This window comes from Flindersiella endophytica (genome assembly GCF_054779015.1).
This window is the reverse complement of record NZ_BAAGYY010000016.1, coordinates 230,687-342,830: the sequence shown is the minus strand read 5'-3', so window position 1 is coordinate 342,830 and position 112,144 is coordinate 230,687. Positions and strand designations below refer to the sequence as shown.

113 protein-coding genes, 1 tRNA gene and 1 pseudogene (1 of these 115 only partly in view) are annotated in these 112,144 nt (G+C 69.0%); 63 read left to right on the top strand and 52 right to left on the bottom strand.

Going from position 1 to position 112,144, the window contains the following annotated elements:
• A protein-coding gene (locus ACYVF6_RS18920; protein ID WP_460523013.1) for a carboxylesterase family protein crosses the window boundary here: on the bottom strand, positions 1–176 show its 5' portion. It extends 163 nt beyond the left edge of the window; 176 of the gene's 339 nt are visible here — the first part of the coding sequence; its start codon is at positions 174–176; the stop codon falls past the left edge of the window.
• A gap of 239 nt (positions 177–415) precedes the next feature.
• Here ACYVF6_RS18920 and ACYVF6_RS18915 point away from each other — a divergent pair, with 239 nt between their 5' ends.
• The 11 genes from ACYVF6_RS18915 (at position 416) to ACYVF6_RS18865 (ending at position 14,793) form a co-directional block, all read left to right on the top strand.
• A complete protein-coding gene (locus tag ACYVF6_RS18915) occupies positions 416–1,672 on the top strand; it encodes a family 2 encapsulin nanocompartment cargo protein terpene cyclase (RefSeq protein WP_460523011.1) in 1,257 nt (418 codons plus the stop codon).
• Positions 1,673–1,755: 83 nt separating this feature from the next.
• On the top strand, positions 1,756–2,622 hold the full coding sequence (locus ACYVF6_RS18910) for an SAM-dependent methyltransferase (RefSeq protein WP_460523009.1): 867 nt from the start codon (positions 1,756–1,758) through the stop codon (positions 2,620–2,622).
• Positions 2,623–2,704: 82 nt separating this feature from the next.
• Positions 2,705–4,123 carry a family 2B encapsulin nanocompartment shell protein gene (locus tag ACYVF6_RS18905; RefSeq protein WP_460523007.1) on the top strand — a complete coding sequence of 473 codons (1,419 nt, stop codon included), beginning with the start codon at positions 2,705–2,707 and terminating at the stop codon, positions 4,121–4,123.
• A 6-nt stretch (positions 4,124–4,129) separates the two neighbouring features.
• Positions 4,130–5,560 (top strand): family 2B encapsulin nanocompartment shell protein, encoded by a 1,431-nt coding sequence (locus tag ACYVF6_RS18900; RefSeq protein ID WP_460523005.1) that lies wholly within the window; start codon positions 4,130–4,132, stop codon positions 5,558–5,560.
• Positions 5,557–6,612 (top strand): family 2 encapsulin nanocompartment cargo protein polyprenyl transferase, encoded by a 1,056-nt coding sequence (locus ACYVF6_RS18895; protein WP_460523003.1) that lies wholly within the window; start codon positions 5,557–5,559, stop codon positions 6,610–6,612. The genes ACYVF6_RS18900 and ACYVF6_RS18895 overlap by 4 nt, the downstream gene beginning before the upstream one ends.
• A gap of 469 nt (positions 6,613–7,081) precedes the next feature.
• Positions 7,082–8,332 (top strand): ergothioneine biosynthesis glutamate--cysteine ligase EgtA, encoded by a 1,251-nt coding sequence (gene egtA, locus ACYVF6_RS18890; RefSeq protein ID WP_460523001.1) that lies wholly within the window; start codon positions 7,082–7,084, stop codon positions 8,330–8,332.
• Positions 8,307–9,689, top strand: a complete 1,383-nt coding sequence (gene egtB, locus ACYVF6_RS18885; protein ID WP_460522999.1) for an ergothioneine biosynthesis protein EgtB — start codon at positions 8,307–8,309, stop codon at positions 9,687–9,689. Before egtA ends, egtB begins: the two co-directional genes overlap by 26 nt.
• The gene (gene egtC, locus ACYVF6_RS18880; protein ID WP_460522997.1) at positions 9,671–10,423 is read left to right on the top strand and encodes an ergothioneine biosynthesis protein EgtC; all 753 of its coding nucleotides are present in this window, start codon (positions 9,671–9,673) and stop codon (positions 10,421–10,423) included. The genes egtB and egtC overlap by 19 nt, the downstream gene beginning before the upstream one ends.
• Positions 10,420–11,391 carry an L-histidine N(alpha)-methyltransferase gene (gene egtD, locus ACYVF6_RS18875; RefSeq protein ID WP_460522995.1) on the top strand — a complete coding sequence of 324 codons (972 nt, stop codon included), beginning with the start codon at positions 10,420–10,422 and terminating at the stop codon, positions 11,389–11,391. Before egtC ends, egtD begins: the two co-directional genes overlap by 4 nt.
• Positions 11,392–11,699: 308 nt before the next feature.
• On the top strand, positions 11,700–14,477 hold the full coding sequence (locus ACYVF6_RS18870; protein WP_460522993.1) for an AfsR/SARP family transcriptional regulator: 2,778 nt from the start codon (positions 11,700–11,702) through the stop codon (positions 14,475–14,477).
• Positions 14,478–14,637: 160 nt separating this feature from the next.
• Positions 14,638–14,793: a hypothetical protein gene (locus ACYVF6_RS18865; RefSeq protein ID WP_460522991.1), complete on the top strand. Its 156-nt coding sequence runs from the start codon at positions 14,638–14,640 to the stop codon at positions 14,791–14,793.
• 130 nt (positions 14,794–14,923) lie between these two features.
• Here the strand turns inward: ACYVF6_RS18865 and ACYVF6_RS18860 are convergent, their stop codons facing one another.
• From ACYVF6_RS18860 to ACYVF6_RS18845, 4 genes are all read right to left on the bottom strand, one after another.
• Positions 14,924–15,724, bottom strand: coding sequence for a hypothetical protein (locus tag ACYVF6_RS18860; protein ID WP_460522989.1), 801 nt, complete (start codon positions 15,722–15,724; stop codon positions 14,924–14,926).
• A gap of 128 nt (positions 15,725–15,852) precedes the next feature.
• Positions 15,853–16,347, bottom strand: coding sequence for a GNAT family N-acetyltransferase (locus tag ACYVF6_RS18855; RefSeq protein ID WP_460522987.1), 495 nt, complete (start codon positions 16,345–16,347; stop codon positions 15,853–15,855).
• A gap of 107 nt (positions 16,348–16,454) precedes the next feature.
• Positions 16,455–16,760, bottom strand: coding sequence for a hypothetical protein (locus tag ACYVF6_RS18850; protein ID WP_460522985.1), 306 nt, complete (start codon positions 16,758–16,760; stop codon positions 16,455–16,457).
• Positions 16,757–17,590, bottom strand: a complete 834-nt coding sequence (locus ACYVF6_RS18845; RefSeq protein WP_460522983.1) for a phytanoyl-CoA dioxygenase family protein — start codon at positions 17,588–17,590, stop codon at positions 16,757–16,759. Before ACYVF6_RS18845 ends, ACYVF6_RS18850 begins: the two co-directional genes overlap by 4 nt.
• A gap of 108 nt (positions 17,591–17,698) precedes the next feature.
• On the opposite strand from ACYVF6_RS18845, the gene ACYVF6_RS18840 reads away from it, so the two are divergent.
• Positions 17,699–18,472 carry a helix-turn-helix transcriptional regulator gene (locus tag ACYVF6_RS18840; protein ID WP_460522981.1) on the top strand — a complete coding sequence of 258 codons (774 nt, stop codon included), beginning with the start codon at positions 17,699–17,701 and terminating at the stop codon, positions 18,470–18,472.
• 182 nt (positions 18,473–18,654) lie between these two features.
• Here ACYVF6_RS18840 and ACYVF6_RS18835 read toward each other — a convergent pair whose 3' ends face one another.
• A complete protein-coding gene (locus ACYVF6_RS18835; protein WP_460523115.1) occupies positions 18,655–19,059 on the bottom strand; it encodes a siderophore-interacting protein in 405 nt (134 codons plus the stop codon).
• Entirely contained in the window at positions 19,056–20,120 is a 1,065-nt protein-coding gene (locus ACYVF6_RS18830; protein WP_460522979.1) for a hypothetical protein, read from the bottom strand. The genes ACYVF6_RS18835 and ACYVF6_RS18830 overlap by 4 nt, the downstream gene beginning before the upstream one ends.
• Positions 20,121–20,229: 109 nt before the next feature.
• On the opposite strand from ACYVF6_RS18830, the gene ACYVF6_RS18825 reads away from it, so the two are divergent.
• Together ACYVF6_RS18825 and ACYVF6_RS18820 are read left to right on the top strand one after the other, a co-directional pair.
• Positions 20,230–21,711, top strand: coding sequence for a CBM96 family carbohydrate-binding protein (locus tag ACYVF6_RS18825; RefSeq protein WP_460522977.1), 1,482 nt, complete (start codon positions 20,230–20,232; stop codon positions 21,709–21,711).
• 19 nt (positions 21,712–21,730) lie between these two features.
• A complete protein-coding gene (locus ACYVF6_RS18820) occupies positions 21,731–22,453 on the top strand; it encodes a ZIP family metal transporter (protein ID WP_460522975.1) in 723 nt (240 codons plus the stop codon).
• Between the two features lie 18 nt (positions 22,454–22,471).
• Here ACYVF6_RS18820 and ACYVF6_RS18815 read toward each other — a convergent pair whose 3' ends face one another.
• Positions 22,472–24,094, bottom strand: coding sequence for a SagB/ThcOx family dehydrogenase (locus ACYVF6_RS18815; protein ID WP_460522973.1), 1,623 nt, complete (start codon positions 24,092–24,094; stop codon positions 22,472–22,474).
• Positions 24,095–24,220: 126 nt separating this feature from the next.
• Between ACYVF6_RS18815 and ACYVF6_RS18810 the strand changes: the two genes are divergently transcribed.
• Positions 24,221–24,862, top strand: a complete 642-nt coding sequence (locus tag ACYVF6_RS18810; RefSeq protein ID WP_460522971.1) for a DedA family protein — start codon at positions 24,221–24,223, stop codon at positions 24,860–24,862.
• Here ACYVF6_RS18810 and ACYVF6_RS18805 read toward each other — a convergent pair.
• The 5 genes and pseudogenes from ACYVF6_RS18805 to ACYVF6_RS18785 form a co-directional block, all read right to left on the bottom strand.
• A complete protein-coding gene (locus ACYVF6_RS18805; protein WP_460522969.1) occupies positions 24,817–25,476 on the bottom strand; it encodes a response regulator transcription factor in 660 nt (219 codons plus the stop codon). The two genes, ACYVF6_RS18810 and ACYVF6_RS18805, sit on opposite strands and share 46 nt — an antisense overlap.
• Positions 25,467–26,615 (bottom strand): sensor histidine kinase, encoded by a 1,149-nt coding sequence (locus tag ACYVF6_RS18800; protein WP_460522967.1) that lies wholly within the window; start codon positions 26,613–26,615, stop codon positions 25,467–25,469. The genes ACYVF6_RS18805 and ACYVF6_RS18800 overlap by 10 nt, the downstream gene beginning before the upstream one ends.
• A complete protein-coding gene (locus ACYVF6_RS18795) occupies positions 26,612–28,729 on the bottom strand; it encodes a hypothetical protein (protein WP_460522965.1) in 2,118 nt (705 codons plus the stop codon). Before ACYVF6_RS18795 ends, ACYVF6_RS18800 begins: the two co-directional genes overlap by 4 nt.
• Positions 28,726–29,457 carry a hypothetical protein gene (locus ACYVF6_RS18790; RefSeq protein WP_460522963.1) on the bottom strand — a complete coding sequence of 244 codons (732 nt, stop codon included), beginning with the start codon at positions 29,455–29,457 and terminating at the stop codon, positions 28,726–28,728. Before ACYVF6_RS18790 ends, ACYVF6_RS18795 begins: the two co-directional genes overlap by 4 nt.
• A 99-nt stretch (positions 29,458–29,556) precedes the next feature.
• Positions 29,557–29,925: pseudogene (locus tag ACYVF6_RS18785) on the bottom strand (SRPBCC family protein); the annotation flags it as partial.
• 721 nt (positions 29,926–30,646) lie between these two features.
• On the opposite strand from ACYVF6_RS18785, the gene ACYVF6_RS18780 reads away from it, so the two are divergent.
• Together ACYVF6_RS18780 and ACYVF6_RS18775 are read left to right on the top strand one after the other, a co-directional pair.
• Positions 30,647–31,798, top strand: a complete 1,152-nt coding sequence (locus tag ACYVF6_RS18780) for a hypothetical protein (protein WP_460522960.1) — start codon at positions 30,647–30,649, stop codon at positions 31,796–31,798.
• Between the two features lie 207 nt (positions 31,799–32,005).
• Positions 32,006–35,722 (top strand): multifunctional oxoglutarate decarboxylase/oxoglutarate dehydrogenase thiamine pyrophosphate-binding subunit/dihydrolipoyllysine-residue succinyltransferase subunit, encoded by a 3,717-nt coding sequence (locus ACYVF6_RS18775; protein WP_460522958.1) that lies wholly within the window; start codon positions 32,006–32,008, stop codon positions 35,720–35,722.
• 4 nt (positions 35,723–35,726) lie between these two features.
• On the opposite strand, the gene ACYVF6_RS18770 is transcribed toward ACYVF6_RS18775, so the two are convergent.
• Positions 35,727–36,506, bottom strand: coding sequence for a glycerophosphodiester phosphodiesterase (locus tag ACYVF6_RS18770; protein WP_460522956.1), 780 nt, complete (start codon positions 36,504–36,506; stop codon positions 35,727–35,729).
• A 170-nt stretch (positions 36,507–36,676) separates the two neighbouring features.
• Here ACYVF6_RS18770 and ACYVF6_RS18765 point away from each other — a divergent pair, with 170 nt between their 5' ends.
• Positions 36,677–37,759, top strand: coding sequence for a hypothetical protein (locus ACYVF6_RS18765; RefSeq protein ID WP_460522954.1), 1,083 nt, complete (start codon positions 36,677–36,679; stop codon positions 37,757–37,759).
• On the opposite strand, the gene ACYVF6_RS18760 is transcribed toward ACYVF6_RS18765, so the two are convergent.
• Positions 37,722–38,006 (bottom strand): LLM class flavin-dependent oxidoreductase, encoded by a 285-nt coding sequence (locus tag ACYVF6_RS18760; protein ID WP_460522952.1) that lies wholly within the window; start codon positions 38,004–38,006, stop codon positions 37,722–37,724. The two genes, ACYVF6_RS18765 and ACYVF6_RS18760, sit on opposite strands and share 38 nt — an antisense overlap.
• A 371-nt stretch (positions 38,007–38,377) precedes the next feature.
• On the opposite strand from ACYVF6_RS18760, the gene ACYVF6_RS18755 reads away from it, so the two are divergent.
• The 4 genes from ACYVF6_RS18755 (at position 38,378) to ACYVF6_RS18740 (ending at position 41,100) form a co-directional block, all read left to right on the top strand.
• Complete coding sequence (locus ACYVF6_RS18755; RefSeq protein WP_460522950.1) at positions 38,378–38,554, top strand: DUF6104 family protein; 177 nt, start codon at positions 38,378–38,380, stop codon at positions 38,552–38,554.
• 121 nt (positions 38,555–38,675) lie between these two features.
• Positions 38,676–39,521, top strand: a complete 846-nt coding sequence (locus tag ACYVF6_RS18750) for an ABC transporter substrate-binding protein (protein ID WP_460522948.1) — start codon at positions 38,676–38,678, stop codon at positions 39,519–39,521.
• On the top strand, positions 39,518–40,348 hold the full coding sequence (locus tag ACYVF6_RS18745; RefSeq protein ID WP_460522946.1) for an amino acid ABC transporter permease: 831 nt from the start codon (positions 39,518–39,520) through the stop codon (positions 40,346–40,348). Before ACYVF6_RS18750 ends, ACYVF6_RS18745 begins: the two co-directional genes overlap by 4 nt.
• The gene (locus ACYVF6_RS18740) at positions 40,348–41,100 is read left to right on the top strand and encodes an amino acid ABC transporter ATP-binding protein (protein WP_460522944.1); all 753 of its coding nucleotides are present in this window, start codon (positions 40,348–40,350) and stop codon (positions 41,098–41,100) included. Before ACYVF6_RS18745 ends, ACYVF6_RS18740 begins: the two co-directional genes overlap by 1 nt.
• Before the next feature lie 169 nt (positions 41,101–41,269).
• On the opposite strand, the gene ACYVF6_RS18735 is transcribed toward ACYVF6_RS18740, so the two are convergent.
• The 3 genes from ACYVF6_RS18735 to ACYVF6_RS18725 form a co-directional block, all read right to left on the bottom strand.
• Positions 41,270–42,244 carry an MDR/zinc-dependent alcohol dehydrogenase-like family protein gene (locus ACYVF6_RS18735; protein WP_460522942.1) on the bottom strand — a complete coding sequence of 325 codons (975 nt, stop codon included), beginning with the start codon at positions 42,242–42,244 and terminating at the stop codon, positions 41,270–41,272.
• Positions 42,245–42,486: 242 nt separating this feature from the next.
• Positions 42,487–43,686, bottom strand: coding sequence for an NAD(P)-dependent malic enzyme (locus ACYVF6_RS18730; RefSeq protein WP_460522940.1), 1,200 nt, complete (start codon positions 43,684–43,686; stop codon positions 42,487–42,489).
• A gap of 215 nt (positions 43,687–43,901) precedes the next feature.
• Complete coding sequence (locus ACYVF6_RS18725; RefSeq protein ID WP_460523113.1) at positions 43,902–44,201, bottom strand: S24 family peptidase; 300 nt, start codon at positions 44,199–44,201, stop codon at positions 43,902–43,904.
• Positions 44,202–44,337: 136 nt separating this feature from the next.
• Between ACYVF6_RS18725 and sodN the strand changes: the two genes are divergently transcribed.
• The 4 genes from sodN to ACYVF6_RS18705 all read left to right on the top strand — a co-directional run bounded on the left by sodN (position 44,338) and on the right by ACYVF6_RS18705 (position 47,387).
• Positions 44,338–44,742 (top strand): superoxide dismutase, Ni, encoded by a 405-nt coding sequence (gene sodN, locus ACYVF6_RS18720; RefSeq protein WP_460522938.1) that lies wholly within the window; start codon positions 44,338–44,340, stop codon positions 44,740–44,742.
• A gap of 227 nt (positions 44,743–44,969) precedes the next feature.
• A complete protein-coding gene (locus ACYVF6_RS18715) occupies positions 44,970–45,503 on the top strand; it encodes an ATP-binding protein (protein WP_460522936.1) in 534 nt (177 codons plus the stop codon).
• A complete protein-coding gene (locus tag ACYVF6_RS18710; protein WP_460522934.1) occupies positions 45,503–46,357 on the top strand; it encodes an RNA polymerase sigma factor SigF in 855 nt (284 codons plus the stop codon). Before ACYVF6_RS18715 ends, ACYVF6_RS18710 begins: the two co-directional genes overlap by 1 nt.
• Before the next feature lie 778 nt (positions 46,358–47,135).
• Entirely contained in the window at positions 47,136–47,387 is a 252-nt protein-coding gene (locus tag ACYVF6_RS18705; RefSeq protein ID WP_460522932.1) for a WhiB family transcriptional regulator, read from the top strand.
• Positions 47,388–47,502: 115 nt separating this feature from the next.
• On the opposite strand, the gene ACYVF6_RS18700 is transcribed toward ACYVF6_RS18705, so the two are convergent.
• Together ACYVF6_RS18700 and ACYVF6_RS18695 are read right to left on the bottom strand one after the other, a co-directional pair.
• Positions 47,503–49,176: an acetolactate synthase gene (locus tag ACYVF6_RS18700; RefSeq protein WP_460522930.1), complete on the bottom strand. Its 1,674-nt coding sequence runs from the start codon at positions 49,174–49,176 to the stop codon at positions 47,503–47,505.
• A 46-nt stretch (positions 49,177–49,222) separates the two neighbouring features.
• On the bottom strand, positions 49,223–50,131 hold the full coding sequence (locus ACYVF6_RS18695) for a DUF2785 domain-containing protein (protein ID WP_460522928.1): 909 nt from the start codon (positions 50,129–50,131) through the stop codon (positions 49,223–49,225).
• A gap of 63 nt (positions 50,132–50,194) precedes the next feature.
• Between ACYVF6_RS18695 and ACYVF6_RS18690 the strand changes: the two genes are divergently transcribed.
• The 5 genes from ACYVF6_RS18690 to ACYVF6_RS18670 all read left to right on the top strand — a co-directional run bounded on the left by ACYVF6_RS18690 (position 50,195) and on the right by ACYVF6_RS18670 (position 55,157).
• Positions 50,195–51,697, top strand: a complete 1,503-nt coding sequence (locus tag ACYVF6_RS18690) for a sensor histidine kinase (protein ID WP_460522926.1) — start codon at positions 50,195–50,197, stop codon at positions 51,695–51,697.
• Between the two features lie 151 nt (positions 51,698–51,848).
• Entirely contained in the window at positions 51,849–52,817 is a 969-nt protein-coding gene (locus tag ACYVF6_RS18685; protein ID WP_460522924.1) for an aldo/keto reductase, read from the top strand.
• Between the two features lie 95 nt (positions 52,818–52,912).
• Entirely contained in the window at positions 52,913–53,716 is an 804-nt protein-coding gene (locus tag ACYVF6_RS18680) for an alpha/beta fold hydrolase (RefSeq protein ID WP_460522922.1), read from the top strand.
• 42 nt (positions 53,717–53,758) lie between these two features.
• Positions 53,759–54,643 carry a Rossmann-fold NAD(P)-binding domain-containing protein gene (locus ACYVF6_RS18675; protein ID WP_460522920.1) on the top strand — a complete coding sequence of 295 codons (885 nt, stop codon included), beginning with the start codon at positions 53,759–53,761 and terminating at the stop codon, positions 54,641–54,643.
• Positions 54,644–54,671: 28 nt separating this feature from the next.
• The gene (locus ACYVF6_RS18670) at positions 54,672–55,157 is read left to right on the top strand and encodes an Lrp/AsnC family transcriptional regulator (protein ID WP_460522918.1); all 486 of its coding nucleotides are present in this window, start codon (positions 54,672–54,674) and stop codon (positions 55,155–55,157) included.
• A gap of 234 nt (positions 55,158–55,391) precedes the next feature.
• On the opposite strand, the gene ACYVF6_RS18665 is transcribed toward ACYVF6_RS18670, so the two are convergent.
• Both ACYVF6_RS18665 and ACYVF6_RS18660 read right to left on the bottom strand, forming a co-directional pair.
• Positions 55,392–56,732, bottom strand: coding sequence for a CE1 family esterase (locus tag ACYVF6_RS18665; RefSeq protein WP_460522916.1), 1,341 nt, complete (start codon positions 56,730–56,732; stop codon positions 55,392–55,394).
• Positions 56,733–56,815: 83 nt separating this feature from the next.
• On the bottom strand, positions 56,816–57,841 hold the full coding sequence (locus tag ACYVF6_RS18660; RefSeq protein ID WP_460522914.1) for a LacI family DNA-binding transcriptional regulator: 1,026 nt from the start codon (positions 57,839–57,841) through the stop codon (positions 56,816–56,818).
• Between the two features lie 49 nt (positions 57,842–57,890).
• On the opposite strand from ACYVF6_RS18660, the gene ACYVF6_RS18655 reads away from it, so the two are divergent.
• Positions 57,891–58,922 (top strand): GNAT family N-acetyltransferase, encoded by a 1,032-nt coding sequence (locus tag ACYVF6_RS18655; RefSeq protein WP_460522912.1) that lies wholly within the window; start codon positions 57,891–57,893, stop codon positions 58,920–58,922.
• A 15-nt stretch (positions 58,923–58,937) separates the two neighbouring features.
• Here ACYVF6_RS18655 and ACYVF6_RS18650 read toward each other — a convergent pair whose 3' ends face one another.
• Both ACYVF6_RS18650 and ACYVF6_RS18645 read right to left on the bottom strand, forming a co-directional pair.
• Positions 58,938–60,266: an HD-GYP domain-containing protein gene (locus ACYVF6_RS18650; RefSeq protein ID WP_460522910.1), complete on the bottom strand. Its 1,329-nt coding sequence runs from the start codon at positions 60,264–60,266 to the stop codon at positions 58,938–58,940.
• The gene (locus ACYVF6_RS18645) at positions 60,263–61,498 is read right to left on the bottom strand and encodes an HD-GYP domain-containing protein (RefSeq protein WP_460522908.1); all 1,236 of its coding nucleotides are present in this window, start codon (positions 61,496–61,498) and stop codon (positions 60,263–60,265) included. Before ACYVF6_RS18645 ends, ACYVF6_RS18650 begins: the two co-directional genes overlap by 4 nt.
• 905 nt (positions 61,499–62,403) lie before the next feature.
• Between ACYVF6_RS18645 and ACYVF6_RS18640 the strand changes: the two genes are divergently transcribed.
• Entirely contained in the window at positions 62,404–62,478 is a 75-nt protein-coding gene (locus ACYVF6_RS18640; RefSeq protein WP_460523111.1) for a 50S ribosomal protein bL37, read from the top strand.
• Positions 62,479–62,564: 86 nt separating this feature from the next.
• On the opposite strand, the gene rsrA is transcribed toward ACYVF6_RS18640, so the two are convergent.
• From rsrA to ACYVF6_RS18620, 4 genes are all read right to left on the bottom strand, one after another.
• The gene (gene rsrA / locus ACYVF6_RS18635; RefSeq protein ID WP_460522906.1) at positions 62,565–62,855 is read right to left on the bottom strand and encodes an anti-sigma factor RshA; all 291 of its coding nucleotides are present in this window, start codon (positions 62,853–62,855) and stop codon (positions 62,565–62,567) included.
• Complete coding sequence (locus ACYVF6_RS18630; RefSeq protein ID WP_460522904.1) at positions 62,852–63,469, bottom strand: sigma-70 family RNA polymerase sigma factor; 618 nt, start codon at positions 63,467–63,469, stop codon at positions 62,852–62,854. Before ACYVF6_RS18630 ends, rsrA begins: the two co-directional genes overlap by 4 nt.
• A gap of 226 nt (positions 63,470–63,695) precedes the next feature.
• Positions 63,696–64,346: an alpha/beta hydrolase family protein gene (locus ACYVF6_RS18625; RefSeq protein WP_460522902.1), complete on the bottom strand. Its 651-nt coding sequence runs from the start codon at positions 64,344–64,346 to the stop codon at positions 63,696–63,698.
• 142 nt (positions 64,347–64,488) lie between these two features.
• Positions 64,489–64,977, bottom strand: coding sequence for an ester cyclase (locus tag ACYVF6_RS18620; protein WP_460522900.1), 489 nt, complete (start codon positions 64,975–64,977; stop codon positions 64,489–64,491).
• Positions 64,978–65,058: 81 nt separating this feature from the next.
• Between ACYVF6_RS18620 and ACYVF6_RS18615 the strand changes: the two genes are divergently transcribed.
• Positions 65,059–65,724: a TetR/AcrR family transcriptional regulator gene (locus ACYVF6_RS18615; RefSeq protein WP_460522897.1), complete on the top strand. Its 666-nt coding sequence runs from the start codon at positions 65,059–65,061 to the stop codon at positions 65,722–65,724.
• Here the strand turns inward: ACYVF6_RS18615 and ACYVF6_RS18610 are convergent.
• Positions 65,721–66,467, bottom strand: a complete 747-nt coding sequence (locus tag ACYVF6_RS18610; protein ID WP_460522895.1) for an SOS response-associated peptidase — start codon at positions 66,465–66,467, stop codon at positions 65,721–65,723. The genes ACYVF6_RS18615 and ACYVF6_RS18610 overlap by 4 nt on opposite strands.
• A gap of 302 nt (positions 66,468–66,769) precedes the next feature.
• On the opposite strand from ACYVF6_RS18610, the gene aspS reads away from it, so the two are divergent.
• The 3 genes from aspS (at position 66,770) to ACYVF6_RS18595 (ending at position 70,137) form a co-directional block, all read left to right on the top strand.
• Complete coding sequence (aspS, locus tag ACYVF6_RS18605) at positions 66,770–68,080, top strand: aspartate--tRNA(Asn) ligase (protein WP_460522893.1); 1,311 nt, start codon at positions 66,770–66,772, stop codon at positions 68,078–68,080.
• A gap of 73 nt (positions 68,081–68,153) precedes the next feature.
• Positions 68,154–68,741, top strand: a complete 588-nt coding sequence (locus tag ACYVF6_RS18600) for a DoxX family protein (protein ID WP_460522891.1) — start codon at positions 68,154–68,156, stop codon at positions 68,739–68,741.
• Between the two features lie 40 nt (positions 68,742–68,781).
• Positions 68,782–70,137: a hypothetical protein gene (locus ACYVF6_RS18595; RefSeq protein WP_460522889.1), complete on the top strand. Its 1,356-nt coding sequence runs from the start codon at positions 68,782–68,784 to the stop codon at positions 70,135–70,137.
• 178 nt (positions 70,138–70,315) lie between these two features.
• On the opposite strand, the gene ACYVF6_RS18590 is transcribed toward ACYVF6_RS18595, so the two are convergent.
• The gene (locus ACYVF6_RS18590) at positions 70,316–71,188 is read right to left on the bottom strand and encodes an ATP-grasp domain-containing protein (RefSeq protein WP_460522887.1); all 873 of its coding nucleotides are present in this window, start codon (positions 71,186–71,188) and stop codon (positions 70,316–70,318) included.
• Between the two features lie 211 nt (positions 71,189–71,399).
• Here ACYVF6_RS18590 and ACYVF6_RS18585 point away from each other — a divergent pair, with 211 nt between their 5' ends.
• Positions 71,400–71,966 carry an ArsR/SmtB family transcription factor gene (locus tag ACYVF6_RS18585; RefSeq protein ID WP_460522885.1) on the top strand — a complete coding sequence of 189 codons (567 nt, stop codon included), beginning with the start codon at positions 71,400–71,402 and terminating at the stop codon, positions 71,964–71,966.
• A 76-nt stretch (positions 71,967–72,042) separates the two neighbouring features.
• On the top strand, positions 72,043–73,296 hold the full coding sequence (locus ACYVF6_RS18580; RefSeq protein WP_460522883.1) for an MFS transporter: 1,254 nt from the start codon (positions 72,043–72,045) through the stop codon (positions 73,294–73,296).
• Here the strand turns inward: ACYVF6_RS18580 and ACYVF6_RS18575 are convergent.
• Positions 73,198–73,896, bottom strand: a complete 699-nt coding sequence (locus ACYVF6_RS18575; RefSeq protein WP_460522881.1) for a DedA family protein — start codon at positions 73,894–73,896, stop codon at positions 73,198–73,200. The genes ACYVF6_RS18580 and ACYVF6_RS18575 overlap by 99 nt on opposite strands.
• 188 nt (positions 73,897–74,084) lie before the next feature.
• Here ACYVF6_RS18575 and aroA point away from each other — a divergent pair, with 188 nt between their 5' ends.
• Both aroA and rsgA read left to right on the top strand, forming a co-directional pair.
• A complete protein-coding gene (aroA, locus tag ACYVF6_RS18570) occupies positions 74,085–75,425 on the top strand; it encodes a 3-phosphoshikimate 1-carboxyvinyltransferase (protein ID WP_460522879.1) in 1,341 nt (446 codons plus the stop codon).
• Positions 75,422–76,417: a ribosome small subunit-dependent GTPase A gene (gene rsgA, locus ACYVF6_RS18565; RefSeq protein ID WP_460522877.1), complete on the top strand. Its 996-nt coding sequence runs from the start codon at positions 75,422–75,424 to the stop codon at positions 76,415–76,417. Before aroA ends, rsgA begins: the two co-directional genes overlap by 4 nt.
• Positions 76,418–76,438: 21 nt before the next feature.
• On the opposite strand, the gene ACYVF6_RS18560 is transcribed toward rsgA, so the two are convergent.
• Positions 76,439–76,921: a DUF2231 domain-containing protein gene (locus ACYVF6_RS18560; RefSeq protein WP_460522875.1), complete on the bottom strand. Its 483-nt coding sequence runs from the start codon at positions 76,919–76,921 to the stop codon at positions 76,439–76,441.
• Between the two features lie 111 nt (positions 76,922–77,032).
• On the opposite strand from ACYVF6_RS18560, the gene hisN reads away from it, so the two are divergent.
• Together hisN and ACYVF6_RS18550 are read left to right on the top strand one after the other, a co-directional pair.
• A complete protein-coding gene (gene hisN, locus ACYVF6_RS18555; protein ID WP_460522873.1) occupies positions 77,033–77,821 on the top strand; it encodes an inositol monophosphatase family protein in 789 nt (262 codons plus the stop codon).
• A gap of 33 nt (positions 77,822–77,854) precedes the next feature.
• Positions 77,855–79,561, top strand: a complete 1,707-nt coding sequence (locus tag ACYVF6_RS18550) for a hypothetical protein (protein ID WP_460522871.1) — start codon at positions 77,855–77,857, stop codon at positions 79,559–79,561.
• On the opposite strand, the gene ACYVF6_RS18545 is transcribed toward ACYVF6_RS18550, so the two are convergent.
• Together ACYVF6_RS18545 and ACYVF6_RS18540 are read right to left on the bottom strand one after the other, a co-directional pair.
• The gene (locus ACYVF6_RS18545; protein ID WP_460522869.1) at positions 79,466–80,773 is read right to left on the bottom strand and encodes an MFS transporter; all 1,308 of its coding nucleotides are present in this window, start codon (positions 80,771–80,773) and stop codon (positions 79,466–79,468) included. The genes ACYVF6_RS18550 and ACYVF6_RS18545 overlap by 96 nt on opposite strands.
• Positions 80,770–81,285 (bottom strand): ArsR/SmtB family transcription factor, encoded by a 516-nt coding sequence (locus ACYVF6_RS18540; protein WP_460522867.1) that lies wholly within the window; start codon positions 81,283–81,285, stop codon positions 80,770–80,772. The genes ACYVF6_RS18545 and ACYVF6_RS18540 overlap by 4 nt, the downstream gene beginning before the upstream one ends.
• 214 nt (positions 81,286–81,499) lie before the next feature.
• Between ACYVF6_RS18540 and ACYVF6_RS18535 the strand changes: the two genes are divergently transcribed.
• Positions 81,500–81,928: a CBS domain-containing protein gene (locus ACYVF6_RS18535; protein ID WP_460522865.1), complete on the top strand. Its 429-nt coding sequence runs from the start codon at positions 81,500–81,502 to the stop codon at positions 81,926–81,928.
• Between the two features lie 340 nt (positions 81,929–82,268).
• On the opposite strand, the gene ACYVF6_RS18530 is transcribed toward ACYVF6_RS18535, so the two are convergent.
• Entirely contained in the window at positions 82,269–83,096 is an 828-nt protein-coding gene (locus ACYVF6_RS18530) for a hypothetical protein (protein ID WP_460522863.1), read from the bottom strand.
• Positions 83,097–83,158: 62 nt separating this feature from the next.
• On the opposite strand from ACYVF6_RS18530, the gene ACYVF6_RS18525 reads away from it, so the two are divergent.
• On the top strand, positions 83,159–84,766 hold the full coding sequence (locus tag ACYVF6_RS18525; protein WP_460522861.1) for an alkaline phosphatase D family protein: 1,608 nt from the start codon (positions 83,159–83,161) through the stop codon (positions 84,764–84,766).
• Positions 84,763–85,599 (top strand): hypothetical protein, encoded by an 837-nt coding sequence (locus ACYVF6_RS18520; protein WP_460522859.1) that lies wholly within the window; start codon positions 84,763–84,765, stop codon positions 85,597–85,599. Before ACYVF6_RS18525 ends, ACYVF6_RS18520 begins: the two co-directional genes overlap by 4 nt.
• A 90-nt stretch (positions 85,600–85,689) precedes the next feature.
• On the opposite strand, the gene ACYVF6_RS18515 is transcribed toward ACYVF6_RS18520, so the two are convergent.
• From ACYVF6_RS18515 to ACYVF6_RS18495, 5 genes are all read right to left on the bottom strand, one after another.
• On the bottom strand, positions 85,690–86,469 hold the full coding sequence (locus ACYVF6_RS18515; protein ID WP_460522857.1) for an Asp23/Gls24 family envelope stress response protein: 780 nt from the start codon (positions 86,467–86,469) through the stop codon (positions 85,690–85,692).
• Positions 86,470–86,586: 117 nt separating this feature from the next.
• On the bottom strand, positions 86,587–87,276 hold the full coding sequence (locus ACYVF6_RS18510) for a hypothetical protein (RefSeq protein ID WP_460522855.1): 690 nt from the start codon (positions 87,274–87,276) through the stop codon (positions 86,587–86,589).
• A 42-nt stretch (positions 87,277–87,318) separates the two neighbouring features.
• A complete protein-coding gene (locus ACYVF6_RS18505; protein ID WP_460522853.1) occupies positions 87,319–88,308 on the bottom strand; it encodes an adenosine deaminase family protein in 990 nt (329 codons plus the stop codon).
• Positions 88,309–88,350: 42 nt separating this feature from the next.
• Positions 88,351–88,893: a hypothetical protein gene (locus ACYVF6_RS18500; RefSeq protein ID WP_460522851.1), complete on the bottom strand. Its 543-nt coding sequence runs from the start codon at positions 88,891–88,893 to the stop codon at positions 88,351–88,353.
• Positions 88,894–88,956: 63 nt separating this feature from the next.
• Complete coding sequence (locus ACYVF6_RS18495; protein WP_460522849.1) at positions 88,957–89,361, bottom strand: VOC family protein; 405 nt, start codon at positions 89,359–89,361, stop codon at positions 88,957–88,959.
• Between the two features lie 110 nt (positions 89,362–89,471).
• On the opposite strand from ACYVF6_RS18495, the gene ACYVF6_RS18490 reads away from it, so the two are divergent.
• The 4 genes from ACYVF6_RS18490 (at position 89,472) to ACYVF6_RS18475 (ending at position 92,309) form a co-directional block, all read left to right on the top strand.
• Positions 89,472–90,425, top strand: a complete 954-nt coding sequence (locus ACYVF6_RS18490) for a helix-turn-helix transcriptional regulator (RefSeq protein ID WP_460522846.1) — start codon at positions 89,472–89,474, stop codon at positions 90,423–90,425.
• Positions 90,426–90,497: 72 nt separating this feature from the next.
• Positions 90,498–91,142 (top strand): GNAT family N-acetyltransferase, encoded by a 645-nt coding sequence (locus ACYVF6_RS18485; protein ID WP_460522844.1) that lies wholly within the window; start codon positions 90,498–90,500, stop codon positions 91,140–91,142.
• 89 nt (positions 91,143–91,231) lie between these two features.
• Positions 91,232–91,975, top strand: coding sequence for a VOC family protein (locus tag ACYVF6_RS18480; protein WP_460522842.1), 744 nt, complete (start codon positions 91,232–91,234; stop codon positions 91,973–91,975).
• 1 nt (position 91,976) lies between these two features.
• Entirely contained in the window at positions 91,977–92,309 is a 333-nt protein-coding gene (locus ACYVF6_RS18475) for a hypothetical protein (RefSeq protein ID WP_460522840.1), read from the top strand.
• Positions 92,310–92,331: 22 nt separating this feature from the next.
• On the opposite strand, the gene ACYVF6_RS18470 is transcribed toward ACYVF6_RS18475, so the two are convergent.
• Positions 92,332–92,703, bottom strand: coding sequence for a hypothetical protein (locus ACYVF6_RS18470; RefSeq protein ID WP_460522838.1), 372 nt, complete (start codon positions 92,701–92,703; stop codon positions 92,332–92,334).
• A 160-nt stretch (positions 92,704–92,863) separates the two neighbouring features.
• Here ACYVF6_RS18470 and ACYVF6_RS18465 point away from each other — a divergent pair, with 160 nt between their 5' ends.
• The gene (locus ACYVF6_RS18465; protein ID WP_460522836.1) at positions 92,864–93,787 is read left to right on the top strand and encodes an RNA polymerase sigma-70 factor; all 924 of its coding nucleotides are present in this window, start codon (positions 92,864–92,866) and stop codon (positions 93,785–93,787) included.
• Positions 93,788–93,798: 11 nt separating this feature from the next.
• Here ACYVF6_RS18465 and ACYVF6_RS18460 read toward each other — a convergent pair whose 3' ends face one another.
• Complete coding sequence (locus tag ACYVF6_RS18460) at positions 93,799–94,293, bottom strand: hypothetical protein (RefSeq protein ID WP_460522834.1); 495 nt, start codon at positions 94,291–94,293, stop codon at positions 93,799–93,801.
• 341 nt (positions 94,294–94,634) lie between these two features.
• Between ACYVF6_RS18460 and ACYVF6_RS18455 the strand changes: the two genes are divergently transcribed.
• From ACYVF6_RS18455 to ACYVF6_RS18435, 5 genes are all read left to right on the top strand, one after another.
• Positions 94,635–94,922 carry a hypothetical protein gene (locus ACYVF6_RS18455; RefSeq protein ID WP_460522832.1) on the top strand — a complete coding sequence of 96 codons (288 nt, stop codon included), beginning with the start codon at positions 94,635–94,637 and terminating at the stop codon, positions 94,920–94,922.
• Complete coding sequence (locus ACYVF6_RS18450; RefSeq protein ID WP_460523109.1) at positions 94,814–95,260, top strand: hypothetical protein; 447 nt, start codon at positions 94,814–94,816, stop codon at positions 95,258–95,260. Before ACYVF6_RS18455 ends, ACYVF6_RS18450 begins: the two co-directional genes overlap by 109 nt.
• Before the next feature lie 36 nt (positions 95,261–95,296).
• Positions 95,297–95,632: a helix-turn-helix transcriptional regulator gene (locus ACYVF6_RS18445; RefSeq protein WP_460522830.1), complete on the top strand. Its 336-nt coding sequence runs from the start codon at positions 95,297–95,299 to the stop codon at positions 95,630–95,632.
• The gene (locus ACYVF6_RS18440; RefSeq protein WP_460522828.1) at positions 95,629–95,985 is read left to right on the top strand and encodes a hypothetical protein; all 357 of its coding nucleotides are present in this window, start codon (positions 95,629–95,631) and stop codon (positions 95,983–95,985) included. The genes ACYVF6_RS18445 and ACYVF6_RS18440 overlap by 4 nt, the downstream gene beginning before the upstream one ends.
• Positions 95,986–96,250: 265 nt before the next feature.
• The gene (locus ACYVF6_RS18435) at positions 96,251–96,778 is read left to right on the top strand and encodes a hypothetical protein (protein WP_460522826.1); all 528 of its coding nucleotides are present in this window, start codon (positions 96,251–96,253) and stop codon (positions 96,776–96,778) included.
• 16 nt (positions 96,779–96,794) lie between these two features.
• Here the strand turns inward: ACYVF6_RS18435 and ACYVF6_RS18430 are convergent, their stop codons facing one another.
• A complete protein-coding gene (locus tag ACYVF6_RS18430; RefSeq protein WP_460522824.1) occupies positions 96,795–97,550 on the bottom strand; it encodes an alpha/beta fold hydrolase in 756 nt (251 codons plus the stop codon).
• A 7-nt stretch (positions 97,551–97,557) separates the two neighbouring features.
• Entirely contained in the window at positions 97,558–98,598 is a 1,041-nt protein-coding gene (locus ACYVF6_RS18425) for a phosphotransferase (RefSeq protein ID WP_460522822.1), read from the bottom strand.
• Between the two features lie 53 nt (positions 98,599–98,651).
• On the opposite strand from ACYVF6_RS18425, the gene ACYVF6_RS18420 reads away from it, so the two are divergent.
• A complete protein-coding gene (locus ACYVF6_RS18420; RefSeq protein WP_460522820.1) occupies positions 98,652–99,002 on the top strand; it encodes a putative quinol monooxygenase in 351 nt (116 codons plus the stop codon).
• A 41-nt stretch (positions 99,003–99,043) separates the two neighbouring features.
• A complete protein-coding gene (locus ACYVF6_RS18415; protein ID WP_460522818.1) occupies positions 99,044–99,295 on the top strand; it encodes a hypothetical protein in 252 nt (83 codons plus the stop codon).
• Positions 99,296–99,328: 33 nt separating this feature from the next.
• Here ACYVF6_RS18415 and ACYVF6_RS18410 read toward each other — a convergent pair whose 3' ends face one another.
• Positions 99,329–100,132 carry a GNAT family N-acetyltransferase gene (locus ACYVF6_RS18410; protein ID WP_460522816.1) on the bottom strand — a complete coding sequence of 268 codons (804 nt, stop codon included), beginning with the start codon at positions 100,130–100,132 and terminating at the stop codon, positions 99,329–99,331.
• A 271-nt stretch (positions 100,133–100,403) separates the two neighbouring features.
• On the opposite strand from ACYVF6_RS18410, the gene ACYVF6_RS18405 reads away from it, so the two are divergent.
• Entirely contained in the window at positions 100,404–100,859 is a 456-nt protein-coding gene (locus ACYVF6_RS18405; RefSeq protein ID WP_460522814.1) for a hypothetical protein, read from the top strand.
• A 376-nt stretch (positions 100,860–101,235) separates the two neighbouring features.
• Here the strand turns inward: ACYVF6_RS18405 and ACYVF6_RS18400 are convergent, their stop codons facing one another.
• Positions 101,236–101,661, bottom strand: a complete 426-nt coding sequence (locus ACYVF6_RS18400) for a pyridoxamine 5'-phosphate oxidase family protein (protein ID WP_460523107.1) — start codon at positions 101,659–101,661, stop codon at positions 101,236–101,238.
• 552 nt (positions 101,662–102,213) lie between these two features.
• Here ACYVF6_RS18400 and ACYVF6_RS18395 point away from each other — a divergent pair.
• A complete protein-coding gene (locus ACYVF6_RS18395; protein ID WP_460522812.1) occupies positions 102,214–102,606 on the top strand; it encodes a hypothetical protein in 393 nt (130 codons plus the stop codon).
• A gap of 191 nt (positions 102,607–102,797) precedes the next feature.
• Entirely contained in the window at positions 102,798–103,649 is an 852-nt protein-coding gene (locus tag ACYVF6_RS18390; protein WP_460522810.1) for a hypothetical protein, read from the top strand.
• Between the two features lie 178 nt (positions 103,650–103,827).
• Here ACYVF6_RS18390 and ACYVF6_RS18385 read toward each other — a convergent pair.
• From ACYVF6_RS18385 to ACYVF6_RS18365, 5 genes are all read right to left on the bottom strand, one after another.
• Positions 103,828–103,901, bottom strand: a tRNA-Met gene (locus ACYVF6_RS18385).
• A gap of 170 nt (positions 103,902–104,071) precedes the next feature.
• Positions 104,072–107,032: a UPF0182 family membrane protein gene (locus ACYVF6_RS18380; RefSeq protein WP_460522808.1), complete on the bottom strand. Its 2,961-nt coding sequence runs from the start codon at positions 107,030–107,032 to the stop codon at positions 104,072–104,074.
• 55 nt (positions 107,033–107,087) lie between these two features.
• Positions 107,088–108,143, bottom strand: coding sequence for a YlbL family protein (locus tag ACYVF6_RS18375; RefSeq protein ID WP_460522806.1), 1,056 nt, complete (start codon positions 108,141–108,143; stop codon positions 107,088–107,090).
• An 87-nt stretch (positions 108,144–108,230) separates the two neighbouring features.
• A complete protein-coding gene (locus ACYVF6_RS18370) occupies positions 108,231–108,656 on the bottom strand; it encodes a molybdenum cofactor biosynthesis protein MoaE (RefSeq protein WP_460522804.1) in 426 nt (141 codons plus the stop codon).
• Positions 108,653–109,690: a Rossmann-fold NAD(P)-binding domain-containing protein gene (locus ACYVF6_RS18365; protein WP_460522802.1), complete on the bottom strand. Its 1,038-nt coding sequence runs from the start codon at positions 109,688–109,690 to the stop codon at positions 108,653–108,655. The genes ACYVF6_RS18370 and ACYVF6_RS18365 overlap by 4 nt, the downstream gene beginning before the upstream one ends.
• A 168-nt stretch (positions 109,691–109,858) precedes the next feature.
• Between ACYVF6_RS18365 and ACYVF6_RS18360 the strand changes: the two genes are divergently transcribed.
• Positions 109,859–111,322 carry a zinc-dependent metalloprotease gene (locus ACYVF6_RS18360; protein WP_460522800.1) on the top strand — a complete coding sequence of 488 codons (1,464 nt, stop codon included), beginning with the start codon at positions 109,859–109,861 and terminating at the stop codon, positions 111,320–111,322.
• Positions 111,319–111,864: an NUDIX hydrolase gene (locus tag ACYVF6_RS18355; protein ID WP_460522798.1), complete on the top strand. Its 546-nt coding sequence runs from the start codon at positions 111,319–111,321 to the stop codon at positions 111,862–111,864. The genes ACYVF6_RS18360 and ACYVF6_RS18355 overlap by 4 nt, the downstream gene beginning before the upstream one ends.
• A 1-nt stretch (position 111,865) precedes the next feature.
• Here the strand turns inward: ACYVF6_RS18355 and ACYVF6_RS18350 are convergent, their stop codons facing one another.
• Positions 111,866–112,084, bottom strand: a complete 219-nt coding sequence (locus ACYVF6_RS18350) for a hypothetical protein (RefSeq protein ID WP_460522796.1) — start codon at positions 112,082–112,084, stop codon at positions 111,866–111,868.
• Positions 112,085–112,144 lie beyond the last annotated feature (60 nt).

Below are 112,144 nucleotides of genomic sequence, written 5' to 3'. Positions count from 1 at the left end.
TCGCTTGCACACAAGGCGGTCCGGACTCGTGGCCGGGCGCACACGGCTCCACGACCGGCGGGGCGGCGTACGGCACGCCGAGGTATCGGGTGACGTCTCCCCCTCTGACGCCCGAAACGACCCCGGACTCGGTACGGACCGCGCCCGCCGGTGCTGCAGGAGCTGGTGAAGCTCATGGAACTTGTAGAGCTGCCGAGGCGAACCCCGCGGTTCCAAGTATCGCGGCCACTACCAGATGCGCAAACAGTTTTCGCGATCAGGCGAACGGTTTGAGCACTATACGTCTGATGGACCGATGAGATGTCAGCATGTGATCCGGCCGTTTTCCCCTGTGACACAAGGGGACCAATACGAATGGTGGACGCACCACCGCAGCCGTCGGCGAACTAAAACTGTTCCAGCAAAGGAGCGCCGAATGGGGACGCTGCTAACCCGGATGTCCGCGCCATCCGCACCCCCCGACCAGGTCGAACTGGTACGCGCGTTGCTCGCCGGTTCTGATCGACGAGCATTGGAGGAGCCCGCTCGTCTGCTGGCTGATCACTTCGGTCTCGGCCGAGACGAACGATCTTCGACAGAGAAAATCCTGTCCGGTCCGACCGGGCTCGGCACGGCCGCGTTGCGCCTGCATCCCCCTTCCAGCCAAGGCAGTGGGGCCGATTCCACCGCCGAGGCAGACGACGGTGCCGACACCAACGCCGACGACAACGACACCACCGTGCCGCCGCTCTACTGTCCGCCGGTCATCCGCGACAACCCCGCGCTCGGCAAGGAGGTCAACGAACGCCTGGTCGCCTGGGCCGGCGAGGTCGGCATCTATCCCGGCCAGCTCGACAAGGTACGCCGCGCCGACTTCGGCAGGCTGATCATGCTGACCCACCCCGACTGCGACGACATCGACCGGCTGCTCGCCGCTGCCAAGTGCATCTTGGCGGAGTGGGCGGTTGACGACCACTACGTCGACGGCGAGGCGCGCGAGTCGACACCCGAGCTGCTCGGACAACAGCTCGCGATCGCCTACTCCGCCATCGATCCCGTGCACCTGCCCAAGGCGTACGCACCCCAGCTCGAAGCCGTTCTCGAAGCCGACCCGGTGACGGTCTCGCTGCGATCCGGGATCGCTCACCTGTCGGAGTTCGCCACGCCGGCGCAGGTGGCGCGGCTACGGCACGAGCTGGCGATCATGTTCGTCGCCTACAACCAGGAGGCCGTCTGGCGGCACACCGAACAGACGCCCGCGGTCTGGGAATACCTCCTGCACCGCAGCGAGAACAGCTTCCTGCCACCGATGGTCCTGATCGACGCGGTGGGAGGTTACGAGGTCCCGCCGGAGGAGTTCGCCGACTCGTCCGTTCGCCGGCTCTTCCTGCTCGCCGGCCTGGCGAGCGTGATCGTCAACGACCTCTACTCCATGGTCAAAGAGGATCCGACCGACACCAACCTCCCCCGCGTGATCGTCGCCGAGGAAGGCTGCACGCTCCGCGAGGCGATCCGGCGTACGGCCGACATCCACGACGAGGTGGTGCACACCTTCGAGGAAGGCGCCGCCGCCCGCTTCGTCACCGCCTCGCCCGCCCTCCAGCGCTTCCTCGCCGGCCTGTGGGCCTGGCTCGGCGGCGGCCGCGAATGGCACAGCAGCTCCGAGCGCTACACCGCCAAGGCCGCTGCCTGAACGCCCTGAACGCCTCGAACTCCCTGGACACCCGCGGCTCCAGGTACGCAACAAGTCAACAAACCAAAGGAGATACGTCCACGATGCCCGCACACACCTCCGTCTCCCCCGCATCCGACGTCCTGCGTACCGCCTACCAGCGTTCGATCGCCAACTACTGGAACGCCGAGAAGGATCCCGTCAACCTCCGGCTGGGCGAGATCGACGATCTCTACCACCACCACTACGGCGTCGGCGACTACGACCCGTCGGTGCTGGAAGGTCCACCGGAGACCAGGGACGAGCGCATCATCGAGGAGATGCACCGGCTCGAGACCGCGCAGGCCGACCTCCTGCTCGACCACCTCGGCGACATCGGCCCGGGAGATCGCTTGCTGGACGGCGGATCGGGCCGCGGCGGCACCAGCATCATGGCCAACCTCCGCTTCGAGTGCGAGGTCGACGGCGTCTCGATCTCCGAGCAGCAGGTCGCCTTCGCCAACGACCAGGCCCGGCGGCGCGGCATCGACGAGAAGGTGCGCTTCCACTTCCGCAACATGCTCGACACGGGGTTCGACACCGGCTCGCGCCGGGCGATCTGGACCAACGAGACCACGATGTACGTCGACCTGAATGATCTCTACGCCGAGTTCGCCCGGCTGCTGGAGTACGGCGGGCGCTACGTCTGCATCACCGGTTGCTACAACGACGTGACCGGCGGACGCTCGAAGGCGGTCAGCCGGATCGACGAGCACTACATCTGCAACATCCACGCCAGAAGCGAATACTTCAAGGCCCTCGCGGCCAACGGGTTCGTCCCGATCAACGTCGTCGACCTGACGGCGCTCACGATTCCGTACTGGGAGCTTCGCGCGAAGTCGTCGGTCGCGACCGGCATCGAGGACCCGTTCCTCACCGCGTACAAGGAAGGCAGCTTCCACTACCTCCTGATCGCGGCCGATCGCATCTAGCCCTCTCCCACCTCCAGCTCATCCAGCTCGTTCACTTCGTCCAGGCAGGCAAGGCCAAAACTCTCGAAAGGATGATCGGACCATGACCGCTACCGAGTCGGCGGAAACGACTGCTCCCGCCAACGGTCAGGCAGCACAGCTCAGCCTCAGCACCACCGCGGCCCGCAAGCTCGCGACCACCACCAAGACCGTTCCGCAGATGCAGGGCATCTCCTCGCGGTGGCTGATCAAGCTGCTGCCGTGGGTGAACGTCGCCGGCGGCACCTACCGTGTCAACCGCCGGCTGAGCTACGCGATCGGCGACGGGCGGGTCACGTTCATCAGCACCGGCGCCGACGTACGAGTCGTCCCGGCCGAGCTCTGCGAGCTGCCGCTGCTGCGCGGGTTCGACGACATCGACGCGCTCGAGGCGCTCGCGGACCGCTTCGTCCAGGAGGAGTACGACGCCGGGCACGTCATCGTCGAGCAGGGTCAGCCCGCCGACCGGGTCTTCCTGATCGCGCACGGCAAGGTCAACAAGCTCGGTTCCGGTCACTACGGCGACGAGATCGCGCAGGGCGTACTGGCCGACGGGCAGTACTTCGGCGAGCAGGCACTCGGCAGTTCCGACGGCACGTGGGACTGGACGGTCCGGGCGGCGACGCCGTGCACGGTGCTCGTCCTGCCGAGCCAGTCGCTGCAGGAGCTGAACGGCTCGGCCGATCCGCTGCGCGAGCACATCCAGCAGCGCCTGAGCAGCCCGGCACAGGCGCAGAACGAGTTCGGCGAGGCCGAGATCGGGATGTCGGCGGGCCACGAAGGCGAGGCCGACCTGCCGGGAACGTTCGTCGACTACGACACCGAGCCGCGCGAGTACCAGCTCAGCGTCGCGCAGACCGTGCTGCGCGTGCACAGCCGGGTCGCCGACCTGTTCAACCAGCCGATGGACCAGGTCGAACAGCAGCTCCGCCTGACGATCGAGGCGCTGCGCGAGCGGCAGGAGAACGAGCTGGTCAACAACCGGGAGTTCGGCCTGCTGCACAACGCCGATCTCTCCAACCGGATCCACACTCGCGGCGGACCGCCCACGCCCGACGACCTGGACGAGCTGATCAGCGTCGTGTGGAAGGAGCCGACGTTCTTCCTCGCACACCCGCGCGCGATCGCGGCGTTCGGGCGCGAGTGCACCAGGCGCGGCATCTACCCCACCAGCGTCGACGTCAACGGCCACCAGCTGCCGGCCTGGCGCGGCATCCCGATCTTCCCGTGCAACAAGATCCCGGTCAGCGACACCAGCACCAGCTCGATCATGCTGATGCGCACCGGCGAGGAACGCCAGGGCGTCGTCGGCCTGCACCAGGTGGGGATCCCGGACGAGTATCAGCCGGGGCTGAACGTGCGGTTCATGAACATCAACGAGAAGGCGATCATGTCGTACCTCGTCAGCCTCTACTACTCCGCCGCGGTCCTCGTACCCGACGCGCTCGGCGTTCTGGAGAACGTCGAGCTCGGAAAGGAGTGACGACGTATGACTGTCACGGACTCCGAGCCGGACACCGGTCAACCCCAGCTGAGCCTCAGCACCACGGCGGCGCGCAAGCTCGCCGGCACGACCAAGACGCCGCCCGTCACGCAGGACATCTCGCCGCGCTGGTTGCTGCGCAGCCTGCCGTGGGAGTCCGTCGAGGGCGGCACGTACCGTGTCAACCGACGCCTGACGTACGAGCTCGGCGACGGGCTGGTGACGTTCGTCAACGACGGCGCCGCCATCCGGGTGATCCCGAAGGAGCTGTGCGAGCTGCCGCTGCTGCGCGGGTTCGACGACTCCGGGGTGCTCGACGCGCTCGCGGACCGGCTGGTGCAGCGGGAGTTCCAGCCCGGCGACGTGATCGTGGAGTTCGGGCATCAGCTGGACCAGCTGTTCCTGCTGGCGCACGGGAAGGTGCAGACGCTGGGCGTCGGCCCGTACGGCGAGCCGACGGTGCTGGGTGTGCTGGCCGACGGCCAGTACTTCGGCCAGCAGTTGCTGGCCGGTGAGGACCGGCTGTGGGAGAACACCGTACGCGCGGTCACGCCGTGCACGCTGCTCGAGCTGCCCCGGCGGGCGTTCCGGCAGCTGCTCGACCAGTCGGAACCCTTGCGCGAACACCTGCGGCAAGCCGCGGCGGCGGCCTCGCTGCCGAGCAACAGCAAGGGTGAGGCCGCGATCGACCTGTCTGCCGGGCACGACGGCGAGGCGGACCTGCCCGGCACGTACGTCGACTACGACACCGAGCCGCGGGAGTACCAGCTCGGCGTCGCGCAGACCGTGCTGCGGGTGCACAGCCGGGTCGCCGACCTGTTCAGCAAGCCGATGGACCAGACGCAGCAACAGGTCCGGCTGACGATCGAGGCGCTGCGCGAACGGCAGGAGAACGAGCTGCTCAACAACCGCGACTTCGGCCTGCTGCACAACGCCGACCTGAAGCAGCGGATCCATACCCGTGCCGGGCCGCCGGCGCCGGAGGACCTGGACGAGCTGCTGTCCCGGCGGCGGAAGACCCGGTTCTTCCTGGCGCATCCACGCGCGATCGCGGCGTTCGGGCGGGAGTGCACCGCTCGGGGCATCTACCCCACGCCCGTCGAGGTCGACGGAACGCTGCAGCAGTCCTGGCGCGGCGTGCCCGTACTCCCGAGCAACAAGATCCCGATCAGCGCGGCCGGCACCACCTCGATCCTCGCGATGCGGATCGGCGTCGAGGACGAGGGCGTGATCGGGCTACGGCCTGCCGAGGTCGACTCGTCCGGCGGCGTCAGCGACACCGGAGAGGCGTTTCCCGGGCAGCCGGAGCTTCGGGTGCGGCAGATGGGGTGCGACGAGAAGGCGATCATGTCGTACCTCGTGAGCGTCTACTTCTCGGCTGCGGTGCTCGTGCCGGACGCGCTCGGCGTCCTGGAGAACGTGGAGCTCGGGCGATGACCGCACAGACGACCGCGGCCGGAGTGCGCCGGCCGGATCAGGTGCTGGCGGAGTGCCGGCAGCTGTTCGGGCCGGCGCTGCGGGCGGCGGTGGAACGGCTCCCGGGCTCCGCGCGGAGGGTCGCGGCGTACCACTTCGGCTGGCTCGACGAGCAGGGTCAGCCGGCGTCGGGCGGCAGCGGGAAGGCGATCCGGCCGGCGCTGACGCTGCTGGCCGCCTCTGCCGTCGGGGGCTCGCCGGCGACCGCGGTACCTGCGGCGGTCGCGGTCGAGCTCGCGCACAACTTCTCGATCATGCACGACGACGTACTGGACGGCGACCAGACCCGGCGCCACCGGGCGACGGCGTGGGCGGTCTTCGGCCGGGAGGACGCGATCCTGACGGGGAGCGCGCTGTTCGCGCTGGCGCTCGACGTCCTGGCCGGGGTAGGGCAGGGACCGCCGGGTTCGGCCGCCGGCGAGACGGCGATCCGGATGCTGAACGGAGCGGTGCTCGACCTGCTCGACGGGCAGAGCGCCGACCTGGAGTTCGAACGGCGAACAGGCGTCGACGTGACCGAGTGCCTACGGATGGCCTCGGCGAAGACGGCGGCCCTGATGGGGACGGCGTGCGCGCTCGGCGGCCTGTTCGGCGGCGCGGACTGCGGGCGGGTCGAGCGGCTGCGTAGCTTCGGCCGCCACGTCGGACTCGCCTTCCAGTTCGCCGACGACCTCCTCGGCATCTGGGGCGATCCCGCGGTGACTGGCAAACCCGTGCACTCGGACCTGATGAGCCGGAAGAAGTCGCTCCCCGTGGTGGCGGCGCTCACGTCGGGGACCCCGGCGGGTGCCGAGCTGGCGGAGTTGTACGCGTTGGAGCGCCCGCTGTCAGCGGCTGAACTGCAGCGGGGGGCTCAGCTGGTGGAGAACACGGGAGCCCGGGAGTGGAGCCAGTCGCAGGCGGGCGAACTCCTCGCCCGCGCGATGGGCGATCTGGCATCCGTGGCGCCGGCCGCCCGCCCCGCAGCCGAACTGGCCGCCCTCGCCCGCCTCGCCGCCCGCCGCGACCACTGACCGCGGCCGCTCAACTGCACCGCGCTCGTCGCAACCCGCCCGAGGTGGCTTCGGCCGCCCCGGCCGCAGCCAACCCGCAGCCCTCGCCGGCTCGCGGCTTGGCCCGCATCGGCATCAGTCGTCCAGCCGGCAACCGAGCTCGCCGGTCTCGCCGGTCTCGTCGGCTGCCGCGGTGCGGGGTGCCGGTTCTGCTGGAGGTGCCTCTTTGGCGCGTGTCCGGTTGCGGTTTGGGGGCGGCGTGGCGCTGACCGTCATCGGTCAGGAGTCAAGCCAGTGGTCGTTTGTGACCTTCGCCACCTTCTGCTGGCGGCGTTCTGGACCAAACCGTGACCAACCTCGCCGCGGGCGGGCGGGCTATGTCGGTGGGCGGTGAGAGGCTGCCTATTCCGGCCTTCCTGTGGTCGACTAGGAGAAGTTGCAAAAGCCACCTAGCGGGCATAGGGAAGGCCACGTCTCGGGAGGGCGGGCCATGCGCGACGACGAACGACTACACGATCCAGATGCCGTACACGGCCATATCGGCCGAATCTGCTTCAAAACCGGTCCACCGACGACTGTCGGCGCTGAAGTGGAGTGGTTGCTCGCAGATCTCTCCGAACCCACGAAACCAGTCCCTCTCCAACAGCTGCGCACCACGCTCGACAGAGTCGGCGCGTTGCCCGGTGGCAGCAAGATCACGTACGAGCCCGGCGGCCAGCTCGAGTTGAGCTCCCGCCCGGCCAGCGGCCTCGTCGAGTGCATCTCGGCACTGAAGGCCGACGTTCTCACCGTTACCTCCAGCCTCGATCGGCTCGGACTGTCCCCACTTCCGACCGCGATCGACCCGTACCGCAAGCCGTTCCGGCAGCTCAGGCATCCGCGTTACGACGCGATGGAGGCGTTCTTCGATCACCGCGGCGCCGACGGGCGCGTGATGATGTGCGCCACGGCCGCGGTCCAGGTCAACCTCGACGCCGGAGCCGACCCCGACGACATCACCAGGCGATGGCGCCTGCTCAACGCCCTCGGCCCGGTGTTCGTCGCCGCGTTCGCCAACTCACCCACGCACGCCGGCGCCCCCACTGGCTGGAAGTCCGGACGTCAGGCCGTCTGGCAGCGGATCCAGCCGGCGCTCGGCACCGACCGGGTCAACGGCAACCACCGCCCCGCCACGGTCTGGGCCGACCACGTGCTCGACGCACCGGTCATGCTGGTCCGCCGCGAGGGTGGCTGGCTCACCGATCCGGGCTTCACGTTCCGGCAGTGGCTGGACGGCGCGCTCGGCAAACGGGCCGGGCCGACGATCGACGACCTCGCCTACCACCTCACAACCCTGTTCCCGCCGGTACGACCGCGCGGGTTCTTCGAGGTCCGCTACGTCGACATGCAGGCACCGAAGTGGTGGCCGGTGCCAGTCGCGGTGCTCGCCGCGCTGGCCGCCGACGCCAGGACGAGTGAGCTGGCACTGGCCGCGGCCGCACCGGTCGCGGGCGAGTGGGAGACCGCATCCCGTTGTGCGCTGGCCGATCCGGCGCTGCAGCAGGCGGCCTCCCGTTGCTTCGACATCGCGCTCGACGCGTTGCCGGGCCTGTGCCCGGGCGCGACCGGCGCCGATCTGGTCGACCTCGTGTCGGCCTACTACGAGACGTACGTCCGACGCGGCCGCTGTCCCGCCGACGACGTGCTGGAAAAGCAAGCGAGCATGGAGACCCCACATGAACCCGTTGCCCAACCACATTGATCGTCTGGTTGACGGCTCTGCCGAGAACGCCTTCAAGAACTACGTCGCCGACGAGCTCGAACGCGTCCGCGCCCGCAGCTTCGCGCTGACCACCGACGTGCTCGACGACCCGCAGCTGATGGCACAGCACTCGCGGCTGATGTCACCGCTGGTGTGGGACTTGGCCCACGTCGGAAACTACGAAGAGCTCTGGTTGCTCCGCGAGGCCGCGGGCATCGAGGCCATGCGGCCGGAGATCGACACCATCTACGACGCGTTCGAGCATCCCCGGTCCGAACGTCCGACGTTGCCGCTGCTCGACCCGAAGGAAGCCACCGACTACATCGGGCTCGTACGCCGTAAGGTCATCGACTCGCTGGACAACGTTCGCCTCACCCCCGGCTCAGGACCGAACAGAGCTCTACTGGACAAGGGTTTCGTCTATCGCATGGTCGTCCAGCACGAGCACATGCACGACGAGACGATGCTCGCGACCCATCAGCTCCGGCGCGGCGAGCCCGTGTTCGCCCACGAGAGCCCGCTGCCCGCACCGCGAGCAGTGACACCTGGGGGGCCGCTGCTCAAGCCGGAGGTGCTGGTCGACGCCGGCCCGTTCGTGATGGGCACCTCCACCGACACCTGGGCGTTCGACAACGAGCGCCCGGCCTACACCATCGACCTGCCCGCGTTCTGGATCGACACCACACCGGTGTCGGTCGGCGCCTACATCGCGTTCATCGAGGCGGGCGGTTACGACGACCCGCGCTGGTGGACCACCGCCGGCTGGGAGTGGCGCAACCAGTCGGGCAAGCGGCACCCGGCCTACTGGATTCGCGAGTCCGGGCAGTGGCTGCGGCGCCGGTTCGGCCGCACCGAGACGTTGCCGCTCGACGAGCCCGTGCAGCACGTCAGCTATTTCGAGGCCGACGCCTACGCCCGGTGGGCCGGCAAGCGACTGCCGACCGAGGCCGAGTGGGAGAAGGCCGCGTCCTGGGATCCGGCCACCGGCACCAAACGGCGCTTCCCATGGGGCGACGACGACCCGAACCGTAACGGCACCGCCCAGGCCAACCTCGGCCAGCAGCGGTTCGGCCCGTCACCCGTCGGCTCGTACCCCGAGGGTGTCTCGGCCTACGGCGTCGCCCAGCTGATCGGCGACGTGTGGGAGTGGACGTCGACGAGCTTCACCGGGCATCCGGGGTTCTGCGTCTTCCCCTACCGCGAATACTCCGAGGTCTTCTTCGGCGACGACTACAAGGTCCTGCGCGGCGGCTCGTGGGCGACCGACCCGGTGGCGATCCGCAACACGTTCCGCAACTGGGACTACCCCATCCGGCGGCAGATCTTCACCGGCTTCCGGTGCGCGAGGGACGCCTGATGTGCCGGCATCTCGCCTACCTCGGCGATCCGGTCTCGTTGCAGGACCTGATCATCAGTCCACCGCACTCGTTGTACAAGCAGTCGTACTCCCCCCGGCTGCAAACGCACGGCGTGGTCAACGCCGACGGCTTCGGCGCCGGCTGGTACGTCCCCGGCCGGCCCGAGCCCGTGCGCTACCGCCGGGCGCAGCCGATCTGGAACGACCAGTCGTTCGCCAGCCTCGCGCCGACGATCTCGGTGGGCTGCGCGCTCGCCGCGGTGCGGGACGCGACCGTGGGCTTCGGCGCCGACGAGTCGTGCGCGGCGCCGTTCACCCACGGCCGTTGGCTGTTCAGCCACAACGGCGCGGTCGCCGAGCCGATGCAGCTGCGCAAGGCTCTGCAGCACAAGGTCGAGTGGGTTCCCGACGCCCTGGCCGCGGTCGACTCGGTGCTGCTGTTCGGGCTCGCGGTCGCGCACTGGACCGCCGGCGCCTCGCTGGGCGCCGGGCTCGCGGCAGCGGTACGTGAGGCCGCACCGGTCGGTGGTGGACGGCTCAGCGTGCTGGCCACCGACGGCGAACGGCTGGCGGCCGTCACCTGGAACGAGCCGCACTACATCCGGGTACTCCCGGCCGGCGTGGTGATCGCGTCCGAACCCGACGACGACGCGCCCGGCTGGACCGGTCTCCCCGACCGGTCGCTGGTCGAGGCCGACCGGACAGGAATTGTCGTACAGGAGGACATTTCGTGAGCTCGGTACAAATCGAAAGGCATCTCGACGAGGCGGAGCTCGCCGCCGGCCTCACGCGCGACGTGCGGGCCGGCCTCTCCGGACGACCGAAGGCGCTGCCGCCGAAGTACTTCTACGACGCGCGCGGCAGCGAGCTGTTCGAGGAGATCACCCGGCTGCCGGAGTACTACCCCACGCGGGCCGAGCGGGCGATTCTCGAGACGTACAAGGAGGAGATCGCCAAGTTCTCCGGCGCCGACAGCCTGGTCGAGCTGGGCTCCGGGTCGGCGGAGAAGGCCCGGCTGCTGCTCGGCGGCATGCAGTCGGTCGGCACGTTGCGACGCTACGTTCCGTTCGACGTGAGCGAGAGCGCACTGGTCGAGGCGGTCTCGGTGCTGTCGCGGGAGTTCCCGGCGATGGAGATCCACGCCGTGGTCGGCGACTTCGAGCGGCACCTGTCGGAACTCCCCCGCGACGGCCGGCGGCTGCTGGCGTTCCTCGGCGGAACGATCGGCAACCTGACGCCGGGTGAGCGAGCGCGGTTCCTCGGCACGATCCGGGCCAACCTCGGCGAGCACGACGCGTTCCTGCTCGGCACCGACCTGGTGAAGGACCCGAACCGGCTGGTCGCGGCCTACGACGACGCCGCGGGCGTGACGGCGGAGTTCAACCGCAACGTGCTGCGTGTCGTCAACCGCTCGCTGGGCGCCGACTTCGACGTCGACACGTTCGAGCACGTCGCGGTGTGGGACGCCGAGCAGGAATGGATCGAGATGCGGCTGCGGTCCGTCGTCGAGCAGAGCGTGCTGGTGGCCGACCTCGGCCTCACAGCGGAGTTCCTGCGCGGTGAGGAGATGCGTACGGAGATCTCGGCGAAGTTCCGGCCGGAGGGCCTGAAAGGCGAGCTGTCGGAGGCCGGACTGGAGCTGGCGGCCTGGTGGACCGACCCGGCCGGGGACTTCGCGCTGTCGCTGTCGGTTCCGGCGTAGGCGAGAGTTGGTGGAGGAAGCTCGCGGACACGCGAGAACTGTCAACACGACGCCGGCGACCGAGCTGCCGCCGGCGTCGTGTTGGCGCTGGACATCCCGGGCGACCTCGGTCAGCCCGATGCCGAGCAGTCGCGGGCGAGCCTGCGTGAGCACGCGCGTCCAGGTGACCGGCACGTGGTACGCCTGGTTCACCACGCCTGCTTCGTTCGCGTCGTCCCGTTTTTCCAGTGCGCGGCTGCTCGCCAGACCCGTATCGTTCTCGCGTCCACATGTGCGGCAGTCATACGGCAGTGCTTGGTTTCGGGGCGATGGAATTCAGCGCGTTGGGCCCGCTCGAGGTGCGGGATGGTGAGCGCCGGGTGGAGATCAGGGGCACCCGGCCGTTGACGGTTCTGGCGCTTCTTCTCGTCTCGGTCAATCATGAGGTGAGTCCTGATCAGCTGGTGGACGGGCTGTGGCCGGAAGGGCCACCGGCTTCAGCGGTCGGCACGTTGCACTCGCTGATCCACCGTTTGCGTCAGCATCTTGGTGAGGTGGAGCTGCGGCGCGGAGAGTTCGGCTATGCCCTGCACGTCCCGCCGGATCGAGTCGACTTCTGTGAGTTCGAACGGCTGGCGGCCGCGGGACGGGCGGCACTGGACGCCGCCGATCCCGCGGCCGCGGTCGTCGAGTTGCGGGCGGCGCTGGAGCTCTGGCGGGGCATGCCGTTCGCCGGCATCGAGGCAGAGGCCGTACGCAAGCGAGCCGACGCCCTGTGCGAGCTCCGGTTGGACGTCATGGAATGGTGTCTGGCGGCGGAGCTGTCGCTCGACCGGCACGAGGCGATCGTGTCGGAGCTCGAGTCACTGGTCGCCGAACACCCTTTCAGGGAACGCTTCTGGCACCAGTTGATGGCCGCGCTGCATCGCAGCGGACGGCAGGCAGACGCGTTGGCGGTCTACCAACGCCTGTACCGGCTGCTGGACGAGGAGCTCGGCGTCCGCCCGTCCGAGGCGATCCGCGAGTTCCATCAGAACATCCTGGCCGATGAGGGCGTTGCTCAGGAGCAACCCCGGGAAGCCGATCCGCTCGCGCCGCGCATGGTGCCGATGAGCGCCCGGGACTTCACCGGGCGGGCCGAGGAGCTGACGGCGCTCGACAACCTGCTGGCGACGGCCGGTGAGCAGGATGCGCAAGCCGTGACTGTCGCGAGCATCGGCGGGATGGGCGGAATCGGGAAGACAACGCTGGCCGTGCACTGGGCGCATCAGGTGAGGGACCAGTTCCCCGACGGTCAGCTGTACGTCAACCTGCGTGGATTCGACCCGTCAGGGCAGCCAATGGATTCCGCGGAAGCCCTTGGCTGGCTACTCGAAGCACTCGGTGTACCTCCGGAACGAGCACCTGTCCAGTTGGAGTCCAGGGCAGCGATGTACCGCTCACTACTGAGCGGCAGGCGGGTACTCGTGGTGCTGGACAACGCCGTCGACGAGCAGCAGGTGCGTCCGTTGCTGCCGGCCTCGCCGGGCTGCATGGTTCTGGTCACCAGCCGCAACCAGCTGACCAACCTGGTCACGGCCGAGGCGGCCCAGCCCCTGAGCCTCGGCCCGCTCGCCGACTCCGAGGCCTACGAGTTCCTGTCCCGCCGGATCGGGCGTGAGCGGCTTTCGAAGGAACGCCAAGCCGCCGAGCAGATCCTCGACCTGTGCGCGGGTCTTCCGCTCGCGCTCGCGATGGTCGCGGGACGAGCTGCCCTTCGCCCGACGTTCTCGCTGGAGATGATCGCCGCCCAGCTGGACAGGTCGAAGACCGGCGCCGCACCGGTCTCACGCGGAGCCGGGATGGCCAACCTGTGGGCCGTGTTCAGCTGGTCGTACGAGCGTCTCGACACCGAGTCCGCTCGGATGTTCCGCCTGCTGGGCCTGCATCCTGGACCGGACATCGCCGACTCGGCGTGCGCCAGCCTCGTCGGCGGCCCGTTGACCCGAGTCCAGATCCAGCTCGACGACCTCTCCGAAGCGCTGTTGATCGACGAACACCTGCCAGGCCGGTACGCGATGCACGACCTGCTTCGCACGTACGCCGTCGAGCTCACCCGAACGCACGACACCGAAACCGACCGGCGCTCGGGCGTTCAGCGGGTGGTCGACCACTACCTGCACTCCGCGCTCCCAGCGGCCGTTCTGCTCGAGCCGCACCGGGACGACACGCGCGTACGGGCGTCGCTGGTGGACCTCATGGCCGATGTCACGCCAGACGTGACTGCTGACGGCACGGAGGCGATGGCCTGGTTCCGGGCCGAACGCGACGTGCTGCCCCGCATCGTCCACCTGGCGGCCGCCTCCGGCCTCGACGTTCACGTCTGGCAACTGACCTGGGCGATCGATGACTTCTACAACAGGCAGGTACGTCACCAGGTCAACATCTCCTGCGGACGGCTGGCTGTGGAAGCCGCCCGGCGGCAAGGCGATCGGTATGCGGAGGCCCGGGCCATCGACTTCCTTGGCCGCAACCGGATCTGGCAGGGCCGGTTCGAGGAGGGGAAGCAGCTCGTGCTGGCTGGTCTCGAGCTCTACACCGCCATCGACGACCGCTGGGGGCAAGGAACTTCCCATCAGAACCTGGGATTTCTCCTGACTCATCAGGACCAGTACGCCGCAGCGCTCGAGCACCAACAACAAGCCCTCGAGCTGTACCGAAGTGTCGGCAAACGAGCAGACGAGGCCAACGCGCTCAACGGGCTTGGATGGAACCTGGCCCAGCTCGGCGACCTCGATCCCGCACTGTCCGCCTGCCGTCAGGCAGCCGAGATCCAGCGAGAAATCGGCGACAACGACTGCTTGGCGAACAGTCTCGACAGCATCGGCTTCATCCATCATCAGCTGAGCCAATACGACCAGGCGATCACCCACTACCAGGAAGCGGTCGACCTGTATCGAAATGGCGGCCGGCCCGGCCGGGTCGCGGGCACCCTGATCAAACTGGGCGACAGTCAACATGCCGCAGGCGACCCCACTGCCGCGAGGCGGAGCTGGCAAGAGGCACTTTCGATCCTGGAGGAGCTCGGCCATCCCGATGCCGAGAAGGCACGCGCGAAGCTGCGCTAGCACGCCGCTAGTGCCCTACTAGCGAGCCACAAGTGTCCCGCTAGAGCGGTTGGTGAGCATATAGCCCGGAAAGAGGCAGGACGGGCCGCCCCCGCTCCAGATCCTCTTGGTAGCGGGCGGCCCTTTGCCTTTCGCAGCTCTTCGCCGAAAGGAGACACTGATGACGAAGCGCATCGCGGCTATGGGTCTCGCCACCCTGGCTCTGCTTGTGGCGGGCGCCGGCGCGGCTTCCGCCGACCCGCCGCCCATGACGCACAACTTCGCCCCGACGTGCGACATGACGCACAATCGTTGCGCGGATATGACCCACAACTGAGTCAGGTCGTTCGGGACGCGCAGGTTCCCGAACGTCGTCGAAGCGTCCCCAGCGCCATTGCCGGCGCCGGGGACGTTTTTACGTGGCTGTTTCCTTGCGACAGCGAGGCTGAGATTCCTCCAGCGAGTCGCTAGTTGAAGAGCCTGAGATCGGTGACCCAGCCGGCGGACACCGCCATGATGTAGAAGTCGGTGAGGATCACGGTGAACAGCGAGATCATCGCGAACTGGCCATGGCGCCCGTTCAGCTTGGAGACGAACGACCACAGGCGATAGCGGATCGGATGCTTGCCGAAGTTGCGCAGCTTTCCGCCCATGACGTGTCGGCAGGCGTGGCAGGACGCGGTGTAGCCCGCGAGCATCAGGACGTTCACCCAGATGATGATCGAACCAAGGCCGACGCCGAACTTCCCGTTCTCGCCGGTCAGCGCCAGGCTGGCGTCGTAGGCGTTGATGACCAGCACGATGGCGGCGAGGTAGAAGAACCACCGGTGGGAGTTGTTGAGGATCAGCGGGAAACGCGTCTCACCGGAGTACTTCTTGTGCGGCTCGGCCACCGCGCACGCCTGCGGCGAGAACCACAGCGAGCGGTAGTAGGCCTTGCGGTAGTAGTAACACGTCACCCGGAACCCCGCGACGATCGGGAACGCGATGATGCCGAGCGGCAGGAAGAACGGCAGCGCGGGCAGCGGCGTACCGAAGTGGCTGGAGCCTTCGACACAGGAGTCGCTCACACAGGGCGAGTAGAGCGGCGTGAGGTAGTGGAAGTCCTCGACGTAGTACCACTTCGCCATGAAGATCCGGACGGTGGAGTAGACCACGAAGAACAGCAGGATCACGGCGGTGCCGAGCGGGGACGCCCACCACCGATCGGGCCGCAACGTCCGCTCGGCGATCGCCGCCCGCTGAGGGCTGAACACACCCGTTGCCATCGCGCACCAACTCCTGCTTCATGACATGCCAGCGCCGCCGGCCGACCCGTGGCACGCCATACCGTACTCGCGCGCCTGTTCGCGCCGCAGTGACCGGGGCCGCTTCACCCGTGTGGCCTCCGCCACGTCTAGTGCGGGATGACGCCACCGGCGTACTGCGACAGGGCGTCGGCCAGCGGGCAGACCATCGCCGCGTCCCAGTCCGGGGCGATGCCGAACTCCCGTGCTGGGCGGAAGCCGAAGCGCGGGTAGTACTCCGGGATGCCGAGCAGCGCGATCAACGGCTCGGCGCGCGTTCGCCGTGCGAGCTCGATACCCGTCGTGACCAGCAGGCTGCCGACGCCCTGGCGCTGGCGCGCGGGTGCCACGCTGAGTGGCCCCAGCAACAGCACCGGCGGCGCCTCGACGCCCGCGAGGCGTAGGCGGCTGATCAGGCAGTGTCCGGTCAGTTCGCCGTCGACCTCGGCGACCAGGGAGAGCGCCGGAATGAAGTCGGCGGACCGCCGGATCCGTTCGACCATCTCCACCTCGACGTCGGCCCGGCCGAACGCGGCCGCCGTCAGCTCCGCGATCGGCGCCACGTCCGAAGGGGTCTCGGCCCGGATCCGGCAGTCGGCAAGCACGGCTTTCACGTTAGGGAGCAGCGCAACCGGTTTTGCGGCGAGAACCGCGGGCCCGGTCCGCCGACCAGGCCCGCGGTTCTCACTCGCCCCCGCGCGTTTCGCGAGGCTCAGACCTCGACGAGCCTTTCGAAGAAGAACTCGTGCTTGAGGAACGACACGTCGTACTCGTGACCTGGGTACGGCGGGATCAGCTGCGACGCCTGGATCAGGCGCCACCCGTCGACCAGGGCGGCGACGCCGGTGTCGTACGGAGGCTCGTCGCTGTCGCCGGTGGTCGGGGCGGTGCGGCCGGTGCCGTCGTAGACCGACCAGCCGACGACGGCGCTGTCGAGCGCCGACGTCGAGAGGTAGAGCACCAGCACCTGCTGGCGCAGCCCCGTGCCCAACGCCACTGCTTCCTGCGTGAGGCTCATGCGCCCACTCCAATCACGCGCTGCGGACGGTTGGTCACGCGCGTCACCCAGTAGTCCGGATCGTAGGTGTCGTCCCCGGTCAGCGCCCGCCACAGCTTGATCCGGTTGAAGATCTCCAGCCGCCCGGTCGCCAGCTCGTACCACGGGAATCGTGTCCGCAGCTTGTTGTCGACCGCCGGGTCGTTCAGGTCGTCGGTGTTCCAGAGCCGCAGCTGCCGGACAGTCGGGTTGAAGCGGATCTTGAACATGTAGCGCTCGATGTCGCTGTCGTTGCGCCGGCCGCCGTGCCAGATGCCGTGGTGCAGCAGGACGACCGTGCCCGCCGGACAGGTGAGCCGCGTCTGGCCGCGGAGGTTCTGGTAGCGCCCGGTGTCGCTCTCGTTGCTGCGCCGCAGGTGGCTGCCCGGCACGCTGAGCGTCCCGCCCATCTCGAGCGTGACGTCCTGCGGGTAGTACATCAACTGCATGTCGAACGCGTCGGTACGTACGTCGATGATCGCGTCGCCGTGCAGGGGCTGTGCGTGGCCCTCGCGCGGCTTGCGGATGTGCACCGCGTGGTGGTCGATGGTCGGGTTCGGCCCGACCAGGCTGTAGATCGCGCCCGCGACCTTCGGCAGCTCGATCAGCTGCCGCGCGAACGAACCCTCGGGGAAGGCTTCGTCGACGGGCGTTCCGTACGGCACCTTGGGAATGCCGGTCTTGAACACGTCGATCGCCTTCGCGTTCATCTCGTCGGGAACGATCGCATCGATGCGCAGCGCTCCATGGCTGACGAAGTGAGCCATCTCGACGGAGGTCAGCAGGTCTTCACGTTTTGGCTGAGTGGCCACTCGTACTCCTTTGGCCTGTGCCCGGTGGTGGTCCTTAGTCGTCGACGCTATGCCAGCTTGACCTGCGATTCCATGGGTTGGATTCACCATTACTGGTACTTTCTCACCATGGCGACGGATGGGGTCCAGCAGGCGCAGGTGCACCTCGCCGAACCGCCGGTCGTCGTCAGCCTCGGCGTCGGCGTCCACGGTGTCCGGCGGCGGGTCGACGTGTTCCGGTTGCCCGACCTGTGGCAGCTGCACCTCTATCGCTACAACGCCGACCTGGTCGTCGACGGCGTTCCGTACCCCATCCGTCCTGGCTGCGTGAGCTTGGTGCCGCCGGGTGTCGTCGTGCAGTACGTCTACCGTGGGCGCTCGGAGCACCTGTACGCACACCTTCGCCTGCCCAGCAAGGGCGAGCCGCGTCCGGTTCCGGTCATGCAGGACGCGGGCGCGGAGACGCCGATGCTGTCCGGCCTTATGCAGCAGGCGATCTCGGCCTGGCCGAGCGCCCGGCTGTGGGCGACGGCCGAGGTCTGGAGCGTGCTATGGCGGATCGCGCACCTGGCCGACGTGGGTCAGCCGCACGCGGCCGTCGCGGCGGCGATCGCGTACATCGAGGCCAACCTCGCCGGGCCCTTGACCGTCCCGGGCATCGCGGCGGCCGCCGGCGTGTCGCACAACCACCTGACCCGGCTGATCCGCGCGGAGACCGGCGACACGGTGGTGGCGTACATCCGCCGGCGCCGGCTGGAACGAGCGCGGCACCTGCTGCGCGAGTCGACCCTGCCGATCCCCAGCATCGCGGCGGCGGTCGGCATCGGCGACATCCAGGCGTTCAACAAGGCGTGCCGCCGCGAGCTCGGCGCCTCCCCGCGCGCGGTTCGTGCCGGTGGCTAGGTGTGCCGGACACGGTGCTCATGACATCCCGCGGAACCGGCTGCGCGGCGCCATGCAACGCGCGCTCGACTGACCCTCGTATGAAATACGACTTAGAGCCCGGCGGCCTCGAGGCTCGCCTCGTACTCGTCGACCGGTTCCTCCTCGGCATGCCCGGCTTCCCGGGCGGCGTCCAGCCGGGGTCAGGACGTCCTCCTCGATCTTCGAGTACTTCTCGTCCCACTCCTCGGCTCGATAACGCCAGTAGCCGACGACGCGCGGCCGATCGCCGGCAGCGCGGTCGGGTCGCCGGCATACAGGTGCCACTCCGCGTCGGCGGGCGGCTTGTGGAGGCCGTACGGCGCGGTGATGCCGAGGACGAGGCCCGGCTCGGCCCGCCTGGCCCAGTTCGAGCCGACACCGCCTTCGTGCAGCGCGAAGTCGATGTCGATCGTTCCGGAGTCCTCGTCGAGGTGGCGGATGGTGTACGTCCGCTCCGCGGGCTCGGCGACACCGTCGGGGTAACGCCAGCAGCCCGTGTCGTCGAGTCGGGGCAACGCGGGCCTGGCTTCGCCGGGCGGCCGGAACCCGGAAGGCCCTGCTGTCAGCCCTGCCAGCGCGCGACCGGCTCCTCACCCACGATCAGAGCGGCCCGGCGGCGGACCTCGGCCGGCGTGAGCAGCCCGCGGTCGAGCGCGTCGGTCAGCCAGTCACCGTAGACGCCGCCGGTCTCGGCGAAGCCGTCCTCCACCATCGCATCGAAGAGCGCGGCCGCCAGCAGATGCATGCCACCGTCGAACGTGCCCCAGCGCCGCACCCGATCGTGCGCGAACCCCAGTCGCTCGCAGACGATCTGGTCCAGGGCCTGCGTCGAGTCCTCGTTGACGATGCTCTCGAAGCTGTTGTAACCGAACTTCGGGTCGTGGTTCGTCACGATCGAGGCCATCCACGGGTCCGACCGCAACTCGCGCAGACGGTCCCAGAGTGCGATGTCGCCCATGTCGAACGGTGGATGGAAGATCTCGTGCGCGGCGTTGCGCAACTGCACAGCCGGGTCGTAGGAATGGTGCGCGATGAAGCGCTGACCCACCACGCGGATGCCGTACGGCTGCGCGAACTGAGTGATGACCACCTCGATCCGCGGCTCGAGGTCGACGCCCAGCAGCTTGGCCTGTTCGGTGATGACGTCGTACGGCTCGAGCACCTTCACGTTACGCGAGATGCTGTCGAGGATCGGCTGGCGGAACGAAGCCGCCCACCACGCCTCGAAATCCGCTGCCTCGAGGTCACGCAGCACCGTCAGTACGGCAGGGAACAGCGCCAAGATCCGTTCCCACGAGGGCATTCCCACATCCGCCCAGGACGGCGACGCGACCAGGTCGTCGTACAGTCGCTCCCGCGGCTCGGCCGCCGAGGCGATCACATCGGCCAGGGTCGAAGCCGGAGCCGCGGAGAAGACGTACGCGAGCGTCGGCCCGACCAGGTGGCCGCCCTCGACCCGCATCGCCTGATCCAACGTCGCCAACGCCGCCAAGCCCGACGACGACAGCCGCTCCCGTGCCCACTCGATCTCGCCCGGATAGAGCTCGGCCTGCATCACGTCGCCCGCGGCCGCGCCCAGGAGGAGCACGGCGTCGAGACCTGTTGAGGAGACGACATCCCAACGCATCGGATCATCCTGGCAGGTGGGTGCCTTACTGTGGACGGTTCTGCCGGCCAAAAACGCGACGAGCGCAAAGGGGGGCATTGGGTTTGCGGACGAACGAAAGGTGGGAAGTTTGCCGAATCCGGACATCCTGGTCGCGACGGTGCGTACAAGATCGATAACATTCTGCCTGATCGCCGTGCTGGCGGGAGTGTCCGTTCTGGAGGCAACTGTGCTGCACGGCCGTAGGTTCGCGTCCGCGATTCTGGTTCTCCTGTTCCTTCTCGCATCGCAGCTCGGCAACGCCAACGCGGCCGACGACGCGAAGCAGACCCGGGTGGGAGCGGCCGCCGACTCCTACGTCGTCGAGGAGCAGCCGGACCAGACCTACGGCGGCAACGGCAAGCTCTCGGCGTCCAACTGGCCGCACTGGCACACGACCACCTACCTCCGCTTCGTCGTTCCCGACAACGAGAGCACCCGCGCCACCACCGCGGCGAAACTGCAGCTGGCGTTGACGTTCCGGCAGCCCGCGAAGGTCGAGTTGAGGGCAGTGACCGGCAGCTGGAACGAGCAGACTCTCACCTACGCCAACCGCCCGGCCCCTGGAGCCGTGCTCGCAACGGCCGGAGGCGGCGGCAGCCAGACCGCGCTGTCCATCGACCTCACCGGCACGGTGCGAGGCCCCGGTACCTACGACTTCGCGATCGTCAACCCGACCGCGAACTCCGCGCTCGCCGCGCGCTCCAGCGAGTACGAGGACGCTGCCGAACGCCCTGCCCTCGTCCTGTCCAGCGACCCGAAGGCCACCGAACCGCCGCCCGACGGCACCCTCTGCGGCGCCTCGTTCGACACCGAAGGCCAGAGCTACGGCGACGCGCTCGGCAAGGAAGACCAGCTGTTCAACGGTCTCGAGCTGGTCCGCGTCTTCTACGGCGCCCTGCCCGCATGGAAGGGCAGCAAGGCCGACACGGCCGGACGCGCCGTCAACGTGTCGTTCAAGTACAACCCCTCCGACATCGTCGACGGCACGTACGACGCCTACCTGCGTTCGTGGTTCAAGAGCGTTCCGCGCGACCGGACCGTTTACTGGACGTACTACCACGAGCCCGAGGACAACATCCGCGCCGGCGAGTTCTCCGCGGCCGGCTACCGCAACGCCTGGAAGCACCTGAAGCAGCTGGCTGACCAGGCCGGCAACCCACACCTGCACTCCACGCTCGTGCTGATGCAGTGGTCGCTGTCCAAGGAGTCCGGCCGCGACTGGCGCGACTACTACGCCGGCCCCGAGACGATCGACGTGCTCGGCTGGGACGTCTACAACTACAAGTCGCGCGTGGACAAGGGCGAGTACCGCACCCCGGCCGAGATGTTCGACCAGATCATCCAGATCTCCGAGCAGGAAAACCGTCCGTGGGCGGTCGCGGAGTTCGGGTCGCACCTGGCCAAGGGCGACAGTGGCGCGAAGCGGGCTGCCTGGCTGCGCGCGTCCGCGGCCTACGCGACCAGGCACAAGGCGCTCTACGTTGCCTACTTCGACCTCGACTGGTCGACCGGTGACTACCGGCTACGCGACACGGCGAGCCAGGCGGCCTGGCAGGAGTTCTGCTCCTAGCAGAGCAAAATAAAGCCCTATGGGCTTGTGGACCGCGCTGTTCTGGGGCGCCTTCACCTCGGCGGCGCTCTATCTCGGCCAGCTGCTGGCCGGGCCGGTCGGCAGCCGCAACCGCGTGCTCGGCCTGGTGATGGGCTTCGGCGGCGGCACGATGGTCTCCGCCGTGGCGTACGAGCTGATCCCCGAGACGAGTCTCGAGCACGGCTGGAAGATCGGGCTCGGCGTGCTGCTGGGCGCGCTCGTCTACCTCGCCGGCGACACCCTGATCGACAGCCGCGGCGGCAAGGACCGGCACCGCATCACCGGCGGTGAGAACGGCTCCGGGCTCGCGATGTTCCTCGGCGCGCTGCTCGACGGCATCCCCGAGGCGTTCATCCTCGGCGCCGGACTCGGCATGGGCAGCACGGTGAGCGTGGCGTTCGTCATCGCGGTGTTCGTCTCGAACGTGCCGCAGGGCATCGCCGGCACGACCAGCATGCGAACCGCCGGCTACACCAGCCGCCACGTGTTCTGGATGTGGACCGGACTCACGGCAGCGGCCGCCGTGTCAGCGGCGGCGGGCTACCTGCTCGCCGCCCCCGGCAGCAACACGACGCTCTACGCCCAGGCGTTCGCCGGCGGAGCCGTACTGATGATGCTCACCGACTCGATGTTCCCCGAAGCGCTGAAGTTCGGCGGCCGCGCCGTCGGCCTGCTCACCGTCCTCGGCTACCTCGTCGCGGCCGCGTTCTCGGTCGCCTAGCGCCGCCACAATGACCCTCTAACCAGAGGCAGCGGCCTTGCGCCGCCGGCGGCCGAAGACGTTGACGAACATGAAGCTCTTCCCCGCGGCGTGCGGCGAGAAGAACTCCGTCACCTCGTCGTCCAGCGACGTCGAGCCCACCGCGCCCAGGCCCAGCGTGTGCGTGCCGAGATGCAGCCTGCCCGCATGCAACGAGCACTCCAGCTGCGCCAGCCGGTAGCCCCGGTTCCCGTAGCACTCCAGTACCGGCGCCAGGTCGGTCAGGTAGTAGGCGTTGACGTGCGCGTCGGCGGGGTACCACTGCCCCACCGCCAGCCGCGACGCCTCGGCGCGGAACGAGCCCTCGCGCAGCAGCTCGACCGCCCGCCGCCCCGGATGGTGGAGATAGACGCCGGGCGCCAGCCCCTCGACGCCGTTGACGATGAGGTAGAGGTCGTGCAGCGGGATCGCCTCGCCGATCAGGCAGTCGGCCGCGAACCCACGCGACGACCGGTCCAGCAGCGTCGAGAACGCCCCGAACGAGATCTCCGTACCGGTGTCGTAGTGCCGGGTCGACCGGCGGCGCAGGATGACGTCCTCGATCGGCGCGTGGCCCTTCGAGTCGAGCCCGTCGAGCGACAGCGGCTCGAGATCGATCAGAGGACCCTGCGGCTCCGGAGGCGTACGCTGCAACGCTATCTCCCGCCAGCTCGCCGCCTCTTCGGCGCTGTCGAGCATCGACGCGGCATGCATCGCCGTGAGGTGCGGGAACTCCACTTCCCACGCCGAGATCGGCTTGGTGGCGTAGTCGAGCGGCTCGATCGACGGCATCGCCGCCGGCGCCGGAACGCCGGATCCCAACGGGCACAGGGCGATCGCCGACTCGCGTACGCCGTCGACGCCGAGCAGCGCGTTGACGGCGGCATCGGAGTACCCCAGCACGACCTTCGCCGGCACGCCCGCGGACGCGGCGACCGCCAGCACGTGCGAGAACGAGGTGCCGGCGTCCCAGTACGTGTGGCGGTACGCGCGGGCCTTGTAGCGCCAGGCGTTCCGCCAGAACGTGCTCGTCATCGCCAGCACGACCGGCGCCTGTGCGACCGCCGGCTCACCACCGCTCGCCGAGACCAGAACCGCGCGGAAGTCGCCCGCCCGCAGCAGGCACAAGCTGTGCGACGGCACGTCGTAGTGGTAGACGCCGGCCGGCAGGTCGGGCAGGTCCGCGCACACGAAGTAGAGCTCGAGGTGGTAGCGCGCACCGGTGCCGCCCGCCGTGCGGTATTCCACCGTCTTGCCGCGCCGCCGCTGCGTCGTACGGTTGAGCAACCCGTTGGACAGCAGGCCGATCCGGGCCAGCACCGAACGGTCGGGCAGCGCCGCGCCCGGGGTCTCCCTGCCCACCTCCGTGCCAACCGGCGCGATCGCCTCCAGCGCCGGCATCGCCGAGCTCGGGAACTCCCGCGGGATCGAGGTCTCCGGCCGGTCGGTGTAGACCTTGTAGGGAGACGGCTCGACCGACCAGTCCTGCTCCCAGATGGCTTCCTCGACCTCGGGCGGCGTGCCCATCATGAGCTTCTCTTCGCCGTCGGCGCCTGCGGCGAAGACATACTTCGTCGCATCGTGGAAAATACGCGCCGCGCTGATCTCCCGGTTCCCACTCATCAGCACAAGTCTCTCAGGCGAACGACGTACTGTGGATTCTCACACCCTTCCGATTGCGGAAATGCCGACGCGATCTGACGGGTTACCCCATGGTCCCGATCCGGAAGAATTCCTAGCGTTTTCAGCATGTTCGACACGATCGCCACCTGGGCGACCAATCTGATGGAGACCATGGGTGCGCCCGGCGCCGGCCTGGCCGTTGCCCTGGAAAACCTCTTCCCACCGATCCCGAGCGAGGCCATCCTGCCCCTGGCCGGCTTCACCGCCGCGCAGGGGAAGCTCAACCTCCTCGCCGCCGTCATCTGGACCACTCTCGGTTCGATCGTCGGCGCCGTCGTGCTCTACGCGATCGGCCGCGCGCTGGGCCGCGACCGGATCCGCGCGCTCGCGGCCAAGCTGCCGCTGATCGACGTGTCGGACCTCGACAAGGCCGAAGGCTGGTTCTACCGCCACGGTACGAAGGCCGTCTTCTTCGGCCGGATGATCCCCGTCGTACGCAGCCTGATCTCCGTGCCGGCGGGGGTCGAGAGTATGCGGATTCCGCTGTTCCTGCTCCTGACCGGCCTCGGCAGCCTGATCTGGAACGCGACGTTCATCGGCGCGGGGTACCTCCTCGGCGACCACTGGCACCTCGTCGAACGCTACGTCGGCATGTACTCCAAGGCCGTCGTCGTGATCGTGGCGATCGCCGTCATCGTCTTCCTGGCGCTTCGGATCCGCGCCTACGTCTCCAGGAAGCGCAAGATGGCCAGCACCCGCCGGCTGTAGCCCGTACCGTTCGTCAACCCCAGCTTGTCGAAGATCGCGTTGACGTGCTTCTCTACCGCGCTCTGCGAGATGTGCAGCCGTGCCGAGATCGACGCGTTGGTGTAGCCCTCGGCCATCCGCGACAGCACCTCCCGCTCGCGGGGCGTCAACCGGCCCAACGGATCCACGTGCGTGGTCCGGGCCAGCAGCTGCCGGACCACCTCCGGATCGAACGCGGCACCGCCGGACCCGACCCGGTCCAGCGCCTCCAGGAACTCCCCGACCTGCACCACCCGATCCTTCAGCAGGTACCCGACGCGCGTGGCGTCCGCGGCGATCAGCTCGGCCGTGTAGCGCTTCTCGACGTACTGCGACAGCACCAGCACTCCCACGTCCGGCCACGAACGCCGGATCTCCAGCGCGGCCCGCATCCCCTCGTCGGTGTGCGTCGGCGGCATTCGTACGTCGACGCACACCACGTCCGGCGGTGCCTCGTCCTTGACCGCCTTGCGAACCGCCGCCAGCAGCGCCGAGCCGTCGCCGACGGCGGCGACGACCTCGTGCCCCTCCTCGACCAGCAGCCGGACCAGACCCTCACGTAGCAACGTCGAGTCGTCGGCGAGGATCACCCGCATGGCAGCTCCGCAGCGATCACCGTCGGACCGCCGGCCGGGCTCGACACCGTGAACTGGCCGTCGAGCGCCTCGACCCGGCGCGCGAGCCCGGACAACCCACCGCCCGCGGGATCGGCGCCGCCCTTGCCGTCGTCCTCCACGCGTACCATCACCGCGTTCTCCTGTCTGGTCACCGACACCCGCACCTCGTCCGCGCCCGCGTGCTTGGCCGCGTTCGTCACCGCCTCGCAGACCACGAAGTACGCCGCGGTCTCGACGGCGCCCGACGGCCGTTCGGCCAGCCCGACCGACAGCCGCACGGGCACGAGCGACCGGTCCGCCACCACCTCCAGCGCTGCCGGCAGCCCACCACCGGCGAGCGCGGCCGGGAACACCCGCCAGCTCACCTCGCGGAGCTCCTCCAGGGCTCGCTGGGACTCCTCATGAGCGGCTCGGAGCAGTTCGCTGTCACCGGTTCGGCGTGCCCGGCCGATCAGCATGCCCAACGAGACCAGCCGCTGCTGCACGCCGTCGTGCAGGTCGCGTTCGATCCGCCGGCGCTCGTCGTTGACGGCCTCGACGACCTCCGCCCGGGTCTCGGCCAGCCGGCTGATCCGCCGGGCCATCAGCTCCTGGCGGTTCGGCCCGAGGACGTGCCGGGCCAGCCGCCTGTCCAGACCGGCCACGCCCGCGATGCCTGCGAGGTTCAGGTAGAGGAGTACGACGCCGGGGATTGTGGCGATGGCGACCGTCTCCCACGTCACGCGGCCGGCGTCCTCGACCGCCGCCCACGGGAAGCCGAACCACCACGCCGCGAGCATGCTGCCCGCGACCGCGAGCCCGAACGCCAGTAGGAACAGCACGAAACCACCGAGCAGCCCGACCGACCACCGCAACGACACGTAGGTCAACGCGCGGTTGCCGTCGTAACCGTCGACCTCCGAATCGCCGAGGAAGTACGCGATCCGCCGCCGGTGCAGACCGGCCAGCGCGCGAGCACCGGAGTCGACCGCGGCCCGGAGCGGGCCCACGAGCAGCGCGGGACCGGCGAGGAACACGAACGCCAGATCCAACGGGACCATCGCAGCGCCGAGCGCGAGCCCCGCGCACGTGAGCGCCAGGCGTTTCGCCCAGCGCCCGAGCCGGCCGCGGAGCCTCAAGGCTCTCGTTTGGGTGGTGCCGGCAGCGTCATCGGCTGGGTCCTCGGCTGGGTCGCCCCCTGCGGCGCGACAACGCCGGGCGGCGGGCGCATCGGCGTCCAGGCCTGCAGTGCCGGATCGCCTTGCGGAACGGGCATCTGGGGCGCGGTCGTCCAACCCGGAACCTGCGCGTTCTGCGGCGCGACCGAACGCAGCTCCGACTCCAGCTCCGGGCTGGCGTCGCCGACCCGCGGGCTGCCGGGGTCGCGCGGATCGACCAGGATGAACGCGGTCGGCGACAGCACCTGCAGGAACCGCGGCTCGACGCTGTATTCGTAGACGCGCTGATAACCGGCCGACTGGCTCTCCGACGTGCCCTGCTGCTCCGACGTGGTGTCGCCCGTGCTCTGCGACATGCTGCGCCCGATCGTCTTCGACTCCTGCTTGCCCTTGTTGCGTGCGCCAGAGTCGTGCGGGAAGTCGACCAGCGCACCCATGTGGTAGTTGCGGTTCCACGACATCTGGGTGCCCTTGGTGACGGAGTCCTGGTCGCTGATCGTCTCGGTCGAGGACTGGCTGACGGTCGTCGACAAGCTGCTGCTGCGCTGCACGGTGAACTGGCTCAGCACCAGCCGGTGGTCCTTGCCGATGAACGTCGCGGCGTGCTCGGCCTCCTTGGCGTTGCCGAGCCGCATGAACATCACGGCCTCGCCGCCGCCGAGCATCTCGACCGCGTCGTCGCGCAGGTGCCGGAAGAACAGCACCAGCCGGACGCCACGGCGCCTGGCGATCTGGTCGAGCCGTTCGAGGTGGACCCGGCGGAAGCGGTCGGCGCCCAGCACGATCAACACGCGGTTCGGCTGGTCGGCCGCGTGCCGCAGCCGGTGGACCACGACCTGGAACGTCACGTGCGCGAGCAGCTCACCGCCGAGGTCGCCGACCCGTTCGGACAGGTCCCAGACGTTCAGCTGGGCGTTGGCCTGCGAGGTGACCGCCTGCCTGGACGGTCCGAGTGCGGAGCCGGGCGGCTCGAGGCTGGCGAGCTTCTGCAGCGCGGCCGCGAGCCGGAACAGCCGGCCCTCGCCGGCGCGCCGCGCGCTGTCGCCGAGCGACTCCACCAGCCGGTCGTACTCGTCGCGCGCGAGCTCGTTGCCGCCGCCCTCCTGGTGCGCCACCACGCGGACGGCGGCGTGCAGCCGCGTGAACGTGATCGGCTGGCTCAGGCAGGCCGCGATCTGCTCGATCAGCGTGGCGTCGAGCGCCTTGTCGCCGCCGGCCACCCGCTCGCGCTCGAGCACGTGAACGGCCTCGCCGACAACGCCGCCGATGTCTTCGGGCGTGAGGCCCGACAGCAGCCCGATCTCGCCGAGGTTCTCCGGCAGCGAGCCGGCGAAGATGTCCTGCCTGCGGTTGATGGCGCGGTTGACCAGCGCGTGGCAGATGCCGTCCTGTGACAGGTCGACGACGTCGACTCGCGCACCGCTGTCGAGGATCGAGCCGGCGACCGACAGCAGCAAGGCCTCGCAGCCGCTCGGATCGCCGCCGTAGACGTCGACGCGGTGTGAGGTGGTCGGCCGCAGCGGTTCCCAGCGTTCCGGCCGGATGTCCTGCCCGCGTTCGGTGTCGTGCGCCTCGCGGCGGGCCGCCCACTGCTTCGTCTGCTCCATGACCGCCTGCTGTTGCTGCATCAGCTGGCCGCGCCAGCGGCGGTAGCGCACGTCGCCCCACCACACCAGCGCGATCGGGCGCAACGTGAAGTAGGCGGACACGGCGGTGAACACGATGAGCACGCCGGTCACCCACGGCTGGATTGCCGGCCAGGGCAGCTGGGTCGAGGCGATCGTGAGCGCGCCGATCACGAGCAGGCCGGCGGCGCGCTGGACGTGGGCGTACCACCCGCGGGTCGACTTCTCGCGGCGTCCGGCCAGCCGGCTCGACCAGGGGGCCTTGCCGTCGGGCAGCGCGGGCGGAGTCTCGGTGAACGGGTCGGGAACGGGCACCTCGGGCGCGCGGAGCTCCCAGCCCCAGCGCTCGGCGGACTGCGTGGGTCGTACCGGCTGACCGGACTGATCCGACGGGCCGGACTGATCGGACTGGTTGGGGCTGCCTGGGCGCTGGGGTACGGCTGCGCTCACGCGGATCCCTCCGCTTCCAACTGTTCGGCGCCTGGGCGGGGTGCGGGCCAGCCGGCGAACAGGCCGTCACCCCGGCCGAGTGAGCGCAGCTGTTGCTCGGCCGCGGCGGTGGCGGCTGCCGCCGCCTGGCCGCGTTCGTTGCGTTCGGAGTCGTCCTCCGGCGCGAACCGGCGCGCACAGCCGCGGCAGTGCAGCGCGCCGTAGGCGGACCAGGCACCGCACGACCGGCAGCCGCGGCACTCCAGCCAGCGGCCGTGCTCCTCGATCGCGCTCCTGGCCGCGACCGCCTGTGGCCAGCGGGCCCGCAGCTGGCTGACGGTGTAGTCGAGCTCGCGGTCGGCGACCTCCCGCGCGCCGGCGGCGACCGACGCCTCGACCAGCCGGCGTTCGGCCTTGCGCACGCGGGAGTTGCCGAACAGCGAGGAGCCCTCGGCTCCGATCGTCACCAGCAAGGGATACCAGCCGAGAACGACGAGCAGCAGGACGCTCTGCCCGTTGCTCCAGCGCCGGTTCAGGATCGGCGAGTCGTCGCCGGCGGGCCGGTTGTCGGGGACCACCTGCCAGCCCGACTCGGCGAGCGAGCCGTCGAGCAACGCGATCCGGTCGGCGTCGAGCGCGGGAACCGGGAAGACCAGGTGGACGTACGAGCGCCCGACCCAGGGCCGGCCGGTGTCGCGACGCATGGCCTGCGGCGGCGCCGGCTGGCCGGACGACGACTGCGTTTTCATGGTCCGCGTCCCTCCCGCCTCAACGCGTGGCTCATCTGCGGCGACTCCGAGCGACAGCGTACCTCCCGGCGATCTCCCGATGTGCAGGCCGACGGCCGCTCAGGCCGACTGTGGCACGAGGCTGCCGACGTAGGCAGCCAGCCGGTCGATCTCCTCGCCCATGCCCAGCCTGGTGTCGTGCAGGCCGTGCTCGTAGACACCCGACGGGAAGCCCACCTGCACCAGGTGCAGCCGGGTCCGGCCGTCGCCGAGGTCGGTCAGCGTGATCGTGACGACCGACTCCTCAGGGTCCTCCCAGGTGAACACCAGCCGCTCCGGCGCGACGACCTCGCGGTAGACGCCCGCGAACGGCCTGCGGCTGCCGTCGGCGTCCCAGACCATCTCGCCGGCGAACCGCCCGCCCGGCCGGACGTCCATCGTGACGGTCGACAGCGGCACGGTGGTGCCGTCGCAGCCGGCCCAGCGGCTGAAGGAGTGGGGTGGGTTGTGGGCGGCTTGCCGCCCACTGGGGGCCGGTTAAGCACAGTGTTCCGGCTGGGTCCAGGCCTGAAAGACCAGCTCGCGGGGTGCCCCGAAGATCCGGTCGATCGTGATCGTCCGGTCGGGGAGGCTACTGACGACCCTGGTCTCTGGCTGCTTGGTTGTTCCACCGGCTGACGCCGCTTCTCCTCCTGTCCTCTCTCCTTGTCTTGTCGCCGTTCCGCTACGCGCCGTCGCAGGTGAGCTCCAGGTGGTCGACATCGCAGCCGCGGCAAGCTCATCCTGATCCCCGGCAGGCCCATCGGGAACGGCCGGCCAGCTGGTTCACGTGGTCCTGGCGGTCGTCCCCTCGTCCAGGGCTCGCGGTCGCCGCTGCGCAGCTGAGCACCGCGAACGCACTGCTCAGCGAGTCTTTTGGAGAAGCTGTCAAGAGTTGGCCGACGAACCGGCCCGGTGAAAACGTCAGGTAAGCCTGATAAGAAAGGAGAATGCGTCAGTCCAGGTCGGAGGACAGATGATCACAATGACGGATCATGACGCTACGCACCGCAAGCATGACGGGCCGTGAGAACCGGGCTTGACACCAAGGCGATCATCCTAGAGGCTCACCAGGTCTGGATTTCAGATTTAGTGTCAGAACTAGTGTCAACGGCCGCATCTGCGCGGTGAACTCAACTGATCGCCGACAGCGGAGGCGGGAGGATATTTGATGCGGGACGCCCAAAAGGGTCGTAAGTCGTGGCTGGAACGGCTCACTTCGCCGCCCGAGACAGACGACGAGGCGCCTGGCGGCTCCGGCGAGCGCAGCCCGTTCGACCAGCCGAGCCCCTTCGACCAGCGTGGTCCCTTCGATCCGCCGGGCATGGACCAGGGACCGCCCGTCCCGCCGGGGCCGCGGGGTGAGAACCGCCCAGGCCGCGAAGGGTTCGACGCGTTCGCTCCGCCCGCGCTGCGCAAGCCTGGCAGTGACGACCCGAAGCCCGAAGGCTCCGACCGTCCGCAGGACCTGCCGCCCGCACCGTCGCCGATGTCGCTCGACCAGCAGCGTCCGCGCCCTGGTGACCGTGCGGCGACCGAGTCCCACAACGACCACCGCTCGGTGATGAGCTCCGACCGTGCACTCGGCCGTACGTTCGGCGACGAGCCCGCCGGTGCTCCGCAGCCGCCCAGCGCGCTGTCCGGGTCCAACCCGCCTCGCGAGCCGTGGGAGATCCCGGTCACCAACCCGATCGGCGGCGCCCAGGTCGGCTCGCCGCGGCCGCCGGCTCCCGGCGAGCGCGACACCCCCGACACCAGCCGCGACTCGGGTCCGATCCCGGTTTCCACGCCGACTCCGGCGACCAGCCCCAGCAACACCGACAATGACGACGACGAGGACGACGACTCCGCCGACAGCACGCTGTCCAGCCCGAGCGCGTCCACCTCTTCGCCGTGGCAATCCGAGTCTGAGGACACCAACGACATGCCCAGCCTTGGCGAGAGCACCCGGCTCTCCCATAACACCAGGGACGACGCCAGCGACACGCTCCCCGACGAGGTGGTTCCCATGCCGGTCGGACCGAGCGAGGAAGAGCAGCTGGAGGCGGCACGCAAGCGGCATGTCGAGGAGCTGCAGCACCGCTGGCTCGTGACGCAGGCCCAGCTGCTCGACGACCCGCGCGACGCGGTGCGCGAGGCCGGGCTCCTGATCGGCGACGCGATGCAGTTCGTCACCTCAACGTTCACCGATCATCGCGACCGGATCGAACGTGAGTGGAAGAACGAGTCGGAGCTCAGCACCGACGAGCTGCGCACGATCATGCGCCGCTACCGCAACCTCTTCCAGTACGTCCTGTCCGCGTCGCAGTTGCCAGACCTTTAGGACCACCCGAACCGGCGGAGCCCCAGAAAACACTGGGGTTGCCGCCGGTTCGCATGCTGTTCTATACGCTGCGTGTGCGACGCGAGCTCGGCTATCCACAAATCGAGAGTCCGTTCGCTGTTTCTTGGCTCTGGCGACTACGCTAGGTCGGCGAAGCCCTTAGTGGAAAAACGGCCAACATGGTGATCGGAAGAGGCGATTAGCGCCGTGGCGTCCCAGCCCTCGGAACACGACCCCCTGTCAAAATTCGGGGCCAACGAATGGCTCGTCGACGAGATGTACGAGCGGTATCTCAAGGATCCCGACTCTGTCGACAAGGCCTGGTTGGCCTTCTTCCGGGAATACCGGCCTGACGCCAACGGTGGCGCCGCCGGTGCCACGTCTCCGCCGACACAGCCGAACCAGGCGGTCACCACTAAGGCCACGCCGGCGACGCCCGCTCCCGCCAAGCCCGCTCAGGCACCCGCGTCCAAGCAACAGCCGGCGACGACGCCGGCCGCGCAGCCCACCTCCAGGGCCGCTGCCAAGCCTGCCGCACAGCCTGCCGCGAAGCCCGTGGCGAAGGCACCTGCCGGTGCCGAGCTCCTGACCCTGCGTGGCGCCGCTGCCCGCACGGTCAAGAACATGGACGAGAGCCTCGCCGTCCCGACGGCCACGAGCGTCCGCCATGTCCCGGTCAAGCTGCTGGTCGACAACCGGATCGTGATCAACAACCACCTCGCCCGGTCCCGTGGCGGCAAGGTGAGCTTCACGCACCTGATCGGCTACGCCCTGGCCAAGGCCGTGCGCAACATGCCGGAGATGAACCACGGCTACACCGAGGTCGACGGCAAGCCGACCATGGTGACGCCGGAGCATCTCAACCTCGGTCTCGCGATCGACGTCCAGAAGGACGACGGCTCGCGCCAGCTGCTGGTGCCCAACATCAAGCAGGCCGAGACGCTCAATTTCGCGCAGTTCTGGAGCGCGTACGAAGACGTCGTCCGCCGCACGCGCAACAACAAGCTCACGCTCGAAGACTTCCAGGGCACGACGATCAGCCTGACCAACCCGGGCACGATCGGTACGTCCCACTCCGTACCGCGCCTGATGTCCGGCCAGGGCTGCATCGTCGGCGTCGGCGCGATGGAATACCCCGCCGAATACCAAGGTGCTGCCGAAGAGACGATGAACCGGCTCGCGGTGAGCAAGATCATGACACTCACCTCGACCTACGACCACCGGATCATCCAGGGCGCCCAGTCCGGCGAGTTCCTGCGCCAGATGGCCCAGCTGCTGCTCGGCGACGACTTCTACGACGAGATCTTCGAAGCCCTGCGGATCCCGTACGAGCCGGTCCGCTGGGTCACCGACATCTCCGCGTCCCACGACGACGAGATCGGCAAGCAGGCGCGGGTGCTGGAGCTGATCCACGCCTACCGCGTCCGCGGCCACCTGATCGCCGACACCAACCCGCTCGGCTACAAGGTCCGCAAGCACAAGGACCTTGACGTCGTGACCCACGGCCTCACGCTGTGGGACCTCGACCGCGAGTTCGCCACCGGCAACTTCGGTGCCGGCAAGAGGTTCCTCAAGCTGCGCCACATCCTCGGTGTGCTGCGCGATGCCTACTGCCGCACCATCGGCGTCGAATACATGCACATCCAGGAGCCCGACGAGCGACGCTGGGTGCAGGAGCGCATCGAGCTGAAGAAGGGCCGCGACAAGCTGCCCCGCGAGGAGCAGCTGCGGATCCTGGCCAAGCTCAACCAGGCCGAGGCGTTCGAGACGTTCCTGCAGACCAAGTTCGTCGGGCAGAAGCGCTTCAGCCTCGAGGGCGGCGAGTCCGCCATCGCATTACTCGACGAGGTGTGCGAGCAGGCCGCGATGAACGGCCTGTCCGAGGTCACGATCGGCATGGCCCACCGCGGCCGGCTCAACGTCCTGGCCAACATCGCGAGCAAGAGCCCCGGGCTCATCTTCCGGGAGTTCGAGGGCAACCTCGACCCGCGGACGATCCAGGGCTCAGGCGACGTGAAATACCACCTCGGCGCCGAGGGCGAGTTCACCGCCGAGAGCGGCGAGCGGATCAAGGTCTCGGTCGCGGCCAACCCGTCGCACCTGGAGGCCGTCGACCCCGTGCTCGAGGGCATCGCCCGGGCCAAGCAGGACATCCTCAACAAGGGCGAGGAGTTCCCCGTCCTGCCGATCCTGGTGCACGGCGACGCCGCGTTCGCCGGCCAGGGCGTGGTCGCCGAGACGCTCAACCTCTCGCAGCTGCGCGGTTACCGCACCGGCGGCACCGTGCACGTGATCGTCAACAACCAGGTCGGCTACACCACCTCGCCCGACCAGTCGCGTTCGTCGACCTACTGCACCGACGTCGCGCGGATGGTGCAGGCGCCGATCTTCCACGTCAACGGCGACGACCCCGAGGCCTGCATCCGCGTCGCGCGGATCGCGTTCGAATACCGCCAGACGTTCCACAAGGACGTCGTGATCGACGTGATCTGCTACCGCAAGCGCGGCCACAACGAGGGAGACGACCCGTCGTTCACGCAGCCGCAGATGTACGACCTGATCGAGCAGAAGCGTTCGGTGCGCAAGCTCTACACCGAGGCGCTGGTCGGTCGCGGCGACATCACGGTCGAGGAAGCCGAAAAGCTGCTCACCGACTACCAAGAGCGGCTCGAGGGTCTGTTCTCCGATGTCCGGGCGGCGAAGACGGCTCCGGAGTCCTACAACACGACGCCGGCCTACCCCGAGAAGCCGTGCGCGGACGGTCCGGTCGACACCTCGGTGACGTTCGAGACGCTGAAGAAGGTCGCCGATGCTCACGTGTCGGTGCCCGACGGCTTCACCGTCCACCAGAAGGTCCGCCCGCAGCTCGAGCGCCGCGCGGCGGCGATCACCGACGGGCCGATCGACTGGGCGACCGCCGAGATCCTGGCGTTCGGCTCGCTGCTGCTGGCCGACCGTCCGGTGCGGCTGGCCGGCCAGGACAGCCGGCGCGGCACGTTCGTCCAGCGCTTCGCGGCGATCATCGACCGGCACAACGGCGACACCTGGATCCCGCTGCAGAACCTCGGCGACAACCAGGCGTCGTTCTACGTCTACGACTCGCTGCTGTCGGAGTTCGCGGCGATGGGCTTCGAGTACGGCTACTCCGTGGCCCGGCCCGAGGCGCTGGTGCTGTGGGAGGCGCAGTTCGGCGACTTCATGAACGGCGCGCAGACGATCATCGACGAGTTCATCTCGTCCGGTGAGTCGAAGTGGGGCCAGCACTCCGGTGTCGTCCTGCTCCTGCCGCACGGCTACGAAGGCCAGGGCCCCGACCACTCCTCTGCCCGGATCGAGCGGTTCCTGCAGCTGTGCGCCAACGGCTCGATGACGGTGGCGCAGCCGTCGGTCCCGTCCAACCACTTCCACCTGCTGCGCCGGCACGCGCTGTCGGCCAAGCACCAGCCGCTGATCGTCTTCACGCCGAAGTCGATGCTGCGCAACAAGGCAGCCGTCAGCCGGCCGGAGGAGTTCATGAACGGCGCGGGCTTCCGCCCCGTCATCGGCGACGCCGGGGTCGACCCGTCGTCGGTCACCCGCGTGGTGATGTGCTCCGGCAAGATCTCGTGGGAGCTCGAGGCCGAGCGCAAGCGCCGCGAGGGCGACGCCCCGCAGACCGCGATCCTCCGGGTCGAGCAGCTCTACCCCCTGCCGGCCGAGGAGATCAAGGCCGAGCTGGCGCGCTTCCCGGGCGCCGAAGTGCGGTGGGTGCAGGACGAGCCCGAGAACCAAGGCCCGTGGCCGTTCCTCACGCTGAAGCTGGTGCCCCAGCTCGACCGTCCGGTGAAGCTGGTCTCCCGCGAGTCCTCCCCCACCCCGTCGGTCGGCTCGGCTAAGGTGCACGCCGCCGAGCTGGCGTCGATCCTGTCCCGCACGTTCGAGTGAGCGATCAGCAACGCCCGTTCCGCCAGGCGGCGTAGGCAACCGGGCGGTTGGTGACTATTCCGGCCAGTGGCCAGGTGCGCAGCGCCTGCCACTGGCCGGAGTCGTCTACCGTCCACGCGTAGGTCCGGATGCCGGCGGCGAGATAGGCGTCGAGCTGCTGCCGGGTCAGGTGCTTGGCGGCCTTGTTGAACGAGCGGCCTACCGCTCGCACGTCGCGGGCGGACTGGGTGCCGCCGTTCGCGACCCAGGAGTAGTCCACGTCGTCGCCGACTGCCGCCCGGATCCGCTGCAGGCGGCCCGCGTCGAAGCTGTTCAGCAGGACGCCGCTCCGCATCCCGAGCCGGTTGATCACGCGCATCACCGCGCCGAGCTGGGCCCGCGTCGGCTCGGTCTTGAACTCGACGAACGCGTACGCGCCGTGCTGTTTCGCGAGGCTCAGGAAGCGGCGGAACGTCGGGATCGGCTGGCCGTCGTTCAGCCGGATCGCCGTCGCGGCGACGTCCAGCTCGGCGACCTCGCCGCGGCCGGTGGTCGTGCGATCCAGGGTGGCGTCGTGCATGAGGATCGGAACGTCCCGCCGGTCGAAGCGGACGTCGGTCTCCCAGACCAACACGCCCGCGCGGCTCGCGTCGCGGTAGGCGTCGAGGGAGTTCTCGGTGTGCCGTTCCGTCCCGCCGCGATGCGCGACCGGCGGCGGGATCGCGCAGCTCGAGTCGGCCGACGCGGTCTGACTGGCGACCGTCAGGCCGGCCGCAACCAGGACGAACAGGGTGAAAATTCGCACGCTGGCGCTCCTACCCATCGCGCGGTAACGTGATGACCGAGCGCTAGGTGCGCTTCCCGTCCGCGGAAAGGGCCGTGCCCACCCTCTCTCGTAGCAACGCAAGGTTCCGAACCTGCTTTCAGCCTGATACGTGCGGACGCCAGGCGATCTGACGAAAGAGGTTCGTTCGCATGGACGCCATCGATTCCAAGCCGCTGCCCGCTCGTCCCAATCTCGAGCAGTACAAGAAGCAGGCCAAGGATCGTCTGAAAGCCACCCGAGCCACTGGTGAGTCCAGCTTGTCGCTGTCCGACTCGCAGCTCGCGATCGCCAGGGAGCACGGCTTCACCAGCTGGCCGAAGTTCGCCGAGCACATCGCAGGCCTGGCCGACGGGCCGACCAAGCGGTTCGAAGCCGCCGCCGACGCGATCGCCGGTGGCGATCTCGCCACACTCGAAGCCCTGCTCGACGAGGATCCCGAGCTCGTCCACCACCGGTCTGCCCGCGTACACGGCGCGACGCTGCTCCACTACGTCGCGGCGAACGGCGTCGAGCAGTATCGGCAGAAGTCGCCGCCCAACGCCGTCGAGATCGCCGACCTGTTGCTTCGGCGCGGGTCCGATCCCGATGCCACCGCCCAGATGTACAGCACTGCCGCCACCACGATGGGTCTGCTGGTCTCCAGCGTCCATCCGGCCGAGGCCGGGGTGCAGGTCGCGCTCGTCCACAAGCTCGCCGACTTCGGCGCGGCGGTCGACGACGCGCTGCTCACCGCGGTCCTGTTCCAGTACACCGGGGCGGCCGACGCACTGGTCGAACGCGGCGCCAAGGTCGACACCATCGTCACCGCGGCCGGTCTGGGACGGGAGGATCTCGTCCGCGCAATGGTCGACGAGCACGGCCGGCTGCGGCCCGACGTTCGACTGGCGCCGGTCGGCGTTCCGAAGCCGCGGCAAGACCCGCGCGGCAACCTCGAATGGGCGCTGACCTGCGCCGCCGCCCTCGGCCACGCGAGCATCGTCGACTTTCTCGCCGGCTGCGGTGTCGACCTGGCGGCGAGAGGGTTCGCCGGCTTCACCGCCCTGCACTGGGGAGCCATCAAAGCCGACCTCGCCGTGGTCGACGTCCTGCTGGCACACGGCGCGGCGCTCGACGACACCGAGAACAGCCACCACGCCACCGTGCTGTCCTGCGCACGGTGGGCCGCTGAACAAGGCTCGACCTCCGCGGACGCAGTCATCGAGCGCCTGCTGGCGGCCGGCGCGACCGCTTGATCAGCCCTGCCAACGGCTCGACCGGCTCACCCGGCGCGCAGGCCGGCACAGTGACGTGCCGGCCTGCGCGCCGGGCCGGCTCATCCGAGCCAGGGACGCTCGGCAACGAACCCCCGCCCGAGCCCACGCCCAGGACCAGCCGGCCGCCCGACAGCTGCTGCAACGTCGCCACCTGTGCCGCGAGCCACGGGACCGGCCGTAGCGGCAGGACGAGCGCGCTGAACCCGATCTTCACTCGTTCGGTCACCGCCTAGACGATCTGTTCCAAGGGGTCGCCGGTCAAGCGCGCGGCGCATGGCGCCGTTCGTGTGGGGGTGGGCACAGCCGGAGGAGGAGCCAGGAGGGGCCTCCGGCGATCGACGACAACGCAGCCAGCGTGGATGCCAGGCCTCGCGCGTCAGGCGACCCCTTGGAATAGATCGTCTAGGCCGTCGCCAGCACGAGCGCGGGCTCCAGCGTGGGTGCCGTCCCCGAGCAGCAGGTCGGGTATCCACACCGCCTCGTACCCCACCTCCTGGTCCCGGGCGGCCTGCGCCACCGTCGGCGCCCCGTCCACCGCTGTCGTCGAACGTCAAGCGGGGTTGAGGTCAAGCCGAGCCGCCCGATTAGGGTTGACGTGTGTACTTCACCGACCGCGGCATCGAGGAGCTCGCCGACCGGCGCGGCGAGGAGGGCGTCACGCTGTCCTGGCTCGCCGACCGGCTGCAGGAGTTCGTCGACCTCAACCCCGAGTTCGAGACCCCCATCGAGCGCCTGGCCACCTGGCTGGCGCGGCTCGACGACGAGGAGGAATAGACCCCAGCAGGCAGTTACGATCTTGGGTCAATCGGCAGGTATCTAGCGACATCGAGGCACAGATGTGCCAGTATGCACGGCTATCGAGATCGCGTCGTACCTGCTCTAGGAGGCATCTTTCATGAACGTCAGAAGTGCTCGGCCGTTGCGTCGCCTCGGCGCTGCCGCTGCCGCCACAGCCCTCCTCCTGGCCGGTGCGGCGTGCGGAAGCGACAAGGGCGCTGAGGTCGACGGCATCAAGATCGTCGAGAAGGACAAGCTCACCGTCTGCACCCACTTGCCCTACGCTCCGTTCCAGGACAGGGACAAGAACGACAAGAACAAGATCGTCGGCTTCGACGTCGACCTCTTGGACCTGCTGGCCAAGGACATGGGCCTGGAGCAGAAGGTCGTCAACCTCGGTGAGTGGGAGCAGGTCACCTCCGGTGCCGCGTTCAAGGCCAAGCGCTGCGACGTCGGCATGGGTGCGATGACGATCACCCCTGAGCGCCAGAAGGCGCTGACGATCTCCGACCCGTACTTCGAGGCGACCCAGGTCATGGTCGTGAAGAAGGACGCGCCGTACACGTCGTTGAAGGATCTGGCCGGCAAGAAGATCGGCGTGCAGGCCGACACGACCGGCCAGGCCTACGTCGAGGAGCAGACCAAGTCGATCCAGGGCCTGAAGGCGCCGATCAAGTTCGACGACCTGGCGATCGAGCTCAACAACGTCAAGGCCGGCAACGTCGATGCCGCCATCAACGACAACGGTGTCGTGCTCCCGTGGGTCAAGGACAACCCCGACATGAAGGTCGCGGCGTCGTTCCAGACCGACGAGCACTACGGCTTCCCCGCGGCCAAGGACGCCAACGGTGAGGCGATCGTCAAACGCCTCAACACCGTGCTCGCGAAGGCGAAGCAGGACAAGACCTACGACAAGATCTACAAGAAGTGGTTCGGCGTCGAGCCAGGGCAGCAGCTCGGATGACAGCCGTCCAGGACACCGCACCGCGACGAAAGCTGAGCCCGCGCAAGCGGGCCCAGGTTTCCCGCGCTGTTCAGTACGCCGTCCTGGTCGCGGTCGCGGTCCTCCTGATCCTGTTCGCCGACTGGGGCACCATCGGCGACGTCTTCTTCCGGCCGTCTCTGATCGTCGGCACGGTGACCAGTGGCATCGCGTACGCACTGGTCAACACGCTGATCTACACCGTAGGCGGTTTCGTTCTCGGACTGGTCGCCGGAACACTCTTCGCCCTGATGAAGCTGAGCTCGGTCGGGCCGTACCGCTGGCTCGCGACCGGCTACATCGAGTTCTTCCGCGGCCTGCCGGCGATCATCGTCTTCATGGCGTTCAACCTGCTGCCGCTCGCTCTCGGGGTGAGCGTTCCGGGCGGGACGTTCGGAACGGTGTGGTTGGCACTTGGGCTCGTCGCGGCGGCCTACATGGCCGAAACCATCCGCGCCGGGATCCAGGCGGTGCCGCGCGGACAGGTCGAGGCGGCGCGTTCGCTCGGCATGTCAGCCGGCACAGCGATGCGCAAGATCGTGCTGCCGCAGGCATTCAGGATCGTGCTGCCGCCGCTGACCAACGAGCTGATCCTGCTCGTCAAGGACTCCTCGCTGATCTACATCATCGGTGTCTCCACCGACGTCGCGCTCGGCACCATGGAGCTCACCGCGTTCGGCCGGCAAGAAGCCAACAGCGAGGCGAACCTCACGCCACTCGTGGTCGCCGGGGTCTGTTATCTACTCATCACGCTGCCGCTGTCGTTCGTCGTACGGCGGATGGAGCAGTCGGCTGGAAAGGCGCGCTGATGGCACTCGTCGAGGTCCGCGACCTCCACAAGTCCTTCGGCGACAACCACGTCCTGCGCGGCATCGACTTCATCGTCGAGACCGGCGAAGTCGTCTGCGTCATCGGGCCTTCGGGCTCGGGCAAGTCGACGTTGCTGCGCTGCGTCAACCTGCTGGAGCAGCCGCAGGCCGGGAGCGTCCACGTGTCGGGTGTGGACATCACCGACCCCGACTGCGACATCGACGCGGCACGGCGGCAGATCGGGATGGTGTTCCAGCAGTTCAACCTGTTCCCGCACCTGACCGCGCTCGCCAACTGCACGGTGGCGCAGACGACCGTACTCAAGCGGACCAACACCGAGGCGGTCCGCGTCGCGCGCGACAACCTCGACCGGGTGGGCTTGTCGGACAAGATGGCGTCGTACCCCGCGCAGCTGTCCGGCGGGCAGCAACAACGAGTGGCGATCGCCCGCGCCCTGTCGATGGACCCCGCCCTCATGCTGTTCGACGAGCCGACGTCCGCCCTCGACCCCGAACTCGTGGGCGACGTGCTGACGGTGATGCGCAAGCTCGCGGAGGACGGCATGACCATGCTCGTGGTGACCCACGAGATGGCCTTCGCCCGCGAAGTGGCCGACCGCGTCGTCTTCATGGACGCCGGCGTGATCGTCGAGCAAGGCCCGCCGGAAGAAGTGATCGGCAACCCCAGGGAAGAACGCACCCGCACCTTCCTCAAGCGCGTCCTCGACCCCACCCACGTCCAGCCGACCTAGGGCGGAGCCTCGGCCCAGTGGCGGCCGCCGCGCCGGAACTCCGGGGGGTCCGGCTCCGCGCAGTCCAGCGCGGGCGCCAGCTCAGCCACTCGCTGGCGAACGGGCCGCTGCGGGCGTCGGCCGGCTCGCTGACTCAGAGCCACCACTCGCGGACGACGAGGGTGTCGCCCTAGGCCTCGGGCGTGAGGACGACCTTGCCGAACAGGTCGCCGGACTCCATGGCGGCGAAGCCCTCTTTCGCTTCGGACAAAGGCAGTACGCGGTCGATCACCGGGCGGATGCCGTTGGTGGCACACAGGCTCAGCAGGCTCGCCAGCTCGTCCCGCGTACCCATGGTGGATCCGATGACGCGCAGCTGGAGGAAGAAGACGCGGTTCAGGTCGGCCGCCGGGCCGGGGCCGCTCGTGGCGCCGGAGCAGACGATGGTGCCGCCCGGACGCAGGGACTTCAGCGAGTGCGACCACGTGGCCTCGCCGACGGTCTCCATCACCGCGTCGACGCGGGACGGCAGGCGGACGCCGGACTCGAAGGCCGCGTCGGCGCCCAGCACCGAGACGGCTCGTTCCCGCTTCGCCTCCGACCGGCCGGTCACCCACACCCGATAGCCGGCGGCCTTGCCCAGCACGATCAGCGCCGTCGCCACGCCACCGCCGGCGCCCTGGACGAGCACGGTCGAGCCCGGCCGCAGCCCCGACTGCGTGAACAGCATGCGGTACGCCGTGAGCCACGACGTCGGCAGGCACGCGGCCTCCTCGAAGCTCAGCTCGGGAGGCTTCGGCAACAGGTTGCGCGCCGGCACCCGCACCTGAGCGGCGAACGTCCCCGGGTAACGCTCCGACAGCAGCGAACGCCGAGGGTCGAGCGTCTCGTCGCCCAGCCAGTCGGGCGAGGAGATCACCGAGTGCACGACCACCTCGTTGCCGGCCGAGTCGACCCCCGCGGCATCACAGCCGAGGACCATCGGCAGCCGGTCAGCGGGCAGCCCGACGCCACGCAAGGACCACAGGTCGTGGTGGTTGAGCGCCGCGGCCCGAACGGTGACGGTCTCCCAGTCCGCCGGCGTCTCCGATGCGGCGACCTCGCCGATCTCGAGCGCGGACAGCGGATCCTCAGCGGACTGGCGTACGGCGAAGGCGGCAAGCATGCTAGGCACCCTAGACGATCTGTTCCAGGGGGTCGCCTGACGCGCGACGCCTGGCATCCACGCTGGCTGCGTTGTCGTCGATCGCCGGAGGCCCCTCCTGGCTCCTCCTCCGCCTTCCCAGCGCGGCGCCATCCGCCGCGCGCTTGACCGGCGACCCCTTGGAACAGATCGTCTAGCCGCTCGCCGCCTCACCAAACGCAGACCGCCCAGAGCCGGTCCAGAAGCCGGCCCAAAGGTTCGAACTACAGTCGCGCCACGCCGTCCAGCCGCGCGGCCTGCGCCACCGCGGCCGAGACCGCCGGCACCACGCGGGTGTCGAACGGCGACGGGATCACCTTGTCGGCGGCCAGTTCCTCACCGACCAGTTCCGCGAGCGCGCGCGCCGCCGCGAGCTTCATGCCCTCGGTGATCGCCTTCGCCCGCACGTCCAGCGCACCCCGGAAGACGCCGGGGAACGCCAGCACGTTGTTGATCTGGTTCGGGTGGTCCGAACGCCCGGTCGCGACGACCGCCGCATGCCGCTCGGCCACAGCGGGGTCGACCTCCGGCGTCGGGTTCGCCAGCGCGAACACGATCGCGTCGTCGGCCATCGTCGAGACGACTTCCTCGGGCACCGAGCCGCCGGACACGCCGATGAACACGTCGGCCCCGGCCAGCACCGAAGCCAGCGGCCCCGACAACCCTGCGGGGTTCGTCGACTGTGCCACCGCGCGCTTGACGGGGTTGAGGTCGTCCCTCGAGGTGTGCAGCGCACCGCGCCGGTCGACGATCACCTGGTTCTCGTACCCGGACGCCAGCAGGATCGCCGACACCGCGACACCGGCGGCACCCGCGCCCGAGATCACCACGCGCACGTCACCAGGCTTACGACCGGTGAACCGCATGGCGTTCTCCAGCGCGGCGAGCACGACGATCGCCGTGCCGTGCTGGTCGTCGTGGAACACGGGGATGTCGAGCCGGTCCCGCAGCCGCCGCTCCACCTCGAAGCAGCGCGGCGCCGAGATGTCCTCGAGGTTGATGCCGCCGAACGCGGGCGCGAGCCGCGCCACGGTCTCGACGAGCTCGGAGACCTCGGTGCAGTCCAGGCAGATCGGCACGGCGTTCACGCCACCGAACTTCTTGAACAGCAGCGCCTTGCCCTCCATCACGGGCAGCGCGGCCTCCGGCCCGATGTCGCCGAGGCCGAGCACGGCGGTGCCGTCGGTGACGACGGCCACGGTGGACGACTTCCAGGTGAAGTCGTGGACGAGCTCGGGGTGCTGGGCGATCGCCGTGCACACCCGGGCGACGCCAGGCGTGTACGCGAGCGACAGGTCGTCGCGGCCGCGCACGGGCACGGCGGAGGTGACGTCCAGCTTGCCGCCGCGGTGGAACTCGAACACCGGGTCGGACTCGTCGTAGCCGGGCGTGGTGGAAGAAGAAGACAGCGATTCGACAGACATGCGGGGACCCTGGCCTGAGGTAGGTGGAAGTGAGCTTGGCTCGCAGGCCTGTCGGCCTGAACGAGATACCGAAGCGGCGACTGTCGGCGCCGGAGCCGGCGATCACTCATCGATGCGATGGGACGCGGCGTACGCCGTTACGGGGGTCGCCCGTACCGGAGCAGTCTGCCACATTCGAGTCGAGCCCGCAGACCCTGCCGGACCCACCTCCAGCCTCAGCCGGATCGACTTCGCTTCTTCAGCGACAGGCTCGGCCGTGGCCACAACCGGGCCAGGACGACGGCCTCGACGTCGGCATCTGGAATCGCTCCCACCAACCACGAGTCGACGCCCTCGGCAGGATTGTCCCGCTCCACCCACCAGCCGCCGGCCTCACGATGCGTTGCCCGCTTCACCGACAGCGGCCGATCCGGCAGCCGTACGACCACCAGCGCTCCGGCCCGGGGCACGGCGCCGTACCTCACCAGGAGCCGATCGCCTTCCCGCAGGGTCGGCAGCATCGAACGGCCACGCACGACCGCCAAACCGATCGCTCCGTGAATCGGTTGCCGTGGCATTGATCACCCATGCTCATTCCGGGGTACGGCCAGGAGTAGTTTTCTACGAAGAGAAGACAAATCTAGACACAGGTAAGCGAAGAAGGGACCACGGATGCTTTCGCGTCTGTTCGCTCCGACCGTCGACGTCTCCGCCCACTGCGACCTGCCCTGTGGCGTCTACGACCCCGCACAGGCTCGCATCGAAGCACAATCGGTCAAGGCGATCGCCGAAAAGATCAACGCCAGCGACGACGCGGACTTCCGCGCCCGCGCCATCCTCATCAAGGAGCAGCGCTCCGAGCTGGTGAAGCACCACCTCTGGGTGCTCTGGACCGACTACTTCAAGCCGCCGCACTTCGAGAAGTACCCCCAGCTGCACCAGTTGGTCAACGAGGCCACCAAGCTGGCGGGCGCCGGCGGCACCAAGGGCAGCAACGACGTGGCGACCGCCGACCAGTTGCTCGCGAAGATCGACGAGATCGCGGAGATCTTCTGGGAGACCAAGAAGGCGTCCTGACCGCCGCTGTCGTCTCGCGAACGAGCTTCGCACCGAACGCGTCTCGCTCCTCGGACATACCCGAGGGGCGGGACGCGTTTGGCTTGTCCGGTTCGTCCCGGCATACTCTGACAGTAAGTGATCGACACGCTACGAAACGCTCGGATGGCAGACGCCTCGCACGTGCAAGAGGTAGCCTGCGGCGAGACAGCAGGCCATAAAGGCCCAGTAAAGGGAGGCACACGAAGGTGACCGACGACCAGCACATCGTTGAGCTGAAGGTCCCGGCCCTGAGCGCCTACGTGTCGGTGCTGCGCACGACTGCCGCGGCACTGGCCGCCCGCTTGGACTTCACGATCGACGAGATCGAGGACCTGCGGATCGCCGTCGACGAGGCCAGTGCGCTGCTGCTCGCCCAGGCGACCTCCGGATCGTCGCTGACCTGCCGATTCGCACTCAGCGGGCAGGTGCTCACGACCTCGGTCAGCGCGCAGTCACGCAAGCCCCACGTTCCGCCCGAGGACTCCTTCGCGTGGACCGTGCTCACCGCCCTGGCCGGCCCGATCGAGGCCACGATCGACGAGGCCGACTCGCGGGTCTCGCTGACGCTGACCAAGCGCGCCGAGGCTGTCCGCATGCCCGACGCCGAGGTCCACTCGCTGCACGCGCGTTCCGGTGGTGCCGGCGCCGAGATCGACGAGGCTGTCGAAGCCGCCGAGGGCCGCAAGACCACGCAGAGTGGCGAAGGCGCCGGCATCGAAACCCGCGCGGCGGAGCAGTGATGGACCAGTCCGCGATCAAAGACCCTGGAACGGCGATGGAAGTGCGGCCGGACGGGGGATCCGAAGTCCAACCGGAACCACCCAAGCTCAACGGCGCCGCGGCCACCCGGGCGCTCACTCGCGAGCTGTTCGAGAAGCTCGGAAAGCTCACCCCCGAAGACCCTGCGCGCAGCGGCATCCGAGACCACCTGGTCGAGATGCACCTGCCGCTGGTCGAGCACCTCGCCCGCCGGTTCCGCAACCGCGGCGAGCCGCTCGACGACCTCATCCAGGTCGGCACGATCGGCTTGATCAAATCCGTCGACCGGTTCGACTCCGAGCGCGGTGTCGAGTTCTCCACTTATGCCACCCCCACGATCGTCGGCGAGCTGAAAAGGCATTTCCGCGACCGTGGCTGGGCGATCCGGGTGCCACGCCGGCTGCAGGAGCTGCGGTTGTCGCTGGCGTCCGCGACGGGCGATCTCACCCAGGAGCTCGGCCGCTCCCCCACGGTCGCCGAGCTGTCGGTCAAGCTCGGCGTCCGCGAGGAAGAGGTGCTGGAGGGCCTGGAGTCGGCCAACGCCTACAGCACGCTCTCGCTCGACGCCCCTGATCAGGGGCACGACGACGCCCCGGCGGTCGTCGACTCGCTCGGCAGCGAGGACGACGCGCTGGAGGGTGTGGAGTACCGCGAGGCGCTGCGACCCTTGCTGGCCCAGCTGCAAGAGCGCGAAAAGCGGATCTTGTTGCTGCGATTCTTCAGCGGAATGACCCAATCTCAGATCGCCGAAGAAGTCGGTATCTCGCAAATGCACGTATCCCGGCTATTGGCCCGGACATTGGCTCAACTACGCGAACGGCTGCTGTCCGACTAACCATTTCCCGGTTCGGTTCGTTATCTCACCGGCGCATTTCGACAGGGTCGGAGTGCGCGGATTAGCCGCATCTGAGCCCGGTCGCGCCTGCGTACGTACGGTGACGATCAGTGCGGCCAGCGCCACGTGATCATGAGCCGGCGGTCGCCGGTTGCCTGCCCGCCGACGGCCGGGACGACGTGGAGTTCACGACGCGCGAATCGGTGGCCGAGCGGCTGCTCAGTCGGCCGCTGCCACGCTCCGGCCGCCTGGGGCCGGGAGCCGGCGATGCCGATGTGGCCAGTTTCCGGCACCGGCGATGGCCGGGCGTTCAGTGGCAGATACCATCTCCGAAAGGCGTTGGGAAGCCCTGCCGTTCGGATACACGGAACCGGTCACGGACCGTCATCAAGGCCCGGACTTGGCGGTCACTTCCTAACGAGGATGACAGCCGGTGAGTGACGTACCCGTGCTGTGATCTAACTGACACCAACTTTTGGGTGCTTAGACCCCGAAAGGGTCTTGTGCATCGCTGGCATAGTTGAAAGCATGGTGCCCGCAGAGAGGTGCCGCGCCTGACCGGCTGCGGCGCCGGGGGCTGACGCAGCGATCGCACACCGTGTGGACGCAGCCAAACTGGATCGATCTGAGGAGTCTCTCAGGTCCTACCTGGTGACGTTGGCATGTCCTCGCGCGATGGATCGTGAAAGTGTTCACACAGCAAAAGCTAATTCCAAACATCCGCATAGAGCGTGGGCGGCTGGGTCCGCACGCGCCGAACGCAAGGAGTGAGACGTTGATGGACTGGCGCCACCAGGCCGCCTGCCGGGACGAAGACCCTGAACTGTTCTTCCCGATTGGGAACACAGGGCCTGCGCTCCTGCAGATTGAGGAGGCCAAGGCGGTCTGCCGTCGTTGCGAAGTCGTCGACCTTTGTCTGCAGTGGTCCCTTGAGTCCGGCCAGGACGCCGGTGTCTGGGGTGGCATGAGCGAGGACGAGCGACGGGCTCTCAAGCGGCGTGCCGCTCGGTCCCGTGCTCGAATTATCTGACCTGAACCCCTCGCTGTAAGGCGTACTCACCTACGTACGCGAAAGCAAAGCTCCCAAAGACCCCTGCCGGGTGGCGCAGGGGTCTTTGTACGTCCGGAGTCTGGACTCGGCCGTCTCAGACTCCGAACGTCCTGCGCGGATAGGCCGCCTCGGGATCGGTGATCACGTTCACCAGATACGGCACATCCGCCCGGAACGCCCGCTCCAACGCCGGACCCAACTCGGCCGGGCGCCGCACGGTCTCACCCGCCCCACCCAGCGCACGCACGATCGCGTCGTACTCCACATCCGCCGACAGCTCCGCCGCCACGTCATAGCCGTACAGCATCCGCATCGGATGCTTCTCCAGGCCCCAGCAGCCGTTGTTCGCCAGCACCATCACCACCGGCAGCCGATGCCTGACCAACGTGTCGACATCCAGCAACGACATGCCCGCGGCACCATCACCCAGCAACAACACGACCCGCGCCGAGGGCCGAGCCAGCCGCGCCGCGATCGCCGCGCCGAGGCCGGCGCCCAGGCAGCCGTACGGACCCGGGTCGAGCCAGCCGCCCGGTCGCATCGGTTCGACGAACCGGCCGGCGAACGACACGAAGTCACCGCCGTCGCCGATCACCACGGCGTCGTCCGCCAGCATCGGGAGCAGGTCGCCGTAGATCCGGGCCGGGTGGATCGGGTCGGCGTCGGACGCCAGGAGGTCGGCGTCCTTCGCGATCGCCAGCTCGTTGGCGCCCCGCAGTTCGGCAGCCCAGTTCGACCAGTCGGGGTGCCGCAGCTGCTGGTTCCAGGCGTGCACCAGTCCGGTCAGCAACAGCTCGAGCGATCCCGCCGCCGACCCGGCCAGCTCGACGTGCGCCGCCAGCTGTTCGGGGGCGTCGGCGAGATGGACGACCCGGGCCGCCGGTGCGCCGTCCTGGCCGCCGAACGCGCCGTATCCGAGCCGGAAGTCCAGCGGAGTGCCGGCGACGATCACGAGGTCGGCTCGGCCGAGTGCCAGACCGCGGACGCGGTTGGTCAGCAACGGGTGCCGGGCCGGCAGCACGCCTCGGCCCATACCGTTGGTGATCGTCGGGATGCCGAGCTCCTCGACGGCATCCAGCGCGGCGTTCTCCGCGCCGTCCAGCCAGACGTCGGAGCCGACGATCAGCACCGGCTGCCGCGCCTCGCAGAGCAGCGCCGCGATCTCGGCGAGCGCGTCGCCGTCCGGCTCGCGAGCCCCCGGGGAAGCAGCGGCAGGCACCTCCGCGACCACCCGGCCGTAGAGCTCGTCCATCGGCACGTCCAGGAACACCGGTCCGCGATGTGCCGACCCCGCCAGCGCGAACGCCTCACCGACCGCCGCCGGGATCTCGCCCACCTTCCCGACCGTCCGGGCGAGCTTCGTGACGGGCTCGAGCAGCGGCGGATGGTCGAGCTCCTGCAGGCTGCCGCGCCCCCAGCTCCCGTTGGACGCACGCCCGCCGAGTACGACGAGCGGCGAGCCGGTCTTGGAGGCCTGGGTGATCGCGCTGATCCCGTTGGTGACGCCCGGACCGGCGGTGACCACGGCCAGCCCGGGCGTCCGGGTCAGCTTCCCGGTCGCCTCGGCCGCGAACACCGCGGTCTGCTCGTGCCGCGTGTCGACCAGCCGCATCGGCGCGTCGGCGGGCCGGTCCTTGCCGCCGACCGCCGCGTCGTACAGGGGAAAGACGTGTGCGCCGGACAGGGTGAACATCGTGTCGACGCCGTACGCGCGGGCGGCCTCGACCGCCAGCTCTCCCCCGTGCCGCTCGTGCTGCTGATCTTCCATGGCGAGAGAAGTTACCGGCCACACGACGAAGCCGCACAGTGAAACCTCAGTCGGGAACGGAATACCGCCACGCGCGGGTCCGCCGCAGGACGCGAAGCAGCACCAGCATCAGGTCGGCGCGGACCCGCGGCGGCCGCCGGAAGAGATCGGCGTCCTGCGTCGACTCGCCCCCACGTACGCCGAGCGCCAGCTGGAGATGCAGCTCACGCAGGAAGCTCGCGGTGTTGAACGCGACGGCCGACGGCCACTCCGGAGCAGTGAGCTGGCCTTCGGCCTGCTCCGGGAGGGCCAGCGCGACGGCCAGCCGTTCGACCCAGGGCTCGAGCAGCTCGATCGTGATCAGGTTGCGGTGGAGCACGGTCATCACCGCGAACGCCAGCCGGTCGTCCTCGCCGTGGGTCAGGCGATAGTCGGTCGGCGTGAGCAGCCGGTCGGCCACGACATCGAGCAGGACGGTCAGCTCGAGCTTGCCGAAGTGCTGCGACCGGGCCAGTGCCGCCACCAGGTCGGCGCCGTGGGCGATCGCGTGCGCCCAGCCGCGGTCCTCGACGTATCCGCGCAGATCCCGCTCGCGTACGAGCCAGGAGGCCGCTCGATCGCCCCAGCGGAACACCGCGTCGGAGTGGACGACGCGGGCGACCTGCTCGCGCAGGGCGGTCTCGGCGAGCAGCAGCGCGCAGAACGAGCGGCGGAACACCGAGTCGGTGCCGTCCTCGCCCAGGCCGATGAACAGGCCCTCCGCGATGCCGTCGCCGAAGCCCGTCAGCAGGTCGTCGTAGACGCCTTCGCCGATCCAGGTCGCGAGCACGGGATAGGCCAAGCCGTCACGGACGTCGGGGTCGGGATCGCCCAGCATGCGGACAAGCTCAGTGGTCAGGTCGTCGAGCGGGCGGTCTTCGGGCAGCCGAAAACCGCTGGCGCGGACCCGTTCCCAATACCCTGAGGTGACCCCCACGGCGGCAATCTTTCCAGATCGGACCAGTCTTCGTGTGCGCAGGCCGGGAGATACGCTCACGGCGTGCATTCTTTGGACGACGTCGTACGCAGCCACACCGATCTGCCCGAGGAAGACCAGGAGTGGCTGCACCGCCTGGTCGCGGAGTGGCAGCTGCTGGCCGACCTGTGCTTCGCCGACCTCGTGCTGTGGGTTCCAGATCGTGACCTGCGGGGATACTGGGTCGGCGCGCAGATGCGCCCCACCACCGGGCCGACCGCGCACGTCGAGGACCTGGTCGGCACCTACGGCCGGGTCGGAGAGCGGCCGCTGGTCGACCAGGCGTTCACGCAGGGTCGGATCTGCCGCGAGGGCGACCCCGAACTACGCGACGCCGTCCCGCCCAGGTTCGAGGCGATTCCGGTGCGCCGGGCCGACCAGGTGCTCGGGGTGATCACCCGGACGACGACGGCCCGCTCGTTGCGCACGCCCAGCCGGCTGGAGCTGACGTACCTCGACACGGCCGCGAACCTGGCTCAGATGATCTGCGAGGGGCGGTTTCCGCCTCCGGGCGATCCGGTCGACCTCGACTCCTCCCCGCGGGTGGGTGACGGGCTGATCCGGCTCGACACCAAGGGCGTGGTGAGCTACGCCAGTCCGAACGCGCAGTCGGGCTATCGGCGGCTCGGGCTGTCGGACGACCTGATCGGGCGGCACCTGGGCATGGCCACGACCTCCCTGGCGCCGCCGTCGGCGCGGCCGGTAGCGGAAGCGACGACGGTGCAGTTGTCCGGCCGGATGCCGCGCCAGGTCGAGGTCGAGAACGCCGCGGCGACGCTGAACCTGCGGGTGATTCCGTTGGTGGCCAAGCGGACTCACGTCGGCGCGCTGGTGCTGCTGCGCGACGTCACCGACCTCCGCCGCCGCGAGCGCGAGCTGCTCACCAAGGACGCCACGATCCGCGAGATCCACCACCGCGTCAAGAACAACCTGCAGACGGTCGCGGCGCTGCTGCGGTTGCAGGCGCGCCGCGTCGGGCCGGGTGACGCACGAGCGGCCCTGGAGGACTCCGTACGCCGGGTCGGCTCGATCGCGATCGTCCACGAGACCTTGTCGCAGGGCTTCGACGAGCATGTCGACTTCGACCAGGTGGCGGATCGACTGCTGTCGATGGTGGTCGAGATGTCGGTCGCCGACGCCCGCGTGACCACTCGCCGTCTCGGCGACTTCGGCATGCTCGAGTCCGAGACCGCTACTCCCCTTGCCCTGGTGATCACCGAGGTGGTGCAGAACGCCGCGCAGCATGGGCTCGGCGGCGCCGGCGGGACGATCGAGCTGACGGTCGAACGCGGGCCGGCCAAGCGCCGCAACGGTGGCAAGGCCGGCGGCGGTGAGAGCCTGAGGGTCTCCGTTGCCGACAACGGCAAAGGACTGCCTGAAGGGTTCGACGCCGAGACGACCGGCCGGCTGGGCCTGCAGATCGTTCGTACGTTGGTCGAGAGCGAGCTCGGCGGGCAGTTCTCGATCGGCCCGGTAGCCGACGGGCCGGGGACACAAGCCGTGATCGACCTGCCGCAGCGCAGCTGAGCGCCCTTCCGCGCGTTGCTACCGGCCACCTTTCGAAACAGAGCTGGCGGTGTCGCCACAGCGTCGATCTGTAGGTGAACCGGGCCGGATTGCGTTGGATGGAACTTCCGCCAGGGCCGGGATGGCTGGATAGTTCCTGCCAGGAGGCTTGATGCGTTATACGAGATTGGGCGGATCTGGATTGAAGGTCTCCCGGATCTGCCTGGGAATGATGAGCTACGGGAACCACGCGGAGCGCGTATGGCACTTGGACGAGAGTGCGGCCGAGCCCATCGTTCGTCGTGCTGTCGAGGAAGGCGTGACGTTCTTCGACACCGCCGACATGTACGACCGCGGCGCCACCGAGGAGGTCACCGCACGTCTGCTCGGCAAGCTCTTCGCTCGCCGCGACGACTATGTCCTTGCCACCAAGGTGTTCTTCCCCATGGGTCCCGGGGTCAACGATGGTGGATTGTCGCGCAAGCACATTCTCTCCGCTGTGGACGATTCACTCCGGCGGCTCGGCACTGACTACATCGATCTGTACCAGATCCACCGATGGGACTACGAGACACCGATCGAGGAGACCATGCAGGCTCTGCACGAGATCGTGCAAGCCGGCAAGGCCCGCTACATCGGGGCATCCAGCATGTTCGCCTGGCAGTTCGCCAAGGCACAGCACAACGCGCCGACACCTTTCGTGTCGATGCAGAACCACTACAACCTCGTCTACCGAGAAGAAGAACGCGAAATGATCCCGCTCTGCCAGGATCTCGGTGTTGGCGTCATTCCCTACAGCCCACTCGCCCGCGGGCTGCTGGCGGGCTCACGAGAACGCGGCGGCGGCTCGCAGACCACACGCGCCGGCAACGACCCGCTCGCTGACAAGATGTACCAGGAGATCGACTTCGACGTGGTGGATGCGGTCCGGTCGGTCGCCGGCGCGCGTGCCGTTCCACCCGCGCAGATCGCACTGGCCTGGCTGCTGGCCCGGCCAGGCGTGGTCTCCCCCGTCGTCGGCGCGACCAAGGTCGCCCACGTCGAGGACGCGATCGCGGCCCTCGATCTCACGTTGGACGGTGCCGAAACGGCGCGCCTCGAGGCGCCCTATCAGCCACATCCGGTCCTCGGCCACCACTGACCACGGCAGCGAGAACCTCCGCGTTCGCTGGTCACCGGCACTATGCTCGTCGCGGCTTCGCAACCACAGTCGAGCGCGGCAACAGGAAGTGAGCCATGGACTCTGTGCGATCCAAGGACGGCACGCGAATCGCGTACGAGCGGCAGGGCGGCGGCCCGCCCGTCATCCTCGCGACCGGTGCACTCGACGACGGTGCTGAGAACGCCCCGCTCGCGGCCGAACTGGCCGCGTCGTTCACCACCTACAACTACAACCGCAGGGGCCGGGGCGCGAGTGGCGACACCCCGCCGTACTCTCTCCAGCGCGAGATCGAGGACCTCGCCGCGTTGATCGCCGAGGCCGGCGAAACGGCCAACCTGTACGGCGTTTCGTCCGGTGGTGCGCTGGTCCTGGAGGCCGCGGCCGCCGGCCTGCCGGTCGGAAAGGTCGCGGTGTACGAGGTGCCGTATCTCGTCGATCCGGCGATGCGGCAGCAGGCGGAGGCGTACGCCGAACAGCTGCGGTCCGTACTCGCCGAGCATCGGCACGCAGACGCCCTCGAGCTCTTCATGCGGCTCGCCGGTTCTCCCGACGAACAGATCGAAGCGGCCAAACGCTCGGAATACTGGCCCGGCCTGCTCGAGCTCGCCCCCACCCTGGCCTACGACGCCGCCTGCTCGCGCAACTACAAGCCCGCGCTCGAGGTTCTCGCGCGGATCCGGCAACCCACACTGGTCGCCACCGGGGGAACTGTGGACTACTTCGAGTCAGCCGCGGACGTCCTGGCCGCCACGGTCCCGAACGCGGAACGACTCGTACTCGAAGGCCAGGGGCACGTCGCCGACCCGAAGGCGGTCGTTCCTGTCCTCGAACGATTCTTCACCCAACCGGAGGTCCGGTCCGCGCCCTCCGGGCTGTGATCCAGTGTGGTTGGGTGCCAGGTTCACGGGTAGCCGCCGAATATGACTACACAGGCAGGGACGCAGCGCAAGCGACTCGTGTGGCTCATCACCGGAACCTCTTCCGGGTTCGGGCGCGCGCTGGCCGAGGCAGTGCTCGACCGCGGCGACGCCGTGATCGCGGCGGCGCGCGACCCCCGTCGAGTCACCGAACTGGTCGAGCGTCATCGAGGACGAGCGATCGCCGTCCAACTCGACGTGACCCGACCTGAGGACGCGGATGCCGCCGTAGAAGCAGGCATCGATTCGTTCGAACGAATCGACGTCGTGGTAAACGCCGCGGGGTACGGTCTGTTCGGTGCGCTGGAGGAGCTTTCGCTCGACCAGTGGCGCCGGCAGTTCGAGACCAACGTGTTCGGCCCGCTCAACGTGACCCGGGCGGCGCTGCCGCAGTTGCGGAAACAGAGATCCGGGCACATCGTGCAGTTTTCGTCGCTGGACGGTGTAGCGCCCGCTCTACCCGGCGAGGCCGCCTACGCTGCCAGCAAGTTCGCGCTGGAAGGGCTCTCGGAAGTCCTGGCCAAGGAAGTCGCCCATCTCGGCCTCAAGGTCACGATCGTCGAACCCGGACCGTTCCGGACCGCTTTCGCCGCCGGCGCCACCGCGAACGCCGTCGAGATCGACGACTACCAGGAAAGCGTCGGCGAGGCACTGCGCTGGTTCGAGCAGATCGCGGGCAGCCAGCCCGGCGATCCGTCGAAGGCTGCCGCCGCGATCATCGCCGCCGTCGACGCCGCGGATCCGCCGCTGCGGCTGCCGCTCGGCCAGGAGGCGTACGAGATGATCCGTACCAAGCTGGACGACCAGCGACGGGAACTGGACGCCGTTGCGGGCCCGCGAACCACCGGCACCGCCTTCGCCGAAGGCCGTGGCGACACCGCTGGCTGATCGAGGCCCGCCTTCGTAAAGTAGAAGAATGGCCCGTCGAAGGACAACACCCGGGCGTGCGTACGAACACAAGGACGTCGACGAGATCGACCTCCGGATCCTGGGTGAGCTTCAACTCAACGCCCGGGTGAGCGTCGCGGAGCTGAGCCGGCGCGTTGGCCTGTCCGCGCCGGCCATCGCCGAACGCGTGCGGCGGATGGAGGAGTCCGGAGTCATCACCGGCTACCACGCCGAGATCAGCCCCGAGGCCGTCGGATTCCCGATCACGCTTCTGGTCCGAATCCGGCCCCACGCCCACGAACTCCCCCGTATCCCGAAGATCGCCCGGGACGTCCCGGAGATCGTCGAGTGCTACCGCATGACCGGCGACGACTGTTACTACTTCACCATGCACCTGCGCACCGTCGACCAGCTCGAGCCCATCCTCGACCGCTTCACGCCGTACGGACGCACGACGACCTCGCTCATCCAGTCGGCGCCCGTCCCCCGCCGCCCGCTCCCACTCCGCCCTTGAGAGGAGCGGCACTTGTGGTGGCGGAGCCGATTGCCTCCGCCACCACAAGCTCTCCTCATCCCATCCCCGCCCCTAGACGATCTGTTCCAAGGGGTCGCCGGTCAAGCGCGCGGCGCATGGCGCCGCGCTGGCAAGGCGGAGGAGGAGCCAGGAGGGGCCTCCGGCGATCGACGACAACGCAGCCAGCGTGGATGCCAGGCGTCGCGCGTCAGGCGACCCCTTGGAATAGATCGTCTAGGTCGTGCACGTGCTCCCATTCAACGTGAACGAGCTCGGAGCCGCCGTGTTGCCTGTGTGGGTTCCCTGGAAGCCGATCTCGGTCGAACCGCCGGGGTTGATGGTGCCGTTGTAGCTCAGGTTCCGGGCCGTCACCTGCCCGCTGGCCGGCGAGTAGGTGGCGTTCCAGCCCGACGTGATGACCTGCCCGGGCGGGAGCGTGAACGCCAGGCTCCAGCCTTCGACCGACGTCGTGCCGTTGTTGGTGATCGTGACCCGCGCGGTGAAGCCGGTGCTCCACGTGGACGGCACATACGTCACGCGGCAGGGCCCGGGCGGGCCCGTGGGCGTCACGGTCGGGGTCACGGTGGGCGTGGACGTCGGACTGCCGCTGTCGAGGCCGAAGAACGCGATCGTCATCGCGGCCATGCCGGCCATCGGCAGGCTGTGACCGGCACCCTGGACGCTGATGGCCTCGACCGGTGCCTGCGTTCCCGTACCGCCGTAGCGCGTGCGGGTCCAGGTGGACTGCGGGTGATCGGTGAGTGCCGGGGTCTGGCTGACGCCGAGGACGTTGGTCCACTGCTTGATCTCCTCACCGAAGTTCGGATAGCGCAACGTCGCGTCCTCGGTGCCGTGCCAGACCTGCATACGCGGGCGAGCGCCGGTGTAGCCCGGGAAGGCGTTCCGGACCAGGTTGCCCCACTCCTGCGGGGTGTGGCTGATCTGGCCGTTGGCACACGCGCTGTTCCACATCGAGCCGTCGGTGGTGGCGAAGCAGGCGAACGGCACGCCCATGTACGCCGAGCCGGCCTTGAAGACGTCCGGGTAGTCCCCGAGCAGGACGTTGGTCATCATGGCGCCGGAGGACGCGCCGGTGACGTAGACGCGGTTGGGGTCGGCGTTGCGGTTCTGCAGGACGTAGCGAACCATCGAGACGATGCCGACCGGATCGCTGTTGCCGTTGTGGGTAAGGGCGCCCTGGGTCGAGACGTCGAAGCAGCTGCCGCTGCGGGTCGCCGACGGATAGATGACGATGAAGCCGTACTGGTCGGCGAGGCGGGCGAACTCCGTACCGGAGTAGAAGGCCGGGCCGGAGCCCGTGCAGTAGTGGACCGCGACCAGGATCGGTGGGCGGGCCTGGGTGCGGTCGGGAACGTACAGGTGCATTCGCAGGCCGGTCGGGTTCGTCCCGAAGTTGGTCACCTCGACGAGCGACGCCGCCGAGGCGGTGGGCGTTCGGGACATGAGGAGTCCTGCGAGTACGAGGGCTCCGGCGATCAACAGGGCGACGAAGGCTCGGACGCCGGGCAGGCGGTTGCGGTTGATCGTTGCTGCGTTAGCCACTGGAGGTGACATGCCGCGCTCCTTGTCGGGTGCCCGGCCGGCACGACAGCGCGATCGCTTCCCTCGAAACCTTTCGCAGTATGCATGGAAACGTTTCAGCGTTCAAGAGGGGCGGCGGTACTCTTTCGCACGATCAGCTGAGTCGCCAGCTCGACGCGGTGGTGCTCCAGCTCGTCCCCGGCCGCGAGGGCGACCACGAGGCGGGCGGCCGTGGCGCCCATCTGGTAGAGCGGCTGGCGCACGGTCGTCATCGGCGGCCCGGCCCACTGTGTGAAGGAGAGGTCGTCGAAGCCGACGACCGACAGGTCCTGGGGCACCCGCACGCCGGCCTCGCGGGCGGCTTCGTAGATGCCCAGCGCCTGCAGGTCGTTGGCGGCGAACACCGCGGTGGGCGGCTCCGGGAGAGCCAGCAGCTCACGGCCGGCGCTGAGCCCACCCTCGACGTACAGGGTGGAGTCGACCACCAGCTTCGGGTCGACGCGGACACCGGCGGCGTCCATCGCGGCGCGGAAACCGTCGAGCCGGGCGACGCAACACAGGAACGCCAGCGGGCCGTTCACCATCGCGATCCGTTCGTGGCCGAGCTCGAGCAGGTGTCGCGTCGCGGCCAGGCCGCCGCTCCAGTTGGTGGCACCGACGGACGGAGTCTCGTGCAGCGGCTCGCCGGTCGGATCCAGCGCCACCAAGGGGATCGAACGGCTGGCCAGCTGCAGCTGCTGGTGCGCCGTGAGCTCGGAGAAGACCGCGATCACGCCGGTCGGGCGGCGGGCGAGTACCTGCTCGGTCCAGCCCCTGCCAGGCGTCAGCCGGCCCTGCATCTCGGTGAGGACGACGGCCAGACCGTGGTCGCGGGCGACCTGTTCGACACCGCGGATGATCTCCAACGCCCACAGGGACTCCAGCGCGTGGAAGACCAGCTCGAGGATCGCGGCCGGCGCGCTGTCGGAACGGCGGTAGCCGTGCTCCCGGATGACCGACTCGACGCGCTGCCGGGTGGGCGCCGAGACTCCGGACTGGCCGTTCAGCACGCGGGAGACGGTGGGCGCGGACACGCCCGCCAGCCGTGCGATCTGCGCGACCGTCAGTTTCGGCGACTTCCCCGGCGGCTCTGGGCCCGTCATCGCAGCAGTGTAGATCCTGCGTTTGGCAGGGGTTGTTAGAAATGCAGGCGTGATCCCGTTGCTGCGCCAGATCCGGCCGGACGAATACGCACCCGTCGGTGAGCTGCTCGCCCAGACCTACGAGCCGTACGTCATCTCGCCGACCTACCTCGACAAACTCCGCGACGTCGAGCCCCGGGCGGCCGACTCGATGAGCGAGGTGCTCGTCGCGCTCGATCAGGAGACCGGCGAGCTGCTGGGCACGACCGTGCTGAGCTACGCCGGCAGCCCGCTGTCCTACCTCGCCGGCGAGGCCGACGCCGAGCTGCGCATGCTGGGCGTCAGCCTGACCGCGCGCAGACGCCGGATCGGGTCGACGCTCGTCGACGAGTCGATCGCGCGGGCGCGGCTGGCCGGCAAGCGGCGGATGATCCTCGGAACGATGAGCAACATGCCCGACGCGCAGCGGATGTACGAAGCGCTGGGCTTCACCAAGATCGAGGAGCGCGACGAGACGGCCGGCTTCCGGCTGTACGTCTACACCCTCGACCTGGCGCCGGCGCCGGAGATCCGGCTCGCCCGGCCGTCCGACTACGACCACGCCGGCGAGGTCACGCTGTCCGCGTATGCGGGCGACGGGCTGCTGCCGCCTGGGTCCGACAGTGTTCATCCGGCCCCCGCGGCCTTCGGCCGCACAGGCCCACCCCACTCCTACGCCGACGAGCTGCGCGACGCCAAGCGCCGGGCCGAGGATGCCGAGCTGTGGGTCGCGGTCTCGCGTGACACCGGATCGGTGCTCGGCACCTCGACGTACTGCCCGGTGGGCTCGCCCTACCGCGAGATCGCCCGCGACGACGAGGGCGAGTTCCGGATGCTCGGCGTCGCGCCGACGGCACGCGGGCTGGGCGTCGGCGAGCTGCTGGTCCGCGCCATGCTCCGCCGAGCGCGGGACGAGGGAATGAGCGGCGTGGCGATGTCGAGCGCCCACAAGATGGCAACGGCCCACCGCTTGTACGACCGGCTCGCCTTCCACCGCGACCCCACACGCGACTGGTCACCGATTCCGGGCCACGAGCTGCTGGCGTACGCCCGCGAGGTCTAGATCGATCGGCGCCGGCTAGACGAGGGCGACGGCGTAGCGGTCGATGATCCGGGCGAGGGAGGCGACCACCGTCGGGTCGTATTCGTAGGCCATGCCGAGCCGCAGCTCTTCCAGCGCGTCCTGGCGTACGTCCTCCGCCGTCGAGGCGCCGGCCAGGTCGTCGTAGGCGTTGACGACCTTGATGATCCGGCTCTCCAGCGGCACGTCGATGTCGTCGCCGATGTGTGGCCGCCGGTACTGCTCGGCCTGGGCCTCGACGATCACCGCGACCTCTTCCATCACACCGGTCTGCCGCACCACCGCAGCCCCACGAGCCGCGATCCGGCGCCGCTCGTCCGGCGCCTGGAAGACCGTCGCACCGCCTGGGATCGGGTCGGCCAGGGACAGCTGCCCGAGGTCGTGCATCAGCGCGGCGTAGTGCAGCAGCCGCAGCCGCGACTCCGACAGGCCCAGGTCACGGCCCACGGCCAGCGCGAGCTCGGCCACCCGCCGGGCGTGCCCGGTCTCGGTGTAGCCGCCGACCTCGGTCGTACGGGACAGCGCGCGGATGGTCTGGATCTGGGTCCACCGGATGCCGGTATAGCGCCGGTACGCCAGTTGCGCCAACAGCAGCGGAATGCTCACCAGCGGCAGCGCCCACAGCCCGATCTCCCAGGTCGCCAGCGCGATCAGCACCCCGGTCGAAGCGATCGCCGACCCGATACCGAGGTAGGCCGACAGCTCGTTACGGAAGAACGCGAAGTAGCGCCGGCTCCGCACCCGCCCGGCGTTGACGCCCGCCGCCAGCGCGGCCTCCAGCGGCCAGACCATCAGCACCGCGATCACCGTGACCACGGGATAGCCCCACAGCCGGCCTTCGAGCCAGGCGTTGGCCGCGTCGTCGAGCACCAGCGGCCGGAACACCACGGCCACCGCCGCCACGACCAGCACGTTGCGCGCGATGCTCTCCAGCTCCGACGGGCGCCCGGTCACCACGTGCGGAAGCGCGCCGACCAGCATGCCGACGGCCGCGACCAGCACGGTCTGGAGTACGGAGTGCATCGCCCGGTCGTCGACGGACGGTGAGACCAGCGGCACGTGCGCGAGCAGGGCGTACCCGAGTGCCCCGGCCAGCCCGATCGGCGCCTGCATCCGGTCGTCGGGCAGGCGCAGCCGGACCAGCTCGCCGAACGCGATCAGCCCGCCGAACGCCAGCGCGACCGTCGGCTCGGTGATCCCGTCGACCGCCGCCATCGACACGGCTGCGACCACCAGCAGGGCGGCGCAGAAGACGATCACCGCGGCAGGGTCCCGCCAGTCGGCCCGGCCGCCGAATCGGACCGGGCCGCGTTCGCTGAGGCTCATGACCTGCTGCCCTCGATCTGAGGCGGGTGCGCCGGGTCGTCGTGGTCGTAGGTCGCGCCGCCGGTCGCCTGCGGAACCGGCAGGTCCTGCACGGGAGCCGGCTCCCAGCCGTTGTGGCGTACGGCCTTGACGAAGATGTCGACGAGGTTGGGGTCGAACTGGGCGCTCTTGCAGCGGATCAGCTCTTCGATCGCCTCTTCGACCGGACGTGCGGTCCGGTACGAACGGACGCTGGTCATGCAGTCGAACGCGTCGGAGACGGACAGGATGCGCGCGAAGATCGGGATGTGCTCACCGCGCAGCCCGGCGGGATAGCCGGTGCCGTCGTACCGCTCGTGGTGGTGCATGATGCCGGCGCGCGCGTCCTCGAGGAACGCGATGTCGCCGACGACCTCGACGCCGTGCATCGGATGCAGCTTGATCGCGTCGTACTCGTCGTCGGTCAACCGCCCGTCCTTCTGCAGGACGCGGGTCGGCACGCCGATCTTGCCGACGTCGTGCAGCAGCCCGGCCTGGGCCAGCGCCTCCAGGCGCTCGCCCTCCCAGCCCATCTCGGTGCCCAGCATGCGCGCCGCCCGGCTCACGCGTTCACCGTGGCCGCGGGTGTAGAGGTCCTTGGTCTCGATCGCCTGGGCGAGCGCCTGCAGCGTCGCCTGGTGCGTCTTCTGCTCAGCCGCGAACTGCGCGATCGCCCACCGCGCCACCAGGAGCGGAACGAGCATCAGGACCGCGGCAGCCGGGCCGAGCCGGCCCAACCACAGCACGGCCATCAGCAGCCCGAGATAGGCGTAGCCGATGTTGGCGATGATCGCCTCGGCGAACGTCGCGCGGAGGATGCGGATCAGGCTCCGGCCGGTGTCCAGCCGCAGGATCCCCGTCAGCAGGACGACGTTGGTCAGCTCGAAGGTGAGGATCGCCGCCGTCACCGGAACCAACGTGCGCGGGAACGCTTCCGACGCCAGGGCGCCCGGACCGACACCGCCTCCTAGCGCAACGTAGACCGCCCCGCTGAGGAAGGTGCAGATGACGTTCTGTGTGACGTTGTAGATGCGCCGGATTCGCGGAATGCCGGGTCGCTTCGCCAGCGCGCTGGCGAGCCAGATCGGCGCCGCCCACATGCCAAGAATCGGGTACATGGCCGTGGCCACGACACCGTTGAGGCCAACCACGACATGGCTGCCCATGCGCGACTTCAGATGCTCTACGACAAAGACCAGCAGTGCGAAACACACTGCGTCGAGGGGACGCTCAATCCGAAGCAGGGAGAGGACAACCAGGGGCACTGCGGCGACACAGAGCACCCCGACATATGTTCGAACAGCACGACTCGGCATCCGGGGCATGCCTCACTGCCGTGCCCGGGGAGATAGCCCTAGCCATGCCATGGATCACTCCCACTCGAAACCGTCGCCAGACATGATGGCAACCTCCTCCTTGCACCTGCCCCTGGCCGCGCCGGCGCATCCCCCCATTTCCGTGATCTTGACACACAGATCCGCACGTTCGCTGCGCCCAGCCACGCTCACTAAGCCCGTCCACACACCCACGTCAGCCGCCCATCAGCCGTGGTCCCTATTGCCCTCAGCATGTCGCCCCTGTGATTGCCGAAGGCATCGGTCGCTCTTACGAGTACACGGCGTTGAGACCCTACAGGTCAAGTCTCTCGCCCGAAAACAAGGACTCCATAATGTCACTATCACTGCCCGTAACCTGCACCAGGTCGTGACGTGTCTCACCATTTCCGGCAAACCGCCACGTCGCGACACACTCCCGGTGCATGCGATCCGCCCGATCTGACCGTCAAAGCGATGGATGCCCAGATCACTTAACGGAGTGTAGTAGTCGCTATTCGCGTAAATGATCACGTGTAATTAGTCGGCGAGCACTTAAAGTCGCCAAATTCGCTCGGCTACGTTTCGGTAAACGCACCACTGAACAGAACTGCGCAATTTGCGGTAACCGAGCGTCTAGAGGATGGGTCCGGGGTTGGACACCGCCGGAGAGGCACCGATTGCCCCACACGTACAGTCACGTAAGCTTTGTCGGCAGTGTCGGGAGCCGGTTGACGCAATTGGTCGACCTGGCGAACCCGGCACTGATCAGACGATCTATCCGGAACAGGCGAAGAGGTGACCTGATGGGCAAGGGTGGACGTAAGCGCAGGGACCGCCGCAAGAACAAGGCAAACCACGGCAAGCGGCCCAACAGCTGAACATGCGAAAGACAGCGGCCCAGGAGGAAGATCTCCTGGGCCTTTGGTCTGTTGTCTGATGCCTACCGGTGAGCGGGCCTGCCCGGTCACACTTCCGGCTGCTGCCCCTGGGTCAGCTGGATCTGTACCTGCCGGATCCGCATCTGCACCTTCGCGCGCAGGTCGGACGGGGGCTTGTCGCAACCGCACGAGCGCTGGACCAGCGACTTGACCATGCCTTCCAGGTCGTACTTCTCCAGGCAGGGCTCGCAGTCCGCGAGATGCTCGCGGATCTTGTTGCAGCCCTCGTCATCGTCGTCCATCTCGTGGTCCAGGAAGAGGAACATTCGTTCCAGTGCTTCCGAACACTCGAGGTCGCCGGGCTTGCCGCCGCTCACGACTCCTCGCCGCCCTTCCCGTTCGCCATTGTCGGGATGAATCCACGGTCACGCGCGTAGTCCTCGAGCAACTCGCGCAACAGTCGCCGGCCGCGGTGCAGCCGCGACATCACGGTTCCGATCGGTGTCCCCATGATGTCGGCGATCTCCTTGTACGCGAAGCCCTCGACGTCGGCCAGGTAGACCGCCATCCGGAAGTCCTCGGGAACCGACTGCAGCGCTTCCTTGACGTCAGAATCGGGGAGGTGCTCCAGCGCCTCCGCCTCGGCGGACTTCAGTCCGGACGAGGTGTGCGACTCCGCACGGGCGAGCTGCCAGTCCTCGATCTCCTCCGTACCGGCACGCTGCGGCTCACGCTGCCGCTTCCGGTAGGTGTTGATGAAGGTGTTGGTCAAGATCCGGTAGAGCCACGCCTTGAGGTTCGTGCCCTCGGTGAACTGGTGGAAGCTGGAGTACGCCTTCGCGAACGTCTCCTGCACCAGGTCGTCGGCGTCGGCGGGGTTGCGGGTCATCCGGAGCGCCGCGTTGTAGAGCTGGTCGAGATACGGCAAGGCATCCCGCTCGAAGCGAGCGCTGCGCTCCTCGGGTGTTTCGGTCTTCGCGGCCACTGTCATCGGTCGCGAGGATAGCTCGACTGTGCTAGTGCCCATCGCAGGCGTCCACTCCTGCCAAGTCGAAATGTCAGAAACCAAGCTGGTTTGCCCCGATTCCCAGCGAGGCGGGCACGCCGCTGCAACCACTGATTGCCCTCCAGGAACATTGCTCTCCGTTGGTACGACCTCGTCAACACGGGCGTGGTCGCGGAGATTCCCACCTGGTGGGGTCGAGCGCGGTGGTGATCTATTGCGGGCCCACGATGCGGATGATCCACTCGCCGGCGGCCTCGACGATGATGTCGAGCGCCTCGTCCTGGGTGACCGCCGCCGACTTCGGGACGCGGAACTCGTGACCGGCACTCGGCACGATGGTCAGGTCGACGGACGGCGGGAACTCCTCCGGCGTACCGAACGGGTCGCGCTCCCCCTGCACGACAAGCGTCGGCACGCGGGCGCCGACCAGCTCGTCGAGCCGCGACTTCTCGGGGCGCTTGGGCGGATGCAGTGGGAACGCCAGCGCCAGGCAGCCGACCGCGCCGAGCCGGCGGGCCGTCCGGCAGGCGACCCGGGCGCCTGCGCTGCGTCCACCGAAGAACGTCGGAGTGCGGCTGCGCAGCTGGCCGATCACGGCTTCCCAGGCCCGGTCCAGGCTCGCGGGCGCCGGCGCGACCGGCTTGCCCGCGACGTGCCAGGGCTGCTCGACGCGGATCACCGAGATGTCGAACTCGAGCAGGCCGGCCGAGAGCGCCTCGAGGTCCTGCGCATCCGGACCACCGCCGGCGCCATGGCCCAGAACGAGCGTGGCCCGGACGCGATCCGTGCGGTTGTAGAACAGCCTCGCGAAGCCGTCCGGCGTCTCGACGAGACGCTCCACCTGGCGCTTGATCCAGACCATGGGCAAATGGTCTCAGAACCGCCGGGTGAGGTGAAGGTCTGGTTACAGGGTGATACAGGAAGCGGTCGCGTGGTGCGCCCACTCCGTGGTGGAGGCGATCATCGACAGGTCCGGACCGGGCGAGGATCGCAGGCGGTGAGGATCATCCGGCCGCGGAGCCGGCAGGAGCGTCGTCCCGAGCGGGCGTGCCGCCCAAGCGCTCGAGCACACCTGTCTGAGCGAGCACCGCGAAGCGGTCCGGAACGCCCCAGTGCTCGACCATCCGGCCGTCGACGATGCGGGCGACGTCGAAGACGGTGACGTCGATGGGACGGCCAGTGGGTGGTCCGAAGAACGGACCGGTGGCGGTACCGCGGGCGCGGGCCCGCACCCAGATGGTGTCGCCGGTCTCGATGGCGTCCTCGATGGTGATCGAGAGGTCGGGGATCGCGCGATGCAGGTCTTGGATGGCCGCCCTGACGTGAGCGACGGCCTCCGCGCCGGCGCCGGCCATGCCGAACTGGTGCTCCACCAGATCAGGCGCGCACAACCGGTCGACGACCGTGGTGTCGCCTGCGGCGAAGCCGTCCAGCATCTGCTGCATGACGGCGCGAGCGGTGGACGTGGACGAGGCGGGAACTGTGGTGCTCATGGGCACCTCCTGAAACTTCGTTGCAGTGATGATGCATCCACTGCAGCATCACTGCACTGGACGCATTGATAGTGTTCCCTGATGGCGCGTTCTGTCAAGACCCGATCGACATATCGGCAGCAGCAGGCCGAAGCCACCCGGGACCGCATCGCCGACGCGGCCCGGCGGCTGTTCGCCACCAGCGGTTACGGATCCACCAGCATCGAGTCCATCGCCGCCGAGGCCGGAGTGGGCGTACGCACCGTGTACTCCGCTTTCGGCACGAAACGGGAGATCTTGTCGCGGATCTGCGAGCGGTGGCTCCAGGACGCTCGCGCGCCGGAGCGAGCCGCGGACGTGCTCGCCGAGCCGGACCACGTCCGGCGTCTCTATGCGGCGGCGGCCTGGCTGGGCGGGCTGTACTCAGCCGGGTTCGACGTCGTCATGATCTTCGAGGCGGCCACCGACGAGAGCCCGGAGACCCGCGCGCTGCTGCGATCGAAGCTCGCAGGCCGCAACCAGGCGATGGACGCCATGATCGCCTCGCTGGACGGGCACCTCAGCGTTCCGCTCGCCGAGGCCCAGGCAGTGTTCCGGGCGCTCGCCGCGCCCGGCGTCTACCAGGAACTCGTGGCGGAGTCCGGCTGGTCCCCGGCGGAGTTCGCCCGATGGGCCGGCGAGACGCTCGAACGACATGTGTTCGGCGAGCACCAGAGCCAGTCCTCCACCGTCGGCCAGGCCCCGCGCACCTCGCCCCGCCGAGGCTAGAACGCCCCGAGGCTGTTGCGGTCGAACGGCAAGGGAGCCATCAGATCGGGGCTGTTGTTCTTCACGGAGTTGACCGCGGGCGAGACGGGGTACGCCTCGAGCCGGCCGGGCGCCGCCGGGATCAGCAGCGAGCGCACCTTGTCGACGTCGGTGACGCGAGGGTCCAGCCAGTCGGCGTACTTCTTCGGCTCCAGCATCAGCGGCATGCGGTCGTGGATCTGCCCGACGGAGTCCTCGGCCGTCGTGGTGAGCACCGTGCAGGTCCACAGGAAACGGTCCGGGTCGTCTTCTTCCTTCGACGGGTCGCGCCAGATCTCGTACAGGCCGGCCATCGCCAGCACCGCGCCGTTGCGCGGGCGGATGAAGAACGGCTGCTTCTTGCCCTTCACCTCGCCGTACCACTCGTAGTAACCATCGGCGGGGAGCAGGCAGCGGCGGCGCGCGAACGGCCGGCGGTAGGCAGGCTTCTCGTGCGCGGTCTCGATCCGGGCGTTGATCATCTTGTAGCCGATCTTGATGTCCTTGGCCCATGCCGGCACGAGGCCCCAGCGCACCCTGGTCAGCCGGCGCTCCGGCTTGGCGTCCTCGTCGCCGCCGGGAAACCGGTCGACGATGATCGGGACCTGCCTGGACGGCGCGACGTTGTAGTCCGGCTCCAGTTTCTCGCGTACGTCGACCCGGTCCACCTCGAACTCACGTGCGAGCTCGTCGGCGTCCCGGCTGACGGAGTACCTCCCACACATGCCGCACAGCCTGCCATGTCCGCAAGCCGAGACAAAACTTGTACCAGTGTCGTGCCGACGCAGCGTAGTCTTGGCGGAGGCGCTGACGAAGACGAGTAGCGCCGGGATCAGTGAGCTACAGAGAGCCGGCCGGTAGCTGAGAAGGCGGCGTTCGCCCCTGGTGTGAAGACACTTCCGAGCCATTGCGACAGGAATGAGGCCGCCGCCTCCGGGTGGCGGTGAAGGTGTGGTGGCACCGCGAGTACCCCAATCGCCCACACCCCAAGGGGACGTTCAGAACCCAGTGGGAGGTGACCACCACCATGACAGCTGTCGTTACTCAGCGTACGCTCGCGGCCGAGCTGCCGGCGAAGGCCGGCGAGGCCGTCACGCTTCAAGGTTGGGTCCACCGCCGCCGGCGCCTGGCGTCCGTCACCTTCGTCGTTCTTCGGGACCGCTCCGGACTTGCGCAGATCGTCGTACGCGAACCGCAAGCCGTGGCCCGGATCGAGGAGCTCGGCGAAGAGACCGTCGTCCAGGTCACCGGCCAGGCCGTGGCCAACGAACAGGCACCAGGAGGCGTCGAGGTCGTCGACCCGGCGTTCACGCCGCTGACCGACCCGGCGGCCACACCGCCGATCGAGCTCTGGCGGCCGAACCTCACGGCGGGCCTGCCGACGATGCTCGACAACGCGGCTGTGACGTTGCGGCATCCGATGGCGCGGGCTCCGTTCGAGATCGCCTCCGCGGCGGTCGCCGGCTTCCGGCAGGCGTTGAGCGGGCTCGCGTTCACAGAGATCCAGACGCCGAAGATCGTCGAGAGCGCCACGGAGAGCGGCGCGAACGTGTTCACGCTCGACTACTTCGGCCGGCCCGCGTACCTCGCCCAGTCGCCGCAGTTCTACAAGCAGATGATGGTCGGGGTGTTCGAGCGGGTCTTCGAGGTCGGGCCGGTGTTCCGGGCCGAGCCGCACGACACGGTGCGGCACCTCGCGGAGTACGTCTCGCTCGACGCGGAGTTCGGCTTCATCCGCGACCACCGCGACGTGATGGCGGTCGTACGCGAAGCCGTCGCGGGCATGGTCGAGGCGGTGCGCGCGCAGGCCGCTCCGGCGGTGGAGCGGCTGGGCGTGACGATGCCCTCCGTACCGGAGGAGATTCCGGCGATCCACTTCTCCGACGTGCTGAAGCTGGTCGGCGCGCCGGAGGACGAGCCCGACCTCGCGCCCGCGCACGAGCGCGCGGTCGGCGAGTGGGCTCGGGCGGAGCACGGGAGCGACTTCGTGTACGTCGTCGGCTATCCGACGGCCAAGCGGGCGTTCTACACGCACCCGCAGACCTATCCGGCCGCGGAGCCGTACTGGTCGAACTCCTTCGACCTGATCTTCCGCGGACTGGAGCTGGTCACGGGCGGGCAGCGGCTGCACCGGCACGGAGACTACCTCGCGGTTCTGGAGGAGCGCGGGCTGCCGCTGGAGCCGTTCGCGGCGTACGTCGACACGTTCCGGCACGGCATGCCGCCGCACGGCGGGTTCGCGTTCGGGCTGGAGCGGTTCGTCGCGCGGCTGACCGAGGTGGAGAACGTCCGCCAGGTCACGCTGTTCCCGCGCGACCTGCACCGACTTGCCCCGTAAAAGGCATGTGACGCCCGCCGCAACGGCCCACCCCGGGCTGTTTGCGGCGGGCGTTCAGCGGTATGAAGATCGCATGAGTCTTGTGCGACTGCTTGCCCGGCCGATGCTTGCGACGATCTTCGTGGTCCAAGGCGCGGCCGCGATCAAGAACCCCGAGCCGCTGGCGTCCGCGGCCAAGCCGGTCGTCGACCGGTTCCTGCCGACGCTACGCAAGGTCGCGCCCGCGGCTGTCGCCGAGAAGATTCCCGACGATCCCAAGACGCTGGTCCGCGTCAACGGTGCCGTCCAGGTGCTGGGCGGGCTGGCGCTGGCCAGTGGCCGGGCGCCGCGGGCGGGCGCGTTCGCGCTGATCCTCTCCCTGATTCCGACCACGTTGGCCGGTCACGCGTTCTGGGAGGAAGAGGAGCCCGGCAAGCGTCAGGCACAGCGGGTCCAGCTGATGAAGAACGCCGGCCTGGTCGGCGGTCTGCTGCTGGCCGCCGTCGACACCGAGGGCAAGCCGGGACTGATGTGGCGCGCGCGGCACGGCGCCCGGGAAGCACGGATCGAGGCACGGCGGGCGGCCAAGCTGGCCCGGCGGGAGGCGCACCACGCGGCGCGGCTGGCCAGGAGCGAGACCACGCACACGGCCCGCGAGCTGAAGTCGAAGCTTCCGCACTGATCTCTTTTCCGGGGCCGCGGCGCGGGTTAGCGTCGGACGGGTGACCACCACGCCCCAGACGACGACACAGACAACGACAGAGCCTCAGACCGAGTGGACACTGCACGAAGCCGCCGAGCACCTGGTCGAGCGGCTGATCGTGGCGGCGTGTGAACGGAGTCCGGGGCTTGCCGAGCTGGCAGCGCGGTTGCCGGCGCTGACGTCGACCCGGCTGTTCGACTGGCTCGACCATCTCGGCGGGCCGGTTTCCGCTGATGATCTAACCGCCGCCGGCTACGTCGAGGGCTGGCGGACCGTGCCCGGCGTCTGGCGGCATCCCGGTGCGCAACTGCCCGCGATCGTTCCGGGTCCGACCTGGATGACGGGTCTGCGGGTCGACGACTGCGCGGCATTCGCCTCGGCGCACCCATCCACGCGCGGCGTGCAGGGCGCCGAGCTGTCCGGCTTCCGGCAGGCGGTGGTCATCGACGACGGCGTCGTGGTGTCCGGCGTGGAGCGGCGGTCGTGGGCCGGCGGCATCACCTCCGTGGAATGGGCGGAGGACCCCGTGGCCGAGTCGCGGCGGGCGTGGCGGCTGTGGGCCGAGCGCCCGCGTACGTGGGGTTCGTCGGCCGAGGTGCTCGACCTGGTGCGCATCGCCGAGGAGATGGTCGCGCTGGTCGGGCCGGACCTGGCAGCCTCGTACGCGCTGGAGCTGGAACGCGCGTACTGGCAGCGCCGCAACACCGCCGCCGTCCTGCAGCACGCGCGGCAGGACCGGCTCGGACTCGGCTGGGGCAACAACGACCACCACACGTTCCGCAGCTCGCGGGTCTGTTTCGCGCCGCTGATCCAGGTCTTCCGCGCGCTGGGCTTCGCGGTCCGCGAGCGCTTCTACGCCGGCGCCGACGCGGGCTGGGGCGCGCAGGTGATGGAGCACCCCGGCAACGGCGGCGTCATCTTCGCCGACGTCGACCTCACGCCCGACGAGGTGGCGATCGACTTCGCCGCGGAGCAGCTGCCACCGTCCGACAGCCTGGGCACGGTCGGCCTCTGGTGCGCACTGCACGGCGAGTCCGTCCTGGTCGCCGGCATGCACCACCTGGAGGGCCAGTTCGAGTTCGACCAGTTGCGCACGGACCTGACCGCGCTGGGCGTGGGGCAGCTGGCGCCGTTCTCGAACTTCCCGCACCTGCGCCAGGCCTTCACCGAGGCCGAACGCTGGCCCGTGCCGCGGTCGCGCCTGGAAGCGCTGGTCGCGGCCGGCGAGCTGACGGCGGAGAAGGCAGAGGAGTTCGCGACGCGTGGCGCGGCCGGCTCCCACCTGGAGAACCTCGCCCGCCGTGCTGGCTTCAAGGGCTTCAACCAGGCCAACGTGTCGACCACCATGCGCGCCACCGACCCGCGCATCCTCTAGACGATCTATTCCAAGGGGTCGCCGGTCAAGCGCGCGGCGGATGGCGCCGTTCGTGGGGATGGGCACAGCCGGAGGAGGAGCCAGGAGGGGCCTCCGGCGATCGACGACAACGCAGCCAGCGTGGATGCCAGGCGTCGCGCGTCAGGCGACCCCTTGGAATAGATCGTCTAGCAGAAGCTCAGGCACCCCCGCTCGGGACGACGGACTGCTCGGCGACCGGGGCGGCGGCTGCCACCAGCTCCGCCACGCGGTCGAAGACGTCGCGGCCGAGGCTGTAGTCCTGCGTGAAGTCGGCCGCGCCGTTGACCTCGAGCACCAGGTAGCCACCGGTCTCCGTCGGGAGCAGGTCGACCGCGACCACGTCGCCGGAGATGGCTTCCGCCGCGGCCAGCGCCGCCGCGGTCGCTTCGGGAGGGGGTACGACCCGGCTGCGGCGGCCGCCGAGGCTGACGTTGGTGCGCCACTCCCCCGGCGCCGCGACGCGCTCGATGGCGCCGACGATCTCGCCGCAGGCCACCAGCAGGCGCAGGTCTCGGCCTTCGCACGGCACGAACGTCTGCACCAGCGCGCCCTGCTTACGCCACCACGGCTGCTCCGCCAGCTCGGCCAGTGTCGCCGCGAACTCCGAAGCCGTCGTGCAGCGGCTCACCTGCTGCCCCCAGCTGCCGTAACGCGGCTTGACCACGACCGGGAGCGGCAGCGGCGGCGCGGCGTACCGGTCGCGTACGTGCACGGTCTCCGGATGCGGTACGCCACGGCTGGCGAGCGCACGTGCCGTCGCCAGCTTGTCGTGGGCCATCGACAGCGAGAGCGGCGGGTTGAGCACGCGAACGCCCTTGCGGTAAAGCCGCCACAGCTCGCCCAGCCCACGCTCGACTCCGATCATCGAGGGTCGGACGTCGAGCCGTGCGAGCACGGTGTCGCCCGGCACGACCCGCCACAGCACCTCCTGCGGGCGCAGCAGGCCCGCCTCGGCACCAAGCCGCCGCCAGGCTGCCAACAGCCCCGCGTTGGTGGTGGTTTCCTTGCTCGCGACAAGATGAATCGCCATAGCCCAGCTCCTCGCCATTACGGGACGCCAAGGATCAGACGCCTTGTACACATGGGGTTTCGGGCGCTTTGCCTCGGCGGGAAGCTGGGTCGGATCCCGTGCTCTGCGTCCGTGGGCACATAGTGGAGCCTGGGTGGTCGTGACGTCAATAGGACCAACGGACCTTTACGCTGTAGGCGTCGTGAACAAGAACAGGACCTAGGGTTACGGAATGGCTCGCCGCTCCCGCAAACAGATCGCGTTGACCGATCCACGCGCGATTCGCGCTCTCTCCCACCCCGCCCGGCTGGCCGCGATCGACGAGCTCTACAGCGGCCGGGTGGCGACCTCCACCGAGCTCGCCGAGCTGACCGGCCTCACCCCGAGCGCGATGAGCTACCACCTTCGGGCCATGGAGAAACTCGGCATCGTCGAGCGCGACGACTCCGCGACCGACGGACGCGAACGCCCGTGGCGCGCGGCCGGTTCAGGGCTCACCGTGTCCGAGTTCTCCACCACCGCACACGTCGCGGCGGCGAGCCTGATCTTCAGCGGCGTCTTCGACAACCAGCGCAAGGCGCTCGAGAGCTATCTCCAGGCCGAAGCCGATCTCCCCGACGAGTGGCGCGACACCGGCAACTTCGACACCGGTGCGCTCCACCTGACCGCCGCCGAGACCCGCCAGCTCATCGAGGCGCTGCAGGAGGCTATCAAGCCGTTCCGGGCCAAGGCCGCCCGCCGCCGCAAGGGCACCCGCCGGATCCGTACCGGCATCTACGTCGTCCCCGACATCCGCTGAACGCAGCCAACTCCTGCCGAAACTTCGGCTGGAACGGCATTGACAGATGTGAAGCATATGTTTCACACTTTCAGGCATGCCCGACGCGCAGCAGCCACCGCCCCTGCACAGGAACCCGGACTTCCGCAGGTTGTGGATCGGCCAGGCGTGCTCGGAGCTGGGATCGAGCGCCGCCAACCTGGCCTACCCGCTGCTCGTGCTGGCCCTCACCGGCTCACCCGTACAGGCCGGCCTGGTCGGCACGGTCTCGCTCGGCGCCTCCGCTCTCTTCGGGCTACCGGCCGGCGCGCTCGTCGACCGCTGGAACCGCCGGCGCGTCATGATCGGCTGCGAGATCGTCCGGGCGCTCGCCGTGATCACGTTGGTGATCGCGCTGCTCGCCGGTCGCGCCTCGCTGCCGCTCATCCTCGTCACCGCGGCCGTCTCGGGCGCCGCCGGCGCGCTGTTCGGCCCGGCCCAGAGCGCGGCGTTGCGCCACATCGTCCCCACCGCCCAACTGCCGACGGCCTCGGCACGGAACGAGGCCCGCTCCTACGCCGCCGAGCTCGCCGGGCCTCCGCTCGGCGGTGCGCTGTTCGGCCTCACGCGGTTCGCGCCGTTCCTCGCCGACGCCATCTCGTTCGTCGTCTCGGCGCTCGCGATCGCCGGGATCCGCAGGCCGCTGCAGGACGAACGAACCGAGCCGCACGAGCCCGTGCATCGCGCGGTCTGGCTCGGCCTGAAGTTCGTCGTCGCGGAGCCGTTCCTGCGCGCGGTGCTCTGCCTGGCTCCGCTGGTGAACGCCGCCCTCGGTGGCGTCATGTTCCTGCTGATCCTCATGCTCCAGGACCGCGGTGTTCCGCCGGCGGGCATCGGCGCCATGCAGTCGGTGATCCTGGTGGGCGGGCTGGCCGGCGCGCTGGTCGCCCCTTGGCTACTGCCCAGATTTCGTACGCAGGTGCTGATCCCGATGTGCCTGTGCAGCCTCACGGTCGTCGTCACGATCGCCGCGGTGGTGCCGGGCACGTACCTCATCGGTGCCGTGCTCGCCGCCGGGCTGCTGCTCTCTCCCGCGCTGAACGCCGGCCTGTTCGGCTACCAGATCGCGATCACGCCGGACGCGATGCAAGGACGGGTGGACAGCACGATCGGCCTGCTCGCCCAGGGCCTGCAACCAGTCGCACCGCTGGCGGCCGGACTGCTGTTCACGACCGTGGGGGGCCAGTGGGCGATGGCGTGCTTCGCCGCCGTGCTAGCGGCCACGGCCGCCGGATCCGTACTCAGCAAGGGCATTCGCGGCATGCGCCCGCTCGAAGAGATCGCCGTGGGCAGCTCTGCCGGCCGCGACTGAGCTCCGCCGGCCGGCCCGGCGCCGGACCAGCTCGATCACCACGCTGATCGCCAGGCCGAAGCCGAGGCCGATCGCCATGCCCTTGACCGGGCTGCCGTCGGCGGTCAGCCCGCCGAGGTAGCCGAGCAGTACGGAGTAGACCGCCCAGCACGCCGCCGCCAGTGCCGCGAACGCCTGGAACATACGCCTCGGATAGCCGATCGCGCCCGCGGTCAGTGTCGTCGCCGTCCGCCCGCCGGGTACGAACCGCGCGGTCACCAGGATCTGCCCGCCACGCGTGTGCAGGGCGTGCCGGGCCCAGGCGTACACCTTGCGCCGGCGCCTGGTCCGGGCCAGCAGGCCGAGGATGCGGTGCCGTGCCCGCCGGCCGAGGAGGTACGAGATCGTGTCGCCGGCGAACGCGCCGAGCGCCGCCGCGATCACCAGCGCGACGAAGCCGGGCCTGCCGGTAGCCGCGGCGAATGCGCCGGCCGTGATCACGACGCTCTCACTCGGCACGAGCGGCAGGAACCCGTCGACGGCGGCCAGCACGAAGACGATCGGCAGGATCCAGGCGGACATGAACAGCGGGCCGATCCATCCGATCAGGTGCTCGTCCACGCGCCCGTTCCCTCCGCCGGTATGCCTACCAACCTCTCCCAACCACGGCCGGAACGCATCGGGGACGAACCCTGACCAGTCCCCGACGTCTGAGTACCTTCTGGTGATGGGGAAGGAGTGGGGTGGGCCCGTGCGGCCGCAGGCCGTGGGGGCCGGATGAACACAGTTTCGGCTACGCTCAGGCAGCGATGGACAGCCAGACCAAGGAACCGTGGGCCGCACCGGCCGCCGAGGCGCCGGTGGACGCGGATATCCGCGTACCCGGCTCGAAGTCGATCACCAACCGCGCGCTCGTGCTCGCTGCGCTCTCCGACGGACCGTCGGTGCTGCGGCGTCCGCTGCGGGCCCGCGACACGTTGCTGATGGCCGACGCCCTGCGCGCGCTCGGCGCCGATCTGCAGGACCACGGCGACGACTGGGCGGTCCAGCCCGGCGACCTGCGTGGTCCGACCCGGGTCGAGTGCGGCCTGGCGGGCACGGTGATGCGCTTCGTTCCACCGGTCGCGGCGCTGGCCGCCGGCGACATCGCGTTCGACGGCGATCCGTACGCCCGCGAGCGTCCGATGGGCACTGTGCTGGGCGCGCTGCGGGGCCTCGGCGTCGCTGTCGACGGTGACTCCCTGCCGTTCACCGTCCACGGCACCGGCAGCGTGCGCGGCGGCACGGTCGAGCTCGACGCGTCCGGGTCCAGCCAGTTCGTGTCCGCGCTGCTGCTGTCCGCTCCCCGCTACGACGAGGGCGTGACGCTGCACCACGTCGGCAAGCCCGTGCCGTCGCTGCCGCACATCGAGATGACGATCGCGATGCTGCGCGAGCGCGGCGTGGCGGTCTCCGACTCCGAGGCGAACACGTGGCGGGTCGAGCCCGGCCCGATCAAGGCGCTCGACACGATCATCGAGCCCGACCTGTCCAATGCCGCGCCGTTCCTGGCGGCAGCGCTGGTCACCGGCGGGCGCGTACGCGTGAAGGGCTGGCCGGAGTCGACGACCCAGCCGGGTGACGCGCTGCGCGAGATCTTCGGGCTGTTCGGTGCGCACGTCCGGCTCGACTCCGAGGGCCTGACGGTCCGGGGTGGCGACGGCATCGCAGGGGTCGACCTGGACCTGCACGAGGTCGGCGAGCTCACTCCGGTGATCGCGGCGCTGGCAGCGCTGGCCTCCGAGCCGTCGTACCTCCGCGGCATCGGGCACATCCGCGGCCACGAGACCGACCGGCTGGCCGCGCTCGCCACCGAGCTGCGCCGGCTCGGCGCCGACGCGATCGAGACGTCCGACGGTGATGGACTCGAGATCCGGCCGCGGCCGCTGCACGCCGAGACCTTCCGCTCCTACGACGACCACCGGATGGCCCAGGCCGGCGCGCTGCTCGGGCTCGCTGTTCCCGGCGTACACGTGGAGAACATCGGCACGACGCGCAAGACCCTGCCCGACTTCCCGGGCATGTGGAACGCCATGCTCGGCGGCGGCCGAGGTCCAGGCCCAGGTTCAGGCTCAGGTGGCGAGACGCCGGCGAGAGAGGCGTCTGCGTGAGCCCGGCGGGCGGCCGTTTCGAGGTCGACGACCACGAAAGCTACGGCAGGCCGGCGCGCCGTACCCGCCCGCGCACCAAGCAACGCCCTGCTTACGAGAACGCGACGCTCGCGACCGTCGTCACGATCGACCGCGGCCGCTACACCTGCCTGGTCGAGCATCGGCAGGTGATGGCGATGAAGGCCCGGACGCTGGGCCGGCAGAGCATCGTCGTCGGCGACCGGGTGAAGCTCGTCGGTGACGTCACCGGCGAGGACGGCACGCTGGCCCGGATCGTCGACACCGAGCCGCGTACCACCGTGCTGCGCCGCACCGCCGACGACGACGATCCGATCGAACGCGTCATCGTCGCCAACGCCGACCAGCTGGTGATGGTGGTCGCGCTGGCCGACCCGCCGCCCAGGCCGCGGCTGATCGACCGCTGCCTGGTGGCCGCGTACGACGCGGGAGTCGAGCCGTTGCTGTGCCTGACCAAGGCCGACCTCGGCTCGGCGGACGAGACGCTGGAGATGTTCCGGCCGCTCGGCGTACGGGCGGTCGTTACCCAGCGCGACGGCGACCTCGACCAGCTGCGGGAACGGCTGACCGAAAGGGTGAGCGTGCTGGTCGGGCACTCCGGCGTCGGCAAGTCGACGCTGGTCAACGCGCTGGTGCCGGGTGCGGGCCGGGCCACCGGCGAAGTGAGTGCGATCGGGCGAGGACGGCACACGTCCACGCAGGCGCTGATGCTCGAGCTGCCGTTCGGCGGATGGATCGTCGACACGCCAGGGCTGCGATCGTTCGGCCTGGCCCACGTCGACCCCGACCGGCTGATCCGCGCGTTCCCCGACCTCGACGATGCCGCCGAGGACTGCCCACGCGGCTGCACCCATGCGCGTACGGAGCCCGAGTGCGCGCTCGACGAAGCCGTCGCCGAGGGCCGCCTCGATCCGGCCCGCGTCGACTCGTACCGGCGGCTGTTCGACTCCCGCGAGCTCCGCAGCGGCGACTGAGCCCTACCGCTGCCTCTCCTGCTACTGCTGTCCCCACACGGCCCGGGCTCCGGCGTCGCCGGTCATGATGGTCTGGTAGCCGGTGCCGACCGACGCGACCACCAGCAGCACCACGATCACCAGTTGCAGTGGCTTGGCCACACCTTCCCGGTCCTTGCCGCCGGCGATCCGGGTCTTGCCGCCGAGCAGGAACACCGCCGCGACCGCGACGACGAAGAACACCAGCACGAACCAGAACAGCAACAGCCCCCGGTCCGCGTGCGTGACGATCGACTCCGGCGGCGCGTCCCCGAAGTTCTTGAACAGCTCCTGGCCACTCTCCCGCGCGACGAACGCCGATCCGAGGCTGATGACCGCACCCACCAGGAGGGGCCAGCGCACCACCCAGCGCCAGGCGGGTACGAGCGCGAACGCCAGCGCCGTCAGCACTGTCAGTGGCAGGAAGACCACCGCTGCGTGAACGATCAGTGCGTGTACCGGCAGTCCGGTGATCGTGTCGAACATGAGGCCCTTTCCCATCGCGATCGCTGGTCGATCGGTCCTAGGTTGACACGATTCCCGGGCCTCGGTGGTTCGATTCGCGATCACTCTCCGGGTAGGCACTACGCTCGGCTCATGCCCGCGACGTCGTACACCGATGACCTGCGGCTGGCGCACCTGCTGGCCGATGACGCCGACAGCCGGTCGATGGACCGGTTCCGCGCGGCTGACCTACGCGTCACGGCGAAGCCCGACTCGTCACCGGTGAGCGACGCCGACACCTCCGTCGAGGAGGCCGTACGCCGCACGCTGTCCCGCGCCCGCCCCCGCGACGCGGTCGAGGGTGAGGAGATGGGCCGCTCCGGCTGGGGCCAGCGACGCTGGATCATCGACCCGATCGACGGCACCAAGAACTACGTCCGCGGCGTCCCGGTCTGGGCGACGCTGATCGCGCTGGCCGTCGAGGAGGAGATCGTCGTCGGTGTCGTGTCGGCGCCCGCGCTCAACCGCCGCTGGTGGGCGGCCCGCGGCGACGGTGCGTACGCCGGCAAGAGCCTGCGGATCGCCCAGCAGTGCGAGGTCTCGCGGGTGTCGCGGATCGACCGGGCGTTCCTGTCCTACTCCAGCCTCGGCGGCTGGGAGAAGCAGGGCAAGAAGGACAGCTTCAACACGCTGATGGAGACCTGCCGCCGCACCCGGGCGTTCGGCGACTTCTGGTCGTACATGCTGGTGGCCGAAGGTGCCGTCGACATCGCCTGCGAGCCGGAGCTGAACCTGCACGACATGGCCGCGCTGACCGTCATCGTCGAGGAGGCGGGCGGCACGTTCACCGCGCTGGACGGCACACCGGGGCCGTTTGGCGCCAATGCGCTGGCGACCAACGGCCATCTGCACGAAGATGTTCTTGCCCTAATCGGCGACTGAGATCGGCGACCGAGCCCAGCAAGGGGACTCTTCATGGATCCGGCATCGGACCAGGCACCTTTCGCGCAACCCACCCAACCCGTTCCGGGCTCGCCGATGCCGCCTCCGACGCCTCCACCCGCGGGTGGCCGCAACCCGGCGGCGGTCGTCGTCGGGCTGGTGCTGGCCGTGCCCGCGCTGGTCGCGCTGATCGTCAATTACCTCCTGCCGACGATCTGGACGGTCAACAGCAGCTTCCAAGACGTCAACCTGCTGCAGGACCGGCCCGCGGAGCCCGTCGGCGCGAAGAACTACACGGCGGTCTTCGAGAACCTCGGCGGAATCCTCGGCTACGGCGCCGCGTTCGCGTTGCTGCCGCTGCTGACGTTCCTCATCGCCGCGCCGCTGATGGCGTTCGCCGCGCATCACTCCGGAATGGCCGGGCGGTGGGTGCTCCGGATCCTGCTCGCACTGCCGATGGTCTGTGTCGCGCCGGCCGCGCTCGCGACCGCGTTCCTGATGGACCAGGTCGGCAAGGAGTCGTCGCTCTCCAGCACGAGCAGTGCACCGTTCGCGCTCCTGGCCGCGACCTGGCTGGGCGGGTTCGGCCTCTTGTTCGGCGTCGGGCTCACGGTCTACCTCGCCGCGCTGCGCCGCAGGGACACCGAGGGATCGGTCTGGCCCGGCCTGCTCGCCGTCGCCGGGCTCGGCGTGCTCACCATTCCGGCGATCGCCTTGCAGACGTTCACCTATCCGTACGTCGTCACCGCCGGTGGTCCGGCCAACTCGACGGTGACGCCGATGCTGGAGGTCTTCGACCTGGGCTTCCGCCGGCTCTCGATCGGCCCGGCCGCAGCCGCGTCGACGGTCGTCCTCGTTGTCCTGGGTCTGCTGGGTCTGCTGGCCGCGCTGCTGGTGATCTTCACCGGGCTGCGTATAGAGCACGACCCGCTGCGCCGCTCGGCTGACGACCCGACCGGCTGGCCGTCGAGCCGGGTGATCGCCACCGTCCTCGGTGGGCTCGGGCTACTGATCTCCCTGCCCTTCCTGTGGAACGGCATCTGGCCCGCGTTGTCGCGGGCCATCAGCCGGACCGGCGGCGAACAGGTCGCCGCCGCCAGCCCCGCCGAGCTCTTCGTCAATACCTGGTTGCCGCCGCTGGTCTCAGTGGCGGTCAGCGTCACGCTGGCCGCGCTGGCCGGCTTCGGGATCGGCGCGCTGCGCCCGCTCGGCCGCTACAGCGAGCTGCTGTTGCTGCCGTTCGCGCCGTGGCTGTTCGTCGGCCTGGCTCCGCTGGCGATCGCGAAGTGGAACGTCGTACGCGAGGCCGACCAGCTCAACACGTTCATCGGCCTGATCCCTCCGGTGGGCATCGCGATTCCCGCCTTGTTCGTGTTCACGCTGCTGTTCAAGGGACAGACCCGGCGCCGCGAGGAGATGCTGGCCTCCGGGATGTCGCCCGGCGACGCCGGCGTACGCGCGTACCTGCCGGCACTGCCGATGATCGTGCTGGTCGCCGGTTTCAGCTGGCTGGTGCAGTCGCTCGACATCTTCTGGCCGCTGCTCGTCGCTGCCGACCCCGACAGCCAGACCGGACCTCTGGTCATGCTGCGCGCGATGGCGCAGTTCGCCTTCAGCCAGGACGGTCCGCCGATCTTCCTGGGCCTACCGGTGGTCGCCGTGGTTGTGTCCGCCCTGATCCTCGCCGCCGGCCAGGTGCTGTACCTCGACCGGATCGCGATCCGCGCCGGTCGCAGGTAGCGGATCGGTGCGCCTGAGCGTACGCACGGAACGGTCCAGCAGGGTCGCGACGGCGATCGCGGCGTACCCGACCGCGCCGACCATGATGACCTCGCGGACGCCGAACACCGCGGCCAGCGGACCGGCTGCGAGCTGGCCGATCGGCATCGCGATGAACGAGCCGAGCGCGTCGTAGGCCGCTACCCGCGACAGCTTCTCGTGCGGGATGTGCTGCTGCAGCGAGGTCTCCCAGCCGATTGCGAACAGCGAGCTGCCGATCCCCGCGGCGAACGCGGCGACGGCCAGCGGCACGACGGTCGGGTGCACGCCGAGCACGAACAGCATCGGCGCCTCGATCGCGATGCCGATCATCCCGGCGAGCAGCAGGCGGCGGGTACGCAAGCGCAGCTGGACAGTGAGTCCGACGACGACCCCGACCGAGTTGCTGGCCAGGATGAGCCCCCACGCCGTCCGGCCGAACGTCTGGTCGGCGACGACCGGGCCGAGCGTGAACCACACGCCCTGCAGGATCGCCAGCAGGCCGCCGAACGCGAGCACGATCAGCCACAGCCAGCGGTGGGAGAAGAACTCGTGCCAGCCCTCGCGCAGCTCGCTGATCACCGACTGCCGTTCGGATGCGGGGATCGGCGGGATGACGACCCGGCTGACGAGCACGCCGGCGAGGCCGAGCAGCAGCGCACTGACCGCGAGGCCCCAGCCTGGTCCGGCGAATCCGACGATCGCGCCACCGATCGAAGCGCCGCCGATCGTCGTGATGTTGCGGGCCAGCCCGTTCAGTGCGTTCGCCTGCTGCAGCTGGCCGGTCGGCACCAGATGTGGAACGAGCCCGACCATCGCGGGCAGTGTGAACGCGGCCGCGGCGCCGTTGACCGCCTCGATCGCGGCCAGCGACCAGACCTCGGCGTTGCCGGTCAGCAGCAGAGTGGCCGCCAGGCCCTGGCTCAGGAACCCGGCCGCGTTCGCGACGACCAGGACCACGTGCCGCGGGAACCGGTCGGCGATCACGCCGCCGTACAGCATCAGCACGATCATCGGGATGCTGCGCGCGGCGAGCACGGTACCGAGCGCGGACGGCGAGTGCTCCAGGTCGAGCACCGCGAACGCCAGCGCGATCGGCGCCATCGCGCCGGCGAGCATCGCGGCGAACCGGTGGCTCAGGAAGTAGCGGTAAGGCGCGTGCCGCAACGGCGCCAGCTCGGCGCGGCCGATCATCGGTCGTCACCCATCGCGAACAGCGCCATGGTGGCGTTCACATGGATGGTGCCCTCCGTACGCGGCGGCTGGGCGCTGTCGTGCAGCAACCTGCTGGCGGCAGCCGCCTGCTCGGTCACCTGCTTCCAGATCTCGGGTGTCACCCACATCTCGGCGTCGCACATCGCGCCGGGTCCGGACCGTACGTCCTGGGCGCGCCGGATCAACTCGGTCGCGATCGCCTGCCAGACCAGGAAGGCGCCCTCGAGGTCGTCGTCGCCCGCGTCGCGGACCCGCGTGCCCCGCGGATGCCGGTAGCGCTTGGCGACACCACCCCGGATCTGCTCCTCCCCGGCCTCCTCGACCAGGCCGGCCTGCGCCAGGAACCGCATGTGGTAGGACGCGTTGGCCTGCGAGATGTCGAGCTCACGGGCGATCTCGGCCGCGGACATGGCCGCGCCGGTCAGCAGCGACAGCATGCGCAGCCGGATCGGATGCGCGGCAGCGCGTAGCTTGTCAACCTCCAAAGACATGTTTGGGAGTATGAGCTCACGGCCGCACGACTGTCAAGGAAGTATTTGGCGGAAAGATGTTGTCGCGGAACGTAACTTTCGGCTCGCAAGGGATTCCGCTGCGCCAGATCCGAGCGTAACGTGCCCAGCACAGGGCCCTCGCAGGGACGGCCCACGGAAGGGACGACTACCAACGACCCATCGGGGAATGCTCGCACCCAAAAGGAGGCCGGTGATGCGCATCAGTGAGATTCTGCGCCGTAAAGGCGGCAACGTGGTGACAATCGACCCGAACGCGAGCGTACGTGAGCTTCTGGATCGCTTGGCCACGTACAACATCGGCGCCATCGTCGTCAGCACCGACGGCACCACCATCGAAGGCATCGTCTCCGAGCGTGACATCGTTCGGCGGCTGGTGGGTGGCACGCGTGTGCTCGACGCCCGGGTCGGGTCGATCATGACCGGCGCCGTACAGACGTGCACCCCCGACGACACAGTCGACCAGCTGATGCTGCTGATGACCCAGCAACGCTTCCGGCACGTACCCGTCGTGGTCGACGGTCACCTCTCGGGCCTGGTCAGCATCGGTGACGTGGTGAAGAGCCGGATCGGCGAGCTGGAGTTCGAGCGGGAGCAGCTCGAGCACTACATCGCCGGCATCTGACACAGATTCGCTGGACGCGGGCGCCTGTCCGGAGATGGAACAGGCGTCCGCGTCCTGGCGGATCCGGTCGAGACCGCACGCGAGCTCGCGGATTTCGTACAGGCGCTACGCGCGTTCCCGCTGAACGGTGAGCTTCCTCCGGGCCGGCTGGCCTCGCGCGACCCGGCCATCCGTGAGTCGATCGCCTGCGCCGAGCGGCTGGGGCTGCTGATGGTCGGCGCGGTCTACTTCCACATCAGGGCGAAGGACCCGGCGAAGATCTTCTCCGCGCCAGCCGCCCTGGCGGTGTTCGCGCTGATCGCGCTCATCCTGCGCGCTGCCAGCGCCTCATCTCGCTTGCTCACCGGTTGGCCAGCCGGCCGCGTACGTACTCCGCCAGCGCGGCCGGCAGCTCCGCCGGCACCCGGGCGGCTGCCCGTCGTCCGGCCTCGGTCAGCAGTCGGGCCGTGGCCAGCGCCGCACGGTGCAGGTCGTCGCCGTCGAGGCCGGCCACGGTGGCTTCGACGCCGGCCGGAAGCCCGACCTCCGGTGCGTCGAGCAGTGCGGTGAGCCCGAACGTCGCATCCCTTACGCCGTGGGCGATTCCCCAGAGCCGGAACGTGTGGTCGCGGGCCTCGTCGAGCCGTTGGCGGGCTTCCCAGAGCGAGCCGCGCCGGAGGTACTTCGCCAGGTCGCCGAGCGCCCACCAGCCGAGGAACGACCACTCGCGTACCTGCTCCCCCGTCACCTGGAACGCGCGCGGCACGATCTCGGCAGCCAACCCGGAGTCGGCGTCGTAGAGCACGACCTCCCCCGCGACGTACCCCTTCCGCGCGGAGGCGGGCATCGCCAGCAGGTCCAGCTGCAGCCCGTTCGCGTACTGCACGAACAGGTGCCGGTGCTCGCCCATCCGGTGGTCCAGAGACTCGAGCACGTCGCCGCACCGGGACGCCAAGTCCGCAAGGCGGTCCAGCGCGCCCGGCAGCTCACCGTCCGCGATGCCGAGCCCGACGTCGAGATCGGACAGCTCGTCCCCGGCTCCACGCGCGACCGAGCAGCCGAGGATCAGCCAGCGAGCCGGCGACCAGTCCTCGACCGCGTCCAGCAACCGGCGCAGCAGGGCCGCGTGCGCGCCGAGCGTGGGCGGCAACGCCTCGATGAACGTCGACATGGGACCAGTTTCGGTCATGGGCGAACGGTGTTCATCCAAAGGGGTCCGGGCGGACCACCGGATACCTCACACTCCAACGAATGAACGAGTCTCTGGCCGGTGGACCAAGGCGTGGTCCCGGCCGCCGATCCTTTCTCGCCCTGACCGGCGTCAGCGCGGCCGCGCTCGCGCTCGGCATCGAGGCACCCGCGCACGCCGAAGGGTCCGATCCGCCGGTGCCCGCCGATCCGTTCGGCCTCGGAGTCGCGTCCGGCGAGCCCAGCCCGGACGGAGTTGTGCTGTGGACCCGGCTCGCGCCGGACCCGTTGCGCGCGGACGGACACGGCGGGATGCCGCGCCAGACGTTCACCGTGCGCTGGGAAGTCGCCCTCGACGAACGGTTCGGCAAGGTCGTCCAGCGCGGCCAGGCGATCGCGTCGCCGGAGCTCGCGCACGCGGTGCATCCGGAGGTACGCGGCCTGCAGCCCAGCCGGGAGTACTACTACCGGTTCCGCGTCGGCGACCAGCTCAGCCCGGTCGGACGGACCAAGACCGCGCCGGCACCGCACGCGCTCGTCAGTGAGCTGCGGTTCGCGTTCGCGTCCTGCCAGGCGTGGTACCACGGCTACTTCACGGCGTACGAGCACCTGGCCGGCGAGGACCTCGACCTCCTGCTGTTTCTCGGCGACTACATCTACGAGTACGCCATCAACTCGTCCAACCTCTGGCGCGAGGGCGTGACGGTGCCGAGCGAACACGACGCGACGGTCGAGACGCTCGAGCAGTACCGCCTGCGGTACTCCTTGTTCAAGAGCGATCCGCAGCTCCAGGCGATCCATGCGCGGGTGCCCTGGATCGTCACGACCGACGACCACGAGGTCGAGAACAACTACGCCGACGACGTCTCCTCGACCGGCATCTCGCCGGCCGACTTCCTGCGCCGGCGGGCCGTGGCGTACCGCGCGTTCTACGAGAACATCCCACTGCGCGCTGTGAACCGGCCGACCGGCCCGGACCTGCCGTTGTACCGGCGGCTGCGGTACGGGCGGCTCGCGCAGTTCGACGTGCTCGACACCCGGCAGTACCGCGACCCGTTCCCCTGCGACGTCGAGACCGGCGACTGCCCCGAGCGCAAGAACCCGGCGCGGTCGATCCTCGGCGAGCGTCAGGAACGCTGGCTGTACGACGGATTCGAGCGCTCCGACGCGGTCTGGAACGTGCTGGCGAACCAGATTGTGATGGCGCAGATCGACCGTGACCTCGGCGCCGGCGAGACGTACAGCACCGAGCAGTGGGACGGCTTCCCCGCCAACCGCGACCGGCTGTTCTCCGCGTTCGCGCGGCACGGGATCGTCAACCCGGTCGTGCTCACCGGTGACATCCACCGCGGCGTCGCGGCCGAGCTGAAGGCCGATTTCGTCAACCCCGACTCGAAGACCGTGGGTGTCGAGCTGGTCTGCACGTCGATCGGCTCCAACGGCGACGGCGCCGACAGTGACAGCCTGGCGCCGATCTGGCTCGGCCAGCCGCACGTCAAGCTCTACAACGCGCGCCGGGGGTACGTGAGCTGCACGATGCGGCCGGAGTCACTGGTCAGTGAGTTCAAGGTACTGCCGTACATCCAGCGGCCCGGCGCGCCGATCTCGACCCTCGCCCGTTACGTCACCGAGGCGGGCCGGCCCGGCCTCGAGCCGGAGGTTCAGCCGTGAGTATTCCCAAGCCTGTCAGCGCGCTCGCGGCCGTCGGCTCGCTCGGCAGGATCACGCTGACCTGGGAGTCGGAGCCGTACCAGCCGTTCGTCGACCACTACGCGGTCTACGCGGCACAGTCCGCGGACGTTCCGATCGGGCCGGAAACGCTGCTGGGCAAGACGATCTACCCGCACTTCGTACACAACCGGCTCGGTGGTGCGGCCGCGACCTGGAACTACCGGGTCGTGGTGGTCGAGGCCGCGGGGTATCGGAGCGCGCCGTCGCGTCCGGTCGCCGGGACGTCTCTGGCGTCGGTCGCGGTCACCGGGGAGCCGGTGGCGACGATCGGGATGTTCGACCACAAGAGCCTGGAGCTGGCGCTGGCGCCGGCCGGGTACGCCCAGTATCCGCAGCGGTTTCCCGCAGGGCCGGACTTCACGTACGGCGTGAGCGATCCGGCTGCCGACTGGAGCTACATCCATCCCGGGCCGTCGGACGCGTGGGCGAATCGCAAGGCGTGGAAGGCGACGTTCCGGTTCCGGCTCGCGGCGGTGCCGGCGGCGGGGCTGTGGCTTTCGATGTGGCTGATCGACACGCACGCGACGATTCCGGGGGTGGCCGGGCTGGGGCTCGGCGGGTCGGAGTTCGGCACGGTCGCGTTCGAACGCGGCGCGACGCGCGGGTCGCTGGAGGGCGATGCCACCAAGCCGGGCTCGCCGTTGCGGCCGTCGTACGTCGAGCTCGAGTTGCCGAAGGAGCTGTTGGCCGCCGGTGAGAACGTGCTCACGATCGACAAGCGGGAGGGCTCGTGGCACGCCTACGACGCGGTCGGGGTGTTCGTACCGGGCTGAGGTTCTGTTCTTGGGGGAACAGCGCACGTCCACCGGGCGATCGGTGCCCGGTGGACGTGAGGAGGGTTCGTGCCGTTGTGGCGTCCGGCGTTACTCGGCGGCGCCTTCACCACTGGCCGCTGAGTCGTCGCGACGCCGGCCTGCCGTTGCCGCCTGCGGAAGCTGGACGTCGTCGACTTTTACGTTGACCGCCGCCACGCGCAGCCCGAGCATCTTGTGCGCCTGCTCGGCGACGTTGCTCTGAACGTTGCGCGCCACGTCCATCACGACATGGCCGTACTCGACGACGATCGTGAGGTTGATCGTCACCTCGTCACCGGTGATGCTGGCCTTGACACCCTGGTCGCCGCGCTTCTGCCCGACACCGATCCGCTCGCGGACGTTCTCCAGCAGCCGCGCCACGTCGCCGCCCAGGTCGACAACACCGTCGACCTCGAGCGCCGCCAGCGCCGACACCTTCTCGACGACCTCGTCGGCGATCTCGATCAGGCCCTCGACCTTTTCCTCGGCGGGCTTGGCCGCCTCTGCGACGTTGGCGCCGGCGTCGGCGTCGCCGTCGGCCGCGTCCTCGACCTCGGTGGCCTCCTTGGCGTCGGCGTCGGTGGCGTCCTTGACCTCGGCCTTGGCCTCAGCCGCCTCCGGCTGCTCCTGCTTCTCCGCGGTCTCGTCCGCCACCTTCGCCTCAGCGGTCGCCGTCGCCTGGCCGACCGGCCCGCCCATCGGCCGGGCCTGCTGTGCCTGCTGCCCCTGCTGGTTCTGCGGGTTCTGCCCCTCGCCCGGCTGCGGCTGCCCAGGCCGGCCGGGAGCCTGCTGAGAGTTGCCCTGCGCCGGCCCGTTCGGGGTGGCCGGGTTGTTCCAAATCGCTGTCACCGGTGGTGCCCTCCCTCGGTCTTTGGAGGGCCAAATCCTCCCAGGATTTCGCCTTGTTCGCAGCTGTCCGCAAGACTCCAGAAATCGAACATTCGCTGAACCAGTACGGACGTTTTGTCACCATCCGTGCGCCGCGAGTACCGCCTCCACGTCACGCCGCTGCTGGGCCGCGTAGTCGCGGGAGAAGTGCGGAATCTCGAGGAGGTATTTGAACCGTTCCCGCGGCAGGATGCGCAGCAGTTCGTCGTAGTCGGCGCACAGCAGGTCCGTGAGCTCCCCGCCGCCGACACCCAGCAGGTCGACGAGCTTGATCTGCCCGTCGGCGGACCGCATCACGTTCTCACCGATGTCGATGCCCATCCAGAACGGCACGTTGGCGCGGCACTCGGCGTCCAGCACCTCGGTCGCCTTCCGGGCCGCGCGCAGGTGCGGGTCCGGGTCGGCGTCGTCCCGCCAGCGTTCGAGGAACGCGTGCTCGTCCACCTCGGTGATCGGCGTGAGGTGCTCGAGGATCGCGAGCTGCCCGCCGCCCTCGAGCTCGGTCACGAAGTCGACTCGCGGGAAGTACGGGTTGCCGCCGACGCGGCGGCACAGCTCCACGAACCATGCGTACGACGGCTCGAACGCGCTGACGCGTGCGGCGTACGTCGCCGATGGCGAGCGGAAGACGTTCGCCCAGTCACCCTCGCCGCACTTGGCCCACCCGTGCGCTTGCAGCCGCGCCCGCGCACCCCGGTGGTTGACGGCCGGCCAGGCGACGCCCGCGAGCACCTCGAGCTCGGCGGCGTTCGGCGGGAGTGGCGGCATCCCGCGACCGTACGCCGGGTCGCCCGCGGGCGTCGACCGAATTCAGCCGAGCCGGCTCTGCCCCGGCTGGGTCAGCTCCGCCAGCAACGCGGCCTTGCGTTCGTCGGTGGTGAACGCCGCGCGGATCGCGTTGTGGGTGAAGCCGGCGAGCTGGTCCGCGCTCATTCCGAGGTCGGCTGCCAGGGCGTACTCCTGCTCGATCGTCGTGCTGAGCTGGACGGGGTTGTCCGTGGCCAGCGTGACCGCCACGCCGGCCTCGACCAGGCGCGGCAGCGGATGCCCGTCGATCTCCGGCAGCACACCGAAGAACTCGTTGCACGTAAGGGCGCACTCCAGGGTCACAGCCCGGTCGGCCAGCAGCTGCAGTAGTTCCGGATCCGCCGCTGCGTGGATGCCGTGCCCGATCCTGGTCAGACCCGGCATCCGCGCGGCGGCGGCGATGTTCGCAGTCGACACCTCGCCGGCATGGGCCGTGATTCCCAAGCCGGCTTCGGCGAGCCTGCCGGCCAGCCGGTACATCGGCGTCCAGTCGGCTTCGTCGGCGTAGGGCGCGTAGAGGAAGTCGACGCCCGCGAGCCCTTCGCCGGCTGCTCTGACACAGCCGTCGACATAGGCGTCCGCGCGCTCCGGATCCTCCGCCGCGCCGATCACGATCGCCAGCGCCTCGGCGTGCAGGCTTGGGTAGTCGGCGCGAACCTGCTGCTCCGCTTGCCGAAACAGCGACATGAAGCCGTCACGCGTGACGACTTCACCACCGCAGCGAATCTCGACGTACGAGGCGCCGGCCGCGGCGTGGTCGCGCATCAGCGCCGCGAACCGCGCCACGAACAACTCCTCGTCGGCGTCGAGTGTGATCGGCACGGGCTGGACCGAGCCGATCCACCGCAGGCGTTCCCGGCCCGGCGGGACGTCGGCGGCGAGCTGGCGGCGCCAGGCCGCCCAGTCGTAGGGCTCCCGGCCTTCTCGTTCGGCGAGGATCAGATCGAGATACCGGGCAGCTTCCTGATGGACGTGAAGATCGGCTTTCGGCAAGCCCGCAAGGGGATTCGGAGCATTCACCATGAAACTCTACGGCTAGTCACCTTTCTCCACGTCGGATTCGGTGATCGGCACGCCGCCGGGTTGGAACGTGATGATCTGCGGCACGTGGAAGAAGTAGCCGCGCGGATGAGCACCCAGCCAACGTTCGATCTGCTCGGCCGTCCACACCTTCGCGACCGCGGTCAGGGAGCCGGCGTGGAACGGCAGGCACCGGCGGTCGTCGCCGAGTTGGTCGGTGACGACGGTCCAGTCCGGGTCGAGGCGGTCCATCGGCAACGCGATGCGAATGCCGTTCTCGAGCGGCGATCCGGGCAGGCGGCGGAAGTCGATCGTGGTGAAGAAGACGCCGCTGTTGTGGTACGCCTTGCGCAGCACCGGCTCGGCCAGCTCGGCATAGCGCTGCGTGAAGCGATCCGGGTTCGCGCCGAGCTGTTCGTCGTACTGCGGATGCTCCGGCATCGCGCTGAGCGGCAGCAGGCCGCGGCTGAGGATGCTGTCGAGGCTACGCGGATCGGCCTCGGGCCGGAGGTAGTGGAAGACGTGGGTGACCGAGCACGGAGTGGTGGTTGTGTCCATAAACAGCAGCATTGGGAGCGCGCTGCGGTGAGCGGCTCCCAATCGCGGCAGGGCGGCACTGTCTCAGCCGCCGAGGATTTCCAAGTAGTGCGGGTTGTACATGATACCGAGGACGTTCCCGAACGGGTCGACCACCGCGGCCGTGTCGAAGCCGGCCCCACGCCTGGTGAGCGGCTGGTACTCCTTCGCGCCCATCGACAGTAGCCGCTCGAACGCGGCGTCCACGTCATCGACGTGCCAGTGGAGAATCGCGCCGCCCGGCTGCGTCGGCGCGTCCGCGGGTGCGTACTTGCGGTCGATGAAGCCGAACTCGTCCTGGGAGTCGCCGAGCCGGAACTCGATGTACGCGGCGGGACCTTCGTCCGGGAAGCGGTAGTAGGGCTCGATTCCGAGCAGTTCGGTGTACCAGGCCTTGGCGGCGTCGAGGTCGTCGGCCCAGAAGACGAGAGTGGCCAGTCCACGCAGCATGTTCGTTTCTCCCTGTGTGCTTGTTTCACGTTCGTTTGGCTGTCGTTGACTCCATCCTCCGTCCTAAAGTGCTCACCAAATGAGCGCTTTTTCTGGCAGACTCGAAAATTGTGCGAGCCGATCGACTGGTGGCCGTCCTGCTGCTGATGCAGGCCCGTGGCCGCGTGACCGCCGCCGAGCTGGCGGGCGAGCTCGAGATCTCCGTCGCCACCGCGCGGCGCGACCTCGAGGCGCTGTCGGCTGCGGGTGTACCGGTCTATCCGCAGCCCGGACGGGGTGGCGGCTGGTCGCTGGTGGGCGGCGCGCGTATCGACCTGTCCGGCCTCACCGCCTCGGAGGCGCAGGCGCTGTTCCTGCTGGCCGGCCCGGCCGCTTCGGTCTCGCCGGCGGTGCGGTCGGCGTTGCGCAAGCTGGTCCGCGCGCTGCCCGCGACGTTCCGCGCCGACGCCCAGGCCGCCGCGTCCGCGGTCGTCATCGACCCGGCGCGCTGGGGCGAGGCGGTCAAGCCGCGGCCCGAGCTGGTCGACGTCCTGCAGGACGCGACCGTACGCCGGCAGAAGGTGCACCTGACCTACGCCGGCCGGCGTGCCGAACCGTCGCAGCGGCTCGTCGATCCGTGGGGACTGATCGACAAGGACGACGTGTGGTACCTCCTGGCCGGCACGGAGCGGGGGCGGCGCACGTTCCGGATCGACCGGATCGTGTCGGCGTCGGTGACGGACCAGGCAGCCGACCGGCCGGACGACTTCGAGCTGGCCGAGGCCTGGCAGCAGGTCGTGGAGGAGATGGAGCAGCGGCGCTCCCTGCTGTCGGCGACCGTGCTGGTGGACGAGCGGTACGTCCACGTCCTGCGCGGCCAGTACGGGCGGCACTGCGAGGTCATCGGCACCGAGAACGACGGCCGGGCGCGGGTCCGGGTGGCGGCGCCGACGCCGCTGATGATCGCGCAACACCTGGCCGGCTGGGGAGCGCATCTGGAGGTGGTCGAGCCCGCCTCGGTAGCGGCCGAGCTAGCCCGGATCGGCACAGAGCTCACCGACCGCTACGGCACCACCGAGCGCTGAGACCCGGCGCGCCTGCTGAGCCGCTCGCGATATTCGGTTTCGCGGGGTGCCGTACGGTGCTATCTCATTCCCATGGACACTCCGGATCCGCGCGACCTCTGGCTGATGCAGCTGCGCCTGGAGTGCAAGCAGCTCGACGCCGGCGGCTGGCTGGTCCGCTGCCCCGGCGACGACCCGGACGCGATACCGGACTGCGCGCTCACCCGCTTCCATTCGTACTACGAGCTGACGTTCAGCCGCACCGCCGGCGCCGGCCTGCGCGAGCAGATCCGCTGCGTCGATCCGCGCGCGTTCTTCGACGGCAGTGATGTCGCCGACGACTTCGCCGCTACGCACGGCCTGCGGCTCCAGCGCTTCTCGACGTACTACTTCGCCCAGCCGCCGCCCACCGCCACCGAGTGCGCCGGCCAGGCCGAGGTCGTCCGCCGCGGGCCGGAGTCGTTCGCCGCCGTCGTTTCCGGGCAGGCGGTCGCGTGGGCCACCTCCGCCCGCTCCAATGACGAGTGCGCGGAGCTCTGGGTCCACACCGATCCCGCCCAACTGCGCCGCGGGTACGCCCGGCGGGTGTCCCAGGCCTGGGCCGCGGCCGTCACCGGCGGCGGGCGGGTCGCGTTCTACAGCCACCTCGCCGCGAACGATCCGTCCCGGCAGCTCGCCAGAAGTCTCGGCGTGACCCAGCTGTTCGACGTCGCCGCGCTCACCGCGATCAAGCCGTAGCGCGAAGTGGACACAGGATGTCCTCATCGACTGGGAAAGTAATCACCGACCACTCAGGCGAGGAACGGCCCGGAGAAAGGCACGAAGCGATGGCGGATGCACTCAAGCGGATGATCATCACGGTCAGCGCGCCCGAGACGCTGGACGGAAAAGAGGGGCGACAGGTGCTCGCCGGCTTCTACGGTGAGCTGCTCGGCCTGCGGATCGTCCGGGAGGACTGGCTGCAGGTCGCCGAGCACGACGAGAGCAACCTCCGGCTCGCACTCGACGGCGACGGCTGGTCCGACCTGCGGCCGCCGCGCTGGCCCGACCCGGAGTACCCCCAGCAGCTCCACCTCGACCTCGCCACCACCGACCTCGACGCAGCTGGCGCGCTGGCCGAGCGGCTGGGCGCGAAGCTCCTGCAGGACAAGGGCGACTTCCGTACGTACGCCGATCCGGCCGGCCACCCGTTCTGCCTCTATCGCGATGCTGCCGCCGGCGACGGCATCGCGATCGCCCGCCTGGTGTTCGACTGCTTCAGCCCGCGTGCGCTGGCGACGTTCTACGCCGGCCTGCTCGGAGCCGGCGAACGTACGACGGACACGCCCGAGCGCGTCGTCCTGTCCCTCGGCGGCGGCGAGTTCCCGGACCTCGCGTTCCAGCACGCCGCGTTCGTGGCGGCCCGCTGGCCGGACCCGGCGTACCCAGCCCAGCTCCACGTCGACTGGCGCTTCACCGACGGCGTCGAGCCGGCCCAGGCCCGAGCCGAACGCCTCGGCGCGATCCGCCTGCCCGACCTCGCCGACACCAAGATCTACGCCGATCCCGCCAGCCACCCGTTCTGCCTCTGACGTGGGCATCGAGATCGAGCTGCATTCGACGCGGCCGGCCACGAGCAAGTGGAAGGCGTCCCGGGAGACGCTCATCCACGGCGCGTACGAGAACGGCTCCGCGCTGGCCGCCGTACTCGCCAAACTCGACCCCTCTCACCGCCTCAAGCTGATCGACCCGTACAGCGACACGGTGATCAACGAGCAGGTCGCCGAGGCCGCGTTCCCCCACTGCCAGAGCGTGCTGGACCTGTGCGAGTCCGAGCAGCAGGTCGCCGCTGTCGCCGAGCTGGCCGAGATGCTGCGCCGTTGCGCGAGTACGCCCGGCAGCCACCTCTGGTTCATCGGCGACTGACCACCCCGCCGGCCGGGTCGGCTCAGGCGACGTCCATCGGGCTGGCGCAGTGCGCGCAGCGATAGTCCGACGGCTGCGGCACCCCGCCCGTACGCAGGGTCTGCCCGAGATGCTGCCGGCATCTGCTCCGCCCGCAGCCGGCGCAGGTCAGGCCCAGCGTCTGCTCCCAGCTCGCATACACCCGGCAGTCGGCCCGGGCGGCCATCCTGTCGAGCCGGCCGGAGTCCATCAGCTCGCCGAAGTAGGAGATCCAGCGCTCACCGCAGACGTCGCAGGTACGCAGGCCGTGCGCGGATGACGAGCCCTCCGCCGGCCGGTGCTCCTCCGGGATGACGGCGACCGGCCGCACCGACGAGGCGCGCCGCCGTGTTCGCAGCCTGTCCAACAGTCCCATGTCGTCCCCTCACCGTCGGCCGCTCGGAACACTACGAACCGCTGCCCGGGACCGGTCCCGAGCAGGCCCACCAGGGAGACTGTCCATGTCACACCCGGCCGGGCTGTCTCGTCTCGGGTGTCAAGGACAAGTGGCGGAATCGGGCAGCGAAGGGCTGGGCGTGAGCAAGACCGAGGAGTTCGAGGAGCTGCGGCCGCTGCTGTTCGCGATCGCCTATCGCATTCTCGGCAGCGTGAGCGAGGCCGAGGACGCCGTACAGGAGACCTGGCTGCGCTACGAGGGCTCCACGACCCAGCCCAAGTCGGTGAAGGCGTTCCTGTCGGCCGTGGTCACCCGGATCTCGATCGACGTGCTGCGGTCGGCGCGGGTACGCCGGGAGGAGTACGTCGGCGAGTGGCTGCCGGAGCCACTGGTCACCGACCCGTACGACGACCCGGAGCGGTCCGCGGAGCTGGCCGACACGGTGTCGATGGCGGCGCTCGTACTGCTGGAGCGGCTCAGCCCGCTCGAGCGGGCGGTGTTCGTCCTGCGTGAGGTGTTCGGGTTCGGCTTCCCGGAGATCGCGGCGGCGGTCGGACGTTCGGAGGCGGCGTGCCGGCAGCTGGCGGCACGGGCGCGGCGGCACATGGACGAGGGCCGCCCTCGGTTCGAGGCGGACCGCGAGGCGCGGGACCAGCTGGCGGAGCGGTTCTTCGACGCGCTCCGCGAAGGCGACGTCGACGGCCTGCGCGAGCTCCTCGCCGCCGACGTCCAACTGGTCGGTGACGGCGGCGGCAAGGCCCCGAACCTCGCCAAGACGGTCGCCGGCGCCGACAAGGTGGCCCGCGTCCTCTCAGCGGCGTTCCCCATGCTCGTCCAGCTCGACACCCGGATGGAGGCGGCCGAGGTCAACCGCCAGCCCGGCGCCATCCTCCGCGACCGCGACGGCAAGGTGATTCTCGCCTGGACGCTCGACATCCTCGACGGCCAGATCCAGATGATCCGCTCGGTGATCAACCCCGACAAGCTCCGCCACCTCGGCCCGGTGGCGGACGCGTGGGCCCTGAAGCGCGAGGCGTTCGACGCCCGCCGCGACCCGGAGTGAGTCGAAAGAGCTCAGCCCAGCCGGCGTACGGCCGCCCCGGCGGCGCGCAGCTCCTCGCCCGTCAGCGTGGCCTCGCCTTCGGGTACCTGCCGGCGCGGCCAGCCGGCGAGCACCTTCAGGTCGCCCGCGGGCGCCGGGTGTAGCCAGTACGTCAGGCTCCACTCGGAGTCACGGCTCCTGCCGTGGAGCAGGTCGAGGCACACCTCGGACCTGTTGCTCCGCGCCCGCAGGACGAGCTGGTCCGCTCCGGACGGGCGCACGCCTTCGAGCAACTCCAACAGATCGTCCTGGAACGCGTCGGCGTCGTACTCCCCGTCGGGGCGGAACAGCACGTGGAACGCGAGCAGGAGCCCCGTGGAGTAGACGCGTACCGGCCCGACCGTCACCACGATGTCGTCCGAACCCGTGACGATCCGCTCGGCCGGAACCAGCCCGGGGATCTCCCACGCCGGTGGGCCGAACGGCCTGTCGTCGGGGCGGCCGGCGGAGACCATCGAAGGCGGCATCGGTCTCATCCAATGCCCGGCGGATCGGTGCGTTCAGGGCCAAAAGCCCCCAACGTCGAAGGTGGAACGTCCCTTGGACCGCCCTCCGCCGGCCACCATGCTTCTGTGTCGAAGGCGTGCCGGGGATGGGCCAGGCACGTCGACGGTGGTGAGTGGTAGGGGGCGCGGCAGGTGCGGTGCTCACCACCGGCGTAACTGGCGTGAGCACGGTCGCCCCGCGACCCACACTGGTCACCGCAAAGGTCGCGCTCACCGTCCGGTATGCCCCTGCAAGCGTGGGGCCGTCACTGCTCGGTGGCGGCCCCATGCGCACTGCCCTGCCATGGTCTACGTTGGCTCGAATGAGCCGGGAGGTCGTACGTGCGCTGAACGATCGGGCAGGCTGCGAGCTCGTGTTGACCGGCCTGATCGAGCAGGGGCAGTCCGGCGCGGCCTACGTACGCTGGCCGGACGGGCGTGAGTCCGTGGTGACGACGGCGTTCGCCTCGATCGGACGGAAGACCGGATCGAGTCCGGCCAGATCTCGGCGCACAGCCCGCGCGCCCGCCGGCTGCTGGACGCGATCCGTCGTACGGCTGCCGATCCGGGCCCAGACCCGGCCGGCGACGATCTCGTACACGTGGACCTGACGGTGCCGAACGTCCTCTTCTCCGCCGACCGCACAATCACGGGCGTCATCGACTGGAACTACGGCATCGTGCGCGGCGACCGGTACTTCGCACTCGTCAAGCTCCTTCACACGTTGAGCTTCGACGCCGCCAGCGCGCCCGGGCCGGGCCGGGCCCGTCCGGACGCAGCGGCCGCGGTCGACCGTGTGGAGCAGGTGCTCGCCGACCGTCTCGACCCGCAGACCCTGCGACGGTACTGGGCGCACCAGACGCTGAACATGCTGTACTCGAGCCTGCGCTGGGGCACCGAGGCGGCCTTCCAGACGTACTTACGGCTCGGCGAGTCCAAGCTCGCCTAGTTGCAAGGCTATCTCTACATATGTAGCCTAGGTGGCATGCATCCACTCACCCGGATCACGGGAGCCACCCTCGATGTGCTGGAGGTGCTGCTCACCTGGGCAGCCGGTGACGGCGACGGCGCTGGGGGCGTGTGGGGGCTGGAGATCGTCAAGCGCACCGGACGTCCCACCGGCAGCGTCTACCCCATTCTCGACCGGCTGGAGCGGGCCGGCTGGCTGACGTCGGAGTGGGAGGACGAGACGGTACGCCGCGGAGCGCGTCGGCGGCTGTACCGGCTCACCGCCCAAGGCGCCACCGAAGCCGCCCGCACCCTCGCCGAACGGCGGCCGTCGCGCGCTTCGCCGGCCACCAAACCGCTGGCGGCGCAGTGAGACGCCAGCTGGCGATCCGGCTGGTCCGCATCGCCGTAAGCCTGATTCGCGACCCGCGGCGGCGCGCACGGTATGAGGAGCAGTGGCTCGCCGACATCGACGGCGCCGCCGAAGTCGGCCTGTCGCCGCTGGCGGTCGGGATCGGCGCGTGCCGCAGCGTGCCCGCCCTTCGTACACCCGCCGTGCTCGCAGTACCCAACACACGACACTCGAGGAGGGCCATGCCGCCGATCGGAGTTCTCGGAACGTTCCTGCACCTGGTCCACGGCGACCGCCGGCCGGGCTGGGTACGCCTCGTCGCCATCGCCATGGGTCTCGCGCTGCTCGCCGGCATCGGGCTCCTGCTCAGGTAGCCGCCTGCGTTGCCAACGTGGCGAGTCCGGGCCCTGGCGTAGCCGCTCCAACGTCTCGCGCGGCGAGGCACCGCGCTCGCGTTCCACACCCCGCGAACTCATCGCTCGACGTTGAACGGGCTTGGACCCCGGCTCCTCAGCCCACCTGAGCGGCAGGCTGTGCTAGACAATTCCTGTGTCCGATCCAGACCGACCGGCTGAGCAGATCGGTCCAGGCGGCTTCTCACCCCGGCCTTCCGCGCATCGGACGGGGCAGTGGGTGGCCGTGGCATCCTTGGTCGTGGCGATCCTCACGCTGCTCATCGCCCTGCCCGGAGCCATCAACGACTGGACGACGCTGCGCGGCCCACAGCCAACTCCGACGGACACCGTCAGCGCGACCACGTCGGGGTCGCCCACCTCGCCGACCACCCGGCCGTCCAGTCCAGCGCCGTCGAAGACCGCGAAGCCGGGCCAGGACAAGGACAGCTCGGACACGTCGTCGTTCGGAGTGCTGGCCATCGTGCAGCGCGTCAACACGTTCCGCTCCAACCTCAGCACCTGGAGCCTGGTGAGCGTGGTCGCCGCCGGCGCTGTCGTCATCTTTGTCTGCGCGGGGATCTGCCGCATGGTCATCATCACGTCGTACTGGCCGATCGGCATCCCCACCTGGGCGATCCTGATCGCGATCCCGTTCTTCGTCTGGCCGTCCGTCTCGGACAATGGCACCACCATGTTGACGGTCCTCGGCGTCGTCTACGCCGTGACCGGCATCGTCATCGTCTGGCTCGCCACAGCCATCGCCGACCCCTGATCCGACCGATCGGCCGTCAGTGCTCGCTCAACCAGCCGGCGATCGCCGTGGCCACAACGCGGAGGTCGGAGGTGTGCAGGTCATGGCCTCCCGGCACCTCGAGGAAACGGCCGCCGGGTATGGCCTCGGCCAGCTCACGCACCAGCTCCGGAGGGCAGAACGGATCGTATGTACCGGTCATCAGCAAGGCAGGGCAGGAGATCCGCCCGGCCCGGGACCGGCTGATGTCTCCACCCGCGTCCGCGATCGCGCGGAGGGCGCGGGACCAGCTCGCCGCCATCGCGCGGGCATGCTCCACACCGTAGGCCTCCACGAGGTAGGCGGCCAGCGGGAGGAAGAACTCGCTCGGTTCGTCCAGTAGCCGCTCGAGCGCATCCAGACTGCCCGGGGCAGGTACGACTTGACCGGCGGCTCCCCAGGTGACCACCGACAGCGCCCGGCTGGGTTCGAGCGCCGCCATCAGCAGGGCCGTCTCCCCACCGTCGCTGAACCCGACCAGGTGCGCCGAGCTCACGCCGAGGTCGTCCAGCAGACCCAGGAACGTGCGGGCATCGTCTGCGTAGAAGCTCGCGGCGTAGTCGCGCGGCTGCGGCTCGGACCGTCCCGAACCAGGCAGGTCGGCAGCGATCAGCCGGAACCCCTGACCGAGCTGGTGCCGCAGCCGATCGAGGTCGACGATGCTGCCTCCCCAGCCGGGCAGCATCAGGACCGGCTCACCAAGACCCGTGCTCTCGTAGTAGATCCGCCGCCCGTCCGGGCCGTACCACGTCATCGCCGGCTCACCCGAGACGCGCCGCGGCCAACTCGAGATAGACGTCGACGTCCGCACGTGGGTTGTGGCGGATCGCCCAGTCGATCATGCTGAGACTCCAGTGGGCCCAGCAGAGCCGGAAGACGTCGGGCTCCATGACGTTCCGAAGCCACTCGTCCAGCCGGCCGATGGCGCCCGCGGCGACCTCTGGATATCCGGCAGGGCGGAGCGCCTGGCCGCGTTCGAGGCTGAAGCGCAGTTTCACCAACGAGAACCCGCGGTGTCCACGCCCGATGCCGTCCCAGTCGACGATTCCGGTGACCGCGCCGTCGTCCATCAGGATGTTCCCGGGTACGAGATCCCAGTGCACCAGGTCGTCTCCGGGCAGGGTCGCAGGGGCTGTACGGCCGACTTCGCGGATCCAGCCCAGGAGCTTCCGGCTCCGCGCGTCGTACGTCTCCAGCGTCTCGTGCAGGCAGAAGTCGTCGCCACTTCCCTGCAGGAACAGCTCCGGCGCGGAAACCTCCGGCCGGTCGAACAACAGCCCGGCGAAGCTCTCGCAGGCGGCTACGATCGCGTCGATCGTCTCGTGATCGACCTGCTCCACAGGCGATCCGGGCATCCGTTCCTGAACGATGACGGACGAGCCGGCCAGCTCCGTGACCACGTCGTACCGGGGAACGAGCGCGCCACGGGAACGGGCCAGATTGAGCACGTCGCCGACGAACTCGAGGAAACCCACCGCTGACGGCGACGTGGTGACAACGCCCGGGCGGCCGTCCGGCCAGCGTACGTACGCGGCTCCGCTGACCTCGCCATGCGCGGCCACGCCTTCGAGCCGCAGGCCGGTTCCGGCGCTGTCGTTCAACTCCGCAACAAGCTGCTCCGCCTCCACAACGGCGACCCTGCCACACCCCACCTCGGTCCGCGACGGGTTTTCGCGCCGGACCTCCCGATCCACCTGGCCGGACAGCACCCGGTCCGCACGCAACCCGATTGGCCGGAGGGACTCGCGATGATCGCGGCTGCGGAGGACCTCATGACCGTACGCCGGACCCAGCAGACCCACGAATGAAGCCTGACCCAAAAACATGGGAGCGGGCAATGTGATCGGATGGTGGGATGACGATCTTCGTGCGTGCATGCTTCACGGCCCATGACGGTGGCCGGGCCGGGTTCGAGCGGATCGCGTTCGCGCTGCAGGAGCAGGCGAAAGCCGAGCCGGGCACGCGTACGTTCCGCTGGTTCCCAGCCGGCGAGGGCCGCTACATCGTGCTGGAGGAGTACGCCGACACCGCTGCCGCCCTCGCCCACAACGAACGCGCCGAACCGTTGCTGGCAGAAGTGCCCCAACACGCTGAACTGGTCAGCGCCGAACTCTACGGGCCGATCGGCCCCGAGCTTCACGCCTGGGCCCGCTCCACCCCGGGCGTCACCACCTACCCCGATCTCCAACCAGCGGGCAGCAGCTGACAAGTAGCGCCGCCCGCCGATGTCCGCCGGGTCGGACGCTGTTGACCCTGCCGCAACCGAAACTGTCGTACACCGTTCCCCGGCAGGGATGGATTCCGCTTCACGCCGAATGGTCGCAGGCCACAGACCCGCGACACAACGAACTCGACCCGGACCAGCACTGGCCGATTGTGCTCAACGAGAGCCACGCGGTCGACCTCGACGCACTGTGGAACGGTCCACTACGCGGACGGCGGCACCTCATCAGCATCTCATCGTCGGTCACGTACTACGAGATCCCCTGGTCGGCGTGACTCGATGCCATCCAGCAACGCGACACGGCAGACTCACACCTTCAGGCGCATCACGACGAGGTCGTAGGGCGCCCACCAGTCGTTCGAGCTCTGCAACTCGTCCCGCTTGACTGGTTCGAATCCGAGGCGTTCGAACATGGACATGCAGCCGCGGTGGTCCAACGTCTTCGAACTGCACGTGCTCGCCCTTACCCGCCCCACGCCGGGAACGTCGCGGACGGGCCAGGACTCCAGGTGTTCCTTGACCTCTGGCGAGCGTCTGCCATGAGCGCGCCGGAGTTTCCGCAGCTGCGAGTCGTGGTGCGGCTCGGCGATCGGAAGAGCTTCGATCCAGCCGCCGCCACGCTTACGGATCGCCTCCACCGCCGCCGCCAGCGCCGTGCTCGCGACGCCCTGGCGACGATGGTCCATCCGCGTTGTCAGGCAGGTGATCCGCCACTGCGAGGTGGACAGCCGGGCCAGCATCCGTTCAGGCGCCCGGTTCGTACGGGCGAGCGGCAGCTCCTCGACCCGGCCGAAGTTGCACCACCCGACCGGCTCGTCCCGCGCGTAGACGAGGATGCCGTGGGCCTGCCCGTTCCACACCAGCTCTTTGACCGCCTTCATCCCCTGCGCTCGGGACCATTCCTGATGCGGAAAGTACTTCCGGGACCGGTCAGGCGCCGCGCCCAGCAACTCCTCGCGCTCCTTGGCCGTACGCGCCACCGGCGACCCATGCCGGCCGAAGAGATAGAGCGCGCAGGCGCAGCCGTGGACCTGCGAGAAGAACCGCTCGAAGTCTGCCCAGGTGCGCTTCGACAGCTCCCTGGTCGTGAACCGGACCGTGCCCGTCGACATGGACATCATCTCCGTCCGTTCAGTACAGATCCCATCCAGGCTCAGCCTGTCACGACGTTCCGGACAACCTCTGTCCTGTAAACGTATCGCCAAAGTCGGTAACACTCTGCCAAGGGCGAGCGCGATCGCCGATCACCAGAAAGGCGAGCCTCCCGTACAAGCGGTGGTGGCGACAGGTTTCTAGGCGTGCCTGTGCGGCCACACGCGTTGGCGCGCGTGTTGCCGTCTCGACCGGGTCAGGGTCCGCCCCGACCTAGCTAGGCTGTCGGCTGTGGCCGGGCTTCTCGATTCTTTCGTTGGCAGGTTGGCCATTGTCGCCGGCGTCCAAGTCGTGACGGTGCTCCTCGGCGTGCTCATCTCCTTCGCGAGAGACCCCCGATTCTTTCCTCCCGCCGTTGCCCGCCCGACCCCTGATCCTTCTGCCGCCCATTTCCCGTTGCCCCAAGGGCTTCATCCGATAACGCCGGTCACACTGATCGTCGGTGCGATCTTGCATTTCGCATTCGTCATGACTGGCCTACATCACGTCGGAATCCTCTGGCCACAGCTTGGGGCGTCGGTCACCTCAGCAACGATCGCCGCCGTCCAGATGCTGCTGATCACCCAGAGCCGTCCGGTCAACCGAGACGTCTTACCCGGCAGCATGACGATCTTCTGCGCGGTTCTGGCTCTGATCTTCGGCTGTTGGGTGTTGATTCTGTCCTTCGACCCTTCCTTCCATGACTGATGAGCCAGGAACGAATGAGGGTGGGGTGCTAGGCGGGTCGGGCAGGCCCGACGTGCGTTACGCCTGAGTGCGGTCGCCGACCCAGGCCGTAGCCGTAGCTAGGACAGGGCGACCCAGTACGGTCCGTCGCCACCGACGTACTGGCATCTGTAAGTCACATCCCGCCATTGCTTGTACTGTCCAACCTCCGACGGGAGACAGTAGTAGTCCCACGGATCGGTGAACGGAGTGACTGCGGGAGCGATGGTCGATGTGCGCGAGACGTCCGCAGACCCGATTCCGGGGCGGCAGCAGCCGGTACCCGCCGACATGTCCACCTCGCTGCTCGACGAGGCCGAACGCCCGAAGCACGGCCGGACCGGTTCACGGTTGACTGCTAGACGACAATCACCCTGAAGTCGAAGGTATTCCACCGTTCCGGCCGCATGTGGATCGCGACGTTGCCGGGCGCGGTCTTGTCTGCCGCGTTCACATAGGCCGTGGCACGATCCGGTCCCATGTAACGTACGGCCATGTCGTAGCCCTCCTGCTTCGAGGCCGGCCTGATCTCGGTCACCGGACCCTCCACTGACACGTAGCGGTAGTCGTCAACAACGGCCACCTGCACGCACAACGCGAACCGGCCTGCCGCTTCGATGAGCCGGACCTTGCGACTGGAAGGCGTGATCACCTTGACCAGCCCGCCCGGCTGGTACTCATACCAGATCGGGGTGGTCAGCGGCGCGCGTTCCGGTTCGGCCGTCACGCTCAGGACTCCCACATACGGTTCTGTGAGGAAGGCCTCTCGTTCCTCTTGAGTCATCGGGCGCATAGCCGACAGGCTAGCTAACAATGCCCTCGACGAACCAACGCTCGCTTGATCTCCGGCGGGGGCTTGGTGGCTCTGCCGATGCGATGCCCGCGGTCACGTGGCCGCGGGTACGGCGAGAGTCGGTGGGGATGCCTGCGGACAGCCCGCGACAGCGGCGAAGACCCTACTGGAGGTATCGAGGAGCAACTGCTGGGTCAGCTGCCAGGCTCCCGCCACGACATCGCACCATCCTCGATCCCCTGCAACGATTGGCCGAATCGGGTACGCCAGTCGTAGGCGAAGGCGGGTTCGTGCTCCTCGATGAGGGCGAGGAGCGTCAGAGTTCCCCCACGCTCACGCCCATGTGCCGTTGCCGGCGGACGAACAGTCGCTCGACTTGGGCGACGTCCATGTCGTCGATCGCGGCCAGCGCGTCTGGGTCGGCGATGGCCTCGAGGATGGCGCAGATCTGGTCGAAGTCGTTCCCGGTTTTGGCTGCGCGCCGCAGGACCGAACTTCAGGTGCGTCGGCGGGAGAGTGCATGTCGTCTTGCCGTGATTGCAGATGAAGCGGACCAGGAGACTGTTCGCGCCGATCACCCTTCCAGGCTGGGTGATGGTCATCGGGGCGCTACTTACGCTCCTGTCGTTCTTCTTGACCGACGATCAAGTGAACGACAAAGCAGCTGTTCCGGACTATGACGTTCAGTTCGGCGTTCCCGGAGACTGGTGCCCCAGCGACCTGTCTACGGCCTTGGCCATCGACGAGCGGAACGGCATGCCGCTTGTGTGCAGCGACACTCCCATCCTGTACGCGGACCCTGAGCCCTACCCGTTCACGTCAGCCGAAGCCACAGCAAACCTAGGCTCTGCTGGGTGGCTCTTCATCGCGGCCGCAGGACTGTTTGCCATCGGGGTTCTGATGGTGATAGCCCCGTGGAAGCGCGTGATTCCGTAACACCCGCATCCAACCCAACGCCACTACCTCGGACGTACGAAGGTCGCCCGCGACGCCGCCCGCGTACTCGACGCCATCGACCCACGCACGCACCACCCAGAGACATGACGGCCACCTGGCCGCCACCCGTGCGGAGCAGATCGACAAGCAAGGGCCGACCACGGTCCGGCAGCCGTGCCATGATGCTGGCTATGGCAGTCATCGTGCGTGATCTTGTACCCGCGTTCCTTGAGTTCTGGGCGATGGCGGCAACGAAGCCTCTGGATGAGCAGGTCCACCTTTGGAATGCGTACGTCCGGCAGTACCCCGATGTCGTCAACGACGCGACGCGTGACGGCGGGCCAGTCCCCGACCCGCGGCCCGCACTCCAGAAGTACCCACCCTTGATCGACCGCATCACAAGCAACGGCACACTCGTCCACGACTGGATCTGTGAAGCTGGCGACCTCGTGCCACAACTCCTCGACATGAGAGACCTCGACATAGCGTGTGTAAGTGTCGTCGGCCTCGCCAGGTCGAATGCGTGGGTGAGCCAACTCGACGGCAGACCTTCGCTCCTCGTGGCCGTCGAACAGATCCAAAGCGCCGACTTCGCGCGGCTTCTTGTAACGCACGAAATGGCCCACGCCTGCCAACTCGGCATCGACGCGACAGCCTGGCTAAACGACCAGCGCCTCGGACTCCTGCTGTTCGCCGAAGGATTCGCCACACAGCTCACTGCCGAATCTTTTCCCGAACACGTCCTTGCTGAGCACCTGTGGTTCGAACCCGGGTACGAACAATGGCTGGCCGACTGTGAACCCCAGCTCCGGCAGGTCGCTCAGGCCCTTCGAGCCCTCGCGCATGCCGAGAACCCGGAAGCCGAGGCACGTTACTTCACCCTTCGCCAGGAACCAGACGGCATACCCGACCGCATCGGCTATCTCATCGGCGTCCGGGTCCTCGAGGTCCTCCGAGCCACGTACTCGTGGCCCGAACTTGCCCGCTGGAGCCCAGACGAAGCACTTGCCCACGTAGGACGTGCGCTCAAAGCGCTCTCATAAGTCTCCACACGACAACGCCGCGAACGTGACTCCGTGACAGCGGACAGCAACCAGGCCGCACCCGACATCGCAGGTACGGCCTGACAAGAGACGCAATCAAAAGCATGGGTAAAGCATGGGAGCCGCCCCGAAGGACGGCTCCCAGTGCAACGCGGTTGCCCATCTAGCTGGGCCCCAGTAGCGGGGGCGGGATTCGAACCCGCGACCTCCGGGTTATGAGCCCGGCGAGCTACCGAACTGCTCCACCCCGCGTCGCGGAGATAAGACTACGGGGTCGGTCCACACGACGCAAATCGGGGTCGGGTTAGCGCGATCGCCTGCCCATAGGTACGCGCATCGGGGCAAACGGAACCGGGGTCCGGCAAGGGCAACCGCTGCCCTGCCAGACCCCGGCACAGTAAGCGCCACAGCCATACAACGCCCTACGAGTTCGGCTCCGCCGTCGGCGTGGGAGTCGGTGTCGTCGGTGTCTTGGTCGGCTTCGGCGTGGACTTGTCCCCCGCCGCATCGGCCTGCTGCTGGGCCTTCAGCGCCTGCGCAACGGCATCCTGCGCCTTCTTGTTCCAGTCCTGGTAGCCCGCCAGGTTGCCCTTCTTCAGCTCGACCTCAGCCCGGTCGAAGGCCTGGTTCGCCTCGGCGAGCCACTTCGCCACGGCCTGGGCCGGCTCCCCCTTGTCCGGTGGCTGATCGTCGCCCTGGTCGGGTGGGGGTTGGTCGTCGCCTGTCTCGAGGTCGCTCTGGTAGACCTCGTTCAAGGCCTCCTCGAGCGTTGTGCCGACGCCGATCTTGCCGCCGGACGACGCCAGCACCAGCCGCAGCAAGGGATACGTCGTGCCCTGGCTGGCCTGGACGTACACAGGCTGCACATACAGCAGACCACCGCCGATCGGCAGCGTCAGCAGGTTGCCGTACGTCGCTTCGTTCCCCGCCCGCTGCAACGGCAGCAGCGCCTCGGACACGTCGCCGTCGGATTTCAGCTTGTTGGAAACCTGGTTCGGCCCGTCGATCTGTGTCTTGTCGTTGAGCTGCAAGATCCGGATCTGGCCGTACTCCTTCGACCGCGCGTCCGCGTTGACCGCCACGAAGGCGGCCATGTTCTGCCGGTTGAAGTAGATGTAGCTGGATGTCAGCGAGAACACCGGCTGGTCCTGGTCCGGCATCCGCACGGACAGGTAGTACGCCGGCTGCTTGCGCGACTGCCCGCGGGTCGGGTCCGGCGGGATCCGCCAGCGCTCGGAGCCTTCGTAGAACGTCCGCGCGTTGGTCACGTGGTACTGCGCCAGGATCTCCCGTTGCAGCTTCATCAGGTCTTCGGGGTACCGCAGGTGTTCGAGCAGCTCCCCGTCCGTGGGCTTCGGCTTGATCGTGCCGGGAAAGGCCTTCTGCCACGTCTTCAGGACCGGGTCTTTGGTGTCCCAGGCGTAGAGGTCGACGTCGCCGTCGTACGCGTCGACGACCGCCTTCACGGAGTTGCGTACGTAGTTGACCTCGACGCTCGGCTGCCCCGCGATCGCTGGTGCCCGTTCCAGTGAGTCGGACGTCGCGTCCTGCAGGTCGAGCCGCTGCGACAGAGGGTAGTTCTCGGACATCGTGTAGCCGTCGATGATCCACTTGACCCGGCCGTCGACGACCGCCGGGTAAGGGTTGGAGTCGAGCGACAACCACGGCGCGACCTTCTGCACCCGCTCGCGCGGGTGCCGGTCGTACAAGACCTTCGACGAGTTGTTGACCCTGCCGGACAGCAGGATGTTGAGGTCGGAGAACTTCGTCGCGTACAGCATTTGGTTGAAGAACGAACCCATCGGCACGCCGCCCTTGCCGTTGTAGGTCGTCGTGGAGTTCGCACCGCTGTCACCGCCGGGAACGTCGAGCTCGATCGACTTGGCACCCTTCGCCGCGCCGACGATGGAGTACGACGGCGACTGCTCGCCGAAGTAGACCCGCGGTTCGAACTTCGGCAGGTTCCCACTGGGCGGGATCCCTCCCTCCAACCATCGCGGGCTGCCCTCGGAGGTGTATTCGTTGCCGTACGACGCCACCATGCCGTAACCATGCGTGAACACCGTGTGGTCGTTGTTCCAGTTGCGCTGGTCCGCGGGCACGCCGGCCAGGCTGAGCTCGCGCACCGCGACCACGGCGTCCCGCGTTTCGTCGTCGACCTTGTAGCGGTCGACGTCGAGCGGGTTGGCGAAGGTGTAGAAGCCACGCACCTGCTGGAGTTGGTCGAACGTGCGCCCGACCACCGCCGGGTCGATCAGCCGGATGCCTGGGAGCGTCTCGGTGTCCTGGTTGACCTGTTCCTCGGTCGCCGTGGTCTTCGCTGCGTACGGCGTCACCTTCGTGCCCCCGATGCCGTAGGCGAACCGGGTCGCGTTGATGTTGCGCTGGATGTAGGCGTTCTCCAGGTCGGGCTCGTTCGGCTTGACCTGCGCCTGCTGGACGACAGCCGGCCAGGCCCAGCCCAGCAGCACGGCCGACAGCAGCAACAGCCCGACGCCGAGCCCCGGCAGCAGCCAGGTCCGGCGCACGACGTTGAGGAAGAACAGCACGGCACAGATCAACGCGATGAACGTGAGGATCGTCTTGGCCGGTAGGACCGCGTGCGCGTCGGTGTACGTGACGCCGGTGAACTCCTGCCGCGAGATCAGGTGGCCGCCGAGCGCCAGGCCGTACCGGTCGAACCAGTACGCCACGGCCTTCAGCAGCACGAACAGCCCGAGCAGTACCGACACGTGCGCCTGCGCGGCCGCCGACGCCTTCTGTCCCTGGGTCTGCAGCCGGATGCCGCCGTAGAGGTAGTGCGCGATCAGCGCGACCACCAGGGCCAGCACGACGATCGCGAAGCCGTAGCCGATCAGGAAGCGGTACCACGGGTAGCCGAACAGATAGAACGACGGATCCTTGCCGAACTGCGGGTCCTTCGTGCCGAACGGCACGGCGTTGCGCCACTGCAGGTACGACGACCAGCGGCCGGAAGCGCTCCACCCGGCGATGATGCCGAGCACGCCGACGATGATGCCGGCGATCAGCTTGTGGTGCGGGTCGATCGCGTCGCGGTAGCGGTCGAGGGCCTGCTGCTCGCTGGACATCGCGCGATATCGCGGGCGTACGGCGTAGGCCACCCACAGGCTGGCCAGCACAGCGCCGGCCATCACCACTCCGAACACGACGAACAAGCCGATCCGGGTCAGCAACGTCGTGGAGAACACCGACGAGAAGCTGACCGACTGGTACCAAAGCCGTTCGGTCCAGAAGTTGGTGAAGATGGCCCAGACCACGACGAGTGCGACGAAGACGACGATCGTGGGTACGAGGGCTCGCGCGCGCGAGTTGCCGCGCAACCCCCTCCGGAACGGGTCGCGCGGAGCCGAGAAGCTGCTCACCTGGTCCCCTCACTCCTACTCAGGTCAAGCTTTGGTCAAGTCGTGAAACCTGACCCTATCCGCTACAACTGGGAACCTTGCCGTTCCCGTCAGACAGCGCCTCCAGCGAGTCGACTGCGTCGGCCAGGGTCTTCACCCGGACCAGCCGGATACCGCCGACCTTCGCCGCCGCGGCCTCGTCGCAGTTGTCGTTCGGGACCAGGAAGATCGTGGCGCCGTCGCGCTGGGCCCCGGCGATCTTCTGCTGGATGCCTCCGATCGGTCCGACCTTTCCGGCGGCGTCGATAGTTCCCGTACCCGCGATGTGCTTGCCGGCGGTGAGCGACTCCGGGGTCAGCTTGTCAACGATCGCCAGGGCGAACATCGTGCCCGCGCTGGGCCCGCCGATGTCCTGCCCGAGGTTGACGGTCACGTCGTACGGAAAGTCGTAGCCCATGCCGGGCGTGATGCCGACCATCGGGACCTTCGGGTCCTGGGTCGACTTGGTGGTCGTGACCGACACCTTGACCGGCTTGCGGTCGCGCTCGACCTCGAACGCCACGGAGTCGCCGATCTTGTGCTTGCGCACGGCGTTCACGACGTCCTGCTCGTTGTGCATGGGCTTGCCGTCGACCTTGCGGATGATGTCGCCGGCCTCGAGCTTGCCCAGGGCGGGCGCCTTCTCCGCGATCGCGAGCACGACCACGACGTCCTTCGGGATCGGCTTGCCCCGTACCTCGGCGAGCGCGGCGGCGACCGCGTCCTGCTGCGACGTCTCCATCGCCTCGGCGTTGATCTGCTCGACCTGCTGAGGCGTCACGTTGTCGGGGTAGATGTAGCTGCGCGGCATCACCGCGACCTTGGGATCGAGCCAGGCGGCGATCGCGCCGGGGAGGTCGAGCTTCTGGTCCGGGCTGGTGACGGCGACCGTGGTGAGGCTCAGCTCGCCCTTGGTCGGGTACGTCTCGGTGCCGGTGATCTGGACGATCTCCTTGTCCTTGATCTTGCCGAGCGTGTCCTCGGTCGGACCAGGGCTCATCGTGACGAACGGCACAGGGATCAGGAACGCGACCGCGATCAAGGCCACCAGCAGCACAGCGGACAGCGCGATCGTGACGACACGACGAGACATGCGGGTCAGATTACGGGGTCCACCTGTGCCGCCCTAACGGTGTTCGGCTCACTGCTCAGTCGCGACGCACAATGACCACGCGTGCGATCACTCGGCGCCGACCCAGGAGGCATCGCCCTCGGTGAAGCGCTGGTGCTTCCACAGCGGCACCCTGGCCTTGAGCTCGTCGATGAGATAGCGGCACGCGTCGAACGCCTCGCCTCGGTGCGGCGCGGACACCGCCACGACCACCGCCAGCTCGCCGATCGCCAGGTCACCCACGCGGTGCGTCGCCGCGATCGCGCGGACGTCCGGGTGCTTGGCCGCGGTCTCCTCCGCGACGACCCGCAGCTCTCGTTCGGCGGTGGGGTGCGCGGAGTAACCCAGCTCGACCACCGACCGGTCCTCGTCGTTGTCGCGTACGACGCCGGTGAACAGCACGATCCCGCCGGAGCCCGGATCGGCGACGGCCCGGAAGACCTCGTCGATCGACAGCGCGGTCTCCCGGATCGCGCAGAGTTTCACCACGCTCATGTGGACTTCCCTCGCCTCTTGCGCCGCGCGCGTACGACCGCGGCCGTACCCAGCAGCGCGACCGTCGCGCCGGCCGCGCCGAGCGTGGCGGCGTCGCGCTTGCCGATCCGCCGGCCGAGTGCGGCATGCCGCCCGGCGACCTCGGTGGCCAGCACCTCGGCAGCGGTGATGTTGTCGTACTCGGGCACCCAGCCAGCCTCCCGCAGCCTGGCCGAGGGCACCACCCATGGATGCGAGACATAGGCCAGGTCGCTGGCCGGTGCCGGCGTCAGGCCGAGCCGGTGCAGCCGTTCGGCAGCTCCGAGCGCGAGCGACTCCGGCAGCTCCAGGCGAGGGATCGCCAGCAGCCGTTCGACCTCGCCCTGGTCGAGGTGGCCCTCGCTGGCGCAGGTCACGGCGCCTTCGACCTTGCCGAGTGCGGCGTACGTAAGCGCGCTCACCAGGTCGTCGACGTGGCAGAACTGCCAGGACGGCTTGCTGCCACGGATGACTAGCAGGCGCGAGGCCTCGAAGTGCCTGGTCAGGAACGTGTCGACGCCTGGACCGACGAGCATCGCCGGGCGTACGACGGTGACCGAGAGCCCAGGATGGGCCTTCGGCGCACGGCGGGCGAGCCACTCGATCTCGAGCAGGTCGGCGACCACGCCCTCCGGCCGGGCACGCAGCGGCGCATCCTCGTCGAGGGGCACGGGGTTGTCGGCGAGCGCGCCGTAGACCATCGCGCTCGTGCACAGCACGACCCTGGGCACGCCGCTGGCCGCGGCGGCCGTGAGCACGGTCTGGGTGCCGCGTACGTTGCGGGCGCTGCGCTGCCGGCCGTCGGAGTCGGGCATCAGGTCGAGATCGAGATGGACGACGGCCGAGCACCGGGCGATGCGCTGTGCGATCGCGGGGTCACGTACGTCGAGCACCCGCCACTCCGCGCCGTCGATGTCGCCCCGTCGCTCGTCGATCGCGATCACCCGCTTGACCTCTTCGTGCTCCACCAGCGCCTGCACCAGGGCATGCCCGATCCCCGTCGCGGCTCCGGTCACCGCTATGACCAGGCCTTTACGGCGGGAGCCTGTCGACTTCGTGGTCGTACGACGGGATCGTGTGCGCCTCCCGCGAACAGGAGCGGGTTCGTCGCTCAGGTCAGGACCTCCGGGAAGTAGGTTGGACGGTATGAACACGCTGCCCCTCATCCTGCCGGAGGATCATCCGTGAGCAACGACGAACCCGGCCACGAACCTGAAGGCAGCGAGCCCGACAAGGACAAGTCAGGCTCAGAGGACCCAGGTAACCGGTCCGAGAAACCCGAAAACCAGCCCCCGGACCCCCAAAGCCAGCCGCCGAACCCGTTCGCCGGAACGCCGTTCGAGATGTTCGGGGCGATGCAGGGTGCTGCCGGAGCGGGGATGCCGCCAGGCTTCGACCTTTCCGCCCTCTTCAGCCAGGTACAAAGCATGATGACCTGGCAGGGCGGTCCGATCAACTGGGATCTCGCGACCCAGACCGCGCGGCAGACCATCCGGGAGTCCGGCGACGCGTCGCTGACGGCCGAAGAACGCGCTGTGGTCGACCGGACCGTACGCCTCGCCGACCACTGGCTCGACGAAGCGACCAGCCTGCCCGCCGCGACCGCCGGCACGGCCGAGGCCTGGAACCGCGGCGAGTGGCTCGACGCCACGCTGCCGGCCTGGCAGAAGCTGGTCAACCCGCTCGCCGAGCACATCGTCAAGGCGCTGGGCCGGGCGATCCCCGCCGAGGCCGCGCCGATGGCCGGCCAGCTAGGTGACGTGTTCACCCAGATCGGCGGGCTGATGTTCGGCATCCAGGTCGGACAGGGGCTCGGCCAGCTGGCGACCGAGGTCTTCGGCGCCACCGACGTCGGACTGCCGCTGTCCCAGACCGGCAAGCCCGTGCTGCTGCCGGCCAACGTCAAGGCGTTCGGCGAAGGGCTCGGACTCTCCGACGACGACGTACGTCTCTATCTCGCGTTGCGTGAGGGTGCCCACCAGCGGCTGTTCCACCACGCTCCGTGGCTGGCCGCCGAGCTGTTCTCGGCTGTCGAGGACTACGCCCGCGGCATGCAGGTCGACCTGACGAAGCTGCAGGACCTCTCCGGGCAGATCGACATGTCCAACCCCGAGGCGTTGCAGAACGCGCTCGGCAGCGGGCTGCTCGAGCCGGAGGAGACGCCTGCCCAGCGGGCGGCGCTGGCGCGTCTGGAGACCAGGCTCGCGCTCGTCGAGGGCTGGGTCGACGACGTGGTGACGCAGGCCACGTCGGACCGCATGCCGTCGGCGGTCGCGCTGCGCGAGGCCGTTCGCCGCCGTCGTGCGGTGGGCGGTCCGGCGGAGCAGACGTTCGCGACACTGGTCGGGCTCGAGCTGCGGCCGCGGCGGCTGCGGGACGCCGCCAACGTGTGGGCCGCGCTGCGCGACGCCCACGGCGTGAGCGGACGGGACGCTCCGTGGACGCATCCTGACCTGCTGCCTTCCGGAGAAGACCTGGACGATCCGCTGGGCTTCGTCGAGCGGCGCACCTCCGGTGCCGACCTCGACTTCGACATCAGCGACCTGGGCTTCGACGAGGACATGCCGGAGTCCGGCAAGCCGGATGAGTCCGGTGGGTCCGATGAGTCGGGCGACGATGGCTCCGGAGAGCGCAAGGACGGCGAGTGAGCCTGCGCGAATCGGCGCTGGCCACGCTCTCGAGCTGGCCGGCGCCCGACCCTGAGCAGGAGTCGCTGCGGGAGGAATACCTCCAGGTCCTGCGTACGAGCGACGACTCCGTGTCGCGTGCCGGGCGGCCTGGGCATCTCACGGCCAGCGGCGTGATCCTCGACCCGGCGGCACGGCGGACGTTGCTGGTGCTGCACGCCAAGCTCGGGCTGTGGGTACAGCCGGGCGGGCACTGCGAGCAGGACGACGCGAGCCTGCGGCAGGCGGCCTTGCGCGAGTGTGTGGAGGAGACCGGCGTCGACGAGCTCAGCGTGAGCCCGGAGCCGGTGGTGCTGTCGCGGCACGGAGCACCGTGTGGCGCCAACACGCACTTCGACGTGCAGTACCTCGTGGTGGCACCGGCCGGAGCTCGACCTTCTGTGAGTGAAGAGTCACGTGACGTGCGGTGGTTCGACGTCGCCGAACTGCCGGACGCGCTCGCCGATGGCGTCCAGCACAGCGTCGCCGCGGCGGTACGCGCGGCGGCGGTTCTTTCGTTGTGAGCTAGCCGGTGACGAACAGCAGGACGATCACGACCACGGCCAGCACGAACAGGCCGGCGGCGATCAAGAGCATCGTGACGCGATTACGGCCCTCAGGCTCCGCCGAACGCGTGCTGGCGTAGGCCTGGAACATCTGCGTGTTCGCGCCCGGGTCGTCGGTGTTCTGACCGGCGCCCGGCGGCGCCTGCCCTGGGTTCTGCCCCGGTCCCATCTCTGACATGCGGATGACCATATCGGGCCTGGGTGTCCGGGGAGGCCGATCCCCACCCGGCGCCGGCCA

Bases quoted from the DNA above. Each gene is read 5' to 3' on its own strand.
- ACYVF6_RS18915 (WP_460523011.1), top strand. From the start codon at position 416: ATGGGGACGCTGCTAACCCGGATGTCCGCGCCATCCGCACCCCCCGAC.
- ACYVF6_RS18910 (WP_460523009.1), top strand. From the start codon at position 1,756: ATGCCCGCACACACCTCCGTCTCCCCCGCATCCGACGTCCTGCGTACC.
- ACYVF6_RS18905 (WP_460523007.1), top strand. From the start codon at position 2,705: ATGACCGCTACCGAGTCGGCGGAAACGACTGCTCCCGCCAACGGTCAG.
- ACYVF6_RS18900 (WP_460523005.1), top strand. From the start codon at position 4,130: ATGACTGTCACGGACTCCGAGCCGGACACCGGTCAACCCCAGCTGAGC.
- ACYVF6_RS18895 (WP_460523003.1), top strand. From the start codon at position 5,557: ATGACCGCACAGACGACCGCGGCCGGAGTGCGCCGGCCGGATCAGGTG.
- egtA (WP_460523001.1), top strand. From the start codon at position 7,082: ATGCGCGACGACGAACGACTACACGATCCAGATGCCGTACACGGCCAT.
- egtB (WP_460522999.1), top strand. From the start codon at position 8,307: ATGAACCCGTTGCCCAACCACATTGATCGTCTGGTTGACGGCTCTGCC.
- ACYVF6_RS18870 (WP_460522993.1), top strand. From the start codon at position 11,700: ATGGAATTCAGCGCGTTGGGCCCGCTCGAGGTGCGGGATGGTGAGCGC.
- ACYVF6_RS18865 (WP_460522991.1), top strand. From the start codon at position 14,638: ATGACGAAGCGCATCGCGGCTATGGGTCTCGCCACCCTGGCTCTGCTT.
- ACYVF6_RS18860 (WP_460522989.1), bottom strand. From the start codon at position 15,724: ATGGCAACGGGTGTGTTCAGCCCTCAGCGGGCGGCGATCGCCGAGCGG.
- ACYVF6_RS18850 (WP_460522985.1), bottom strand. From the start codon at position 16,760: ATGAGCCTCACGCAGGAAGCAGTGGCGTTGGGCACGGGGCTGCGCCAG.
- ACYVF6_RS18840 (WP_460522981.1), top strand. From the start codon at position 17,699: ATGGCGACGGATGGGGTCCAGCAGGCGCAGGTGCACCTCGCCGAACCG.
- ACYVF6_RS18830 (WP_460522979.1), bottom strand. From the start codon at position 20,120: ATGCGTTGGGATGTCGTCTCCTCAACAGGTCTCGACGCCGTGCTCCTC.
- ACYVF6_RS18820 (WP_460522975.1), top strand. From the start codon at position 21,731: ATGGGCTTGTGGACCGCGCTGTTCTGGGGCGCCTTCACCTCGGCGGCG.
- ACYVF6_RS18815 (WP_460522973.1), bottom strand. From the start codon at position 24,094: ATGAGTGGGAACCGGGAGATCAGCGCGGCGCGTATTTTCCACGATGCG.
- ACYVF6_RS18810 (WP_460522971.1), top strand. From the start codon at position 24,221: ATGTTCGACACGATCGCCACCTGGGCGACCAATCTGATGGAGACCATG.
- ACYVF6_RS18805 (WP_460522969.1), bottom strand. From the start codon at position 25,476: ATGCGGGTGATCCTCGCCGACGACTCGACGTTGCTACGTGAGGGTCTG.
- ACYVF6_RS18790 (WP_460522963.1), bottom strand. From the start codon at position 29,457: ATGAAAACGCAGTCGTCGTCCGGCCAGCCGGCGCCGCCGCAGGCCATG.
- ACYVF6_RS18780 (WP_460522960.1), top strand. From the start codon at position 30,647: ATGCGGGACGCCCAAAAGGGTCGTAAGTCGTGGCTGGAACGGCTCACT.
- ACYVF6_RS18765 (WP_460522954.1), top strand. From the start codon at position 36,677: ATGGACGCCATCGATTCCAAGCCGCTGCCCGCTCGTCCCAATCTCGAG.
- ACYVF6_RS18750 (WP_460522948.1), top strand. From the start codon at position 38,676: ATGAACGTCAGAAGTGCTCGGCCGTTGCGTCGCCTCGGCGCTGCCGCT.
- ACYVF6_RS18745 (WP_460522946.1), top strand. From the start codon at position 39,518: ATGACAGCCGTCCAGGACACCGCACCGCGACGAAAGCTGAGCCCGCGC.
- ACYVF6_RS18740 (WP_460522944.1), top strand. From the start codon at position 40,348: ATGGCACTCGTCGAGGTCCGCGACCTCCACAAGTCCTTCGGCGACAAC.
- ACYVF6_RS18735 (WP_460522942.1), bottom strand. From the start codon at position 42,244: ATGCTTGCCGCCTTCGCCGTACGCCAGTCCGCTGAGGATCCGCTGTCC.
- ACYVF6_RS18730 (WP_460522940.1), bottom strand. From the start codon at position 43,686: ATGTCTGTCGAATCGCTGTCTTCTTCTTCCACCACGCCCGGCTACGAC.
- sodN (WP_460522938.1), top strand. From the start codon at position 44,338: ATGCTTTCGCGTCTGTTCGCTCCGACCGTCGACGTCTCCGCCCACTGC.
- ACYVF6_RS18710 (WP_460522934.1), top strand. From the start codon at position 45,503: ATGGACCAGTCCGCGATCAAAGACCCTGGAACGGCGATGGAAGTGCGG.
- ACYVF6_RS18705 (WP_460522932.1), top strand. From the start codon at position 47,136: ATGGACTGGCGCCACCAGGCCGCCTGCCGGGACGAAGACCCTGAACTG.
- ACYVF6_RS18700 (WP_460522930.1), bottom strand. From the start codon at position 49,176: ATGGAAGATCAGCAGCACGAGCGGCACGGGGGAGAGCTGGCGGTCGAG.
- ACYVF6_RS18685 (WP_460522924.1), top strand. From the start codon at position 51,849: ATGCGTTATACGAGATTGGGCGGATCTGGATTGAAGGTCTCCCGGATC.
- ACYVF6_RS18680 (WP_460522922.1), top strand. From the start codon at position 52,913: ATGGACTCTGTGCGATCCAAGGACGGCACGCGAATCGCGTACGAGCGG.
- ACYVF6_RS18675 (WP_460522920.1), top strand. From the start codon at position 53,759: ATGACTACACAGGCAGGGACGCAGCGCAAGCGACTCGTGTGGCTCATC.
- ACYVF6_RS18670 (WP_460522918.1), top strand. From the start codon at position 54,672: ATGGCCCGTCGAAGGACAACACCCGGGCGTGCGTACGAACACAAGGAC.
- ACYVF6_RS18665 (WP_460522916.1), bottom strand. From the start codon at position 56,732: ATGTCACCTCCAGTGGCTAACGCAGCAACGATCAACCGCAACCGCCTG.
- ACYVF6_RS18660 (WP_460522914.1), bottom strand. From the start codon at position 57,841: ATGACGGGCCCAGAGCCGCCGGGGAAGTCGCCGAAACTGACGGTCGCG.
- ACYVF6_RS18650 (WP_460522910.1), bottom strand. From the start codon at position 60,266: ATGAGCCTCAGCGAACGCGGCCCGGTCCGATTCGGCGGCCGGGCCGAC.
- ACYVF6_RS18630 (WP_460522904.1), bottom strand. From the start codon at position 63,469: ATGACAGTGGCCGCGAAGACCGAAACACCCGAGGAGCGCAGCGCTCGC.
- ACYVF6_RS18625 (WP_460522902.1), bottom strand. From the start codon at position 64,346: ATGGTCTGGATCAAGCGCCAGGTGGAGCGTCTCGTCGAGACGCCGGAC.
- ACYVF6_RS18620 (WP_460522900.1), bottom strand. From the start codon at position 64,977: ATGAGCACCACAGTTCCCGCCTCGTCCACGTCCACCGCTCGCGCCGTC.
- ACYVF6_RS18615 (WP_460522897.1), top strand. From the start codon at position 65,059: ATGGCGCGTTCTGTCAAGACCCGATCGACATATCGGCAGCAGCAGGCC.
- ACYVF6_RS18610 (WP_460522895.1), bottom strand. From the start codon at position 66,467: ATGTGTGGGAGGTACTCCGTCAGCCGGGACGCCGACGAGCTCGCACGT.
- aspS (WP_460522893.1), top strand. From the start codon at position 66,770: ATGACAGCTGTCGTTACTCAGCGTACGCTCGCGGCCGAGCTGCCGGCG.
- ACYVF6_RS18600 (WP_460522891.1), top strand. From the start codon at position 68,154: ATGAGTCTTGTGCGACTGCTTGCCCGGCCGATGCTTGCGACGATCTTC.
- ACYVF6_RS18590 (WP_460522887.1), bottom strand. From the start codon at position 71,188: ATGGCGATTCATCTTGTCGCGAGCAAGGAAACCACCACCAACGCGGGG.
- ACYVF6_RS18585 (WP_460522885.1), top strand. From the start codon at position 71,400: ATGGCTCGCCGCTCCCGCAAACAGATCGCGTTGACCGATCCACGCGCG.
- ACYVF6_RS18580 (WP_460522883.1), top strand. From the start codon at position 72,043: ATGCCCGACGCGCAGCAGCCACCGCCCCTGCACAGGAACCCGGACTTC.
- aroA (WP_460522879.1), top strand. From the start codon at position 74,085: ATGGACAGCCAGACCAAGGAACCGTGGGCCGCACCGGCCGCCGAGGCG.
- ACYVF6_RS18560 (WP_460522875.1), bottom strand. From the start codon at position 76,921: ATGTTCGACACGATCACCGGACTGCCGGTACACGCACTGATCGTTCAC.
- hisN (WP_460522873.1), top strand. From the start codon at position 77,033: ATGCCCGCGACGTCGTACACCGATGACCTGCGGCTGGCGCACCTGCTG.
- ACYVF6_RS18550 (WP_460522871.1), top strand. From the start codon at position 77,855: ATGGATCCGGCATCGGACCAGGCACCTTTCGCGCAACCCACCCAACCC.
- ACYVF6_RS18545 (WP_460522869.1), bottom strand. From the start codon at position 80,773: ATGATCGGCCGCGCCGAGCTGGCGCCGTTGCGGCACGCGCCTTACCGC.
- ACYVF6_RS18540 (WP_460522867.1), bottom strand. From the start codon at position 81,285: ATGTCTTTGGAGGTTGACAAGCTACGCGCTGCCGCGCATCCGATCCGG.
- ACYVF6_RS18535 (WP_460522865.1), top strand. From the start codon at position 81,500: ATGCGCATCAGTGAGATTCTGCGCCGTAAAGGCGGCAACGTGGTGACA.
- ACYVF6_RS18530 (WP_460522863.1), bottom strand. From the start codon at position 83,096: ATGACCGAAACTGGTCCCATGTCGACGTTCATCGAGGCGTTGCCGCCC.
- ACYVF6_RS18525 (WP_460522861.1), top strand. From the start codon at position 83,159: ATGAACGAGTCTCTGGCCGGTGGACCAAGGCGTGGTCCCGGCCGCCGA.
- ACYVF6_RS18510 (WP_460522855.1), bottom strand. From the start codon at position 87,276: ATGCCGCCACTCCCGCCGAACGCCGCCGAGCTCGAGGTGCTCGCGGGC.
- ACYVF6_RS18500 (WP_460522851.1), bottom strand. From the start codon at position 88,893: ATGGACACAACCACCACTCCGTGCTCGGTCACCCACGTCTTCCACTAC.
- ACYVF6_RS18495 (WP_460522849.1), bottom strand. From the start codon at position 89,361: ATGCTGCGTGGACTGGCCACTCTCGTCTTCTGGGCCGACGACCTCGAC.
- ACYVF6_RS18485 (WP_460522844.1), top strand. From the start codon at position 90,498: ATGGACACTCCGGATCCGCGCGACCTCTGGCTGATGCAGCTGCGCCTG.
- ACYVF6_RS18480 (WP_460522842.1), top strand. From the start codon at position 91,232: ATGGCGGATGCACTCAAGCGGATGATCATCACGGTCAGCGCGCCCGAG.
- ACYVF6_RS18470 (WP_460522838.1), bottom strand. From the start codon at position 92,703: ATGGGACTGTTGGACAGGCTGCGAACACGGCGGCGCGCCTCGTCGGTG.
- ACYVF6_RS18460 (WP_460522834.1), bottom strand. From the start codon at position 94,293: ATGCCGCCTTCGATGGTCTCCGCCGGCCGCCCCGACGACAGGCCGTTC.
- ACYVF6_RS18455 (WP_460522832.1), top strand. From the start codon at position 94,635: ATGAGCCGGGAGGTCGTACGTGCGCTGAACGATCGGGCAGGCTGCGAG.
- ACYVF6_RS18445 (WP_460522830.1), top strand. From the start codon at position 95,297: ATGCATCCACTCACCCGGATCACGGGAGCCACCCTCGATGTGCTGGAG.
- ACYVF6_RS18430 (WP_460522824.1), bottom strand. From the start codon at position 97,550: ATGACGTGGTACGGCCCGGACGGGCGGCGGATCTACTACGAGAGCACG.
- ACYVF6_RS18420 (WP_460522820.1), top strand. From the start codon at position 98,652: ATGACGATCTTCGTGCGTGCATGCTTCACGGCCCATGACGGTGGCCGG.
- ACYVF6_RS18410 (WP_460522816.1), bottom strand. From the start codon at position 100,132: ATGTCGACGGGCACGGTCCGGTTCACGACCAGGGAGCTGTCGAAGCGC.
- ACYVF6_RS18400 (WP_460523107.1), bottom strand. From the start codon at position 101,661: ATGACTCAAGAGGAACGAGAGGCCTTCCTCACAGAACCGTATGTGGGA.
- ACYVF6_RS18395 (WP_460522812.1), top strand. From the start codon at position 102,214: ATGAAGCGGACCAGGAGACTGTTCGCGCCGATCACCCTTCCAGGCTGG.
- ACYVF6_RS18390 (WP_460522810.1), top strand. From the start codon at position 102,798: ATGGCAGTCATCGTGCGTGATCTTGTACCCGCGTTCCTTGAGTTCTGG.
- ACYVF6_RS18375 (WP_460522806.1), bottom strand. From the start codon at position 108,143: ATGTCTCGTCGTGTCGTCACGATCGCGCTGTCCGCTGTGCTGCTGGTG.
- ACYVF6_RS18370 (WP_460522804.1), bottom strand. From the start codon at position 108,656: ATGAGCGTGGTGAAACTCTGCGCGATCCGGGAGACCGCGCTGTCGATC.
- ACYVF6_RS18350 (WP_460522796.1), bottom strand. From the start codon at position 112,084: ATGTCAGAGATGGGACCGGGGCAGAACCCAGGGCAGGCGCCGCCGGGC.